This is a genomic window from Mangrovivirga halotolerans, from assembly GCF_026241165.1.
GTDB classification, from domain to species: Bacteria; Bacteroidota; Bacteroidia; order Cytophagales; family Cyclobacteriaceae; genus Mangrovivirga; species Mangrovivirga halotolerans.
Genome location: NZ_JAPFQN010000012.1, coordinates 57,672 through 161,354, shown reverse-complemented (window position 1 = coordinate 161,354; position 103,683 = coordinate 57,672). Strand labels below are relative to the sequence as shown.

Genomic DNA, 103,683 nt, shown 5'->3' with positions numbered 1-103,683 from the left:
GGTGTAAGCTATTAAGTAGAGTATTTGCCGTTATTAATAGACAAACACCCTACATAAATACCTTTAAATTCGCGGCATAAATAATTAAGAAATTACTTTACTTTTATCATAGAATGCGCCAGGGGGGGAATTCGAAGGTGGAGGCGATCAAAATGTTAATGTTACTGGGAAAATAATACTGGAAGGAACACAGAATAATGAAAATCAATAAAAAGATTCTAATTTTTTTTTATAGCCTAATAGTTTTAACAGTATCTTGTAGATTTCACAGACTAAATTATTTAGGCTCAAATACCTTGGTAGAAGCAAAAGAAAAATATAGAAAAGAGTATTTAGGAACAGTTGTAGATTGGCCAAAGTGGAAAGGTGATATTTCTAGTTGTAAAGAAGGCCACATTCCTTCTATAATAAAGAAAAAAGCCTTGTTAAGAATTAATTATTTTAGAACATTAAGTGGCTTATACCCCATTAATTTAAATGAAGAATATAATCATTTAGCACAAGAAGCAGCATTTTTAATTAAAAAGAATAATCGCATAAACCATTTTCCTCCCAAGACATGGGAATGTTACAGTAATGAAGCTGCAAAAGCCTGTCAAAATTCAAGTCTAGGATTAGTACATTTTGGCTATAACAATCCTATTACATTTATAACAGGATTTATTCAGGATGATGGGGATAATAATATAGATGTTGGTCATAGAAGAAGTATTTTAAATTCCACTTCAGGGGATATGGGATATGGAGCAACTTCTGGTTCAGAAGTAATTTATCATTCAAATATAAAAAGTATTCAAGAAAAAATATTGCCAGAATTTATAGCCTATCCAATTTCAGGTTACAATGAAATAGATTTAGTTTTTGATCGTTGGTCATTTGGAATACCAAAACATCATACAGTTGACTTTTCTGATGTAGAGGTCATTCTCAATGATGATAAGGGTATTAAAATTGATATTAAACTTTTGCCATATAAGCCAGGGAATGACCCAACAATTGTTTGGGAACTTAAGAGTATGGATAAGAAAAAATTATTGAATTCGGAAATCACCGTAAGAATAAAAAACGTTGTAATAGATGGTCGAATAAAAAATTTTAACTATAAAGTTGATTTTTTTGATTTTTAATCCCAACTGGTCCAAGAACATACGTGTGCAAACCTAGTAGGTCTACCACTGGTTCAAGTTTGAACTTGGACCAATCTAGTTTGACTCCGTCTGGCGCGCGTTACTTTTTCAGTAAAACGCGTGCCGATAAATTGGAACCAGGATTTACAGGATTAAAAAAAATTAACAAGATTTTATAAAAATATAACTAAAGCCTTCAGCTAATAACTGGAGGCTTTTCTTATTTAGTCGCATAAGCCTTACGGGTTTTAGCATCACGAAGGATAGCATCCAGACTAAACCTGAAATATGCAATAGAGAATCTATTCCGACTATAAAACTCTTTGAAAGAGCCACTTAACACGAGTTTATTGAATCACCATAGCGGTGCTATGCCTCATCAATATAAGTGTCTCTTTCTTTGTGTTTTAAAATCTCATCACGATTTCTAATGCATAATCCAGGTTAAAGAGCACACATTTTCTTTCTTCCTCGTCCAGGTGGTTGATGTCTTTTAGCCTGCCGATAATTTGTCTGAATTGAAAATGCTGATACTAGTCTTCAGTGCTAGGATTGATAAGATGATTGGATATTAAGTATAAGTTCGATACTGCATATCACAGACAGATCTCTCCTATCGTCGAGATGACGCTGAGAGTCTTGGTTGCTGCTTTAAATAGATAGTAAGTATTTTAATATTCGGAAATATCACAAGAAAGATCATTCCATAGCGGATTCTTCCTGTTAATTAACTTTTCTTTTTTCTTTCTGCTCCATTTTTTAATTTCTTTTTCTCTGTTTATAGCCTCTTCAATTGAAGAAAAATTTTCAAAATATATCAGTAGTTCTAAATTGTAGCGTTTGGTAAAGCTAGTATTATAAACACCAGACCGATGTTCAGATATTCTATTGAAAAGATTACTAGTAACTCCAATATATAAGACTGTATGGTTTTTGTTGGTCAAGATGTAGACAGAACCGCCTCTTGTCATTTGTATGTATAGTTAATAAGCGCTCTAAATCTATAAGTTATAATTAGTTTTTCAAGCTCTGGTTGAATGATTTTTGCATTTAAAGTTTAGGAAAAGGGATAAGCTGGTCATATTTTTCAGATTTAAAATGCTCGCCTCTCAAAAAACACCCAAATCCCAAAATACTCGTCTTTTCGAACGTATTTACTGATGAGCGAGAGCGCAGTCAGTAAGTGAGAAATCTGTATCAATCGGAGGAAGATATTTAATATAGGTTCGAAACTACATATTACAGACAGATATCTCACGATATATCCTTATGAAGCAATATGATAATTGCAATACACTATTTATATGTTAGATTTTTTGAAATGTTCACTGTTCGATATGACGATTAGAGGGCTGGCCCCTGCCTTATTTAGATAGATAATTCCCAAAGTCAAAATCTCTATAATTTAGCCTCATAAAAACACCCAAAACTCCAATATTTTCGTCTTTTCGAATGTATTTACTGATGAGCGAGAGCGCAGTCAGTAAGTGAGAAATCTGTATCAATCGGAGGAAGATATTTAATATAGGTTCGAAACTACATATTACAGACAGATATCTCACGATATATCCTTATGAAGCAATATGATAATTGCAATTCACTATTTATATGCTAAAGTTTTTTCAAATGTTCACTGTTCGATATGACGATTAGAGGGCTAGTCCCTGCCTTATTTTTATAGATAATTGCCAAAGTCAAAACCCCTATAATTTAGCCTCATGAAAACACCCAAACCCCAAATTACTCGTCTTTTCGAACGTATATACTGATAATCGGGAGCACAGCCAGTATGTGAGAAATCTGTGGCAATCGGAGGAAGATATTAAGTATAGGTACGATACTACACAATACAGACAGATATCTCACGATATTTCCTCATGAAGCAATATGATAAGTGCAATTCACTATTTAAATGCAAGAGTTTTTTGAAATATTCACTGTTCGATATGACGATTAGAGGGCTGGTCCCTGCCTTATTTTTATAGATAATTGCCAAAGTCAAAATCCCTATAATTTAGCCTCATAAAAACACTCAAAACTCCAATATTTTCGTCTTTTCGAATGTATTTACTGATGAGCGAGAGCGAAATCAGAATGTGAGAAATCTGTGGCAATCGGAGAAGGTTTATAAGATTAAGTAAAGTCCTGAGTATTATTCTATTCACTCAGGCTGACGTATTAACTCACTCAAAAAGCCTTGTCGGCTCACTAAATTTCCTTATTTTTGGCTGTCGAATAATTATCAGGACATATCAACTATTTTTAAACACTTATTTTTTTAACGATGAAAAGAATATTTCAACTATTTTTCATTTTCATAAGTCTATCGTATTCATCACATGCTCAACAAGAAAAAACTCCTTTTGAGGTTCGTATTGGAGCTACAGATAAAATGCGAAAAGGCATGCGCCAAAAAGAAGTTTTGGGCTATGATGGACAAAACATTATTGTGCTAAAAACGGTAGCCGATTTTAATTTTTCCGGGGAAATAAAGTTTCCCTACGATAAATTCGAATTAACCAAATTTGATTCCCAGCTTAAATCATTAAAGTCTGAAACCACAAGACTAAAAGTTCAGGGCTCAAGACTTACCATAGAAAAGGTGACTCAGGTCAACAACAATATCTATGTAATTTATAGTTATCAGGATTCCGGGTCAAAGAATTGGAAGTTGGCTGCTAAGAAAATAAACAAAAAGAGCCTCGTCCCTGAGTCAGGTGAAAGCACAATAATTGAATTGGATTATGATGGAGACCTTTCCTATTATGATCCTTTCATTATTAAAAAATCCACAGATAATAAACAATTATTAGTTTATACAGAGTTGCCTTATAAAAAAGATGAGAAGGAGAATTTCTCTTTGCAAGTCATCGATAGTGAAATGCAACAGCTCTGGAGAAAAGATGTTACCATCCCTGTTGAGTCGGCGTTATTTAGTACTGAAGATTTATTATTAGACAATTATGGTAATGTTCAATTGTTAGGTAAAATTTATGATTCTAAAAACTGGACTGGCCGGGCAAAAGAAAAAAAGGATGGTGAAGCCAACTATAACTTCCAATTGTATAGTTTTTACCAGCAAGGCAAAACCCAGATTGATTACCCTATTGAAGTAGAAGGTAAGTTTTTCAATAATATGAATATCACTGTCGGTGATAATGAGAATGTAATATGCACCGGGTTTTATTCTGAAGACGCATCATTAAGTGCAAAAGGGTTGTTCTATTTAAAGGTCAATGCTAAAACCAAGCAAATCGAAACGAAGTCTTTTGAAGATGTAGCAGTAATTGCTGCTAAGGAAGGGAAATCAAATGATGCCCAACAGAGGATAGATAATAAAGTCGAAAAAGATAAATCTGTCGAGCTTGATTACTTATACATCGGTGATGTTATTCCAAAATCGGATGGCGGGTTTACCATTATCGCAGAAAGTTATTATAACAACACCATGATGGACAATTCCCAGGGTTTAACTACTACAGCCACAAGTCACCATTTTGGCGACATTTATGTTTTTAATTTTAATGCTGAGGGTAGCCTTGATTGGGTTCGAAAAATTCAAAAAGATCAAAAAGAACTTGAGCATGGAAGTTACGACCTGGCAATCGTAGGGAGTAAGCTCTTTTTAGGTTTGAAGATGGATATGAAAGACTTACAAACTGAAAGGGATGATTCGAATAAAGCAATAATGGGACGAAAGCGGTTTTGCACTTCGATTATTGAAATTGATATGAACGGTAAAAGAACTGACCATATTTTATATAAATGGCAAGATTTAAAACTATTTTTTGTGCCTAATGGATCGTCACAAGCAAGCTCTACTGAATGGTTTCTGTACAATTTTTATCCAAATGATGAAGCGCTAATAAAAGTCAAATTTAAAGCCCCAACTCAATCTACGGGACCTGTTTTTTTAAAACCTTGATAATCTTTCTTGACAGTTAAGAATATATATGAAAGTCTCCAGATTATTTCAGGAGGCTTTTTCGTTTTTAGGATTGATAGATTATATAATTAACCGGCTATGCTGCTTTACACTTTCAGATTCCTCACCACAAGGGATTCGGAATGACGATCAGAGTTTTGAAAAGTGCCTGGAACAAATAGAAAATTTCAAAGTCAAAACCCCTATAATTTAGCCTCATAAAAACACTCAAACCCCAAATTACTCGTCTTTTCAAACGCATTTACTGATAAGCGAGAGCGCAGTCAGTAAGTGAGAAATCTGTGGTAATCGGAGGAAGATATTAAGTATAGGTACGATACTACACAATACAGGCAGATATCTCACGATATTTCCTCATGAAGCAATATGATAAGTGCAATTCACTATTTATATGCTAGAGTTTATTGAAATGTTCACTGTTCGATATGACGACTAGAGTGTTGGTAACTGCCTTAAATAGACTAATGAGGTCTTTTGCTAACACCTCTGAATGCCAGTTTATTCCTCCATCAACATAAACTTAAGTTAACATTGACTTTCACCATTTAATAAATACTTAAACAGCGAAACTAAATGACTTAACATTATATATCGAAGTTTGCTCCAGATTTTAGAAAAAACACAAAATCGGAAAAAACGAAATGAAAAAATTACTCAATTCAATCCTTGCATTTGCACTTATAGCAGGCTTTTTAACACTACAATCTTGTAGTGAGGATGAAACACCAAAACAAACTAGCAATGAGATCACTTCTTTGTCAGTTAGTGGAGGAACATCTGTAAGTTCTGGAAATAGATATATTGTTGAAGTTCCGGCAGGTACTGATCTAACTAATATCATGGTAAACCTTGAAGTTTCAGAAGGAGCAACAGTTACTCCAGAGTCTGGACAGGCTGTTGATTTTTCTACTGGCTGGGTGACCTATGAAGTGACTTCTGAAAGTGGCTCTACTCAGGCTTTTGAAGTATATGTTACAAATGATGGCACGGTTACCTATAATAGCGGTACTTATACTGATGCTGATTTCTTCGGTGCGTTTGATTATTATTTAGTAGCGACAGAAGACTATTTATTCGATGGTCTTGTATATATAGAAGAAGGGTCTTCTATCAATATTCCTGCTGGTACAATGGTTAAATTTGTTGGATCTCCAACTACAGGAGATAATACTTCTTCATTAATTATTGCAGCAGGAGCTCAAATCTTTGCGGAAGGGACAGCCACTGATCCAATCATTTTTACAGCGCAAAATGATGATGATTCAGGCACAACTTACCTGGCTACTGACAATGCTCAGTGGGGTGGTTTAATCATATTAGGTAATGCTCCTGCATCAAAAGGAGGAGTGACCCAGGGTATAGCAATTGAAGGGATATCTTCTGAAGAAACAAGAGGACAATATGGTGGTAATAACCCGGATGATAATTCTGGTATTTTGAAGTATGTTTCAATACGATATACCGGTATTGGTCTTGCCGTTGGTGATGAAATTCAAGGATTGACTCTTGGAGGTGTTGGAGCAGGAACAACAATTGATTACATCGATATATTCTCTACTGCTGATGATGGAATCGAAATCTTCGGTGGCACAGTTAATATCAAACACATTTCTGTAGCATTTTCAACTGATGATGATTTTGACTTTGACCTTGGTTGGAGAGGTAATGCCCAGTTTTTATTCTCTCTTTTTAGATCTGATGCTGATGGATTTGATCACGCAGGTGAGTGGGACGGGGCTAGTCCGGATGGCGCTGATCTTTTTGCCGCTCCTAATGTTTACAACTACACTGCAGTTGGGCCTGGTCAGGATGCACCACAAGGAGGAAAAGCGATATTAATGAGAGATGCTTTTGGAGGTAAGTTGGTTAATTCTGTTTTTGTTGACTTCCCTTCTTACGCTATTGAAATTGAAGACAGAACAGATACTGATGTGGATTCTTATGGCAGGCTAACTACTGAAGTACAAGGCTACAGAACTGAAGTATTAAATAATACATGGAGTCAGTTTGGAAACTATGACGGAACGGTTGAGTCAGTTGTTTTGGCTTCGGAGGATGATGGAGCATTAATAACAGATGTTGTTGCTGAATTAGCAGATAATAACAATACAATTACTAATGATCTGGCTATTACAAGTCTTAACAGAGGGACTGTATCTGCTGATGATGTGGTACTCGATCCAAGGCCTGCAACAAATGATACTAATGTAATTACTAATGTTCCAAATGGTATCGAAGCAGTAAATTACCGTGGAGCTTTTTCCGCTGGAGAACCAACCTGGTTAAGCGGATGGTCAACATTATCAAAATTCGGATATGTAACTGAGTAATATAAACTCACACTTTTCAACAAAGGTCATCTCATCCAGAGGTGACCTTTTTTTATTTCCCAAACCCCTTGCCAACAGGTATAATTATGTTAAACAAATGTTACGTGTTTGTCAGAATAAGATTTTGCCAAAATTTATATTGAGAAAGCCTATTGCAATCAAAAAAAAGCCTTGTTTTTACATTGAAGGATAAAATTTACCTTGCTGTTCTCATTATTGATTTTCAACCTGTTAATGAGTTTCCCCTCTTATGTTAACGCATTGTTAATCCCTTCTTACAATGTTTCTTATTGCGTTAACAAATTGATAAAAACGAGGTAAACAGTCCGTTATATTGACAGCATATCTTTGCAGTATCAAAATTAAAAATGAAATGAATTACTCAAAGGTATTATTTTTCTTATTATTCGTAACAGGGGCATTTGCAGCCCATGCACAGAATGGTAGTATGAGTGGAATGATTACAGATGGCGAGACTGGCGAAGAGCTGATCGGTGCCACAGTTTACATTCCATCAATTTCAAAAGGAATGGTTACTGATATTTATGGTAATTATTCTATTAAAAACATTCCTGCAGGAACGTATAATGTTGAGATTTCATACGTTTCTTATCAAAAGAAAACAATTGAGGGTGTTGAAATCAAAGACGGTCAAAACACGGAGATATCTGTAGCTCTGGCATCAGATGTTCAGCAAATGGAAGAAGTTGTTGTTGTTGCAAAGCAAATTAAAAACAACGAGGCAGCATTACTTTCTATGCAAAGAAAAGCTGTTGGTGTACAGGATGGTATTTCTTCTCAGGAAATCAAAAATCTTGGAGCATCCAATGCTGCTGAATCGATGAAACAAGTTACCGGAGCCTCTATCGAAGATGGTAAATATGTAGTAATGAGAGGTCTGGGGGACAGATACTCGATTTCCTTATTAAACGGTATACCAATGCCATCTGCAGATCCTTACAGAAACTCAACTAGTATGGATATGATTCCTTCGGATATGGTAATGAATATCGTTACTCAAAAGACTTTTACTCCTGATCTTCCAGGTAATTTCACAGGAGGAGCTGTAAATATTTCAACTAAAAGTATGCCTGAAGAATTTTACTTAAATGTAGGATTAAGCATGGGATATAATACTCAGAGTAGCTTTAATGATAGCTTTATTTCTGATGGAAACAAGGGTAGCACAGATTGGTTAGGTTTTGATGACGGAACGCGTGACAGACCTGATGTAGTTGTAGATAATAACTATGAACTGAGAGATGCTATCAATTTATCTATTCAAGGTAGAAACCCTGAAAATGAATCACAGCGAAATCTGATAGATCAGTCTGCAAAATCCCTTGGTGGTAATTTTTTACCAACCACAGGAAGCTCTTCTCTGAATCATGGCCTTAATGTATCTTTCGGAGATCAGCTAGGTCTGGGAGAGAAAAAGCTTGGGTATAACATCGGCTTATTTTACGATAGATCATTTGATTATGTAGGTAGTGGCCAGGCAGGTTATTATAATACTGTTGACGCGGAGGTAGGACCAATCGAAGAGCAAAACTATGTGACACGAACAGGAACTGATAAAGCATCAGTTGGTGCTTTGGCGGGATTATCTTATCAGTTCAATCCTACAAATGAAATAAACCTTGACGTGATTTATAATCATGTAGGAGAATCTTCTGCCACTATTAATGATGGCACGTGGTCTAGTGTTACTAAACCTTACTTTACTTCAACCTTGACCTCCTTCAAGGAAAGAACATTAAGCAATGTACAATTAAGAGGTAAACATTATTTTAATGAGTTTAAAGAACTTAAGATTGACTGGTCTGTTGGCCGAATCAATGTAAAACAAGATCTTCCTGATATGAAAATCTTTGCTTATGCAAAAGATATTGTGGACGGTGAAGATGTATATTTCATGGGAGCATCAGAAATTGGTTATTTACCATCTCATATTTTTAGATATTTAGATGATGTTCAAAATACTGCTAAGCTTGATATTGAATTAAAACCTTTTGCAGGGTTTAATCATAAATTTAAAGTAGGCGGTTGGTACTCTAAGAAAGACCGTGTATTTGAAGATTATTTCTACGAGCAGGTTAACCCGACTCCAAATCAGCTGAACCCATCTTATTTAACTTTTAATGGTGCTAGTGGAGATTTAGAAGCATTCTTTGACAATAGTAACTATGGTGTCGTTGATTCGCCTTCGTCTAATGGAACAAGCTCTTACGGTTTTGGTAATTATTTCAGAAACAGATCATTCATACCTAACTTTTATACTGGTGAAGAAACTATTATTTCAGGGTATGCAATGGCAGACATCGAAGTATCAAAGAACTTTCAGTTTGTTGGTGGTATAAGAGTTGAAAGCACAGATATAAATACAGTAAGTAGAGATGAGAGTGCTGGAAGGGGAGTAGTAAACCAAATAAATTTCTTACCATCTGTAAACACTAAGTATAAATTATCTGAAAATGCTAATTTGAGATTTGCTTATGGTAAAACACTGGCAAGACCTAATTTAAGAGAAATTTCTCCGGTTTATTCTATCGGGATCATTGGTAGACCGAACTATCAGGGAAATATTAACCTTCAGGCAACTAAAATTCATAACTTCGATCTTCGATATGAATTATTTCCTAAGGCGGGTGAAATGTTCGCTGTTTCAGCCTATTACAAGAACTTTAATAACCCGATTGTTTTACAACTTTCTCCGAACTCAGGATCACCTGAAATTAAGCCGATTAACTTAGATAACGCAACAGTTTATGGTGCTGAGATCGAATTTAGAAAGAGACTTGATTTCCTGGGTGAGAAATTCGAGAACTTTAAGTTCGGAGCTAACTTCAGCTACATTTATTCAAGAATAAACAAAAGTCAGGAAGAAATTGATGCTTACCAGGAGCAAGAGTTAGATTTCGAAGACTGGAGGCCTTTACAAGGACAGTCACCTTATATAATAAACCTTTCATTAAATCACTATAGCCCTAAGCTAGATTGGGACAATACATTAAGCTTCAATATTTGGGGTGAAAGGTTAGCATATATCACTGGTCCGCTTGATCCGGATGTTTATGAGCAGTCTCGACCTTCTCTGAACTTTGTTTCAAGAAAGAGTATTAATGAGCATTGGTCAGTTTCATTTAAAGCAATGAATATCCTGAATATGAATTACGAGAAAAAATTCAAGGATACAGACTTTATCTATGAAAGTTACCAGGTTGGAACAGATATCAACCTTGGAGTATCATACAGCTTTTAAAAAACCTTTTGAGGGTTCATTTTGGGGCAGCATCCACGAGTGGAGCTGCCCTTTTTTATTGCTTTTCTAAAAAGTCTTCTTTGATCAGGTCCACGGCTTTTTTCATCACTTCTGTTTCCTCATAAAGGCTGTCTGCTTCGATCTCTTTTACTTTGATTAATGAATCGTATTCCTGGTTTTCCTGCTCTAGCTTTAAGATGATTTTTTGAAGCCGTTTGATCTCCACTTTGTTATGTTCGATATCACCTTTCAGATTATCGATCTTTCTTAGTGTTTTATCGTATTCCTTGCTTACATATTCAGAGGCTTCCTCGGCATTACTGAGCATTTTTTGAAAAATAAGGGTTTGATATTGGTTATAAATCGAATATATTATTTTCTCTGTTTCTTTTCGCTTAGTATCATCTTGCAGGCCAACAAAAATAGTATATAGCCGATCACCGACTTTTTCAACGGATGTTGCAATAGTTTTACCTGAAAAACTAAATCCACTGGTTTCAAAATAGGTTAACTCATATCCGTCGACGCGGTCTTTTTTTCCATTGTCATGAACCACCATTTCTACAGATTCTTCAATGATTTTTTTATCACCTTTTAATACAAATGTTGCCCCCAAATACTTCATTCCATCAATATTAGCCTCTTTTTCTGTATAAGAAAGCTCATTTTGTCCGGAGCTAACCAAACAAAGCATACCAAAAAGAGTCATAAATGTGTATCTTAAAAACATATAAAGAATTTTTATGGATAATCATGTAGTTATAACCGGAGGAACCGGACTTGTCGGCTCAAATCTGACCAAAAAACTTCTGCAAAAAGGATACCAGGTGTCAATTTATAGCCGTACGGAAAACAAAGATAGCAACCCTCCGCAATATTTTTGGTCTCCGTCGACGAAAGAAATCGACACAACACCCCTGGCTACTGCTGATGCTGTAATTCATTTAGCCGGGGCAGGAGTCTTTGACGAGGCCTGGACGGATAGTCGGAAAGAAGTAATTCTTAAGAGCAGAACGGAAAGTTCGAGACTTCTCTCTGAGCATGTTCCACTTTTTGACAACATCAAAACTGTTATCGGTGCCTCGGCAATTGGTTATTATGGCAAGGACACCGGGGATAAATTAATAGAGGAGGATCACGATCCGGGAGATGATTTTCTGGCAGATGTCACTGTTAAGTGGGAGGAGGCAGAAAAGGAGATCGATTCTGACACGAGGCTGGCCCAGGTGCGGATAGGGATTGTGTTAGCATCTGAAGGAGGAGCATTGCCTCAATTGGTGCAGCCGATCAAATTATATGCCGGGGCACCTTTAGGTTCGGGCGATCAGTATATGAGCTGGATCCATATTGACGATCTGACTGATATCTTTATTCATTTATTAGAAAATCATGAACTTAAGGGAGTGTACAATGGTGTAGCTCCAAATCCGGTTACTAATAAGGAGATAACCAAAAAGGCAGCAAAGGTATTGGGTAAGCCATTATTTTTGCCAAATGTACCCGGTTTCGTATTGAAAACTATGCTTGGGGAAAGGGCAGAGGTATTACTTGGAGGTCAAAAAGTTTCCAGTCAAAAAATTCAAAAAACAGGGTTTAAGTTTAAATTCAGTAACGTAGAGGAAGCTTTAAAAGACTTATTATAGAGATATTTTACTACATCGGTTGATCTTTTTTGAAATAAAATGCTAAATTCAAGGTTGCTTTAATATTTAAAGGAAAGAAACTAATGGAAGAACAAAAAATAAATAAAGAGGAAGAACATAGGATTGTCAAAGCATTTAAAGAAAAGAATTGGAATGAGATCAAGAGTACGGACTCATGGGTAATATTCAAAGTAATGTCAGAGTTCGTCGAAGGTTTCGAAAAGCTTGCCAAGATTGGACCTTGTGTTTCAGTTTTCGGATCAGCAAGAACCCGTGATGATCACAAATATTATAAGATGGCCCATGATATTGCCGCTAAACTGGTAAGGCATGGTTATGGAGTGATCACTGGTGGTGGCCCGGGTATTATGGAGGCCGGTAACCGCGGTGCTAATTCTGAAGGTGGACGTTCTGTAGGTCTTAATATTCACCTCCCGTTTGAGCAGTTCAACAACGTTTATATTGACAGAGATAAGCTTATCAACTTTGACTATTTCTTTGTTAGAAAGGTAATGTTTGTAAGATACTCCCAGGGTTTTATTGTAATGCCGGGTGGATTTGGAACGCTTGATGAATTTTTTGAAGCGTTAACTCTGATCCAGACTAAGAAAATTGGGGCTTTCCCGATTGTTTTAGTAGGAAAATCATTCTGGGGTGGCCTTGCTACCTGGATCCAGGATACCTTGTTACAAGCTGAAAATAATATCAGTGAAGAAGACCTTGATCTTTTTCATATTGTTGATACTGTAGACGACGCAGTTAAAGTAATAGACGAATTTTATTCTAAATACTTATTGTCTCCAAACTTTTAATGAATACAAAGAATCTTCTACTTGCACTGAATACTTTCACGGTATTCACCTTGTTTTTTTATATCATTTATGCAGAATTTGGTAAGCCTCCGGAAATAAAGCAGGATTACCAGCATGACCCGGCACCATCACCTTTTAATGCACAACCGGGTGAGCCTGTGGTCTATTCGACAAAAACGGTGATGATCGACTTGCCGGATTCGTTGAAATTTGCCGGCGAGGAGGTGCCTCTTGGTATCCCTGATGTAAGGGAACGTCTTGATAGAGAGATTCATATAAATACTTATTGGCACAACAACTCGATTTTTTTATTTAAACGAGCAAACAGGTGGTTGCCACAAATCGAAAAGATACTAAAGGAGAAAGGAGTACCGGATGACTTTAAGTACCTTTGCGCAATAGAGTCAGGGTTTCAAAATGTAGTTTCTCCTGCCGGGGCTGTAGGTTTCTGGCAATTTCTGAAAGCTACAGGAATTGAGTATGACCTTGAGATCAACAGGCAGGTAGATGAACGCTACGATCCGATAAAAGCAACATATGCAGCATGCGATTATTTACTAAATGCATATGAGGATCTGGGTGACTGGACACTTGTTGCGGCAAGCTACAATCGTGGGCTTGCAGGTATTAAAAGGGCATTGGAAAATCAGAAAGTCGATAGTTATTACGACTTGATGCTGAATGATGAAACATCCCGTTATGTTTTCAGGATTCTTGCTTGTAAAGAACTTCTTCAGAGTCCTTCCGATTATGGTTTTGAGATCGATGAAGAAAACCTTTACAGCATGATCGAAATGCGCAAAGTGACTGTTACAGAAACAATCCCTGACCTGGTAGAGTTTTCCCTGAAACAAGGGATAAACTATAAGCTTCTTAAAGCGTATAACCAATGGTTGAGAGACGATAAGTTAACAGTAAAAGACGGAGAGCAATACGATATATGGATACCGGTGCGGAAATAAAGCAAAAGAAATCTAAAAATACTGACGAACCGATCGATCTGACGGGGCATGAATATATTGAGGTTTTTGGTGCCAGAGAACACAACCTCACCAACTTTGACGTTAAGATCCCAAGAAATAAACTGGTTGTTTTAACCGGGATCAGTGGTAGTGGAAAATCTTCTTTAGCATTTGATACAATTTATGCGGAAGGTCAGCGTCGATACATGGAGAGCTTTTCCGCCTATGCCCGATCATTTATCGGGGGCATGGAAAGACCCGATGTAGATAAGATTAGTGGACTTTCTCCGGTTATTTCAATAGAGCAAAAGACTACTTCCAAAAATCCACGATCAACTGTTGGTACAACAACAGAAATTTATGACTTCCTAAGGTTGCTCTTCGCCAGGACAGGTGAGGCCTTTTCATATTTAAGTGGAGAGAAAATGGTTCAGCAGACCGAGGACCAGATCGTAAAACAGATCGTTTCAAAATTCAAAGGACAAAAAATATATTTACTGGCTCCCGTAGTAAAAGGACGTAAAGGTCATTATCGGGAGTTGTTCCAGCAGATCAGAAAATCCGGATATACTTCGGTAAGGATTGATGGGGAGCTCATGGATGTTGCTCCAAAAATGCAGGTTGACCGGTACAAGGTTCACGATATTGAGATTGTCGTAGACCGGTTAAAACCTTCGGGTGAAGCAGACAGAAGAACACTGGATTCAGTTAAAGTTTCGCTTCAACAAGGGAAAGATGTTTTGATGATCCTGGATGAAAATGGAGATGTACATCATTTCTCAAAGGCATTAATGGATCCGAAAACAGGTCTTTCTTATGATGAACCAGCTCCAAATAACTTTTCTTTTAATAGTCCTTACGGTGCTTGTCCAACTTGTAATGGATTAGGCCAAATAGAAAAGATCACTTTAGAAAGTATCATACCCGATCCTTCATTGAGCATTCGGCAGGGAGCCATTGCCCCTCTTGGAGATTATCGGGATATCTGGGTATTTAAAAAGCTCAATGCAATTCTTAAAAGACATAAGCAAAGCATCACTACACCATTTAAGGACCTCAGTGATGAGGTGAAAGAGATTATTCTCAATGGTGATGATTCACTGGTGGCTGTTGATTCAAAGAAATATCCAGGCACAAAGTGGAACACTACGTTTGAAGGAATTATTCCTTTCCTTGAAGGACAATTAGAGACTGGAAGCAGTAAAATCCAGGACTGGATCAAAGACTATATGGTCGTTTCAGTTTGTCCGGAATGTGAAGGGCAGCGGCTCAGAAAAGAATCACTGCACTTTAAGATTGATAATAAAAACATTGCCGAATTGGCGATGCTTTCAATTGGCCGGTTAGGGGAATGGATGGATGGCCTGGAAGAGCGAATGACGGACAGGCAGAAACTAATCGGTAAGGAGATATTAAAGGAAGTCAGGAAAAGAATTGGCTTTCTTCTGGATGTGGGATTGAGCTACCTTCATTTGAACAGACCTTTGAAAACCTTGTCCGGAGGAGAGGCTCAACGAATCAGACTTGCCACACAGATTGGCACCCAACTTACAGGTGTTCTTTATATTCTTGATGAACCAAGTATTGGTCTACATCAAAGAGATAATGTAAAGTTGATCAAAGCATTAAAAGATCTTCGAGATCTTGGTAATACTGTAATGGTGGTTGAGCACGATAAAGATATGATGCTCGAGTCGGACTATATTATTGATATTGGACCGGGAGCCGGAAGACATGGTGGTAAAATTGTAGCTGCAGGAACTCCAGAGGAATTTATCAAATCTAATACTAAAACGGCTGATTATTTAAATGGAGAAAAGGCCATTGAAGTACCTGAGAAAAGGAGAGAAGGAACCGGTAAGGACCTAGCATTACTTGGAGCTTCGGGCAATAACCTGAAAGGTGTTGATCTAAAACTTCCACTTGGAAAAATGATCTGTATCACTGGAGTTTCAGGAAGTGGTAAATCAACTCTGATCCATGAGACTTTGTATCCTTTATTAAATAATTATGTCTACCGTTCTTCAAGGAAAGCGATGCCTCATAAATCGCTTGAAGGACTCGAAAATATTGATAAAGTAATTGAGGTGGATCAATCACCTATTGGTCGTACTCCTCGGTCAAACCCGGCCACTTATACTGGAGTTTTTAGTGATATCAGAGCTCTTTTTTCTGAATTACCGGAATCTAAGATTCGCGGCTATAAACCCGGGAGGTTTTCTTTTAATGTAAAAGGAGGCAGATGCGAAACCTGCGAAGGAGGAGGAATGCGGGTGATCGAAATGGATTTTCTTCCTGATGTCTATGTAGAGTGTGAAACCTGTAAAGGTAAAAGATACAATCGGGAAACACTGGAAGTCAGATATAAAGGAAAATCGATTGCTGATGTACTTGACATGACAGTTGAACAGGCTGTTGAATTTTTTGAACACCTGCCAAAAATTGCCAGGAAAGTTAAAACACTTGAAGAAGTTGGTTTGGGTTACATTAGCTTAGGACAGCATGCGACAACTTTATCCGGAGGAGAAGCGCAAAGGGTAAAATTGTCTACTGAACTTACAAAAAAAGACACCGGGAAAACGATCTATATTTTAGATGAACCGACTACCGGATTACATTTTCAGGATATCAGCCATTTGCTCGATGTATTAAATCGCCTGGTCGACAAAGGAAACACTGTTTTGATCATTGAACACAACCTCGATGTAATAAAAGTTTGTGATCATATTATTGACCTGGGACCTGAAGGTGGTGAAGCAGGTGGAGAAATTATGTTTGAAGGGACACCGGAAGATCTCATTAAAAATACGAATAATTACACAGGTAAGTATTTAAAGGCAGAATTAGAATAATAGCTTGGTAATATTTGGAGTTAAGGTTATTTTACAAATTATCCTAAACTATATAAACCCTCTATTATGAAACTTTTTAAACTACCTATTCTCTATTCCTTTATTGTTCTTTTGTGTTTTTCAGGAATTGCTCAGACTACTTCATTTTCCGATGCAAAGCAAAAAGGATCAGCAACCCTTGAGTATTTTTACGTGGAAACCCCTGGTTTTATTGAAAATTCAGGAGGAGGTCAGAAGGGAATCTGTGCAGATATTCTTACCGGTTTTGAAAGCTGGGTAAAATCCCAATATGGTATTACACTAAATACTAAGTATGTTCCGACGCCTAAGGAGAGTTTTCCTACGTTTATGAACAAAGTAAAATCCGGAGGCCCGGGAGTAATTGGTGTTGGGGGAGTGACGATCACAGAAGCAAGAAAGAAGTCGTATAGTTTTAGTTATCCCTATATCAACAACATTTCAATTCTTGCTACAAACTCTTCAGTGCCAACCATAAGTAATCCGTCAGAGATATCAAGTGCATTTGCAAATATGACAGCCCTTTCTGTAAAAGGCACTACCAATGAAAAAGCATTGTTAGAGCTTAAGAAGAAGTACTTCCCGAACATGAAGATAGAGTATTTATCAAGTAATATGTATGTCAGTAAAAAGATTGCAGAAGATCCGAAATACTTTTCTATTGTAGACCTAGGATATTTCCTGGCATCATTGAAGGAATACAGATCGATAAAAAGACAGCCTGCCATGGATGAGGCGAATGAAACTTTTGGTTTTGTCATGCCAAAAGGATCTGACTGGGAACCGATTTTATCTAAATATTTAAAAGAAGTTTATTTAAATAGTCCTCAACATAGAAAATCAATTGCTACTCACCTTGGACCATCAGCTTTGAAGCTTTTAGATTCATACGCCAATTGATTTAAGAAGAATCATTATATAACTAAGCCATTTCAAATTTTCTTTGGATCAATTGAAATGGCTTTTTTTATTTGGTAAACTAAGAATAAGCAAAAATCATATTCAAGTTTTCATAAAAAATTGAAAATTATTATTTTCCTTTTTTAACCAAAATCAGGAAAGTATGAAATTTAGTTTTTTTAGTTATCTATCACTTTTTGTTATATTATTTTTAACAGGTTCATTCAAGGGGTTTTCTCAAACAACTTCTTTCAATAAAGCCAATCAAACCAAATCAGCTACAATCAATTACATCTATCTGGATACTCCCGGATTTATAGAAAAGGGCCCCGGGGGTATGAATGGACTGTGTTTTGATATAATTAATGACTTCGAAAAATGGGTGAAATCAAAATATGGAATTACTATAAATGGTAATTGGACATTAGCGAGAGATAATAGTTTCCCTGTTTTCATGCAAACTGTAAAATCTGCTTCCAATGGCACTGTTGGAGTTGCTAATATTACAATAACACAAGAAAGAAAAAGCTTGTATACATTTAGTTCACCCTTTATTAATAACATATCCATTCTGGTTACACATAACTCAGTATCGAGTTTAGATTCTCCTTCAGACATTGGAAGTGCATTTAAAAATATGACAGCCGTTACTGTAAAGGGATCTACTAATGAAAAATATTTACGTCAGATTAAATCAAAGTATTTTCCGGCTATGCAGATAGAGTATTTAAACAATAATGTCGACGTAAGTAAAAAAGTTTCAACTGATCCAAGATACTTTAGTGTTCTGGATTTCACCTATTATCTGTCATCACTTAAAGATTACAGAACGATTAAAAGACAGCCGGTAATGGATGAAGCAAATGAGTTTTTTGGATTTATTATGCCTAAAGGATCAGATTGGGGACCGGTTTTTTCTCAGTTTTTATCTGATCAATATTTAAAAAGTGACCAATACCGAAGTATCCTGGCGAAGCACCTTGGACCTAATGCTCTCAAACTTCTTGATGCTGTTCAAAATCCTTAAAGAGATAAAAAAGAAACGGCTGCCCGGGGAGAGCAGCCATCTTTCAACCAAAACATTAGGAATTTATCAACTATGAATAAAGAGACTCAAAGTTAATGATTCTTAGAAAAATTACAAATTCAGTAAAATTAAATATTTCCCGCTTAACATTTTTTCACACCGCAAAACACTTATTTAGTACTTTTTAATGTGGATTTATGCTATTTTAAATAAAAAATGGCCATGACGCGATATTATATTCTTCTTACAGGAATCATACTAATAGCAGGCAACATAGGATTTGTTGACCCGATAGTGTCAACTGCTGTTTTGTTACTTGTATTGGCTATTTTAATTCTTGAGCGGTTTAGTTCAATCAGGAAATACAAAAAAACACAGAAACTTATCCCTATATTTATAATTATATTGGCTGTACTTTTCAATACAGTGCTTGCCAATGGTTTGGAATATTCAGCCGAAAATACTATTTGTGAAAATCAACAAGCATTAGATTCAATTTTAAACTTTGATGAAAATGTTGTTTTTGGACAGAATTTATTTTTTAAGGTACTGTCATTTATTGTTGATACTGTATAATATAAATAATTAATGAGTAAAACTTTAATTTATTGGATATGCCAACTTGTTGGTTGGTTTGCATTAGCCTTTATCCAGATAGTTGGATATTATTTTACTCTTAATGAAATATCTGTTCCTGCTGCTTTTAGCTATATTTCATTCGCTATTTATAGCATTCTTGTAACTCATCTTTTCAGAGGAATTATTATAAGAAGGGGTTGGCTTTACCTCCCAATATCCAAAATTTTACCACGCGTATTTTTCTCTACTCTTGTAATGAGTATTCTTGGGTATTTCTGGGGACTTGCAACTGTGCATTTTACTGATTTATACGACCCAAGGACAGATATTACATTTTCTACTTTTATTGTTACGATAATTGTCAATGAGTTTTTATTTCTTATCTGGACAGTTCTTTACTTTTCATATCATTATATCAGTAATTATCGGGCAAATTTGAAATACCAGGCTTATATCAATGAAATCCGATTAAATCAATTGCGTTCTCAACTCAACCCTCATTTTATATTTAACGGACTCAATTCTATTAGGGCTCTGATTGATATTGAACCAGATAAAAGCAAGCTTGCAATAACTAAACTGAGTAATATTTTAAGAAAATCGCTGATCTTTGACAGTAAGAAATTCGTTGATTTGAAAGAAGAGATAAAGACAGTTACCGACTACTTGTATCTTGAAAAAATAAGGTATGAGGAAAGGTTAAATTTTAATATTGATATCGATAGAAATATTGAAAATGTTGGCGTTCCACCTATGATGATACAGACCCTTGTGGAAAATGGGATAAAACATGGGATAAGTAATCTAGTGGAGGGTGGATGTATATCTATAAAAGCATTTGAAAGCAATAATTATTTAATAATTAAAATTATCAATAGCGGGCAACTGGAAAAGCATTCACTTTCTTTATCCAAGGGGTATGGTTTGGCGAATACGAAAGAGAGGCTGGATCTTTTATATAAGGGCAAGGCAGGATTTAAAATAGAAAATGAAGAAGAAAATAAAGTTAAAACCAGCATCCGCATACCATTAAAATAATATCCATTTTTTTAATTTACAGATATGAAAGCAATAATAGTAGATGATGAAAGGTTGGCCAGAGTAGAATTAGCTTCCCTTTTAAAAAACTTTGATCAGATCGAAATAATTGATGAAGCTGTTAATGCTGATGATGCATATGAAAAGATCAAAAAGCATCAGCCGGATTTATTATTTTTAGATATTCAAATGCCAGGGAAAACGGGTTTTGAATTATTGGAAATGCTGGAAGTTGTGCCAAAAGTGATTTTCACAACTGCTTATGATGAATATGCCCTTAAAGCTTTTGAAGTCAATGCACTTGACTACTTATTAAAGCCTATCCAGCCTGATCGTCTTAAAGAAACAATTCATAAAATACAGGAAGGAGATGTGAATCAAAATGATAGTGGCCCTTCTTTAGGAACATCAAAAGAAAAGTTGTCTCAAGAAGATCAGGTTTTTGTAAAAGATGGAGAGAGGTGTTGGTTTGTTAAACTATCTGAAATCAGATTATTTGAGTCGGACGGAAACTATATCAAGGTTTATTTTGATAATAATAAGCCCATGATTCATAAAAGCTTAAATGCTCTGGATGAGAAATTGGATGATAAGGCTTTTTTCAGAGCGAGTCGAAAACATATAATTAACCTAAACTGGATTGAAAATATCGAACCATGGTTTAATGGAGGATTGCTTGTTAAACTAAAGGGAGGAGAAAAGATTGAAGTTTCGAGAAGACAGGCTGCAAAATTTAAAGACATGATGAGTTTGTGATCAGACTCATCATGTCTTTATTATTTAAATAAATAGTTTAATTCAGTTTATTTTCTGATCATTTCGATCAGCTCCCTTTCAACATCCCAGTCTTTGGCTAACTTCAACATTGCTGTTGCTTCCATTTCTGTGATATAACCTTTTTGGTTATTAGCCTCCCAGACCAACTTTATATAATTCAGCTTCTTTTCTTTATCTAGCTGACCAATTACTTCATTAAGAAGACTTCGGGCTCTCTGGAAAGCAGTATAATAATCTTCCGCAATGAAACTATTTGCCCACTCAAGTTCTTCATGCGCATCAAGTTCATCAGCAGTATCACTGAGCATTTTTTCTTCATCTTCATCAAGCCCGTGATAATGAAAAATAACTGATTTTAATAAAATAAAGGCTTTCTTTTCCTCTTGAGTCATTACGAAAAATTACTTTCTACAAATATATATTAATCTTTTAAAAGTCGATAATAAGAAAAATTATTTTGATCAACTCACCATTAGTAAAACAAATTAGAGGCAATCTGGTCGGCAAATAATTTACCTTTAGTCGTTAATTTAAAAAAATTATTCAATAATACTCCTAGCTCCTGCGATGAAATTTCATGTAAATATGATTTATTTTTTTCAATAAAGTCATAATCAAACCTTTTTATAAATTCTTTATTATCTATACCCTCCTTCAATCTCAGCTTAGTCATAATGTATTCATTGATCTGATTTTCTTTTGATAAAGTCTCTGATTCATAAGGAATTAAGCCATTGTTTAAGGAGTTGATATAGGCCTGATTATTCGCAATATTCCACCACCTTTTGTTTTCTAAAAACGAATGAGCTGAAGGGCCAATGCCAAGATAGGGTACCGAATTCCAATATGATGTGTTATGCACTGCTCTACATCCCTGTTTCGCAAAATTCGACACTTCGTAATGTTCATAGCCATGATCTTCCAAAATTTTAACCAATAATAAATATTGTTGAATAACTTCATCATCATCCATTGGTTCAAGCTTACCCTTCCGAAGCCAATTTCCAAACACTGTTTTTTCTTCAATAGTCAAAGAATATGCAGAAATGTGTTCAGGATCATATGATAAAGCTTTTTCAATGTCTTTTCGCCATTCATTGAGATCTCTTCCCGGGATGCCATAGATCAGATCCAGACTAAATCGATTAAAACCTGTGCTTTTGCAATCTTCAAGTGCTTTTTTAGCCATCATGTCATCATGGGCCCTGTTGAGAAATTTTAAAATATTCTTATTAAAACTTTGTACCCCAATGCTCAATCTGTCCACCCCAATGCTTTTCCAGGTTTTTAATTTCTCACTGTTAATATCGTCTGGATTGGCTTCAAATGTAAATTCTTCGGGGATATTAGCTAAATCGAAAGTTTCATAAAGCGTATCTGTTATTTTGTTGAGGCTATTGTTATCCAGGAGGGAAGGAGTTCCGCCACCAAAATAGATTGTATTCACTTTATGCCCATTAAAAAAATCTTTTTGTAATTTTAATTCTTTGCACATTGCCTCCGTTAGAAGTTCAATATTTTTTAAACTAGTGCTAAAGTGAAAGTCACAATAATGACAAGCCTGCTTACAAAATGGAATATGAATATAAATACCGCTCAAATCTGGGTGTTTTTGTTTTTATTATTCTTTTTTTCAGGAAATGCACAAAGTTATTCGGTACAAGTTCAAAATACTGAATTACACAATGAAATTATCGGGTCTGATATAAATGATCTCAATTTTATAATTAATGAATACAAAAAAGCGGGCTTCCCCTCCATTGATATAGATACCTTAAGGAGTTCTGACGAGATTATTTATATAATAGTTGCTCCATCATTAAAATTTCCTTTGAAGCTTAAGATCTTAAATAAAGAATCAAATAAAATAATTTATTCTGAAGAGGTGGGAAGCATATCAGAAATGGATCATATAAAAAACGAAATTATACAATCTGGACTTTCATCTGGTTTTCCATTTATAAAAGTAGCATTTAAAGAATATAATAAAGAGGCGGGCACGTTGGAGTTTTATCAGGAAGAAGGCAGAAAAATCTATTTTGACACAGTAAAACTGACCAATGATAATAATCTGAATAAGAATTTTTTATCCAGATATTTGAAGGTAAACCCGAAAGAATGGTTTAATCAGGAAACAATAAATCATATACCAAATCGATTTCTACACTTACCTGGCTGGGATTTTGAAGCGATCGATACTATTTTATTTAGATTAGAAAGAGCGGAGCCATATTTGTCTGTAAAAAGAAAGCAAAAAGATTATGCTGATTTTTTTGTTGGTTTAACTAATAATAATTCTGGAACAATAATTAGTGGAAAGGCATCTTTAGGTCTTTTCAATCTATTCAGGTCAGCAAAAGTATTGACGTTTGAATGGCAGAGAATCGGAAAAGGATCTCAATACCTTTCTATAAATTATTATCACCCGGGATTATTCAAAGCAAACATCTTTGGATCCGCTAAATTAGAAATAATCAGGGCGGATAGTTCATATAATCGTGTTTTATCAGAATTTAAGGTGTTTGGAGGAACTAATAGTGGGATAAGATATGGGTTGGGTTATTACTTTGAAGATAACTCTGGTCTTTCGGAAGGAAAAACCGACAACCGGTTTAGTCCTACAGATAAAGTTAATATTAATGGGATTGTTTTTTCTGTTGAGAAATATGAATTCTCAACTATACAGAAGAATGGAGTATCATTTTTTTCTGATGTTGTTATAGGAAAAAGGAAGGTAACGGATTCGGTTGATAACATATCGGGGGGTTGGATAAAAGCATTTGCTAATGTTTCATACCAGAGGAAACTATCATCAAGATTCGGTTTGAACTTTAGCTTGTCAGGTGTTTATGCACCTTTAAATGACCAACGAATAAATGAGGCATTTCAATTTGGGGGTATAAATGAATTTAGAGGAGTGCCACAAAAATCACTTAGTTTAGAACAAGGGGTCTCATTGCAAAGCGAATTAAGGCTATTTCTTCAGGGTCCTACCTTTTTGTTTTTGCATTTGGATGCAGCTGCATTTAATGAGTTTGGATTTGAACAAAGCTTTCCTGTTAGCGTAGGCCCTGGAATGTCAATTAGTTTTAAGACAGGCAAACTTGACCTTGCTTTTTCTTTTTTGTTGAAAGAACCTTACGCGTTTTCATCAAATGTGCCGTTATTTCAGGTAGGTTATCGTGCAAATTTATAACTTTGAAATATTAATATCAGCGTGATAGAACTGACGATGAGTGAACTAAACCTATTGCTTTCTTTTATATGGGCGTCTCTGGTAGCAGTGTATGCTATACCATCAATCGTAAGAGTTGCTACCCAAAAGCAACTTTTTGATCAACCTAATCATCGTACGATACATGATAGAAATATTCCTCGTTTAGGAGGATTGGCAATATTTGCCGGATTTGTATCAGCAGTTTTTATATTTGGTGAAATTGAAGAGTCAGTTCAATATCTCATCGCCGGTGTATTATTGATATTTTTTATTGGGATAAAGGATGATATCATTTCAGTAACTGCTTTAAAGAAGCTACTCGTACAAATTCTTGCTGCGGGAATAATTGTTTTTTTGGCAGATATACGTCTGACAGATCTGGATGGATTATTTGGCATATATTCTATTCCTGACAGTGTGTCCTATTTTTTATCATTCATTATAATAATTGGTCTGACAAACGCTATTAATTTGATAGATGGTCTGGATGGCCTGGCTGGGACTATAATATTTATCATCAGTATTACTTTTGGAATATTATTTTTAATAGAAGAAAATGCATATGCTTTTATAGGATTTAGTTTAGCAGGGGCCGTTTTCGGTTTTTTGAAACATAATTATAAAAATGCAAAAATCTTTATGGGAGATACCGGATCACTGGTATGTGGTTTTACTGTTGGTGTTATGGCATTAAAATATGTTACAGCAAACAATGATCCTGGTACTGCAGGATTGGCAACAGCAATATTAATAATTCCGGTTTTAGATACAACCAGGGTATTTATTATAAGGATAATAAAAGGCATGAACCCATTTGATCCTGATAGAAACCATATTCATCATAGATTGCTAAGCTTAAGCCTGAATCAAACCAAAGTGGTTATAACACTAGCTACAATTAATATATTATTCGTACTATTTGCGTTTTTATTAAAAGATTATGGAAGTGATGTGGTTTTTCTGGCAATAGGAGGTGTTGCCATCATATTTTCATTAATACTTGAAGTTAAAACCAAACCATATTTACCTAAAGGATGAGGTACTTTTTTTTCTTTTTATTTGTATTAATAGCTGGGGAAGTTACCTCACAAACCCTGATCAAAAATTACAATCATGATCTGTTGTATTTTGATCAGACTCAGAAATTATATCTACCCTACACTTTTGGCAGCTATGATGCACATGATGCAATACATGTGTTAATAACTAGACAGCATTGGTCTGGGGATGAGTTGGTGGTAAAAGCACCAATTGAGTCTGCTTTTTTAATTAACCATGAGATAGTCTATACTTTTCAACAAGATTCGTTAATTATACCGGTTAATAATACATTTGAGGAATATGAAAATGACTCGTTGTTTTTGACTATTTTTTATCCCGGATTAGTTCCTGAGCGTGATATAGAAGTAAAGAGTTACGTGAAGAACAAAAATATTACATCTCAAAATAAGGTCATTGCATATTTTAACAGGCTTCCTAAATCCACGGATCATAAGGTTCTGGCTATTCTTTTCCTGGCTTTATTTATTGTTATTTTCAAATCTGCAAATTCAAAAAAATTTAATGAAATAAATCGTAGTGACCGGCTATTTTCTATACGAAGGAAAGAAGAAGATTCGGGGTTGGCAACTTCTGAATTAGCGACTTTTGTCACTATTTTTATTATATCATTCACGTATAGTTATGTTTTTTTAACCTTACTAAACAATTCTAAAATAGTTAACCCGGAAGGTTTAACAGGCTGGTTACCAGAGAACAACTATTTAATGTACCTTGCTTTAACAGGAGCATTTTTTCTGATTTTTATAATAAGGTTACTTATTATTAATTTTTTTGCCAGCATGTATCAGATTGATTCATTCAGTTCGGAGCACTTTCTTTTTCAGTTAAGGCATTTTACAGTTATAGCCTGGATATCACTAATGCTGGTTATAATTGTCGACTTTTCACCTTTAAGTAATTCCAGTTCGTACTACGATATAGTATTATTCGTAGTATTAATTTTACTGTTTTTATCCGAAATATTGCTTTATCTAAAGGCAATAGCTTACACAGGTTATAGGAAAATGCATATTATTTCCTACCTTTGCGGAACGGAATTTGTACCCTTATTAATAGCAGTAAAAGTTCTGTTAATTATTTAACTATTTTTCGGTGAATTTATGAGTGATATTAAACCCATGTCTAAGGAAGTAGAGTCTAGACTTAAAGAGGTTAAGACGATTTTGGTATCCCAACCTGAACCTGCAAGTACCAATAATCCCTATCGAGCACTTGCGGAAAAATACAATTTAACAATTGATTTCCGCCCGTTCATTCAAGTGGACCCCGTACCGTTTAAAGAGTTCAGAAAACAAAAGATTGAAATTCTTGATCATAGTGCAATAATTCTGACCAGCAGAAATGCAGTAGATAACTTCTTCAGAATTTGCGAGGAATTAAAGCTTGAAGTGCCGTCTGATATGAAATATTTTTGTATTTCAGAGCAGACTGCCAATTATTTACAGAAGTACATAGTTATCAGGAAGAGAAAGATCTTTACAGGTTTAAGAACCGCACAGGATCTTATTGAAATCCTTAAAAAGCACAAAAAGGAGAAATTCTTATTTCCATGTTCGAACATCAGAAAAGACGACATTCCAAATTTTCTGGATGATAATGGTTATGACTGGACAGAGGCGACAATGTATAAAACCGTTGCCAGTGACCTTTCCGATCTTGATGATGTAACATATGATATAATTGCATTTTTCAGTCCGTCAGGTATTAATAGCTTATTTGTTAATTTCCCTGATTTTAAACAAAATGATACTCGAATTGCAGCTTTTGGTCCGACAACTGCAAAAGCAGTAAGAGACCATGACATGATACTTGATATTGAGGCGCCATTGCCTAATGCTCCAAGTATGACAGGTGCAATTGAATACTATATTAAGAAGGCAAATAACCTCGAATAATTAGTATTTAGATAAATTTTTGCACATCCTGCTGGTCAGTGTTGAAAAAGTTAGTGGACTCGGGTTGCAATTATAAAAAAATTGCTATATTTAAATTTCTAGTTTAAAGAAAAGCATGAGATTGCGATACTTTTTTACCTGTATATCAAGTTTTTTGTTGCTAGCTAATGTCAGCATGGCTCAGCAGGATGTTCCTTTGAGCCAATTCATGTTCAATAAGGTATATTATAACCCGGCTTATTCTGGTGTAGAAGGTATTACCAAGTTTACAGCTTTACACCGGACACAGTGGGCAGGATATAATACAACTTTTGACGGAGTGGGTGGAAACCCGGTGACTCAAATGCTATCAATGAACACCGCACTGTTAAAAATGAGTAGTGGTGTAGGTTTTTATATAGTGAACGATCAGCTTGGGCCACAAAATAATCTTGAGATCCAGGGATCATTTGCATATCATTTAAAAGTAGGCGATTCAAAATTAAGTTTCGGCGTACGAGCCGGAGCATTTTCACAAACAATTGACTTTGATCAATATCGTGCTGTCAACCCAGACGATCCATTATTAGGTGAAGGAAAGGAGACGCAAATCCGTCCGGATCTTTCAATCGGAGCCTGGTATCAGCACGAAGATTTTTATATTGGTGTAAGTTCTGCCCATATAACTGAAGCAGAATTCGACTTCAACGTCGAAAGTTTACGAAACCCGATTAAAACGCATTTGTATTTTATGGGGGGGTATGATTATGATTTAAATTATGATTTTACCGTAACTCCATCTTTACTTGTTCGAACAGATTTGGTGCAGTATTCTTTTGATGTGGCAGTACTGGGTACATACAAAGAAAAGATGTATGCGGGACTGTCGTATAGGCAGGAAGAAGCCATCATAGCCATGTTAGGCTATAGTTTTTTAAAAGAAAACGCTATGAAAGTAGGGTATGCGTTTGACTATATAGTATCAGAGCAAAGTGCAAAACAGGCAACCTCACATGAAATTATGCTGAGCTACACCTTACCGGTACTACCTCCAGCTGCTAAGAAAGTAATTCGCACACCAAGATTCAGACATTAGGAGTATTTTTATATACTTGTAAGAAATTGAGTGTTTTCGACCTTCAATTTTTGGATTAGATTTTTTTACTTTACCGAAAATTGAGAATTGAATACAATAATTAATATTCTTTATTAGTTATTTATTTGGTATCATAGATTTTTTGCGAAAAAAGCTTAAAACAGTATATTATGAACAAAGGTTTCTTTAGAAAATCCCTATTGCTTGCCGTATCAGCAATGGCTGTATTTTTTCAAAGCTGTGGATTATTCGGCGGCGGTGGCGGTAATGCAAGTGGAGACTACAAAGGAGAGCTTCTAGGAGCTCAGGGACGTCCGCCGGGATGGGTGATGAATGTTCCTTATGGAATGGTGGCCATACCTGCAGGTACTTTTCACATGGGTCAGGCGGATCAAAACGTTGCTGCCTCAATGATCAACCTGAACAAGCAGATCACAATCGGTCCTTTTTATATGGATGACACTGAAATTACTAACAATGAGTATCGTCAGTTCATCGAGACCGTACAACAGGATTCTGCTATGGCTGAAGGGGAAAGCGGCGAATTAAGTGTTTACTATCCAGATACAACAGTATGGGTGAAGGATTTTGCTCACCACATGGGAGATCCTATGATGGAGTATTATTTCTGGCACCCGGCATTTGACGACTATCCTGTAGTTGGTGTATCGTGGGAAGCTGCTAAATACTTCTGTAAATGGAGAACAGACTTCTTAAATAGTTATAGAGCGTCACAAGGACTTTGGGCGATGCCTACTTTCAGACTTCCATCTGAAGCTGAGTGGGAATACGCTTCAAGAGGTGGACGTGATATGGCGAAATATCCTTGGGGTAACCCATATATACGTAACTCAAAAGGGTGTATGTTAGCAAACTTCAAACCTGGAAGAGGAAACTATTATGATGATGGATTCCAGTACACAGCTCCTGTAGCACAATACTTCCCGAACGACTGGGGATTATGGGACATGTCTGGAAATGTGGCTGAGTGGTGCGAGGATGCTTTTCATCCGGCTTCTTATCCTGTAGTTTGGGACCTTAACCCAACCTACTATGACGAGGCAGAGCCTAGAAAAGTAATTCGCGGTGGTTCTTGGAAGGATATCGCTTATTACCTGGAAACAGGTACGAGAACTTATGAACATAAGGATTCTACAAGAGCTTATATAGGCTTCCGTTGTGCATTGACCAACTTAGGTAGATCAAGCGGAGCTGAGTTTAACTAAAAAGAATTAATCTGTAATTTAATATCAATTTTTTCACAACCTAAAAATCTAGTAAGATGAGCAAAAAAGGTGGATCTAATCTATTATTTGGTACGATTATGCCGAAAATATACGGTATTGGTGGTGCAATTGTAATTATCGGTGCTTTATTCAAGATTCTTCATTGGCCTGGAGCAAATGAAATGCTAATCCTTGGTTTAGGAACAGAAGCATTAATTTTCTTCCTAAGTGCCTTTGAACCAAATCATGATATTGACTGGGCAAGAGTTTATCCGGAATTAGCGGATGATTATGACGGACCTCTTGGAATCAGCAACAAATCAGCTGGTGGAAGCGGTGATTCTGTTTCTAAACAACTTGATAAAGTACTTGAGTCTAATAAAGTTGGTGGCGATTTAGTAAAGAGCTTAGGTGATGGTCTTAAGAATCTTTCTGACTCAGCATCAAAAATGGCAGACCTTAGTAATGCAGCTGTTGCAACTAACGAGTATGCAGCAAACGTAAAGCAGGCTTCTAAGTCATTAACTGACATGAACAAGTCTTACGGTACTACAATGACTGCTATGTCTGAAATGGCTAATGCTGCTAAAGACGCAAAAGAGTATCATTCACAAGTACAATCGGTAACTAAGAACCTATCTGCACTGAATGCAGTGTATGAAATGGAGCTTCAGGATGCTAACAGCCACTTGAAAGCAATGAAGAAATTCTATGGTAACGTTGCTACTGCTATGGATAGCATGGCCGGCGCTGCTAAAGAAACTGAGTCTTTCAAGAATGAGCTTGGTAAATTAACTACTAATCTTACTTCACTTAACAACGTTTATGGCAGCATGTTGACTGCAATGCGTGGTGGTAAGTAATTAGTATAGTAATCATTAATTTTTAAAATTAAATTAAAAGTTTATGGCTGGAGCTAAAGAAACCCCAAGACAGAAGATGATCGGTCTTATGTACCTGGTGTTGATGGCAATGCTTGCCCTCAACGTATCATCTGCCGTGTTGGATAAATTTATATTCCTGAATGACAGCCTTGAAAACTCTGTAAAGCAAACAAGAGATATTAACAGTAATACTGTTGCGCGTATTCAGAGTGCTGTCGAAGAAGCAGGAAGTAGAGAGAAAGATGTTGCCGTTCTTGAAAAAGCTAAAAAAGTTAGAGAACTGGCATCTGAAACAATAAAGTACACAGAAGGTGTAAAAGAAGAGATTATCGAAGTGTCAGGAGGTAGAGATGCCGACGGAGAACTTGCGGGTAAGAAAGACACTGAGAAAATGGCTAATCTGATGATTAATCAGAAAAAAGGTGAGGATCTTAAGCAAAAATTAAATCAATATGTTGCTGATCTTAATGAATTAACAGGAATGGATTTCTCTAAAATTGCTTTTGATGGCAAAGAGCATCCATTGTTTAAAGATGATCCTGATCAGAAAGGAAAAGATTTTTCTACCTTAAACTTTAGTCAATCACCAACTGTAGCAGGTCTTGCAACTATTACTCAGTTTCAAACTGAGGTAATGTCAAGAGCCAACAGAGCGTTAGAAGCTCTTGCTCAGCAAGTAGGTGCAGGTGACCTTAAATTCGACCTTGTAAATGTTCGAGTTGTTCCTAAATCATCAATCGTTGCTGCAGGTGCAATGTATGAAGCGGATTTATTCCTAGCTGCATCATCATCTGCCGGAAACGCTGAGATGTATGTTAACGGAGAAGAAATTCCTGTAGAAGGATCTAACGGTAAAGTTAAATTCCGTGCTACTCCAGGGAAATATGACTCTAAGACAGGTCTTGCAAGAAAGACATTCATTGGTAAGATTGAAATGAACGACTCAGCTTTCGTTGATACAATCGAATATTTCGTAGCTCAACCTGTAATCCAGGTGACTGCACAAGCGGTACAAGCTCTTTACTTACAGTGCGGAAATGAACTTGATGTTCAGGTTCCAGCTTTAGGTGCAGAGTACAACCCTCAGTTCTCTTGCCGTGGTGGTACAGCTATCGCAGGCAATAAGCCGGGTCTTGTAACCGTTATACCTACGTCAGCGAATGTTACTCTTAATGTAAGTAGCGGTGGAAACGCAATTGGATCAAGACAATTCAAAGTTAAGCGTGTTCCTAAGCCTGAGATCGTAGCAAAATCAAGAGGAAGAGCAGTAAACCTTAAGCAGGGTGTTCCTGCACCAGGTCCTACTTCTATCGAACTTGATGCGATCGCTGATGAAGACTTTAAAGCAATGCTTCCTAAAGATGCAAGATACAGAGTAGCTGAATGGAGAATTACTCTTGCACGTGGTAGCAGACCAGTTGACCAGCAAATCGTTAGAGGTTCTGAAGCCAGCCTTTCTGGTATTGCCAGAAAAGCAAGAGCTGGAGACAGACTTGTAATCGAGGTATCTAAAGTACAAAGAATGAACTTTAGAGGTGCTGTTCTTGATGTACCAATGGGATCTGGTTCTTCAATTATTACAATACCTATTAACTAACAGAATTTTTTTCTGATATGAAAAAACTATCATTTTTACTGATTATCATTTCAGGCTTTGCGTTGTCGTTCTCTGGTAACGCGCAGATAAACTCGATGGAAACGCCTGATGATGCTGTATTCACATCGGCAGAAGGAAATACTATCTACAAGGATGATATCTTCTTTAGAAAGCGAGTATGGCGCAGAATGGACTTAACAGAGAAAATGAACCGACCGTTTTTCGCTTTTAACAATGAGATCACAAAATTAATCATTGATAAAGCATTAGCTGGTGAGATTGATATCTATGAAAATGATAGTCTTACTACTAAGATGACGGTTGAGCAGTTCACTGAAAACATGAAGCGTGAGGTGTTCACAGCAGCTCTTACTGAAGAAGAAAAAGCCATGGGATTTGGTGAAGAAGAAGAAGCCGCAGATGACTGGGGTGACTGGGGTACTCCTGAAGATTCAGGTGCTGAAGGCACTGACACAGGAGCTGCCGAAGAAACTTCTTCAGTTTCTGGTGGAGACGACCTTTTCTTCCCTTCTCAGGTAACTATTCTTGAGATCATGGAAGATATGATCTTCGACAGAAAAAGATCTCGACTTTACTGGACTATCCAGTCTATCTCTTTAATTATTCCTGCAAAGGAATTTGAGACTGGTGTTTACAGAAGAGTTGGAGCATTTAAGTATGAAGATCTTGTTGAGCTTTGGAGAGAGAATCCAGATCAATCTATATGGTTCAACCGTCAAAATTCTGCAGAACACAGAAACCTTGCAGATGCTTTTAAGCTTAGACTTTTCGATGCACGAATTATCAAAGTTGATAATCCAGAAGACCTTCAGTTGGAGGATATCTACTCTGATCGTAAGCGTGCCTTGATCGAGTCAGTTAACATGGAGCAAAAACTGATGGAAATGGAACATGACCTGTGGTCATTCTAAACATCGGTTTAGTGAATAAATTAAAAAGGGCTTCGAAAGAGGCCCTTTTTTTATTTCTATAGTACGTAATAATTTTAATCGATTTTTTTGAAGTGTTGCGTGATCTTTTCAGCTCTGCTTTTTCCTACAACTTGCTCTAAGTCGGTGTAATTAGCTTCTTTGATATTTTTAACACTACCAAAATGTTGAAGCAATTTGTTTATCGTCTTTTCTCCCAATCCAGGAATATCTGACAAGGAGGTTTTAAAGGCATTTTTACTCCTGACTTTTCTATGAAATGTAATGGCGAATCTATGCGCTTCATCTCTTAAATGCTGGAGCAATTTCAATGCTGGTGATTTTTTACTAATGAGGATAGGATAACTATCTTCCGGCACGTAAATCTCTTCTAACCTTTTTGCAATACCTGCAATAGCCACTTTGCCATAGATGCTCATGTCCTTCAGGGCTGATACGGCGCTGCTAAGCTGGCCTTTACCTCCGTCAATGAGTATTAGGTCAGGAAGAGGCTTCCGTTCTCTTAGCAGTCTTGAATAGCGTCTTGTGACCACTTCATACATTGAGGCAAAATCGTCAGGACCCTGTACAGTTTTAATATGAAAATGTCTGTAGTCTTTTTTGCTGGGCTTAGCATTTTTAAAGCTTACCATAGAGGCTACAGGATTAGTTCCTCCCAGGTTCGAATTATCAAAACATTCAATATTGAAGGGAACGCTATTTAATTGTAGAGCCTCTTTTAATTCAGTAAGTACTGCTAAATGTGGTGGTGCTTTTGACTCTACATTTTTCAGTTTTTCTTTTTTATATAGAATCGCATTTTTTAACGAAAGCTCTACAACTTTTCGCTTATCACCGATCTTTGGAACGACGATCGAAAACTCAGGTATATCAAACTCAATTTCAAGATTTGTGAACACCTCTTTTGCGGTACTCCCATATGATTCCCTGATATCAATAATTGCTGTTGCAAGTATATCACTGTCACTTTCATCAATTTTCTTTTTGATTTCAGTTGTCTTCGTAGCAGTGATTTGTCCCTGATTTATTTTAAGATAGTTGATGTAAGCTCGCTTTTCATCCGATGTGATTGTGATGACATCGACATCATCTAATTTCGTATTAACAATTGTTGTTTTAGCCTGGAAATCTTCAAGCAACATTAGCTTTTCTTTATAAGACTGCGCTTTTTCAAAAGCCAGGTTAGCAGCAGCATCCTGCATTTCCGCTTTAAAATATTGCTTTGGGATGGTTAATTCTCCTTTAAGAATATTTATGGCCTGGTTTATATTATGATCATATTCTTTTTCATCCTGTAATCCTTCACAGGGGCCTTTACAGTTACCTATATGATATTCCAGGCAAACCTTAAATTTTTGCTTTTCTATGTTTTCTTCAGACAAGTTGTACTTACACGTCCTGATCTGAAATAGTTTGTGTAACAGGTCTATGATATTTTTCATCGCCCGCACGCTTGCATATGGCCCATAGTACGTGCCATAACCTTTCTCTATTTTTCGGGTAGAATGTATCCTTGGAAAGCGCTCATTGGTAATGACAATATGAGGATAAGTCTTGTCATCGCGCATAAGGATATTATACCTTGGCTGATGACTTTTGATCAGGTTATTTTCGAGGAGAAGGGCATCAAACTCAGTATTAACAATAGTTACTTCGATCGATTTGATCTCAGAAACCATTTTTCTGGTCTTCCTGCTGATCCCTGATAATTTGTTAAAATATGAGGCAACTCTTTTTTTTAGGTTTTTGGCTTTACCAATATATATGAGCTGATCATCCTTATTATAATACTTATAGACTCCCGGTTTGTCCGGGAGTCTTTTTATATCTTCTGGACTATATCGAAATTCATCCATTTAATTAATTAACCAAAATCAGCTGCGTCTGGCTGAACTACATCATCATCAACAGCAGTACTGTCTGATTCTTCTTCGTTATCAGTGTCGCAATTCAGATTTATTGTGATTGGTTTAGTCGGTCTTGGGAAAGGTCGTTTTTCGACATCCAGTTCTTCGTCAGCATATACCTTTTGCATGAACTTGTCATAGATCGGCAATGCAGTTTTACCTCCCTGTCCGTAATACCAGCTTCGGAAATGGATAACAGGTTCATCACCACCTACCCATGCACCACCTACAAGATCTGCAGTTACACCAACAAACCATCCATCAGAGGCGTTGTTGGTAGTACCGGTTTTACCACCTATTTCGTTGTCAACACGAACATTCCTGCTTAATCCTAATGCAGTACCACCTTCTTCTTCAACACCACCTTTTAGCATGTGTAGCATTACATAAGCAGTTTCTTCGCTTAAAGCCTGTACAGATTTAGGAGTGAATTCGTGAATGATATTTCCGTTTTTATCTTCAATACGAGTAATATAATGAGGCTTATTCCAGAAGCCCAGGTTGGCAAATGTTCCATAAGCACCAATTAGTTCAAGCAGGGTAACTTCAGATACTCCCAGGCAAAGTGCCGGAACAGGATCAATCTTACTCTGGATACCCATTTGATGAGCGATGTTAACTACTCGCTGAGGAGTTACCCGATCCATCATATTTGCTGTGATACTATTCACAGACCTTGCCATAGCTTGTCTGAGAGTCATATCTTCATTTGTATACTTACCCTCTGCATTAGCAGGAGTCCATGTTGGAGGATCACCACCAGGAATATGGAAAGTATAAGGAGAGTCCATTACCTCAAAACAAGGTGAATATCCTTGTTCGATGGCTGCTGTATACACAAATGGTTTAAAGGTTGATCCAGGCTGACGTTTACTTTGACCAACATGATCATACTGGAAATACTTATAATTATTTCCACCTACCCAGGCTTTAACTTCTCCATTTTGAGGATTAATAGCTACGAAACCAGCTTGAAGCATGTGTTTATAGTAACTCAATGAATCCATTGGGCTCATTAATGTATCTTTCTCTCCTTCCCATGTAAATACAGTAGTAGGCACCTTGGTGTTCATCATGATCTCAACAGAATCATCTCCTTCACCATATCGGTTTACAAAAGCTCTGTATTGAGCAGTGTTTTTAGCTCGGGATTCCAGGAAATTTGGTATCACCCTGAAATCACCATCCACCCAGGGCTCACGTCCTCTTAAGGTTTCTATGAATTTTTTCTGTAGCTCAGCCATATGCTCTTTTAAAGCTTCCTCGGCATAGCGTTGCATTTTCGCATTAATTGTTGAATAGATCTTGAGACCGTCGCGATAGAGATCATATCCGTTTTCTTTAGCCCATTTTTTCAGATATTGTCTTGCATCTTCTCTGAAATATGGAGCTAAACCATCATTATGAGTTTGCTCAACAATTTTTAAGTTGAGGTCAGTAAGTCTTAAAGTATCGTATTCGTCCTCAGAAATAAAGCCATACTTGGCCATTTGACTCATTACTACATTCCTTCTGTGCAAAGCGTCATCAGGATGCCTCTTAGGATTATAACGGCTTGGAGCATTTAATATTCCCGCAAAAAGTGCTGCTTGAGGTACGGTTAAACTATCAGTTTCCTGATCAAAGTAATATCTAGCAGCAGTCCGGATACCATAAGTGTTATTGGCATATTCAATCGTATTTAAATATAAAGCAAGTATCTCTTCTTTCGTGAAAGTTCGTTCAAGCTTTACAGCAATTATCCATTCTTTGATTTTTGCAATACCACGTCTTAAAAGCCTATTGTTTTTAGTAAGCGAACCTTCGTAGTCATTTGTTTTGAAGAGGTTCTTGGCAAGCTGCTGAGTGATGGTACTTGCTCCCCGGTTTTTACCTAATAAATTGTATACCGGAATAGCTAATGTTCCTTTTAAATCGATGCCGGCATGATCTTCAAAACGAATATCTTCAATCGCTTTTAAAGCGTTGACCAGGTTAGGTGATAGCTTATCATAAGTTACCGGAGACCTGTTTTGAAGATAATATTTACCTAGTAGTTCCCCGTCTTCAGAATAAAGTTCCGAGGCCAGGCTATTTTCTTCATAGGCATTTTCCAGGCTGGCTAGCTCTGGCATTCCGCCAAACCACCCACCCCAATCCTGGAAAACAGCTACAAATAGCATAACCAGGGATAAAGTTCCGACGATAAAAAGTATCCAAAAAGCCTTAATAAGCTTTTTGAAGAGGCCGCCGAACCTTTCATTTATAGCTTTAATTTTACTGTTCATTCGAATTCAAGTATTGTTTTTTAAAATAACTGTTATAGCCGGTCAAGTCTTTGCGCTTGTAAAAAGTGTCAAAGTTACTCTTTGAAATTACGAAATTAAAAAATTCTGAGTTGCCATATGCAAGGTCTTCCTCAACTATTGGCAAAAAATTGTTAAAAATTGTCATTGCACCCTCATAATCAGGGATGTTCTGGATCATAACGAGTGCAAAATCATCATTTAAGCTAAGTAAGTTATAGTCTAAGTTTGCGTTATTTAGCTTTTCTAATTCGTCTTTTACGGCCTTGCTGGTCTCATTAATATAATCACCACCTGTAGGGACAGCCATGACCCAGTAATGTTCTTCAGACCGATTCATTTCATATCTGACCTCAGACAGATTTTCATATTTTTTTTGTTCTTTCCTGGCTTGTTCAAGAAGCTTTTCAGCAAAAGGAATCAGGTCGCTATCCGGATAATTCTTAATAAAACTTTGAAGGCTGAATTGATAGGAAGCTAAAGGCTCAGTTTTCCCTTTTATTAATACCTGTAAAAAGATAGCATTATCTGTAAATTCATTAGACTGAATACTTCTGATGCTGGCCATTATTAAAGAATCTGCTTTTTTATATTCTCCATTTTCATACAGAGAATACGCATTTTTATAAATGGCTCTTAACTCTCTGGCAGCTTGTTCGCTTTCTTTGAGATAATCAGGATTTTCCAGGATTTTAGCATACAGGCTATTAGGATGCTGGTTTAAGAGCATTTGTTCATATTTTGAAGGGTCTTCGCCTAAAGCTTCTGCGATTACTTTTAGTAAGAAAAGGGCTTCAGGAATAGTTTCAGCATCAGAAAAACGAGAAATAAATTCATTAAGGGTTTCAAAAGAATACTCATCTTCTTTCAGATCGAAATGATAGATTTTCCCAACCTGGAATAAAGAGTTTTCAACTTCTTTAACCAAAACCTGTTTTTCTTCTTCGGTAGAAGGAATATTAGCCCAATATGTTTCAGGTTGCAATAGCGGATCATTTTCAAATGGTGATTCCTCCAGAACATCTGCTTCCCTGACATTCGCAACATCATCAACATCATCTACAGTAGGTACAGGCGAATCACCAGCGAGCCTGATCTTATTAGAGCGCCGCCAGTTATCTTCCAGCTCTCTGTCTCCCCATATTGCTTCAAATTCGTTAATACCTCTGGCTATGGCTGAAGGCTCGTCAAAATACCATCCCGGGGAAGCCCTTTCCTGATCGTTATCAAAACTGTTGAAAGTATTTTTGCCTGCATTGGCTAATGCTTGTTCCCTTCTCTTTTCTTCTTCCTTCTTTCTTTCTTCCTCTTCTTCGATCTCCTGCCTTCTTATCTCTATCTGTTCTTCAATAATTTTATTTACAGATAAACTATCCATAGATGCAAGGTTCAGCAAAGAATCATTTGCTTCCACAGTTTCTAAATGTCCGACAAAAGTCTCTAGAATTTGCTGTCTCTTTTTTAATTCTTCATAATCCGGTTCATCCTGTGGGTAGAACTGAACGGTACTGTCATAGTAATTTTTGGCCAGCCGATAGTTCCTTCTGTCGTTATAATATATTTCTGCTAATCTTCGAAATGAAGCAGCTTTAATAACGGGTCTTGCCCCTTCCTGCCTCACAGACTTTTTAAAATATTCTATTGCCTGGCCTTCTTCGTCTAGCTTATAGGCGAAGGCACCCATTTCATGATAGATTTTATCTTTATATTCTTTGTTCTTTCTGTCCTTAAGCAGTTTCTCAAAATACTTTTTGATTTTTTTTGTGTCAGACTCTTTAGCCAGGTCATACACTTGGGCCATATTTAACCTCGAGTAAAAGAACAATTCATAATTTGGGTTGTTCTTTACACATTGATTATAATTTTCATAGGCAAGGGCATCAAAGCCAAGATCCTGGTAAACCTGTCCAAGGATAAAATAATATCGTGCTCTTTTTTTGTGATTGCTTTCAAGTTCTACAGCAGCTTCAAGATTTTGTATAACTTTTTCCCAGTCATTTTCTAACTGATAAAAATATGCTTTTGCGAGGAAGAATTCTTTTTGATTGTTTTTATTCAGATCTTCTTTACCGAGATAATCGATTACCGAAATGATATTATTTCTTTCTCCTCTGAAAATAAATGTATAGATAAGCCCGATTAAAGCTTCGTGTCTAGTGTTATCATCTTCTCCTTTAACATTAACATATTTATAGGTATTTACTGCCTCTTCCAGTTCACCTCGATAATAACGGGCATCACCAACAGCTACATAGGCATTGTCATTCCAATTGGAGCCTTCATGTCTTTGAATAGACATTGACGCTTTTTTGATTACATCCTCAAGTTGATCATCGTATGCATTAGTTTGTGCAGTATCGAGTGGAGGATATATATAGAGAATTTTTTCGAAGTTGTCTTCGTATTGTGCACGACGATCTTCTTCAATAGCTTTCAGGTTTTCGCGTGCTAACCAATAGGCATTATATTTGGCATTCGTATCGTGCCATACCATGCTAACAGGGTTACTTTTGTTGACAGCACACGAAACAGAAGTAAGCAATAAAAATAAAAATAGTAAGTTTTTAATAAATTGCATTTGCTGCAGATAAATCGATTTATGTAGTAAACGTAAGAAAAGAAGGCGTAATTATACATTAATCAAGCCTTTTTTCGCAAATAAATATATAATTTTGCAGGGCATTAAAAATTTAACGCATTGAAAAGCAGAAAGACACTATCTAACTGGCTGACAAACAGGTATCTTTTAATTATACGAAACGAAGAAAACTTCGCTGAGAAGACGACAGTAAGTTTCAATTATGCTAAGTTAATTGTTATAGCGTCAGGGCTTTTAATAGTTCTCGTTGCATTAGCTTTTTTTCTTGTTACGACTGTTTTGTCGCAATGGTTTGATCCTCGACATGCCCAGCAGCAAACGAGAAGACAAATGGTCGAGTTTAATTTAAAGCTCGATAGCATTGAAACTGAGATGAAAAAGAAAGATCTTTTAATTTCTCGTTTTCAAAAACTTTTGGCGGGGGATACAATAGATTTTTCAGATGATCTTTCCGAACAAAAAATAGCCGAAGGAGAACAGTCTCCTGCTAAAGAGCTTGATGAAAAAGAGATGGCATCAATAGATAGTGCATTCCGCAAACAATTTTCTACAGTAAATAATGCGATCATGACATCCATGGTGGAAGGAGCTGAAGCTAATGAACTTCAGGAGATCGTTTTTTTTCCTCCATTGAAAGGCCTGGTGTCATCAAAATATAATCCGCTTCAAAACCATTATGGCATAGATGTCGTAGCTGTAAGTAACGATCCAGTTAAATGCGTTGCTGACGGAACAGTAATATTTTCAGACTGGTCACAGGACGGAGGATATACGATAGCTGTGCAGCATGTAGGTAATTTGATATCTGTTTATAAACATAATTCAGCTTTATTAAAGGAAACAGGAAATTTTATCAGGGGTGGTGACGTTATTGCTCTGGTAGGGAATTCCGGTGAGCTGACCGATGGTCCGCATCTTCATTTTGAGTTATGGTATAACGGCAATAGCGTCAATCCGGAAGAATTTGTATCATTTTAAGCATAGTGTATAATGTTAAGAAAAGACGAAAAGAGTTCTGATAAAGCAACAACAGCGCATAACATCATTGGTAAGGGAACAACTTTAAGAGGAGATCTTGAAACCTATGGTAATCTTGGTATAGAAGGAAAAGTTATAGGAAATATCAAGACAAAATCTAAGATCGCTGTTGGTCAATCATCTTTGGTTGATGGTAATATTACTGCGCAAAATGCAGAAGTTGCTGGTGAAGTAAAAGGAACGATCGAAGTAAACGAAGTTTTGATCCTCAAGCCGTCGGCAGTTATTCATGGTGATATCATAACCAACAAATTGGTTGTAGAATCAGGCGCCAAATTCAACGGTGGTTGTAAAATGGGCGTATCAATGGGAGAAATAAAGATTGGAGAAACCTCATCAACAAACAAACAAAACGGAGCAGTCTCAGGAAAACAAAAAGCCCCAACAGCAGGATAATTCATATTTAAAGTATAGCCAGTTAGCCATTCAAATGGCTGTGACAATTGGTTTGCTTACAGCTGCTGGTTATTGGGCCGATAAAAAACTTGAGCTTGAGACTCCATGGCTGACCCTGGCCGGAGCTATGCTGGGGACTATTGGAGTATTGTATCAACTATATTCTCAGATCAAAAACAATTAAATTGTAACATGCAGAAATATCTATTCGGTCTTGGCGGATTGTCACTGCTATGTGTAGTTGGGTTGTTCCTAATCGATAATATTTATCCACAATCAGGACTAGATCTGCGCCAAAGCTATTTGGTGTTTTTCTTTGCACTCATCACCTTTTTTATTCATTCATTTGTGGTAAAAGTTGGCGATGATAAGCAGGTTGGGATTATTTTTATTGGCGGAGCTGTTGTAAAATTAATTTTTACCATTTTGCTCATGTTGGTGATAAAATTTCTGGATCCGACCCATTTCACAAACAAAATGATATACCTGGCAGTATTATACCTATTATATACTATGTATGAGGTTGGTAGCCTTATTAAGGTTTTAAATAAATAAATGACAAAAAAAGTCAACAAAAAACTAATCAATTATTTTTTATTGATTCGATAATATCTACCTTTGCAGTCAAATTTAGAGTCCTTGAACTAAAACGATAGATGCAACGTAAAAAAAGCCTCCTTTTGATCCTGAAATCGATAGCATTATCGATCGTTATTTCAATGATGTTTATCTCACCGCTTAAAGTGACTGCTTCTGAGCAGGCATCAGGAGAGGGAGAGAGTTTTAATCCGGGAACCTTGATCATGCACCATATCCAGGATGATTATATCTGGCATTTTTGGGATGGTCATTATGGTACACTTTATTTACCTGTGATCCTTTATTCAGATGACAGGGGATTAGAGGTTTTCTCATCATCAAACTTTTACAATGAAGATCACGAACTTGTACCTTATAATGGTTATGAAATTGACCATGGTAAGATTCACCGAGTTGACAGTGAAGTAAAAGTCTGGGATTTTTCAATTACAAAAAACGTAGCCTTCTTGTTTTTAACTATGGCGGTAATGCTGATTGTATTTATATCAGTAGCCAGAGGGTATAAAAAGAGGCCGGGAAAATCTCCTAAAGGTATACAGTCATTATTCGAGCCGATCATTATTTTCATCAGAGATGAGATCGTGAAAAAAGGTATCGGCGAGAAAAAATACGAGAAGTATCTTCCGTATATGCTTACCTTGTTTTTCTTTATCTGGTTTGGTAACCTGTTAGGATTGTTGCCTGGTGCTGCAAACCTTACTGGTAACATTGCTGTTACAATGACATTAGCAGTGGGAACTTTCCTTTTAACAAACTTCAGCGGTAATAAGCATTACTGGAATCACATATTTAATACTCCGGGAGTTCCTTACCCGATACGATATACAGTTATCATCGTGGTTGAATTCTTAGGAATTTTCACCAAGCCGATATCGTTGATGATACGTCTTTTTGTGGCGATCACCGCTGGTCACATTGTGATCTTAAGTATTATCGGTTTGACATTTATATTTCAAAGTGCAGCAGTTGGTATCGGTGCAACTATTCTTACGATCTTCATTAATCTGATCGAGCTATTAGTTGCAACTATCCAGGCATATGTATTTACATTGTTTTCTTCAATGTACATTGGTATGGCGGTTGAAGAGCACGATGATCATTAATTTGTATTTTAATTAGTTTTAACAATAAACGCTTAACATCATGTTGTTACAAATTTTAGCGGAGAACCTTGGTTTATTAGGTGCAGCTTTAGGTGCTGGACTAGTTGCGGTTGGCGCTGGTGTCGGTATCGGTAAAATTGGTAGTTCTGCTATGGAAGCTATGGCTCGTCAGCCAGAAGCTGCTGGTAGAGTTCAGACTGCTATGCTTATCATTGCAGCACTAATCGAGGTAGTATCTCTTTTCGGTGTAGTTGTATGTTTTATCATCGCTACTGCTTAAAAGAATTAAAGGTTGCGGGTTTGCCGCAACCTCCTTTTATTGTTATAAGTAACCCTTAAGCGGAAAAAGAAATGGATTTATTATTACCGGGCGTCGGACTGATATTCTGGCAAGCATTAGGCTTCATTATCCTATTAATCTTATTAGGCAAATTTGCATGGAGCCCGATTTTAAATGCGCTAAAAATAAGAGAAAACTCAATCGATGAGGCATTAGAAGCTGCAGAGAAAGCCAAAGAAGATATGGCTAAACTCAAAGCTGAAAATGATAAATTATTAGATGAGGCTCGTCTTGAAAGAGATAAGATCCTTAAAGATGCGAAAGAAGCTTCTAATAAGATGATTGAAGAAGCTAAAGAAGATGCGTCAAAGACTGCAGAGAAAATGATAGCTGATGCAAAGGCTTCGATCGAATCAGAGAAGAAAGCTGCATTGAAAGAAGTAAAAAATCAAGTAGCTGAACTTTCTTTAGAAATCGCAGAAAAGGTTATCAAAAACCAGCTTTCTGATGATAGCAAGCAGAAAGCACTAGTTGACCAGTACGTAAAGGATATCAATCTTAATTAATACAAATTATGTCAGAAATTCGGGTTGCATCAATATATGCAAAATCACTACTTGAGTTGGCAAAAGACAAAGGCCAGCTTGAAGAGGTGAAGAAAGACATGGATATGCTCGGTGATTTGTGTAAAAAGAATCATGAGTTTTCTTTGTTCCTGAAGAATCCGATTATTACAGAAAATAAAAAAGAGAAGGTGATGGATAAGATCTTCAAAGGAAAGGTTTCTGACCTGACTTTGAGGTTTTTCGAATTATTGTCTCGAAAGGACAGAGAAGAATACCTTATCATAATACCTGAGCAATTCAACAACCTGTATAACCAACTAAAAGGAATTGTTGAGGTTTCTGTAGTTTCTGCTGTCGATATTGATGAATCAATGATGAAAGAGTTTGAAGCATTATCGAAAAAGTATACGGATAAAGCCCCAAACATTTCTACAAGCATTGATCCTTCATTAATTGGTGGTTTTATCCTTACCATCGGTGACAAAAGACTGGATCAATCAGTTAAGGGTAAATTAAATAGAATAAAACAAGCAATAACGAAATAAAGGCAATAGCCTTAATTATAAACTTTAATTAAAAGAAAATGGCGGACGTAAGACCTGATGAAGTTTCAGCAATACTGAGGGAAGAGCTCTCAGGAGTAAGATCTGAAGCCGAACTACAAGAAGTAGGTACTGTATTAACAATTGGTGACGGTGTTGCCCGTATATACGGTTTGACTAAAGCACAATCCGGAGAATTATTGGAATTCGACAATGGAACCAGAGCATTGGTATTGAACCTTGAAGAGGACAATGTCGGAGCTGTAATCCTAGGAGATTCTGAAGGTATTAAAGAGGGCGATTCTGTAAAACGTACTGGTAAAATTTCATCTATTAAAGTAGGTGAAGGTATGTTGGGACGAGTTGTAAACATGCTTGGTGAACCAATTGACGGTAAAGGTGCTATCGAAGGGGAAACTTTCGAAATGCCATTGGAGAGAAAAGCTCCTGGTGTTATCTATCGTCAGCCAGTGAACGAACCACTTCAGACAGGTATTAAGTCTATCGATGCAATGATTCCGATCGGTCGTGGTCAGCGTGAGTTAATCATTGGAGACCGTCAGACTGGTAAAACAGCTGTTGCGATCGATACAATTATAAATCAAAAAGAATTTTACGAAAGAGGTGAGCCTGTTTACTGTATCTATTGTGCGGTTGGACAGAAAGCTTCTACAGTAGCACAGGTTGTTGCTGCATTAGAAAAAGCAGGGGCAATGGATTATACAGTAGTTGTTTCTGCTGCTGCTTCAAATTCAGCTCCAGAGCAATTCTATGCTCCATTTACTGCTGCTGCAATTGGTGAGTATTTCAGAGATACTGGACGTCCTGCATTGGTTGTATTTGATGACCTTTCTAAGCAGGCAGTTGCTTATCGTGAGGTGTCTCTTCTTCTTAGAAGACCTCCGGGACGTGAGGCATATCCTGGAGACGTATTCTACCTTCACTCTCGTTTATTAGAGAGAGCTGCGAAAGTGATTGACAATGATGAGATCGCTTCTAACATGAACGACCTTCCTCCTTCACTAGAAGGAAAAGTAAAAGGTGGTGGTTCATTAACAGCACTTCCAATCATTGAAACTCAAGCTGGTGACGTTTCTGCTTATATTCCGACTAACGTAATTTCAATTACTGACGGTCAGATATTCCTGGAAACTAACTTGTTCTTGTCTGGTATCCGTCCTGCAATTAACGTAGGTATCTCGGTATCTCGAGTTGGAGGTTCTGCTCAGATCAAATCTATGAAGAAAGTAGCTGGTACACTTAAATTAGACCAGGCTCAGTTCCGTGAACTTGAAGCGTTTGCTAAATTCGGTTCTGATCTTGATGCCGCTACTAAACTTACAATTGAAAGAGGTAGAAGAAACCAGGAAATTCTTAAACAGCCTCAGTATTCTCCTCAACCAGTAGAAGAGCAAGTGGCTATCATTTACGCTTCAACTAAAGGTAAATTAGATAAAGTACCTTTGGATAAAGTGAAAGAGTTTGAGTATGAGTTCCTTGATCTGTTAAGAGCTCAGCACAGCGAGGTTCTTGAAGGTCTTAAGAAAGGGAAGCTTGATGATGACATCACTTCTACTTTGAGCACTGTTGCTGAAAATCTAGCAAAAAAATATACTAATTCATAAATAGAAACAGGCAGCATTAAGCTGCCTGTTAACCTGCTTAACAAGCTTTAACGAATGGCGAATTTAAAGGAAATAAAAAGCAGAATTAATTCGGTAGTTTCTACACAGCAAATCACCAAAGCGATGAAAATGGTGTCTGCAGCGAAACTTCGAAGAGCTCAGGATAGCATTATCCAGATGAGACCTTATGCTGATAAACTTTCTGCAATTCTTGGGAAAGTGTCATCGGGATTGTCTGAAGATAGTGAGGTTACTAGTCCTTATGCTGAAGAGAGAGAAGTTAAGAATGTATTATTGATTGTTATTAGTTCTGATAAAGGACTATGTGGTTCTTTTAATACTAACGTTATCCGTACAGCGACTAATCACCTTGAAGAAAATTACAGCGATCATTTAAAAAATGATAAAGTAACAATTCTTCCTATCGGTAAAAGAGCAAATGATCATTTTAAAAAGCGTGGTTATAACGTAGTATCTGACTTCGCTGAGATCTTAATGGATTTGAGTTTTGCCGCTGTTCGTGACGCAGCAGAATTCGCCATGAAAGGATTTGTTGATGGAAAATTCGATAAAGTAGAAATTGCATACAACGAATTCAAAAACGTAGCTACTCAAATATTAAGAGTAGAACAATTCCTTCCTTTGGTTCCATCTGAACCTGAAGAGGATGAGGAAATGAGCAATGTGGAATATATTTTCGAGCCGGATGAATCTTATATCATTACGGAATTGATTCCTAAGAGCTTAAAAATTCAGTTATACAAGGCTGTATTAGAATCTAATGCTGCCGAGCATGGAGCTAGGATGACAGCAATGGATAAGGCGACTGATAATGCTGGTGAATTGCTTAAAGATTTGAGACTTACTTATAACAGATCTCGTCAGGCAGCTATTACAACTGAGATTCTCGAGATCGTTTCCGGAGCAGAAGCACTCGGAAAATAAAATATAAAAACACTATCTTTTGAAGCCTGTTCATATCGAACAGGCTTTTTTTATTATTTTACTAACCGTGGATCTAAAAGAAACATATCGATTGTTTCAGGCCTTAAGCCTTGATATAACTTTCGGGGCATGGTGTTGTTTAATGGCTGTAAGTACAGTATTTGATATTGAGGTCATGTGGCATGAACAGTTTTTACTTGCTGCTGCTGTATGGCTTATTTATACCCTTGACCATTTGTTAGATGCCAACCGGATAGATCAACAAGCTTTAGCTTTACGACATGCTGTACATCAGAAATTTAGAATACCAATTTTAATGTTTGCGGCATTTATTATTGCCAGCAGTGTTTATTGTTTATTCCTTCTGGATTCTGAAATATTATACGGAGGTCTATTCATCTGTGGATTTGTTCTAATCTATTTTACGATAGTTCACTTTATAAAAGGACGCACCTTTATCTTAAAAGAGTTTGCAGCCGCAATGGTATATTCTACTGGTATTATGCTTATACCTTGGATCCGCATTGAAGAACATCAGGAGTTATTGGCTTTATTTCACTTACAGTTATTCCTGATTGCCTATTGTAACATTCTTATTCTCGCATGGTTTGATGCCAGAAAGGATAATTATCAGAAGCAAAATTCCGTAATTTTAACCAAGGGATTAAAGCTAACAGTTAAAGTACTCAATGTCCTTCTTGCTATATTCTTCATTGTAACGGTAATAGCCCTTTTTGGAATTAAACCCGGTTTACCAGGATTTAGTTTGTTCCAGATAATATTGTTTTTAATGGGATTAACATTGGGATGGGTTTTCACGTATCCTAATGATTTCCGCCGGAATGAAGTTTATCGAACAATAGCAGATTTGATTTTTTTATATCCTTTTCTTGTGATATGGATAAAGTAATTAATTCATATGATCATATAGCTTCAATTTATGACCGTCTTGGAAAATTGGTTTTTGGTGGATCATTAATAAAACCACAGATTGAAATTTTAAATAGTTATAAGGGGAAAGACATACTAATTGTAGGTGCAGGAACGGGTAATGTTTTAAAGACGTTCGAAGCCAATCAATTCAACTCTATCGATCTCTTTGATATTAGTAAGCCAATGCTGAATGAGTTTAATGATTTGGTAATAAGTAAATCGTCAAATATCAATTATTTCTTAAAAGATGGGCGAACAGGTGATTTAAATAAACACTATGATCTCATTATGTTCCCTTTTTTTCTTGATCATTTTGATGAGCAAGAGATCAGAGAAATATTAGTAAGCTATCGGTCAGAGATACCGACATTTGATGATCTCGCAATTATAGACTTTACGAATCCTTTAAAATTTAAGCATAGGATACTGGCAAAGACAATGTTGCTGTTTTTTAGAATAACCACTGGCCATACTTTAAATAGAATACCAGATATTTTCAGAGTTTCAGATGAGATTTTAAAAGGGCTTAAGAAAAAAGATAAGTACTATTATGATTCGTTTATTAAATCATCTGTTTACAGCCGTTTATAAATATTAAAATTTTGCTGCATCAGTTAAATATTCGTATATTTTATTGTATAATTTTATTAAGCAGATGAAGTTCTTAAAATACTTTCTCGTATTGATTTTACCTGCATTGGTCATCTTAAGTTATTATCAGTTGGGGGTTACAACTTTCTTCCCGGTTATTTTTGCTTTTGTGGTGATACCAATACTTGAGTTACTATTTAAGCCTGACCCTGAAAATATTACCGAAACAGAAGAAGAAATTCGGAAAAAGGATGTCAGGTATGATATTATGGTCTACAGTATGGTGCCTGTTCAATACGCTGTTTTGATCCTGTTTTTAATAAATTTTACTATGCTTGATCTGAAGGTCTATGAACAAATAGGGATGATATTGGGTATGGGAATGATGTGTGGTGTAATTGGAATAAATGTAGCCCACGAACTGGGGCATAGAAAAAAGACTCATGAAAAAACTATGTCAAAAATGCTGCTTCTAACATCGCTGTATATGCATTTTTATATTGAACACAACAGAGGTCACCATAAAAATGTATCTACACCTGAAGATCCTGCCAGTGCCCAATACGGAGAGAGTATTTATGAATTTTACTTCAGGTCTTTAATTTACTCTTACAAATCGGCCTGGGAGATCGCAAATAAGCAACTGGGAAAAAAAGGGTTTTCTTTTTTTTCATTGAAAAATGAGATGCTACAATATCAATTAATCCAAGTTGTATTTCTTATCGTAATCTTTTTTGTATTTGGAATTAAAGGGCTGCTCGGATTTATTGCTGCAGCCATTGTAGGCATTTTACTTTTAGAAACAGTAAACTATATAGAGCATTACGGACTACGTAGAAAAGAAATCTCGAATGGCCGCTATGAAAGAGTGTTACCCATGCATAGCTGGAATTCAGATCATGTAGTAGGTAGATTAATGCTGTTTGAGTTAAGTAGGCATTCTGATCATCATTATATTGCCTCCAGACCATACCAGATATTAAAGCATCATGATAATTCACCTCAAATGCCTACCGGATATCCTGGAATGATGTTATTAGCAATGGTTCCTCCGCTATGGTTTAGTATTATGAATAAAAAAGTGAGGAAGATTCAAAATATTGTTAGTTCAGCTTAACTAATTTAATATTGTCAGATAAATATTGATTAACTGCTATATGTTAAAACAACTACCTTTATTGCTTTTAACAGCAATTCTGATTTCATGTGATTCAAAAGATCTTAAATATTCTGACAATGGCTTTTCCTGGTCCGACCCGGAGATAAAAGAGCTATATTTAGCTTCCCAAAATAGAAATGATGAGATAGTAGAAAAGAGATTATCCAGTGATAATGCATTTCTGGTTCTTGAGGCATTAAAGATCGCTGGCAGTTTCCCTTCTGATAGATTTATTGATGAAATAAAGGATTTACTAAAGGTTGAGGATCAGCAAATTAGAATGAAAGCTGCTTTTGCTGCAGGCCAGAATGGATCACCTGAATTGTTGGAACCTTTAAAAGACCAGTTTTCAGAAGAAAAGATTTCATCAGTTAAAAAGGAACTTCTAATAGCTATAGGCAAAATAGATGGCGAACAATCTATTACTTTCCTTTCAGGGTTTAAACCAAAAACTAGTCCAGAGATAGAAGGACAAACGATAGGACTCTTTCATTGCTTATTAAATAACAATATAACCAATAGTGCAGTACGGCTGATGACTGAAAATGTTGGTGCAAAAAACCTTAGTAATGAGGCACGCAGATATTCAGCAGGATATTTAGGAAGATTACCTGTAGGTTTTGATTTGAATAGATATGCCGGGAAATTAAGAGAAGCTTTTAACTCTTCAAAAGACCAGGAAGAAAAGCAACATCTATTAATAGCTTTTAGTCGATGTAACAGGGATGTTAAAACTCTTGAAATACTTAAAGAAATCGCACAGAAAGAAAATGAAGATTTCAGATACCGGGTTCTGGCCTTGCAGTCTTTACAGTTTTTTCCTTATATCGAAGCCAGGGAGTCAGTTTATAAAGCAGCACTTTCAGAAAATTCTAAAGTAGCTAAAGAGGCAGCAAATTATTTTATAAACCTGGGTAATTCTAATGATGCGGTTCAATATTTAAGCCTTGGAGCTAAACAAACATACCTGCCTGCTGCTGCCATGTTACTTCAGGCAGCCTGTAAATTCGGTTCTAAACAAGTTATTGAAAAAGTCCTTCCCTATGTTCAGAACCAGTTTGAAAAGACAAATAACCCTTATGATAAGGCGGCATTAATTCCACTGTATATTTATTCTGATGAAGGAATAAAAAAGTTATCTATTTATGCCAGGGAAGGTAACCATCCGGTAATACGGACGACAGCATTAAATATACTTACAAAAAGTTTGCTGGATGATTATAAAGAGAACCCGGATCAAGTCGAAAATTATGCAGAAGAGTTAGCTGGTCTTTTATTTTCCAGTGATACTGTTGTAGTCAGGCAAACCGCCGGATTATTTATGAGTAATGACTTAAACTTACAGAAGTATCTTGACGAAAAGATGATTTCTCGAATAGATACGGTCGAAGAATTAAATCTATTAAGTAAATTTTTAAAAACCGGTGCTAAACCAGGTGGTAACCAGAGACTTAAATATAACCCCTCACACTATGACGTGAGTCAATTACAGGATTATTCTGATACTCTAAATGCTGAGATAATTACTAATGAGGGAGTTATAGAAATAGAACTTTATCCTGAAATCGCTCCTATTACGGTTATTAATTTTCTTAATTTGTCCAAAGTCGGATATTTCTCAAATAATAATTTTCACCGGGTAGAAAATAATTTCGTAATCCAGGATGGATGTCCAAGAGGTGATGGTTATGGTCATCCTCCTTACCGGATCATTTCAGAATTCAGTCCGAATTCATTTGAAAAAGGAGTATTAGCAATGGCAAGTTCAGGTAGAGATACTGAAAGTAGTCAATGGTTTATTACCCACAGGTTTTCTCCACATTTAGATGGGGCTTATACTATCTTTGGAGCTGTTAAAGGGACTATGGATGAAGTATATGAAGTCTTGACGGGAACAGAAATATTAGATATAGTAATAAAAAAATAACCCAGGGTCAATGAGAAAAATTATAAAACTCTTCTTGTGGATGATTTCAGCAGCAGCCATAATGTATGTAATTGCTTTATGCTTTATGTATTTTAAACAGGAAGAGTTTTTGTTCAGACCAGAAGTATTAGCAGAAGATTATATTTATCAATTCGAAGGAGAATTTGAAGAAGTAGAAATCCCCGTAGATAGTAATATAAGTTTAAATGGTCTTTTGTTTAAGACTGAAGATCCAGAAGGATTGATAATATTTTATCATGGTAATGCTGGAGCTTTGGATAAGTGGGGTGGATATGCATCTTTTTATCTCCAGAATAATTATAATTTTTTTGTATATGATTATCGCGGGTATGGTAAAAGTGATGGGGAGATCGAGCGGACCAGTCATTTACTCAATGACGCGCTAATTATTTATGATTCGATAACAAATAAAATGAATGTTAATAAACCAGTCATTGCAGGTTATTCTCTAGGATCTGGTATAGCTGCATTCGTGGCATCCAAAAAGAAAACTAATTCTCTATTGCTATTTGCCCCTTATTATTCATTGCGAAAGACAGCTATCGATGCAATGCCCTATTTTCCAGGTAATATCCTGAGATATAATATTGAAACAGCAAATTATCTCAGGAATGTGGAATGTCCTGTATATGTCTTTCATGGTCTTGAAGATGAGTTGATCTTTCCTGAGCAATCTGAACAGCTAACTGAAATTCCGGGCACGAATATTCAGAGATTAACCTATGAAAATATTTCTCACAATGTTTTTGGGCATCCAAGGGTCAATAGTGACTTGGAAAATATACTTGATGAGATAGATTAAATGTACATTAATTTTTTAACCTCTTTTCCTTCTTTATCAATGATATTTTTAAGGATCATTGAGGCATGAACCCTGCTATTTTCAATAAACCATTTATTTGTTTTTAAACCTCCGCAAATCACACCTGCCAGGTAAACATTCTTTACATTGGTTTCCATGGTTTCGAGATCATACTCCGGTGTTCTTTGTTCGTCATCACCGATATTTACACCAGTTTCTTTTAAAAATGTAAAGTCAGGCTGATAACCTGTCATTGCCAGAACAAAGTCATTTTCTAAAGTTAAGCTTCTCCCTTCTCCTGTTTCGATTTTAACTTCATGTTCTGAAATTGAGGTTATCTCACTGTTGAAATAAGCTTTAATGGAACCTTCCTTAATTCGGTTTTCAATATCGGGCTTTACCCAGTATTTAACTGAAGGACTTATTTCTTCTTCCCTGATCACCATTGTTACATTAGCTCCTTTTCGATAAGTCTCCAGGGCTACGTCTACCGCGCTATTGGCTGCGCCGACTACAATGATCTCCTGCTTATAGTATGGGTGTGGCTCATCATAATAGTGTTTTACCTTTGGCAGATCTTCACCCGGGACATTGAGCTTATAAGGAAGGTCATAAAAACCGGTAGCAATAATTATATATTTTGCCTTGTATTTAGATTTGGAAGTATTTATGATATAACCTGAATTTTCACTTTTGATGTTATTGACAGATTCATATAGCTTAGAATTCAAATCAAAATACTGAGCTACTCTTCGATAGTATTCTAATGCTTCTGCTCTGGTAGGTTTATTACCATGGCTTACAAAAGGGATGTTTCCGACCTCAAGTCTATCGCTGGTCGAAAAAAATGTCATGTTATAAGGATAATGATAGATACTGTTTACCAGGCATCCTTTATCAATTAAGACATGACTGAGTCCATTATTTTTAGCTTCTATCGCACATGCCATACCAATTGGTCCGGCTCCGATAATTGCTATATCGTAGGCTTCTGAATTCATATATTATTATTCTGAAATCTATAAGATAACCACCAGGAAGTTTTAACGATATAAAGCTAAATGTGTTATGACAAATATTCAAAAGTGCCGTGTTCTGATGAAACGGTTACTTTAGGTTTGTCTGAAGCTTCAACACGGCCTATGATTTGAGCCGGGATATCAAAAGATTCACTGATTTTGATAATCTCCTTAGCTGTTTCTTCATCAGTATAAATTTCCATACGGTGACCCATGTTGAAGACTTTATACATTTCCTTCCACTCCGTTTGACTCTGCTCTTGTATTAACCTAAATAAAGGAGGAGTGTCAAACATGTTATCTTTGACAACATGGACATTTTCAACAAAATGCAAAACTTTAGTTTGGGCACCACCCGAGCAATGCACCATCCCATCGATTTTATCTCTGTGATTTTTCAATACCTCTATTATGACAGGAGCATAAGTGCGGGTTGGGGCTAATACCAGTTTCCCGGCGTCAACATCAACTCCTGAAACTTTATCATCTAATCTTTTTTTGCCACTGTATATTAGGTCTCCAGGAACTGAAGGGTCAAAACTTTCAGGGTATTTTTCAGCGAGGTAATGAGCAAAAACATCGTGACGGGCAGATGTCAGGCCATTGCTTCCCATACCTCCATTATATTCAGTTTCATAGGTTGCCTTTCCAAAACTAGCCAAACCGACTACTACATTGCCTGGTTTAATATTCTTATTATCAATAACGTCAGATCGTTTCATTCTGGCCGTTACGGTGCTGTCCACGATTATAGTTCTGACAAGGTCACCTACATCTGCAGTTTCGCCACCTGTTGATCTGATCTCAAGGCCATTATCGCGAAGCATTTGTAATACTTCTTCTGTTCCATTAATTATTTCAGCAATAACTTCTCCAGGGATGAGATTTTTATTTCTACCAATAGTAGATGATAACAAAACAGGTCCTGTAGCACCGACACATAGAAGATCATCAGTATTCATTATTACTGCATCTTGTGCAATACCTTTCCATACTGAAAGATCTCCTGTTTCTTTCCAATATAAATATGCAAGGGAAGATTTAGTGCCCGCCCCATCTGCATGCATAACTGTACACCAATTTTCATCACCAGCCAGGTAATCTGGTATGATCTTGCAAAATGCTTTGGGAAACAACCCCTTATCTATATTCTCTATTGCTTTATGTACGTCTTCTTTAGATGCGGAAACACCGCGCTGCATATATCTGTCTTGCATGGCATTTATATTTTATGCAAAAATAAGAAAGCCTCTAATAAAAGAGGCTTTCTTATTAAAATAACTTGGAATTATTCGTAGAGGCTATCGCCATCATCATCTTTTTTATAGAGACTGTCGTTATCTTCGACTTTTTTCTTTTCTTGTTTTATTTGAGTCGAGTCCTGAGCTTCTTCTTGCTGAGATTGTTGTTGCTCTAGAAGTAGCTGTTGACGTCTTTCCTGTTCTTTTCGAATTCGTTCCTCTTCAGCTTTGCGTTCTTCCTCTTCTATCTTCTGACGAATCATTTGTTCACGGGCCTGAACAGCTTCAAGGTCATACCCGATCACACGGAATTCGGTACGACGGTTTTCCTGGTGTTTTTCTTCAGGACATTCAACGTCGTTCGCACACTCATTTTTAAGTTGTGTTTCACCATATCCTTTAGCCACAAGTCTGCTTTCATCAATTCCCTGGCTAATTATATAATCAACAGCACTTTGAGCCCTTCTTTGAGAAAGATCCATGTTGTAAGCATCCGGCGCACGACTGTCAGTATGAGAACTAAGCTCAATATTAATTTCCGGGTTGTCCTTAAGTATTGTTACCAGCTTGTCCAATTCTCTCGCTGCATCAGGACGAATATCTGCCTTATCGAGGTCATAGTAAATGTTTTCAAGCTCGAAAACTGTTTTTGTATCAACCTGCATTAATGTTAAAGTAGTATCCAGGTTTACAACCGTTCTGTATTTTTCTAATTCAGATTTATCGACAGCTTTATCATTTGTTGAATATCTTAATCGAGTTGTAAAATATTCTGGTTTTTCTCCTACGATCAGGTAATTCGATTCAGGAGTCACCTTCATTTTAAACTTGCCTTCTCCATCAGTAAAAAACCTTTCCAGTAATTTACCTTGTTCGTTGAATACCTGGACCCTGGTATTTTCCAAAGGCACTTTTTCATTTCCTTCATTGCCTAAAGTCTGAACAGTCAGGAAGTAGTCTACTACTTTATATTCAGGATCGTTATTTACGAATGCATAAATATCATCATCACCGACGCCGGTAGGTCTGTTTGAAGAAAATAATCCACCTAGTGGATAGGTATAGGTAATAGCAAAATCATCATAGGTAGAATTGATGCCTTCACCAAGATTTTCAACGGTTATCACCCCATCTACTCTTGTTGCTCTGAAAAGGTCTAGACCACCAAGGCCTGGATGTCCGTCAGAAGAAAAATATAAAGTACCATTTTCGTGAACAAAAGGAAACATTTCATTACCAGGACTATTTATATCAGAGCCCATATTTTTTACAGCTCTGAAGTTTCCATAGGCATCCATTTGTGCAGAATAGAGATCTACACCTCCATAACCCCCCGGCCTGTTTGATGCAAAATATAAGGTTCTTCCGTTAGAACTAAAGATTGGACTACTCGTCCAGTAGCCTCTTTGATTGATCTTCATCATACGGGGTTCAGACCATTGTTCAGTTCGTTTGTTATATCGGGTTATAAACAGATTAACTTCTTCTCTGCCCTTTTTCTTTCCTGTATTTCCTTTTGCAAAAATAATAGTTGTTCCATCGTCATTTATAGCAATTGTACCATCATTGACGTTTGGATCGTTGATGTTAGGAACCTCTTCAATCTGATCATAGGCAATTCCCCTGTCGGTGAATGGAGCTTTAAAAAGATTACTAAAACCCTGGCCTGTGGCTTTATATACTTTATTACTACTTCTCGTACTGGTAAAGTAAACATACCCATCATGATAAAATGGAGCATAGTCAGCTCCGGGAGTATTAAGTTCTCTTACAGGAACTACATCATAATGGCTTTTCTTTTCTTTTATTTTTCTTAAAGCTTCAAGATTGTTGATTTCTGTTTTAGCATAAGTGACGAAGTAATCCGGAGTTATAGAATCTGTCTGAGAAATAAATGATTTAAGCTGATTTTCAGCCTTATCATATTTCTGATTATCTATCAGGGCTAATCCGTAATAAAATTGAGCAGTATCATTTTCAAGCCCCATATTCAATGCTTTTTGATAATAGGGTTCAGATTGTTTTAATCTGTTACTCAAACGGTAGGATTCTGCAATTTTAAAATTAGCCTGGGCAGGAAAAACATCTTTCCTTATATACTTTTCATATAGCGGGATAGCCTCTTCATAAAAACCGCGTTTAAAAACCTTTGTGGCCTTTTTATGAGGATCCTTAGCCTTTTGCGCTACCATATTAAATGGCGCTGTAAAAATTAGTATCAGTGTTAGAATGAATAGCCTGTTTATCATAATTACTCCATATCTAATATTATTTTACACGGTTGAAGGAAGCCATTTATTCAACCATGAGTCTTTAATGTTTATAACGAATGAATCATCAAAATCCTTCTTATTTGTAACGGCTGTATTAAAAATTCTGGTTTCAGGACTTAGATTGCCTTCTATAACGTCTTTTTTTATTTCACCTAAAGTTTTTGAATTGATCGAATCATTATTATCTAAATATAATACTTTTGTTCGATCAAAGAAGTTTATATTTAGCTTATTACCCAAATCTTTAATGAAATGAACAGAAGCGTCAATTGAACAACCAGAAGCTCCATGTTGCTCTTCATTGACAGCTATCACTAAAAATCTATTAAAAGCAAAATCGCCAGCAGCAGAAAGAGCTTTACCATGGGCTGCCCATTGATCAATAAATGAAAATAATGCAGGCCTGATAGACTCCTGCTCTTCATTTGTTAAATCTCTGTCAGCTTGATAAACCCAAAGCCTGGAATTTGCTGGTAATTCATTAAATGGTACAATCATAATTTATTCGTTTTATAGAATAACGGAATTTTTATTTTAAATGTTAATGTTTTACTATTTCTAAAGCAAAAATTAATCCAAAGCTACTTCAAAATACTTTTTAAATGGAGTTAGGTTACTTAGCTTATTAACAATTATCTCAGAGATGTTATCTTTTTGCAAGGTTTTATCATCGATGTCCGTGCTACCAAGAAAGCTTTTATGTTTTAGTAGTTCGATATGTGGATTTGTTTTTTCATATCCTTTTGGGGGCCGTTTAAGTTTTTCTCCTTTTAACTCACCAAAAGTATTTTTGAAAGAATCACTGTTTATTATTGACTTTAGTTCGTCGCCATTGTAATCTATTTCCTGTCGTATCGCTTGTAAATGTTCACTTTCTGGCAACCATATCCCACCTCCAATTATAGAATTGCCAGGCTGGATGTGGATGTAGTATCCTGGTTTGTGAACTGCTTTTCCTTCCTCTGAAAATGATGCGGCAAAGTTTTGTTTATAAGGAGTTTTATCCTTTGAAAATCTTATATCACGATTAATTCGAAAAAGACATTTTTTTGGTTCAATAATCTGGCGAAGAGATTCGTCTTTTTCTGACAATCCTGATATAACTTCTGAAACAATTTGAATAAACTCTTCCCGAGCCTCCTGATACCTTGATCGGTTTTCATCAAACCACTCCTTATTATTGTTTTCTGAAAGGTCGGAAAGAAAGCTTAATATGTCTTTCATTTTATGTTGTTTTAGCTTTTCTGATATAATAAATATAATCAGAAGCTGGAGGTTTTATTCCATTTTCAGATAGTATTTGTGCAACCTGGGCTCGATGGTGGGTACCGTGAAAAGCCACATGAGTCAAGATATCTTCGATTGAGGTGGTATAGGGTTTTCCTGACAGACTGTTATAACTGATTGTTTCATCGTAGTTTCTTGATGAAATTATCTCTTTAAACTTCTCAAGATGAAGTTCATTATATTTCTTTAGGTCTTCAGGAGAATGTTCTTCCCATATTTCTAAAGAAGACATTTCATTTTTAATTCTGGATATCCAAATATCCTGAGCATTTATAATATGCGATAAAAGTCGCTTGATTTTATCATTGTAACTTAAATTTTGGACGGTGAAGTCGCAAAAAGTATTATTCAATTCAAAGTTAAATTCAAGGAGCTTTTCCATAAGAGTTAATTAGTCGGGGAAGCAATATTTACGTAGTGCAAGATATTCTTTTGAGGTTGCTTTTTGAAAGTCTTCGGGAGTATCAAACCTGTTTTTGGCCTCTTCAACAAAGCAACGACAATATTCAAGCCCCTTTCTGTCGCCAATTTCTCCCTCAACATTTTTTTGGCAATCAAGAATTAACAAACCTTCTATTTCAGGAGTCCACTGAGAAAAATCGGGTTGCAGGCATTTTGACTTAATGGATTCAAGGCCTTGTTGAGTAAGGCTTTTATTCATCTCGTTATAATCTTCAAAAAGCAATTGCAATTCATCTAAAACACAATTACAATATCTATCAGTACGCGAGGAATTATAAACTTCGGAATACGTATTTTTACATTGTTCCAGAAATGCAGCTTTGTTTTCGTTACTCCATTCCGCTGAAAACTGACAGGATTCAGCGATGTCATTAACTTCAACATCTGAAATAGAAGCAGCTATTTCCGGAGTAGGGTACAGGTTGCCTAGTTTTTCGAGTATACAACTGCAAAAATTTTCATCTCCGTCGTTGTTGGCTTTACAGTCATCCATAAATTCTTTCTGTTCTTTTTCAGGCCATGGATGACCATCCAGACAGCCCTTATACACCAAAGAAGCCTGAGAAGCATCAGCTCTTATGGAGGCTTTAAATGAGGTGAAAATAATTTTTGCTTTATCTAATGAACATGAACAGAAACTTTTGGTTTCATTACCAAGCGCGTCACCCCATTTGCTCTCACATGATTGTAGAAATAGTTTTTCCTGTTCATTTGTCCACGACTGGCCCCATGAAAAATGGCAACTAAATAATAATAGTATGAAAGCAGTTAAATACTTCATCAACTTGATTTAAGAATTTGTTCTAACTTTTCTAACCCAATACTTCTGGAGGCCTTAACCAGCACAAGCGAATTAGTTATCGGATTAGCTTTTAAATAATTTTCCAATGAGTCAGTATCTTCAAATGTCATGCCTGAATCATAAACTTCTGAAGCAATTTTTATTTTGTCTCCCACAAAAAAAGCTTTAGAGATATTATTGTCATTTAGCCATTCTCCTATTTTTTTGTGTTCTTCCTCAGAAGTTTCTCCTAATTCGTTCATGTCACCAAGGATTACAACTTTATTATCCGCCGGCATGCCCTTAAGGTTTTCCAGTGCTGCTTCCATGGATGAAGGATTTGCATTATAAGCGTCCATAATTATTGTATTTGAAGCAGAGTGAATAACCTGGCTACGGTTGTTTGCCGGCTGGTAATTATTTACCTTTTTACAAGCCTCTTTAAGGTTGACATCAAAATATTTAGCAATACAAAGAGCAGCCGAAATATTTATAAAGTTATAGCTACCCAGCATGTTACTTTCCTGAATATCCATTTCCTCCGGCTGATACCTAACATAAGGATTGGCATCTATAAAATCACAATGAAAATAGTCGGTTTTCCCAGGGTAAAATACCGGTGACTTAAATCGTTTCGACATGTTAGCCAGAATTTCATCCTGACTGTTTATAAAAACAGTACCGTCATTTTCCAATAAATGCTGATAAAGTTCAGATTTACCTCTGATCACTCCATAAAAACCTCCAAAACCTTCGGTATGTGCTTTACCAATGTTTGTGATCAAACCATAATCAGGTGAAGCAATCGAAGTTAACTCTGCAATATCTCCTATTTTATTAGCACCCATTTCGATTATAGCAAAATCTGTATCCTGAGGACAATTCAGGATAGTCAGAGGAACACCAATGTGATTATTTAGATTGCCTTGAGTAGCCCAAACTTTATATTTGGGTGAAAGAGCTTCTCTTATTAATTCTTTGGAGGTTGTTTTTCCATTGCTGCCTGTAATCCCAAAAACCGGGAAACCCCATGTTTTTCGGTGGTTATTAGCTAACTGCTGGAGGGTGGATAATGAATTTTCAACATAAAGAACCTTTTCATTATCGGCATAGTCCTTGTCATCAACTATAGCAAATAAAGCGCCATTTTCTATAGCTTGTGATGCAAGTCGGTTAGCATTAAAATTTGGTCCTCTTAATGCAAAAAACATTTGACCGTTGAGGTCTTTTCGTGTATCAGTACCTACACCATTATGACATTGTAAATATAATTCGTGTAGTTTTTCGACAGTAACCATCCTAATATTGATTGGGTTTACAGGTTATTGATTAATTTTTCGGAAATTTACTAAAACATTAACTCTCAAATGAAGCATTCAATCATTGTTTTGTCCTTTATAACATTTTTTATGAGTTTATCTACGATGGGACAGGATATAGCTGATTTTAATGAGGAGGATCTGCCTTATGGGGATTTAAATAATGCCAAAAATCTTTTTTCAGGGGGGATGAATTCACCGTTGGTAAATCGGATAGACCTGGATCGTGATGGCATCGATGATGTTTTGTTTTTTGAAAAAACCAGCGGAAAGCTAATGCCCTATATTAATATGGGGAATGATTATAAATATGCACCTGAATATAGATCTGCATTTCCTGAAGGCCTTAGAAACTGGGTGGTCTCCTATGATTTTAATGGCGATGGGAGAAAAGATCTTTTTACAAAATCACCTTTTGGCATTTCAGTATACCTTAATACATCTGCCGAAGAACTATCATTTGAACTATATACAGAGGTTTTATTTACCATTGGCACTACTGGAAACATTAATTTACAGGTTAATAGTACTGATATACCAGCCCTTGTGGATTATGATAATGATGGTGATATGGACTTATTTACTTTTCATTTTGCAGGAACCGGCACTATCGAATACCACAGGAATATGGCGGTGGAGAATTACAGTCGAACGGATACCCTTGCTATGATGAGAGAAACCAGGACTTGGGGAAACATTCAGGATTGTGGCTGTGGTGAGCTTATACCATTAGACCAGGAATGTAACACTAACGGAAGGGAATTACATGCCGGAGGTAAGTCTTTATTAATAGCGGATATTGATAATGATGGCGTTAAGGATATGCTCTATGGCGATGAATTTTGTCAGTCTATAGCATATTTAAAAAATTTCGGGTCTGAGGAACAACCTGTTTTTAGTAATTCAGAGTATCCCTGGCCAATGGAACCCGCCGAGGGTTTTCAGGCTGCATATCTTTGGAACAAAGGGCTATCAGATTCTTTGGTATTAGTCCCAAATGTATTTACCAATGAAGGTTTTAAGTATGACTTTTCAAAAAGTGTCAGGCTTTATAAAAATATAGAAGGAACCTATATTTTGGTCAATGATGAGTTCATTCAAGAACAAAGTCTTGATTATGGAGAAAAAACATATTGGACAATTTTATCTGAACTTAATGAACCTTTTGAGGCATTAGTTTCTTATATGGATTTAAATATGGATGGAGTTGTAAAAAGAGTTTATGAATCAGATGGAGTATTTATTGATGAAGAAATATATCGTTTTACGGCACCTCAACTTGATATTCGGTCATTTGTTACTCAAGTATCTGATATGGATAATGATGGCAAAACGGATGTGTTTTTCGGATACAGATTAATTGATAATTCTAATGTGATTAATTATGCGCGAGATGTTCGTGGAGCCCAGGAAACTAAACTAATAGAAGGCTTGTCCTTTTTCACTTCTGAATCCTTACATTTTTTTGACTGGGATACTGATGGGTTGCCAGAAGTATGGAAAACAAGTACTAGTGGTAAAGTTTCATTATATGAGGGGGTTGAAACTTCTGAAGGATATCAATATTCTATTTCTGAAGAAGAATTTAAAGGAATGGGACTGGATGCCTTAAAGGGACAAAGGGTGTTTTCTTTTGCGCAATGGGATAATAGCCTCGGGCTGGATCTTTTATTAGCAGATCGTAATGGTAATTTCAGTTTTTATAGTAATGTAACTAGTGATGCCTCTGAAAGCCGAGAATTAACTGGATTGGTCAAGGGAATTTATTCTATTTCATCAACAGGTATTGAAAAACCGATACTTGCCATTGGAACTAAAGAAGGGGGATTAGTTTTTAAAAATATTGATCTTTCCTTTTTGGAAAATGGTCCCGTAAATGGGCAAACTCTTAGTATTTATCCTGTACCAACAGATAAATCTTTAAACGTGAAATTTACTGAAAATCATACTATAGAAATCTTCGACTTGAGTGGAAAGCTTATTTATGAAGATAATTCCTTTAAGAAAGACCGGGTATTAAATTTTAGTCAATTCTCCTCAAGTGGTATCTTTTTTATCAGGGCAGTTACCGAAGCGGGCAGGGTAATGACTGGTAAAATGATAAAACTTAAATAAATGGGGAATAATCATCTAAGAATCAAATACTACATTTTGGACGATCCTTTGGATATGATACACAAGATTGGTCAACCTTCAAGTTGTGACTTGAGCTTGGATAATTATTCCGGCAATGAGCTCTCAGTTCATTTGGTTACCCTAATGAAAGAAGCTGAAATAGTAAGCGTAATTATTGAAAATCAAAAAGCTTCAGAATCTGTTGAAAAAGATCTATTTAAATTTATCAGGATACTTAAAAATCACAGAGCCAAGATTGACAGGATAGAGTATTCTAGGCTTTCAGAAAAATCTGAAGCATTGATAAAAAAGATCTGTTCGAATATAATTAAAAAGGAATTTTAATCATCTTCTATTTTTACATGCCCCCAGTTTTCACCACTTCTTATTCTGTTTAACTGAGTGTGAGTGATACCAAATTGTTTTGCAATCATTTTTAACCTGGTATTTCCTCTTTTAAGCATTTTCTTAATTCGCAAGACTTCAGTTTCAGAAAGCTTTGCATAAGGACGATGATTTTTAATAACCTTTCTGAAGGTAGGATTCTCTCTTTGGTGCATACCGGTTTCTTCACGAGTAGCCCACTTGAGGTTATTTATATAGTTATTTTCCTTATTATAATCCAGGTGAATAACATTTATGCGAGTCGGATCATTATTTGGAATAAAATGTTCAGCAACAAGCTTATGGATATATTTGGATATAAGCTTACCAGAATCTCTTTTTACCGTAATCGTACGATAACCTTTAATTCTGGAGCCTTTGATTATAGCACCTTCTTTTTTTGTTTTGTAAGACTTTACACGGCCATAATTGGAAATTTCATAATGTTCATCCGGATGGATGTCATCAAAGGTCAGTTTTTTCCATTCCTCATTCCAATAATCCTTTTCAGCAGTTCCCATTTTTCTTATTAATTACACACACACTTAAATATTATCACATAGTTATGCGAACAAAAATTGTTCCAACAATCAAGCAGCAATTCAACTCTTGTCTGAAACTTCACATTAAAAAAATGAAATCAACTATCTGTTTTCAGACTCTTTTTTTACTTCAACTTTTTCATTTATAACTTCGCATGGATAATCAAAAAGGCAGTTATCTTTGATAGCTCTCTCAACTTTACTTGGGACCATTTTTTCCCATCCGGGCTCTCCTTTTTTGATCATCTCTAATACGTGATCATTTTCTGAATACTCTTGTAAATCCTCTCTTATAGAATTTATGGCTTCTAATTTATTGTTTTCTACCAAATAATTAAATAGCCCAGTAAGGTTTTTGGGCACTTTAAAGTTTTCCAGAGTATAAATCTCTTCATTGTCCTTTTTTATCGCGGGATAAACATATAATTTGACATTGTTGCCAAATAACCTTCCAAAAGATTCCAGGATTCCGCCATCGAGATCTTCGTAGTAGCTTTCATCAAAAACACGTTCAAGGTTATAGATTCCAAGAGTGATTCCAATTTTCCTTTTCTTGTTAAGTTTGGACAATCTTGAAACCAGTCTGAAATATTTTTGATAGTTTGATATCAAAACTGTTGTGCCCAGACTACATAATATATCTACGCGGTCAAGAAAATCTTTATCATCTATAGTTCCATCTGAAGTCAGGTCATTCAGGGTCAGTTCTGCAACAGTTATCAATTTATCCTGATCGACATCAGGTTCTTTAACAAACTGGGTACGTCCTTTAATAAACATATCGATGTTTACATAAGTTACTGGTCTGAACCTGCCTCTTAAAACGTGAATATTCTTTTTGTATAGAGTTTCAGATGGCTGCATAGTTTTACCATCTGGTCCGAACATTGCCAATTCAGATAGTCCAATTTTAACGAGTTTTAAACTCATTAATCGGTTGTCGACATTTTTAAAATCCGGCCCTGTGATTTTAAACATATCTATTTCAACCCTCTCCCTTGACAGTCCTTCTACAAGAGATTCGAGGAATTTTTCAGGGTCACGTTCTACAGCAACATAGAGGCAAGAATGTATAAGGTTTACCCCAATTGTTCCAAGAGCTTGTTGTTGACGCTGAAGGTCATGGTCATTAAGTCTGACATGAATAATGCAATCATTAGGTTCACTTTCAGGGGAAAGCTGAAACCTGAATCCTATCCACCCATGTCCTTCATTTGTTTTTTTATAGTTAAGAGTTTCAACAGTATTTGCAAAAGCAAAAAATTTGGTATTTGGTACTCGTTGAGTTAGCCTTTTTGCGAGGAGGCCGTACTCTTTATTTAGCATTTGCATCAATCTGGCTTCACAAACATACCTTTTGCACTTGCCATAAATTGCATCACTAAATTGCATATCATAAGCGGACATAGTTTTAGCAACAGTCCCGCTCGACCCACCGGCTTTAAAAAACTGTGCAGCAACTTCCTGACCCGCACCTATTTCGGCAAATGAACCGTATACATAGGGATCCAGATTTATTTTTAAAGCTTTTTCTTTAGTAGTTAATTTTCTATACTCACTCATCGGTTAGCTCTATATGGGTCAATTAATGTTTATTTCAAAATTATCAGCGTCCAGATGGGTTGGAAACTTATCTCTGAATTTTAACAGATCGTTTCCTGATAGTGTAGCTTCATGAATCATTTCTTCACCATCATTATACCAGGTAGTTTCTCCTTTAGGATCTAATACCATGGAACTCCCTGAATAAGGGACGTTATTTCCATCGTCTCCTACTCGATTAACGCCAATACAATAGGACAAGTTTTCAATCGCACGGGCTTTTAATAGGGATTCCCATGCGTTTACTCTTACCTGAGGCCAATTAGCAACGTAGATCAAAAGGTCGTAGACTAGTTCGTTTTGATTCTTGACATTTCTACTCCAAACAGGAAATCTTAGATCATAGCAAATCATTGGGCAGATCTTCCAACCTTTGTATTCAACTATTAAGCGCTGATTTCCTGCTGAGAAACGGGTGTTTTCTTTAGCCATAGAAAAGAGGTGCCGCTTGTCATAGTACTCAGTTTTACCATCCGGGTATACCCATAATAAGCGATTGAAAATATCGGCGCCGTCTTTACAAATAATGCTTCCTGTAATACAGGCTTTTGTTTGAGAGGCAATTTGTTTCATCCATTTATGGGTCGGACCATTTAAGGTTTCAGCAAGGTGAATAGCTTCCATGCTAAATCCGGTAGTAAACATTTCGGGTAGAATGATTATGTCGGTGCCATTTTTGATTTGCCAGACTTTTTCCTCAAACATCGCCCTGTTTGCATCGGGCTGATGCCAATAAAGTTTGGATTGTATGACCGTTATTCGAAGGTCGTGCATGCCTTCAGTGAGTTTATTCCCTCTGGTTATTTATATTATGCAAACCTACAATATTCTTTATGAATTTAGGGTAAGGAGGTAATAAATTTGTATCTATTATAATTCATTTTCCTGAATTTCCTTTTTTCTTTCCTCGTCCTGAAGTATGTCTTTAATTTCATGAATAGCCTCATCCAGCTTATTAGCAGATTTTTTTAAACTATTGACTAATTCGCTTTCTTTTTGAGAAAGGTTTGTTCGAAGGATAAGGTCGATTAATCCTAAAATACTTGCCACAGGAGCACGTAATTTATGAGCATTATAAAAAGCATACTTCGCCAGAGTATGATTTTTCTCTCTTAATTCCTGTGTCCTTTCATTAATTTTTTGCTCCAGGTCATAATTTACCATGGTTTGCATTTCATTGAGAGATCGTAATTCTTCTGCCTGAACTTCTATCTCTTCATTTTGAATCTGAATCTCGTAATTTTTTTGGTTTAGTTGCTTGTTATACTTCCTGATTTTATTGTGATTTAAAAACAGTTTTATAAATGAAAGCAATAAAATCAATCCAATTCCTCCAATTACCCAAATTAAAGTTGTTTGAGTTTTGTTAGTTTCCTGAGCAAGTTGGTTTTGCTTTTTTAAGAGTGTGTTTTCTTGTTCTTTCTTTTCACTTTCATATTTGGCAGTTAACTCATTGATCTGATTTGTTTTTTGCAGATTAAAAAGTTTATTATTTGCCTCTGCTAATTTCTTTTGATAAAACAAAGCTGAGTCAAATTGTTCATGAATTTCATAAAATTGAGACAGTTTGTTATAAATATCCCTTTGAAGATCTAATGCATCTATTTTTACTGCCGGCTCCATTGATTCGTAATAAGAATCTATTGCCTTAGGATTATACAAAGAGAGGTATAGATCTCCTTGGAGTAAATAGGAGGAACTTAAACCTCGTGTATCATTAATTTCTATTCTTAATTGAATAGCTTCCTTTACATTCCTAAGACCTTCCTCAAAGTCTTCTTGATGAAAATTTACCCTGGCTAGATTATGATATCCATAAGCTAATTTTCTTAGAGATTCTTTATCTGGCGTATCAATCCCAATTAATTTTTCAAAATAGTATTTAGCGGAATCGTATTTCTTTAATTCAATGAGTGTTTCGCCAAGATTATTGAGAAGAATTAATGGAGGCTCTGCATTCTCAATTCTTTTATAAGTAAAATATGCTTTGTCAAGAAATTTGGCTGCAATATCGGGATTATCTTGTTTCCTGAAAATTTCACCTATATTATTATAATTGGTCGCTATTCCATTATGATCATTTATGGATTCATAAATATCGATAGCTTTGTAATAATTCTTTAGTGCGACATCATAAATACCAACTGACCAGTATGAACTACCAATGATACTATAACTTCTTGCAAGCCCTTTTCTATAACTTGAAGCTGTAGCAAGCGCATTGGCAGATAGAGCCATTTCTCTCCCTAAGTCAGGGTTTGAAATTACAGTAGAAAAGGCAACATTATTGATGCTATCAATCTGGGCAGTTATGTCTTCCCTATTTCCCGTTTGTGCATTTAATAGGAAATCTTCCTGGGAGAATACTGTTTGGTTGAAGACAGTTATAACAAATATTATTCTTAAAAAAATAGGCATAGGCCGTATTGTGTTCAAAAAATAGAATAAAAACTACAAATTATTTAAATGACGAGCAAATAATTGACACTTTTTGTCATTGAACCCTGGTGCATATATTATAAGTTTTAGTATTCGTATGGTTTTTATATGCAATCAGCCATTTAGTTCCTCCTGCTTTCTTTTTTATTTTTTTTAATATTTCCTCCGGGGTGACTGGAATATTTTTTGTTATGACATTAACCTTTTTATCCACGATGTGTTTTGATATTTCTTTCAAGCTGGAAATTTGTTTGTTATCTATTTTAAAAATCCGACCTGGAAAACCTTCTATTAATTCACTAGAAGTATAAAAATTAGTGTTCTGAGCGATTTTCTTTAAGCTATAAGATTTAGACAATTTATTTTCTACCCCTGCTTTTAAAAAAACGGGATGCGGATCATAAAGATAATTTGATGCCGGGCCAATAGTATCAACTTTCTCTTTGAGATCTGACAGATTATAGTGTTTTATAAATTCGCCGGAATTACTAAGAATTGAACAAACAATAGATGGGTCTTCAGTTGGCCTTTCGAAGTCTACTAATATGACCACTTCTTTTATTTCTCTATCCACAGAAATTACATGCACTTCTGTAGTATCCCGAAACGCATTTATGCAACTGGTAATATCGATCATAGGAGATCCTTTGATCAATATTTTTTTAGTGGTTTTTTTTAAAGTTGGATAAAGTTCAATAAGGTTTGGTAGAAGATCTTCCCATAGCACTACCTTTTTATTTTTTACTGATCTTCTGCTAGGGTCAACAAAAATTAAGTCAAAATTATCGTTGTTTTTATTCAGAAAATCCTCTGCTTTCATACAAAAGTATTTTCTGCTTTTATTGCTTAGAGATGAAATATTTGACTTTACTATTTCAAGCAGATCGCAATTAGGATCAATGTAAAATGATTCATCAAATTTTTCACTCAGATAATAAAAATCAACTCCAAATCCTCCTGACAGATCGGCCATTTTGTTTCCACTACCAATAAGACTTACCTTATATTTTGCAGTTAGTTGAGAACTACACTGCTCAAGAGAGATTTTTGGTGGGTATTTGATATTATAGTTACTGAAAAAATCCGGAAGCTTTGATTGAGCTACCTGAAGTCCTTTTAGTTGAGTACTTAATTCTGCGGAAGAAATACCCTGAAAAGGAGGAGATTTTAAAGCAAAAAGTGCAGGATCTTCATTAAGGTTATTCCTTAAATAATCCTGCACTTTTTTATCTGTGATTTTATACATACTATTTCACAAGGCCTGAAGAAACCAGGTATTCTGCTATCTGGACGGCATTTGTAGCAGCTCCTTTTCTAAGATTATCTGCAACAACCCATAAATTAAGTGATTTTTCTTGTGTTTCATCTCTCCTCAATCTACCTACTAAAACATCATCTTTTTTATGAGCATCAATAGGCATTGGGTAAACATTATTTGCCGGATCATCTTTAACTATCACGCCTGGTGTTTCAGAAAGAATATTTTTCACTTCTTCCAATTCGAATTCATTAGTGAATTCAATGTTTACAGATTCAGAATGTCCTCCCATTACAGGAAGTCTTACCGCCGTAGCTGTAACTTTAACTGAATCATCTCCCAGGATCTTTTTAGTTTCATTAACCATTTTCATTTCTTCTTTGGTATAACCATTATCCATGAAAACGTCGATATGAGGTAATGCATTCATATCAATTCTATGTGGGTAGACTTTTTCGACATCTTTGCCTTCTCTTTCTCCCATTAATTGATCTACAGCTGCCTTACCAGTGCCAGTAACACTTTGGTAAGTCGAAACGATAACCCGTTTGATATTATATTTTTTATGTAAAGGAGCAAGCACAAGCACCATTTGTATTGTAGAGCAATTTGGATTAGCAATTATCCTGGTTTCGCTATTTAATTCATTAGCATTGATTTCAGGGACAATTAGTTTTTTATCTGGGTCCATCCTCCATGCGGATGAATTGTCGATTACAAAAGTTCCTACCTCAGCAAATTTTGGCGCATATTCTAAAGAAGGGCCACTTCCGGCTGAAAAAATCGCAATGTCAGGCTTCTTTTCGATCGCATCTTCAATGGTCATCACCTTGATCGGTTTACCAGCGTATTTAATTTCTTTACCAGCAGACCTTGCAGATGCTGCTAGTATCATTTCATCAAATTTGAAGTTTCTTTCCTCGAGAACAGCTAACATTTCTGTTCCGACAAGACCGGTAGCGCCAACGATTGCTATTTTCATTGTATTAAATTTTATTTTTTGAACTGCAAAATTACACTTCGTAATTAACTTTTGTCTAATAATTAGCTATATTTCGGATAGGATATCAACTTTTGAAATTGTAATAATTAACGGTAGCTGATTTACGAATTCAGCAAATTTTTATCAACTAAAACACCTTTTACAAAATAATGAAACGGATAATGTGTATTATCTGCTTTCTGCCAAATATTATATTTTGTCAGATAGTGGATGAATTTAACTCCATTGAATTTAATAAAAATCAACATTGGCAAGGGGACACCAGTTTTTTTAAAACTGAAGAAGGACATCTTGTTTCCAGCTTTTCTACGGAAAAAAACAGCAGTCTTCTTTACCATCAAATAAATGACCTGAATACGCCTTTAATGTATGATCTTCATTTACAAATGGCTTTTTCACCTTCGGCATCAAATAGTTTACAAATACTTTTAGCTGGCGAACTGGAAAATGAAAATATTCTTAATGGAATAGTACTTCAGATCGGAGAAACTGGCTCCAATGATGGACTGAATGTAATTAAATATAAAGATGGAATAAAAATGAAAACTATCACCTTCTCTGAAGGTCAATATTCAACCTCACCATCCAAGAAGCTCTTAATTTACTTTAATGGGATTTCATCATGGCAGATAAAAGAAAAAACTGAAGAGGGTGAAATCGTGACAGGAAGCTTTGATTATTTACCCGATTTCGTTTCCGCTGTTTCCGGGATGTTTTTCAATTATACTTCTACACGAGTTGATAAATTCAAATTTGATTATTGGCGAGTTAAACAAGTCGCTAAAGAGGATAGTGGTCCTGTCATGATCGATCATATTGCAAATGAAGATGGAATATCAGTATTTTTTTCGAAAGAAATAAAATGCAATGATGTTTTGATTGAGTTTATGATAAATGGAAAATCAGTGCATTCTGATTATACATGCTCTGATAGTATTCTTGAGATATCGTCTTTGTCATGGGGCCAGCAATTCAAGAACTATGATTTGAAAATTGACAATATTTCTGATTTTAATGGCAACTATACCGGTGTAATTAGTATTTCAGGGGTACATGTTAATAACAGTTTTAAATCTTTGCTATTGACAGAGGTCTTACCTGATCCTGACAGGAATACTATTTACTCAGAAGAGTTTATTGAAATTTATAATTCCGGGAAGCAAAAAATTTCACTGAAGGGATTTTCTATCTGTGATTTCACCAAATGTGTCAACTTACCTGAATTAGATATTGATACTAGTGAGGTGATGGTTTTTTCAGGATCGGCAGAGGGTTATTCAAATTCTGTAATTGTTTCCGGTTTACCGAGCTTAAATAATTCGGGAGATAAGGTATTTCTCAAGTTTGAAGAGGTGATAGTTGATTCATTAAGTTATTCAGATAAAACTTTTCATTCGTTAGATCTGCCCAGTTCTGGTACAGCACTCAAACGAAGGTTTAAAAACTTTTTATGCGCAGAAGAATTTAATATGACCGGTGGAGAACCCGATCCGGGAATAGTAAATTTCGAATCCGTACCAGAAAAATTGGCTGAACCGAAAATCACTTTTTCCGATTACAACTCAGTCCTAAAGATTAAAGCTGATATATTATCTGATAATTCTAATCTTAATTTATTTATTGAAGATCAATCTATTCAATTTGATGTTTCGGAAGAAATAGTTCTGGAAGGTTATAAAATCTATCATTTGAATTTAAATAGACTTTTAAATCCTAATCACGAGTATACCATCAAAATATCTGATCAAAAAAACTGCCTAACTGGAGAAGTTGATTCTGTTTTGTTTGAAGACATTAAAACCCTTGATGATTCGGAACAAAAATGTCTTAAAGTTTCAGAATTTATGTTTGATCCTGAAACAGGGAAAAGTGATTTCATTGAAGTTTACAATGAATGTGATGGTGCAATTGAAATTTCAAATTATAAATTCATCTTCATGGATCATAATCAAATTGTTGATGATACAATAGCTATAGAAGAAGAATTTGATGAATATCATTTAGGGGCTAAAAGTGTGGCCTTGTTATATTCTGAAGATAATGAGCTTGAAGATGATTACGAAATCAAAGGAAAGCCTTTAAAAATTAAAATCAAAGATTTTATAAACCTGAGAAACACAGGAGGATATTTCGAAATATTCAGGAGAATCCCTGGAGGTGAAGTTAAAAAAGAAATTGAGAGATCAGCGTATTTTGAAAATTGGCATTCTGAATGGCTGGAGGATACTGAGGGAGTTTCTTTAGAAAGATTTAATTTTGAAGGGAATTCAGCAGATAAGTCGGTATGGAAGAGTGCTTCGGAATTAAGTAATTATTCAACTCCTGGAATTATATCAGGATTTAGTCAGAATGTATTCGAAGGAGAAATTACCATTCAACCCAAAGTAATAATTCCCGGAGATCCTTATTACGGGGAGCAAACGATAAATGTAAAAACCGATAATACAGCAAAAATGGTATCTGTGGAATTATTTAGCTTATCGGGAAAACTGGTTAAGACTCTTTGCCTTGATTGTTATGTATCTGGTTCTATTACTTTAAGATGGGAGGGCATTAAAGACTCGGGGCAAGTAATAAATCCTGGTCATTATATATTGAGAGTAACTTATATTAGTAATAATGGTATTGATGATATAATTATCAAGCCATTAGCTGTAGGGCTATAGTAACACTTTATATTTAAACTTCGTTAAAATAAGTAGGAGGACGCTTGTAATGGAAGATATTTTAACAAAGTCAATTGCCCATCTTAGACAAAAAGGCAAGCAAGTAGAAGAAATACGAAAGTATTTGAGAGAAAGATATAAGATTAATATTGATCTTGAGAGTCTAAGATTACGAATTAAACAGTTGTCACAGCTTAATGCATAATATACGAAAAAGGAGGGTTGCGACCCTCCTTTTTAATTATTCGGTTTCTTCATTTTTATAAATATAAACGTGTGGTTCATCCTTTTTATTGATGTATCCCCTAAACATGGATTTAGAATTAAATGGCATTGCAATATTTCCTTTTCGATCAAGAGCTATTATACCTCCGGATCCATTCATCTCAACGAGGTTTTCCATAACTACCTCTTCCGCAGCATCAGCCAGCGGTTGTCCTAAGTATTTCATTCTGGCCGCTATGTCATATGCTACAACATTTCTGATAAAGTACTCGCCATGTCCTGTTGCACTAACACCACAGGTAGAATTATCAGCGTAGGTTCCTGCTCCAATGATTGGACTATCACCGATACGACCATATTTTTTATTGGTCATTCCTCCAGTTGACGTTCCGGCTGAAATATTTCCGTATTTATCAAGAGCAACAGCTCCGACTGTTCCGAATTTACGATTTAAAAAATCAGAATAGGTTAGAGAAAGTTTGTCTTTCATGTCACCCATTTCTTTTTTTCTGGCGTTTTCCAGGCTTTTTTTTCTCCTTTCGGTGATGAAATATCCCGGGTCGACCATTTCAAGGCCCTGGTTTTGGATAAATGTTTCAGCTCCTGCTCCAGCCATCATTACATGTTCGCTCATTTCCATTACAGCGTAAGCAGCAGCAATTGGAGATTTAATTCTGGAAACTCCAGCTACTGCCCCTGCATTTAGGTCCCGTCCTCTCATTATTGAAGCATCGAGTTCAGGTTTCCCTTCCGCATTTAATACGGCACCTATTCCGGCATTAAATAATGGAGATTGTTCCAGAATCTGAATGGCTGCAATAACTGCTTCTTCACTTGTGCCATCATTCATAAGAACAGAATATCCTGTATTAAGTGCTTCCCGGAGTTTTTCGTTATAATTTTTTCTGATATCATCTTTAAGATAGTTTGGGTCAACAAAACCTGCTCCTCCATGTATAATTATTGTTATTGGCCCAGGCAAGGTATCCTTTTCAATCTCAAGGGGTTGTAGTGATATAGAAGTAGTGTCAGAAGTCACTTCTTTAGCGCTTTCAGTCGTATTATTACAGGAAATAATAAAAAGGACTGATAATAGAAAAGTAAAATATCGCTTCATTATTAAAACTTTAGTTTTTTAATTAACGTTTTGAAGTGTAAAAGATAGTGAAATACTAAACAGGCAAAAAATATTGTTATTAATAATAAATAAATCAAATTTTTATTTTAGCAAATACTAAGTATTTTTGCCACTTTTAAAACCATAACCGCCACGAAAATGAGTACTGAAGAAAGAACGCGTTACTCAACGGAGGAATTAAGTGAATTCGAAGAGTTGATCCAGGAAAAGCTGGACAAAGCAAAAAAAGAATTGGAAATGTTAAAGGGTTCCTTGAGTAGAAAGGACGATCAGGGCACGGATAATACTTCCGGAAATGTTAAGGTTCTTGAAGATGGAGCTGATACAATTGAAAAAGAGCAGTTAAGTCAGCTTGCAGCCAGACAGCAAAAATTCATCAACAACCTTGAAAATGCAATGATCAGGATTAAAAACGGTACCTATGGTGTTTGTTCCGTTACTGGTAAGCTTATCAGTAAAGACAGACTCAGAGCGGTTCCGCATACTACCCTTTCGATAGAAGCCAAATTGCAGCAAAACAAATAACATTTGGATGTTTTAGCGAAACATATTGAAGCATTGATATTTTGTTCTCCTCAGCCAATTAAGGTTGAGGAGATTTTAAAATGTCTTACAGAGATGTTCGATGCAGATGTTCCTGAAGAACATATCACTGAAGCCATTGATAAGCTTAGTAAAAAGTATCAAGATGATGAATATGCTTTCGAGATTATAAAATCCGGTGGGGGTTATCAGTTTTTAACCAAACCTGCCTATCAGGCAAGCATCGGGATTTTATTAAAACAAAAATCAAAAAGACGACTTTCAACTTCTGCTTTGGAAACACTAAGCATAATTGCTTATAAACAACCAATTACTAAATCAGAAGTTGAGCAAATTAGAGGTGTCAATTGTGATTATGCAGTTAATAAGCTTCTTGAAAAAGAGCTGGTTATTATCAAAGGGAAAGCCGATACAATAGGAAAACCACTGCTTTACGGCACGTCTGAAAATTTCATGGATTATTTTGGTATTAATAGTTTGAATGAACTGCCGACACCAAAAGATTTTGCAGAAGAGGATAACACCATCGGTAAAGAAAATGATCCTGACTTTAATCCATCCGCATTTAAGGATCAGTCTTCCGAAGATGACAACTACGAGGAAGAAGACAATTAGTTCGATATAAACTTTAGATAAATATGAAAGGCAAGAAACGAGGTTTCCGCATAAATAAGCGCAAGCCGGAGGCGCCAAAATATGATTTTGACCACGTAAGGAAGGTTGAAAAAGATAAGGGGAAGGCGCCCGGGCCAATGAGATTAAACAAATATCTGGCACATGCCGGAATTTGTTCCAGAAGAGAAGCTGATACCCTGATCGAACAGGGTTTAGTAAAGGTTAATGGCAAAAAGCTCACTGAAATGGGCTATAAAGTCCAAATAGGTGATACTGTTGAATTTAAAGGGAAAGTAGTAAAGCCTGAAAAGCTTATCTATATACTATTAAATAAACCAAAATCTTTTATCACAACGACCAAAGATCCTGAAGATCGCAAAACTGTTATGGACCTGGTGTCTAATGCTTGTGAAGAAAGGATTTTTCCAGTAGGAAGACTTGACAGAAATACTACAGGCCTTTTGCTTCTTACAAATGATGGTGATCTTGCTGATAAACTAATGCATCCCTCAAATAACATCAAAAAAGTTTACCAGGTCACTTTAGATAAACCCATCTCAGAACAAGACTTTAACGCGGTAAAAGCTGGGGTAGAACTTGAGGATGGTTCAGCTCATGTCGATGGGCTTTCTGTATTGACTCCTGATGCTATGACTCTTGGTATTGAAATTCATATAGGTCGAAACAGGATTGTCAGACGGATTTTTGAACATCTTGGTTATGATGTAGTAAAATTAGACCGGACCCTCTATGCGGGTTTAACCAAAAAGGATCTTCCAAGAGGAAAGTGGAGGTTTTTAAGCCAAAAAGAAGTGGCTAGATTAAAGATTATGAAGCTTAAATAATGGGTGAGAGGAATAATCTGTTTCCAATATTTTTAAAAGCGGAGGAATTAAAAATTCTTCTTGTAGGGGGAGGGAATGTAGGATTGGAAAAGCTCGAGGCCATTCTTAAAAATTCCCCAAAAGCCAAAATTAAGATTGTAGCAGAGGAATTCCGTAGAAAGGAGATTGGCGACATTGCCAGGAAAAATGATAATATCAAGCTTTTCGAAAGAGCTTTTACTGATAAAGATCTAGATGATATTGATTTAGTCATGTTAGCCACTGACAGCAGAGACTTGCATGTTAAGATCAGGTCATTAGCGAAGAAAAATTCTTTACTGGTTAATGTGGCTGACACTCCTGATCTGTGTGATTTTTATTTAGGGTCTACAGTAACCAAGGGCAACCTTAAGATTGGAATTTCCACGAATGGAAAATCACCTACCCTCAGCAAGAGGATGAGACAATATCTTGAAGAATCTATTCCTGATGATATTGATGAGTTGATCGATCAGCTCGTTGAAATCAGAAAACAATTAAAAGGAGACTTCGATTACAAGGTTAATCAATTGAATGAAATTACTGCTTCCTGGTTAAAAAAAAATAAAAAAGATCAGTAAACAGGGAATTTTGGTATAAGGATTTTAAAAGTGCTGCCGTGTTTTGTGGTTGAATCCACTTTGATCTGACCTCTTAATTTTTTTACAGCAACATTAACAATAAAAAGGCCTAATCCAGTTCCAGTTGATTCATTTGTCCCTCTGAAGAACATATCAAAAATATTATCTCTAATCGCTTTATCTATTCCTGTTCCATTATCTTCAATTGATAATATCCAATGGTATTTATTCTCATCAAGAACAATGTTGATATACATTTCCTCTCGTGAAGGCTTGTGATAAGTTATTGCATTTGAAAGCAGGTTTTTTAAAATTATCTTGAGGAATAATGGATCCGTATTGATTTCCTGATTATTAGTATTAGCCTTTATTCTTAATGTTATTTCACGGTCGTTTTTTCGAAACTCTAATTCATTAAGAATTCCTTCTGAAAGAAATTTCGGGAAATTGATGCGTTTAGGCACTGGCTTGTATTTCTTGATCTGACTAAAAGCTGAAATATCGTCAATGATAAATTGTAGTCTGTCTGCACTCAGATCAATTTTATCAAAATATAACCTGACTTCATCCAGATTTTTTTCTTGTTTAGCCAGGTAGATCAAACCTTTTAGAGTTGTGATCGGAGAACGAATATCGTGGGAAGTACGATAGAGAAATTGATCGAGCTCTTGTCCTGTCCGCATGTATTTAACAGATTCTCTTTCCAGCAGCCAAAGAAAAAACCCCATTCCCATAAGAGCAATAGTGACAGAATCAAAATAGCCATATGTCGAATAGAATATATTGTAAGTTTTATATCCTGAAAAATCCATTAAAAGAAGGATGAAATAGAAAAATTGTAGTATCCCATGACCTGCCAGCCCAAATACAATTATGTAAGTGCTGATTTTTTTGTCTTTTTTTTGAACCGGTCTAATGTATTGAGCATAATAAACAAATATGATGGCTATCAGGATGGATTGGATCATGAAATGAAACAAATATGACCGCTCGGTATCATAGTTGAATAACAGTGTAAAATATATCACAGTCATTGAATACATAGCCCCGACTATCCCCCAAATGATCAGTTTTATATTACTAAGCTTTTTCCTGGTAAACAGGATATACATACCTGCGGAAAAAAGAAAAATAAAGGCAAATGTTGAGAATTGAAATATAAATGTAAGGATGTTAAATCCAATCACCGCCGTTCCGGATCTTACCATTAAACTTATTGCCAGACCAAAAACCAGATGTATAGCATAGATTAACCAGGCCGTCGAATGATATGTCAAAAAGGTCCGGTTGAATCTCAAGCTAAATCCAATCATTACAAAAGGAAATAGCAAAGCGAGAAATATCTGAGGTAAATGGGAAAAAAATAAGTCTATCAAAATCTGCTTTTTTGTTAATATAGAAATTAATTTCCTAATAGATAAATCTCAACAGGCAGAAATAGGACTTTATAAAGGAAAGTTATTTATACTGATTCCGAATTACTGAAATTTAGTATGCTTGCATACTAAATTCAATGATTTTTTTTAATTTAGCTTACTAATAGAAAAAACAATTTGATTAGATTGAGTGATATTTATGAAGATGGTGGCTCAAATAACTGGTATTCACAACGTAAACAAAAAAAGAAACCCCTCGCAAAGCGAGAGGTTTGTTAGACGTGGTGATGAGTGGGCTCGAACCACCGACTCACGGATTTTCAGTCCGATGCTCTACCAACTGAGCTACATCACCGTCTCAATTGTGGCACAAAAGTATGCAAAATTGTTAACCTCGCAAATAGTTTTGAAGAAAAAAAACAACTTATTTTTAACCTTAACTTAAAACACCCTGGAAATGAATTATTTGTCTCAAATCGCTTTTGTATTGGTTCTGGTAGTAGCCGGATACTTTTTGGCGAAAAGGATCAAGGAAATCCGCGGGAACATATTGCTGGGCAAGGATGTTGATCGGAGTGATAGAAAAAGCGAAAGGATGAAGAGTATGTTACTCGTAGCCTTTGGACAGAAAAAAATGTTCAAAAAATTGATTCCGGCTTTTTTACACTTACTGATCTATGTAGGCTTTCTGGTAATTAACATTGAAGTTCTCGAATTTATTATTGATGGACTTGTCGGTACTCACCGAATTTTTGCTGGTCCATTAGGAGATGCTTATACAGTAGCTTTAAATATTTTCGAATTTCTTGCTGTAGCTGTGATATTCTCTTGTGTAGTATTTCTTATTAGAAGAAATGTACTTAAGGTAGGTAGATTCAGTGGAATAGAAATGACCAGCTGGCCTAAGCTTGATGCAAACCTCATCCTGGTTATAGAAATTATTTTGATGTTTGCTATTCTTACTATGAATGCAACGGATCAGATCTTGCAAACAAGACCGGATGCTAATTATACCGAAACCGGCAGAATGGTGTTTTCTGCTACCCTGATACCTTTGTTTGAGGGAATGTCTACAACTGGTTTGATAATCACTGAAAGAGTTGCCTGGTGGTTTCATATAATCGGAATTTTTGCTTTTGCGATATACATAACGTACTCTAAGCATTTACATATTTTCATGGCCTTCCCTAATACCTATTATGCAAATCTTAATCCGAAAGGAGAGATGAATAATATGGATGAAGTAACAACAGAGGTCAAAGCTATGCTTGGGGTAGGAGGAGCCTCTTCTGAACCACCAGCTGAAATAAGCAGGTTTGGAGCAAAAGATGCTACCGATTTGAATTGGGTCAACCTGATGAATAGTTATGCCTGTACAGAGTGCGGTAGGTGTACACAACAGTGTCCGGCTAATATGACCGGTAAAAAACTATCTCCTCGTAAGATCATGATGGACACCAGAGATCGTATTGATGAGATTGGGAAGACAGGGGGTGATGATGGTAAGTCCTTACTTGGAGACTACATTACCAAAGAAGAGATCAATGCATGTACTAGTTGTAATGCATGTGTAGAAGCTTGTCCTGTGAATATTGATCCTCTCTCAATTATTCTACAACTAAGAAGATATGTAGTAATGGAAGAGTCAAGTGCTCCTCAATCATGGAATTCAATGTTCAGTAATATTGAAACAAATTTTGCTCCATGGAAATTTCCTCCAACAGATCGATTTAAGTGGGCAAACGACTTGAAGACAGAAGAAAAGGATTAAGAATTTTAACGATAGGAAAACATGAATACCGAAAATATACAAGTACCAACAATGGCTGAAATGGCCTCAAAAGGAGAGCAACCTGAAGTACTTTTCTGGGTAGGTTGTGCCGGTTCATTCGACGATAGATATAAAAAAGTAACAAAGGCATTTGTTAAAATACTTAATAAAGTAGGCGTTAAATTCGCTGTATTAGGAGAGGAAGAAACCTGTACCGGTGACCCGGCGAGAAGAGCAGGAAATGAGTTTTTATTTCAGATGCAGGCAATGTCTAATATCCAGGTGTTGGATGGATACGGTGTCAAACGCATCGTGACCGCGTGCCCTCACTGCTTTAATACTCTTAAAAATGAATATCCTGCACTTGGCGGAAATTACGAAGTGGTACACCATTCGCAATTTCTTCAGGAATTAATAGATGAAGGAAAGGTTCGTGTGAAAGAAGGCGGTGGATTTAAAGGAAGAAAGATCACTTTCCATGATTCATGCTTCCTTGGCCGGGCAAATAATGTCTACGAAGCTCCAAGAAAAGTCCTTGAATCTCTTGATGCCGAATTAGTAGAGATGAAGCGATGCAAAACCAAAGGATTATGTTGTGGTGCTGGTGGAGCTCAAATGTTTAAAGATGCTGAACCCGGAAACAAGGAGATCAATATTGAAAGAACCGAAGAAGCATTGGATACTGGCGCAAGTGTTATTGCTTCAGGATGTCCTTTTTGTATGACTATGCTTTCTGATGGTATTAAGAATAAGGAAAAAGAATCATCAGTAGAAGTAAAGGATATAGCTGAACTAATTGCTGAAGCAGAAGATTTAGTTTAATCTTACAATTCATAAATTCCCCGAGACAGAAAGTCGGGTGTCAGATAAATGACACCTGACTTTTTTTATACTTTCAAAACTGAATTTTCAGTCACTACATAAACTTTGTCTCCCTTTTTTATCTTCATTTTATAAATTCCTGTGAAATCCCCATACGAAGGCAAAATGGCACCGGCTTCACCGAAATAAAAACATTTTAATTTCGCTGTCTGCCTTCCGTTACCCCTCAAAACCACTCCCGGGTGTATATGACCAGCAAGATTATACAATTCAGAGGTTTCTTTGAGTGGATGATGTGTGAAAATGAATGGGTCTACGCATAAGGCTTCTTTGTAAACCTTTATTTTGAATTTTTGATAATGAAATTCGGGTAGTATATCATGATTACCTGCTACGAGATGAAAGGTGGTACTAGGAAACTCAGCAGAAAGTTCTTCGAAAATTATCCATTCATTATTATAATCACTATGAAATAGATCTCCTAAAAAATAAACATCTTCGGGAGAATACTCTTCAATCAAATTCCCTAATCTTTCCCAGTTATTCATCACTCCATTAGCAGGTAGGGCAACACCCTGATTTCTAAAATGGGTAATTTTTCCCAGGTGAAGATCTGCGATAATCAATGCAGATTTCTTCTTCCAATAAATTGCTTTTTGAGGTAATAAAGTCAGTTTTTCCCCTCTTATTAAAATTTCCTGCCTTTTCACTTTCATCCAATTTTCTGCAAAACTAATCTTTTTCCAGCTCTATTTTCATTTTATTTATTCGGTCTTCAAGTTTTTCAGAGCTAACCTTTTCCCTGGTCCGGTCAACCATAATTGGAAAAGAGAATGGTGTTACCTTATCAGTGTGTTTTACAACGATCTCTTGCTCTTCAATTCTTTCTAGTGCTTTACGTAACCTATATTCTTCAAGTTGAAATTCCAGCACTTCATCATATGCCTGCCTTAGTAATAAGTTATCAGGATCGTATTCTTTAAAAACATCAAAAACAAGCTGAGTGGATGACTGCATATGTTTACCTGTGATATTCTGCCCGGGATATCCTTTAAATACCAAGCCAGCAATACTGGCTATATCCCTGAATTTTCTTCTGGCCATTTCATTTGCATTTACACCTGCCTGGATATCTTCAATAAGTCTGTGGGTTGAAAGAAATTCATTGTCCAGAGCCTCCTGGATGGGGATGGGTTTGTCTGAAAGTAGTTCGAAACCATAATCATTCATGGCAATACTAAAGGAGATAGGCTCCAGCAAACTCATTCTGTAAGCAAGCAATCCTGAAATTCCTTCGTGAACCAGACGTCCTTCAAAGGGATATACAAACATGTGATACCCTTCCTTACTTTTGAAATATTCGATCAAAAGCTGATTTTCCTTAGGGACCAATGATCTTTTTTGCTGGATTTTAAGAAGCGGACTGATAGTTGTGGTTTCTGCAAACCCTTCAGCAAATTCAGGGTATTGACTGATCTTTTCTCTTAGCAGTTTAGAGACCTGCGATGAAAGGGGTAATCTTCCTCCTTGCCAACTCGGCACTTTACCACTTTTTTTATTCGATTTGCGAACATAGGCTGTCATATATTTAACCCTGATAAGTTCCAGCGATCTTCCGGCAAACCAAAACGTATCGCCGGGATTTAAACCTGCGATAAACCATTCTTCGATTGTGCCTATCCTTTTGCCACTATTATATTTTATATTCATGGCTGTATCACCGACGATCGTACCGATTGAAAGCCTGTGACGCATGGCTATTTTTCTACTGTTTACTACATACTTACCATCTTCCAGCTCAACTTTCTTAAATTCATCATAAGCTGTTAAAGAGCTTCCCCCCGTGGTGATAAATGCGAGTGCCCATAACCATTCTTCCTTTGAAAGATCTGTAAAACAGTATGTGGAGCGAATTTCCTCAAATACAACCTTCGGATCAAACCCGCCGCCGACAGCGAGCGTCACCAGATATTGAACCAGAACGTCGAAGGATCTGATATAGGGAAGGCGATCTTCTACGATACCTTTATTGATCGCAGTTCTGAGTGCTGCTGCTTCTAGCAGTTCGAGACTGTGGGTAGGCACAAAATATATTCTGGCTGTTTCTCCAGGGCGGTGACCGCTTCTTCCTGCCCGTTGAATAAATCTTGCTACTCCTTTTGGGCCACCTATTTGTATTACAGTTTCAACCGGTCGAAAATCTACTCCAAGATCAAGGCTCGATGTGCATACAACTGCTTTGAGTTTTTCACTGTGAATGGCTTCCTCTACCCATGTTCTCAGATCCCTATCGATCGATCCGTGATGCATTGCTACCAACCCAATTAGTTCGGGAGCTTCAGAAATTATTTTTTGGTACCAGATCTCTGCCTGGGATCGAGTATTAGTAAAAATGAGCGTGCTTCTGCTTTCTTTTAAAATTGGTAAAACCTTTTTAAGCATTTTAATGCCCAAATGTCCTGACCAGGGCAACTCTTTAACGTCTTCGGGAAGTATTGTTTCTACCTGGATGTTTTTTTCAATATCAGCTTTTATTAACTTTTTGTTTTCTGCGGGAAATTCCGGACCCAGCAAAACATCTAATGCCTGATCCATATTGCCTATCGTTGCTGATATACCCCAGATACGTAGTTTCTGATTACTGAGATTTTTAAATCTTGACAATGCAAGTTCGGTTAATACGGCTCTTTTTGATCCCAGAAGTTCATGCCATTCATCCGCAATGAACACTCGTAAATTTGAAAAAAACGTTTCATTATCTTTTTGAGATAAAAGAAGATGGAGGCTTTCAGGTGTAGTTATTAATAACTGGGGAGGCTTTCTCTTTATGGCTTGTCTTTGAGCCGTGGTTGTATCTCCCGATCTGATGGCAACATTAAAATCATCAATTCCCATACCTGAGGCCAGCCTTTCAACCGCTTGTTTTATTTCAACAGTCAAAGCTCTGATAGGTGTTATCCATATAGCAAAAACTCCTTTTGACTTTTTTTGCTGCTTTGAAAGTTCAGACCACAAAGAGATGATTGGAACGGCAGCTGAATATGTTTTCCCTGAGCCTGTGGGGGCATTTATTATCCCTGAGTCACCTGAATAAACTGATTGCCAGGCTTCTTTTTGAAAATCAAAAACCTGCCACCTATTTTTATTGAACCATTTTTCTGCTTTGTTAAATGGAGAGATCATTAAACAATTATAATGCTTTATTTTTACATAACAGATGTCGGAAAGATATGTTAATATGACTTTAAAATGAAAAAGTATTATTATTTGTAAGTCTTTTGTACAGTATTCGGGTAATATCTTGGAAACGAGCTACAACCAATTAATTTTGTTAGTATTGGTTAGTTACATGGTTATTAAAACAGTGAAAACATAAAAATATGCTGTTGGGAGAAGGTTTATTAAAATACTTGTTTAGTTTATTCATCATAATTTGCATGACGAATATCGAACTTCGTGCTCAAAATTCGATTGAGAATGCATTAAGTGATGCTGAACGATATATGGAAGGAGGGAGCTATGACCTGGCAACCGATCTCCTTAGTTATGTGGATTCAGTTGCCAAGCCAAATAAAAAGGTTAAGTTTTACCTTGGGAAAAGCTATTTTCTCGATGATAAGCGTCAAAAAGCTGAAAGGGTCTTTAATGAACTTGAGGAAATAGGAGTACCAGATGATTATAGAGCTGATGTAAATTTTTACCTTGGCAGAATAAATCATTTCAATTATAATTTCGACACTGCTATATATTATTACAATCAATATCTGTCTCTCGCTTCTTCGCCCGATGCCCCGGGATATAATGAAATGCTAGTAGAGGGAGGAATTGAAAAGTTCATTAGGGAGAGTTTAAGGGCTAAAGAGTTGATGGAGAATGTTTTAAGTCTGGAAATTAAAAATTCTGGACCTGTAGTCAATTCTCAATATGCAGAATATGTTCCAACACCAACAGCTGATGAATTAACTATGTATTTCACCTCTCGGAGGGAGAATACGACAGGAGGCAACAGAGACCTTGATGGAAGGTTTTTTGAAGACATCTATGTTGTTACTCGACCAACGGTAAATGATAAATGGAATTCTCCTAAACAATTACCGCCTCCTGTCAATACAAAAGGCCATGATGCGAATGTTGGATTAAGCTTTGACGGAAAAAAATTAATAATATATAAGCCTGAAAATGGCGGAGATCTGTTTTTCAGTGAGAAAACAGGTGAGAATGCATGGAGTATTGCAACGCCTTTTGAGGGTATTAATTCACCTCATTGGGAAGCTAGTGCTTGTTTTACTAAAAATGGGGAATACCTTTATTTTAGTTCTGACCGGCCAGGTGGTTTTGGTGGAAGTGATATTTACAGAGCTCGTAGATTAAGTAATGGAAAATGGGGAGAAATTGAAAATCTCGGACCTATGATTAACTCCAGTCTCGATGAGGATGCTCCATATATTTATGTGGATAATGAGACCTTATTTTTCAGCTCAAAAGGTCATCTGGGTATGGGTGGTTTCGACATTTACAGTACTACTTATAATCCTGAAACAGACACATGGTCTCCTCCAAGAAACATCGGATATCCGGTAAATACACCTGATGATGATATTTATTTTAACCTTGCAGCAGGTGGAGCCAGAGCCTACTTTTCAAGCTTTAGAAAGGATGGATATGGAGAAAAAGACATATATGTATTGAGTCGCCCTAACCAGGAAGAAGATAAGTTTATGATGAAGCTTAAGTTCAGTGATAAAGTTGCTGAAAATACTGTTCCCGGAAGCATTTTAATAACCGATCCGGGAGAAGAAGTCGTAGCAGCTTATAAATCACAGGATGTATTCGGCCAGACTTATGAAATTCCTTTAACATTTAATGATCGGTATGCTTTAACTGTTCAGGCAGAGGGATATTATACTTTATACGAGAAATTTGAAGTAGAACAAAGACCAGATCTTTTTCAGATCGTAATGGGAGTTCCAATGCTGGAGGATCTGAGCATTTTTTATGATGAATCAGATGATGAAGTTTTGAAAGATTCCCTGATCATTAATGATGGAAAAGTAGTCTCACTGGCAGCTTTAACAGCTACAGATAGCAGAGTTAAAAAGAAACGTGAAAATATTGGCTTTGTTTATTTTGAATTTAATAGTGTTCAACCAACAGACTCTTCTATGTCTGAAATTAAAAAGGCTAGTTATTTCATGGAAGAGAACCCAAATGCTTCTGTTAAAGTATTTGGATATACTGATAATGTAGGCTCTGAATCTTTCAATAATAAATTATCTGAACAAAGAGCCTCCCAAGTAGCAAAGATCCTCGAAGCTTATGGTATTTCAGAAGAAAGAATATCAGTCGAGGGTAGAGGTGAAGCTAATCCTATTGGAAATAATGATACTGAAGAAGGAAGAGCAAAGAATAGAAGAGCATCCTTTGTCTTTGATATCAATAATAAAGCTGAGAATGATTAATTGTCAGCTTTATTATTTGTCGTGTCTTCAGGGAAATCAAAGTATTCATCGGAGAGCTCTACAGTTTTATCCTGGTCTACTCCTTTGTGTTTAAATGCATCGATTAATTCTTTTTTCTCACTTTTAATATCAGTTACTATTTTTTTACTGACTGCCCTGGTGTCGTAAATAATATCATATTCATCGGTGGTACCTACAATTCTTAAATATAAATTCGGGCTTCCGGTACCATCATCTTCTACAGCTCCAAAAACTTCATCCTTATCCTGTTTTGCTCTTGATAATGGCACAATAACCTGGTAGTTAATTTCCTGGTTGAAGGTATGTGTACCAGAAACATCTAGCGTGGTAACATTAGTGCCAACTGTCATTTTTGGTAAGGTTATTTGCCTGTTTTTTATTACCAGTTCGTTCTGAAGATCATCAAACCTGAGGTTTGCCAATGATTCTTCTTTTACAAATTTAGAAAGATCCTGAAGCGGCTCGAAGTTGTTTAATTCTCCATTTTTAATTTGAATGTCTGCTCTGCATGTAAAATAATCCGACAAAAACTTTAATGAGGGGTCAAGTACAATATGGCTGCTGACATAAGCAGTGATCTGACCTTGCAGGTGTTTATCCTGTAGCCATGTCTGACCAAAGTTTTCAAAAACATAAAACACTTCGTCAATATTAATGTTATTGACGCGTCCCCTGTTATCAATGATAATTCCCGACTTATATCTGTCATCAATTTGAGCATTCAATTCTAAATATCCCCCGAAACTATTAAGTCGCAGATCTTTGATATTAGCTACTTTATTTTTAATAATTAGATTTCCTGTCAGATTGGTGGCACTAAACCTTCTGAAGTTTATTTTTTCAACTTTACAATCGAAATCCAGGTTAATCTTTTCCGGTAAGTGGAGGCTGTATTCCTGACCTTTAACTGTATTGAGATTACCAGATAGTAATTCATCCAGGTTTAAATTTTTAGAAAAAAGGTCTGATTCGATAGATATTTGCTGCTTATTATCAGATGAGAAAAGAGAAAAAATGTAATCTGCAAAACCATTGAGACGTATATCACTGCTACCAATTTCACCTTTCAGGTCTGAAATAGCCAACTGGTTATCTTTTAACCGAAAGTTGCCTTGAAAATTCTGGAAGTCGTACTGGAAGCCTTTAACATTGAAGCGAGTATTTTGAATTTGTATCTCACCATTGGCTTTTGAATTTTCAAACTTTTGAGATTTCATGTCTTCAAGTCTCCCATTTAATGAAAAATCAAAATGTACTTTACCATTTTTTGCCACTATATCTTCTCCGGGTAAAAAAGCAGTTAATAATTTTAAATCAGCAGATCCTTTTAGAGAACAGTCTATAATGGGACTAACAAAGTTTACCAAGTTTACGTATCCAGTCACTTTATCTGACCCGAATTGGCCTGAAAGAGCAGAGATTTTTAATGAATAAGTACTTTTTAAATCAATATTAGATGAGGTGAAACTGCCTTCCATTGAAGCATTCTTGAATTTAGAACCAGTTTCCGGATAGGTAATATTAAAATTATCACCTCTGAAATTTATTAACATAGAATAGAGATCGGCTTTTCCCTTAACTTCTGCCTGAAAGGATAGATTTCCTGAAGATTGATATTTCAACCATGGCTCAGCCTGTTCTCCTGGAATAAATTGAAGTATATGTTTTACATTAGTTTTTTTAGAGCTTACTAAAACCTCTGTTTTTGGTTCTCCTTCCCAGATATAAGACCCTGAAGTCAGATAATTAAAACCATCCATTTCCAAAAGTCCATTTTTCCAATTGACAGTTTTTTGGTCAGCCAAATAAGTTATTTCGGTTTCGATGTTTACAGGAATTGATTTATCAAGTTTATATGTTGGTTCAATTATTTTTTCCCAAATAAAATTGCCATCAACCATAAATTTCTGATCAGGTTTTAAAACAAGGTCAACTTCAGCAAATAGAGTATTTGCCTGATACATTGCTGAACGGGCATTATCGTAAAAAGAAATCAATACATGATCGACAAATATCTTGTCGATATTGAATGTAGTTTGGGTATTTTCTTTCGTGGTATCTTCTTTCCAAATCTGGAAGTTATATGAGTTATCAGCATTGCGCTCGATATTAACCTCACCCTCCTGAATAATAATGCTTTTAACAGAAACCTCACCACTAAATATTTCAAACAGTCCGATATTTACCAATATTCTGTCGGCACGGATCAGGTTTTGGGAATAATTGGGCTTCCCTTCACAAAAAACATTTGACAGGGAGATTGATATATTTGGGAAATCTCCAAAAAGGGTAACGTCAATTTCATCTGTATTTACAGGTACTTCTAGTCGTTGGTTGACTGTTGAAACAAATTCATTGATGATATCATCTTTGAAGACCTGAATAATAATTATAAGAATTAGGATCAATCCTGCTATTAGAGAAATGAACCAGAAAAAAATTTTCTTAAGAGTACCGCTGGTTAATATTATATTCAAGTTTCTGATTTTCTTATTGATAACGATTACTAAAAATATATACGTAAAATTGGGTAATAATATTTTTTAAAAAAAATTTAAATCAGGGTTTGCAAATATAAAAAAGTGGACTACATTTGCACTCCTGTTACACGAAACAGGGACACAAATAAGGGCTCTTAGCTCAGTTGGTTCAGAGCACCTGCCTTACAAGCAGGGGGTCACTGGTTCGAATCCAGTAGGGCCCACAAAAGACAGTCAGAGAAATTTGACTGTCTTTTTTTTATTCAACCGAAACCACCGTGAAATATTATTGCTACATTTTATACTCCGTAAAACTGGACAAGTATTATGTAGGCCATACCGGAGATGAATTAGTTGAAAGATTAAGACGCCATAACAGTAATCATAAAGGATATACAGTAAGCCTCAGTGGCTATTACATGATCTTTCCAGAGACGGTTATATAAAATACCCCTTACCTGAATAGTAAGGGGTTTAAAGTTATTGATAAAAAGAAGCGGGGAATTCGAATTATTTTCCTTCGCTCCAGGGAGGTGCTATTCCGTTGGATCTGGCATAAGCGATCAGCTGCCCCATGTGTTCTTCACAATGACCATACGAAATGATTAAAACTGATCTCATAGTCATTTGGCTTCCAAACACATCAACCATGTCATCGAGTTTATCATCAGGAACGCTCATTATTGCTTTGATCATATGATCATAAGATTTTGTCAAAGCTTCGATACTAGCATCTTTACCTAAAATATTCATATTTCGAGGATCTATACCATCAGGCATTTCGACTCCTACGAATGTTGGAAAAAAATAATTAGCACCAGTAATATGTAAAACAACATCATTTATTGAACGGATACCTTCCTCAGGAGTCCAGCCGTATTTTTCAGCTGGTATAGCTTTTGCCAAAGAGATTACCTTATCAGAATTTGCCCTGACCATGCCGGCAAGGTCTTTTTGGAATGACCCTTGCGAGAAAACAGAGATAGGGACAAGGATAATTAGTAGGGTAAGTAACTTTTTCATGATCGGTTTTTTATTTAAGTTAATTGAAAAATTGGTAAATAGCCATGTAACTTATTTCATTTGGTTTGAATTACTTTTCAGAACCAGTTAATAAAAATTGATGCATAGAGCAATTAGAAAATTAATATTTGCTTCCCTTTTGTTTCTTCTAAGTTTGATGGTAGGAACTATCGGGTATGTTTACATAGAAGATTATACTGTTGTGGATGGTGTTTATATGTCTATTTTAACATTTTCAACAGTGGGATTTAAAGAGGTGAAGCCTTTGAGTGATCAGGGTAAAATTTTTACTACGATCTATATTGCTTTTAATCTGGGTATATTTGCTTATAGTGTCTCAGTTCTTTCTACTTTTATTTTTGAGGGAGAGTTTAGAAAAGTATTTCAAAAATATAAATATGACCGTGCTTTAAAAATGTTAAGTAATCATGTAATTGTATGTGGATTTGGTAAAAATGGGGAAATGGCTGCCAGGGAACTCTCTGGTTCTCATCAGAAATTCGTGGTGATTGAAAAAGATCAACATGTTATTGATTCTGCCGAAGGACATTATGACTATAAATTTTTGAATGAGGATGCAACCATGGATGATACGTTGCTCGAAGCTGGTATTAAGAGGGCATTAGCTGTAATTTGTGCTCTTCCTGGTGATTCCGATAACGTTTTTATCACATTGACTGCAAGGGAGCTTAATCCATCGATCAATATTATTGCAAAAGCAACTGAGCCTAATACCGAGAAAAAGCTAATGAGAGCCGGTGCCTCCCATGTGGTTATGCCTGATATGGTAGGGGGATCTTATATGGCTGCCCTGGTTACCAAACCTTTTGTTATAGAATTTCTAACCATTTTAAATGGGTCTAATGAAAGTAAATATATACTTGAAGAAATTAATCATGCTCAATTAAAACCAGAATATCAAAACAAATCTCTCAGGGAGCTTGATGTGAGAAATAAGAGCGGCACTACTATTCTTGCATTCAAAGATGAAGAAGAAGGGTTTATTTTCAATCCCCATTCTGAAAAAATAGTTGGTGAAGGAGACGTCCTGATTCTATTAGGTGAAACTGACACCATTGCTAAATTTAAAGATACCTTCTTGCAGTAGAGAAAAATGAACCTATGGAAGATCCTAAACTCTCATTTGAAACTTTAGCCATAAAATCAATAGAACCACTTGAAGGTGATGTGAGTCCCGTGAGTACACCTCTATACTTTTCAACGACCTATCAGAGGAACCAGGATGGATCTTACGATTCTGGATTTGTGTATAGTAGAACATCAAACCCTAATAGATTGGTTCTGGAAAATGCCTGTGCAAAACTTGAGAGTGGTCACAAAGGCTTTGCCTTTTCTTCGGGTATGGCTGCTATAGAAGCAGTATTAAAGACTTTACAGGCTGGTGATCATATTATAATTCCTGATGATGCATATTTTGCTGTTTTTAAGCTGATCAAGGAAGTTTTTAACCGGTGGGGATTAAACTATACCCAAGTAGACATGACTGATTTGGGTAAGTTAGAAAAAGCGATTAGTGAAAAAACAAAAATGATATGGCTGGAATCACCTTCCAATCCGATGCTAAAAATTACAGACATTTCTGCTGTAACAAAACTCGCTCGTGAAAATAATGTGCTTGTTGCTGTCGATAACACATGGCCAACCCCGGTGTTACAAAACCCGCTTAAAATCGGAGCGGATGTAGTTGTGCATTCAACAACCAAATATTTTGGCGGCCATTCAGATGTTTTGGGTGGGGTGGTAGTAATTAACAATAACGATAAACTGGTAAAACAACTTGAGAATATACAAAATCTGGGAGGTGGTGTTTTGTCTCCTTTTGATTCCTGGTTAACTGCCAGAGGACTACAAACCTTATTTTTAAGAGTAAAAGCTCAAAGTGAAAGTGCATATAGGCTCGCGATGTATCTAGATGAAAACCCAAATATTGAAAAAGTATTTTATCCAGGTCTTCCATCTCACAAAGGACATGAAATAGCTAAAAAACAAATGCAAAATGGGTTCGGGGCCATGCTTTCGGTTACTATAAAAGGTGGAGAACAAGAAGCCATTGGCGTGTCTAATAAATTACAATTGTTTACTACTGCAACCAGTCTTGGAGGTGTTGAAAGCCTTATTGAACATCGAAAATCTGTGGAAGGACCAGAAAGCAATACTCCTGATAATCTATTGCGCATATCTGTCGGGTTAGAAAACATTGATGATCTTATTTCTGATTGGCAAAAGGCTTTAACATAAGAATTCGGATGTCAGTTATCCGGCAATATTGATTTTTTTAACTAACCTGTTCTTATCATTTTGCATTTGAAAATAAAATTCAGCAAAATGAAAAGATTTTTTATACTTGTTCCTCTTGTGATATTTTTTACTTCTTGTGGCGACAAATCAATAGAAACAGAAGACAATTTTAAAACTGTAACATTACCTGATAGCTCTACAGTTTATTTGAATCACAATACAAAGATTAGTTACGATGAAGATTTTGAAGAAAGAAAAGTTCACCTTGATGGTGAAGCTTTTTTTGATGTAGTTCCAGGAGAAAAAAAATTTACAGTAATAACTGAAAATGGAGAGGTAGAAGTTGAAGGAACATCCTTTAATGTTGTTTCAATTGATATGGACATTAATGTTGAGGTAGTTACAGGCATTGTTCACTTGCATAGCCATGGCCACAAGCATAAATTGGGTCGAGGTCAACGTGGGTTTTTCCATCCAGGAAATAAGGGCATTAGAGTAGCCAGGGCGAATCATGCTCATAATCATTGGTTGGACTTGCTTGTTGTGGATCTAAAACTTGGGGGTTTTCATCCTGGTCGTGGACACCGCAAATTTTTTAAAGGTAATAATGGCAGAGGCAACCGAAAATTTAAAATTAAACCCGGACACGGTAATGGTAATTTTAAGTCTGGTAAATTTAAATCCGGCAAAGGAAAGCCGGGCAAAGGAAACCGCGGTAAAGGCAATAAAGGTAAATTAAAAATTAAGTTTTAATATTTCGAAAGGTGGTTTGTTCATAAACCACCTTTTTTTGTGAAAATTAAGTCCGGATTCTGGAATTCACACTTTGTAGTTAATTGCTTTGTTTATTTTTAAAGTAGAGCATTTAATTATATTTATGAAAATCAACTTCTCATTATTAATTCTCCTTATTCTATTTATCATAAGTTGTAAATCGAATAACAGTTATGATCCTGTAAGGAGTTATTCAGATATCCAAAAAGATCTCACAGCCAAATTTATTTTAGCAGAGGATAGTTCGGTAATAGAACTACCAGAGGGCCACTTTTTATTTGATAAAAGCCTTAGCCTGGAAGGGAAATCTCACCTGACCATTAAAGGGAAAGGAATTGATAAAACAGTACTGAGTTTTAAAGGTCAGACGGATGGAGCTGAAGGGTTGAGGATTACTAACTGTAATTCTATTACTCTTGAAGATTTTACCGTTGAAGATGCTGCCGGTGATAACATCAAAGTAATGGATACCAAGGATATTACTTTTCGCAGAATGAAAGTAGCATGGACTGGAAAGATCAACGAAGATAATGGTGCTTATGGGTTTTATCCTGTTATGTGTAACGGGGTAATTATAGAAGAATGTGAATCTATGGGCTCGAGTGATGCTGGTGTTTATGTAGGCCAATCAGAAAATGTGATAATTAGAAATAACATTGTATACCAAAATGTCGCGGGGATAGAAAGTGAGAATTCTGATAATGTACAAATCTATGGGAATGAGGTCTATGATAATACAGGAGGGATTTTAGTATTTAATCTTCCCGGACTCAGCCGGTATGGTCGCAATATTAAAGTTTATGAAAACAATGTCTACAATAACAATCGCAAAAACTTTAGTGTACCTGGTGCTATTGTAGGTTATGTTCCGGCTGGAGCGGGTATGATAATTTTGGCTACGAGCAATGTTGAAGTTTATCAGAACTCAATTAAAGGCCATAAAACAGGAGGAATTGCAATAGTAAGTTACGAACTGATAAAAGCAATGGATGAAATGAATGATGAGAAGCCTGATGAGGCCGAACTACCAGATGGAATTGCAGCATTCAATGCAGACTATAAAAGTGACCCGAATTATGATCCTTATCCTGGAAAAATCTACATACACAATAATGTCTATGATAATAATAAGTGGATACCAGACCTCAATTCAGACATGGGTAAATTGTTGCTGGTTAAAAATGGATTAAAGACTCCTGATGTTATTATCGATGGGATATTGCCGGATAATTATCTGGGTGAAAACGGAAGGGTCAATGATGCATATAAAATTTGCATTGAGGAAGAAGGAGTCAAATTTCTTTATTTAGATGCAGAAAATGACTTTAAAGGAATGCATGAAAATGTAAATAATTATAAATGCGAACAAATCATTTTATAATAATCCTTACAACGATTTTAATCATCGGCTGTAATAAAAATACCGATGATAAAGTTGAGAAAACCACAGCCATCGATGAACCGGTAGAGGTAGAAACTTACGGACTGGGAAAAGCATGGTTATCTGAGTATGGTTTTTTTGAGAACGAACTAAGTCAACTTAAGCCTGTTGAAAATGTCCATCCTTACGAAATCAACTCACCTCTTTTTTCAGATTACGCTTCAAAAAAAAGATTTATCTACTTGCCGGAAGGGGAATCTATTAATTATGTAAATGAAGGGATTTTAAACTTTCCTTCAGGAACTATATTGATAAAAAACTTTTTATACAAAAAAATTCAGAATTCCGAAAGTCCTAAAATTATTGAGACACGCCTTTTAATCAAAAATGATAATGAATGGAAGCCTTTGACATATATATGGAAGGAAGATCAGTCTGATGCCTATTTGGAAATTGTTGGGGCAAGAAAACCAGTACAATTTATTTCTGAAGATGGTGAGTTAATGGATATCAAATATAGCATTCCTGATCTTAACCAATGCCAGAATTGTCACAATAAAAATGAAGTTTTAACTCCGATAGGTCCGACAGCCGGGCAATTAAACAAGTACGTTATAAATAATGGAAAAAAAGTAAATCAATTGGCTGTTTTGGCAGGCAATGGAAGTTTATCAGGATTACCTGAGTTAAAAAATGTGCCAATTGTGGCACAATGGGATAACCCTGGACATTTTTCCATTGATCAACGGGCAAGAGCTTATCTCGATATGAATTGTGGCCATTGCCATAATCCTCAAGGCTCTGCGAAAACTTCAGGATTAAATCTCACGCTTGATGAATTTGATGAACATAAACTTGGAATCAACAAGAAGCCTGTCGCTGCTGGTAAGGCATCAGGAAACCTTTTATATGATATTGTCAAGGGTAAGCCGGAAGAATCAATCATCGTTTTTAGGATGGATTCAGACAAACCCGAAATTATGATGCCTGAGCTAGGTAGAAGCCTGATTCATAAAGAAGGTGTAGAACTTATCAGACAATGGATTAAAAATATGGATGAATAAGAATTTATGATTTCATTTTAGCTTCAGAATATTATCTTTAAAATAAAAAGGATAGTATTCAGTGTATTTTAATTTATTCAACCTGTTAATCTTTTTTGGTGCTCTTCAGGGCATAATCATTGGGATAGTTCTATTGTTCTTTAAAAAAAAGGAAGATCAAAGTACACTGTTTCTCTCTTGCCTTATTTTTAGTCTTTCCCTAACTATTGGTAAACATTTTCTAATAGATTTTTCAAAGCTTAATCAGTGGGATATAGTATTCAAACCTCCGGTTTCCTGTTTTTTATTAATGGGGCCATTTTTGTTTTTTTATGTCCAAACTACTTTAGGAAAGAAAATTAAATCTGATAATAAATTTTTTCTCCACTTTATCCCCGGATTGATATTTTTAATTATTCAACTGGTAATTTTCGTCAGGTCAGGCTTCGGTGAACAAATTATGGATCAATCTATAATTTCGATTTTTCAGCTGGTTGAACAGGTTCTTGGACTTCTTTCTTTGATGATTTATGGATATTTAAGTTTAAAGCTGGTTATAAAATATCAAAAGAGGATAACAGAATATTATTCCAATATCGAATATATAACTCTACAATGGTTAATTAATCTGTTAATAGGGTTGTTTATTGGGTGGTTATTTCTTTTGTTTTTAACGATGGTGGATTTGTTTGTTTTTGATTTTACCCTTCCTCAATCAGCCTATTATTTATTATTCATTTATGTAGGAGTTATTATTCATTATTTTGGTTTAAGGAAGCTCACAATGATCCATTTTCCAGCATTAAGGCCATTAGAAGTTTTAGAAAAAAAGCCTGAAACTCCAACAAATCACCTAGAGCCAGATAAAACTGAGGATGCTAAAGAGATTCAAAAACTAGAGAAGATTATGGTTGAGAAAAAACCTTTCCTTGACCCAAACCTGACTCTTGATAGCTTATCTGATCTTTTAGGCGTCCATAGTAAAAAATTATCTATGATATTAAATCAAAAAATGGGCACTAGCTTTTACGATTTTATTAATAAAGCCCGCGTGGAGGAAGTCAAAATAAAGATTGCAGACCCCGAAAATGATCATCTAACAATACTTGGAATTGCACTTGATTCCGGATTTAACTCAAAGTCAAGTTTTAATGCTATATTTAAAAAATACACAGGAATGACACCAAGGCAATATAAAAGCACATTGTGAGGTGGTTAAAAGAAGACTGAATGCAAAAGCTTTTTACAATTTTATATTTGGCAATATTAACTTTTGGAAATCTTTATTCTCAGGGTTATCAGCCCCTTGATCTGGCAAAAGAAATTTTTTCCAGTGAACGGTTTTATGGAATAGATCGATATACCTATGGAGAATACCAGGGCAAACCAAATGGAACACACCTGGCAAAAGGAGTAAAAAAAGAGTTTGAATTACTGGATAAAAATGAGATGACTGCTGTAGTAGCAATGACATTGTGTGATTCTACAGGTAGGTTTTTGATCGATACTTACCTGCATTTCAGGAATGATGAGTATTGGAAAATGGAAGCATTCAGAACGCTGACTAATACCGATGTGTATGCAGAGTTTGTGGAGCGAATAGAAAGTATGAATAAGTTTCAGATAGATAGCCTGGTCAATGCTGTTAATTCTAAACCTGATACTAAGAACAGAATTTCTGAAGAGGATATACAATTTGACCTGGAAAACAGCAAGTTAATTTTATCTTCTGACAGAGAATTAAAAGATTACTATACAAACAATAAAGAAAAGTTCGAAGCAATAAAAAAATCAGTTATATCAATTTATGGAAAAGGAAAGTATTCCCTTGAAAATACCAGGGATATTACTGATGATTATAATAAAGAATTATTTGACTTGAAATTAACGGCCTTGACAATCGGAGGTTATCTATGTGAATCATGTATTTTTTTTATTATTGGCGGGGTCTCAGATAACACTGTAGGTTATTTATATGTTGATAGCCTAACTGATATACCCCTGATGAGTCCGGATGATTTTATAGTTTTAAGAGATCTCGGAGAAGGATGGTTTTTATTTAAAACAACATAAAATGAGCAAGCTTACCCCCTTTCATTTAGCGATTCCTGTTGATGACATTGAAAAGAATCGTAAATTTTATAAAGAAGTCATTGGCTGTTCTGAAGGTAGAAGTGATAAGAACTGGGTAGATTTTGATTTTTACGGACATCAATTAGTTATCCATTATAAGCCGGGAACAAACGATTCAAATTTACATACTAATCCGGTTGACGGGCATGATGTTCCGGTCCCTCATTTTGGGGTTGTATTGGAATGGAATGATTGGCATACTCTTTCTGAAAGATTAAAAAAGGAAGGTATTAATTTCGCGATCGAACCCCATATTCGCTTTCAGGATAAGCCAGGAGAGCAAGCCACGATGTTTTTTTACGATCCGGCAGGGAATGCTCTGGAATTTAAGTCTTTTAAAGATCCAAAAAATCTTTTTGCAAAATAAGGCTGAGAATTATATAGGCAGCTAAAATTTTATAATCCTTATCTTTTATCTATTTTATTAGAAATTAAGCATTTCTATGTTAAAATGGATTAAAAAGTCTGGTCCAGGAGCAATGGTAGCAGCAGCTTTTATTGGTCCAGGCACTGTAACTACAGCTTCCGTAGCCGGAGCCTCTTTTGGCTATACACTTATCTGGGCTCTAGTGTTTTCAATTTTTGCTACTTTGGTCGTTCAGGAAATGTCCTTGAGGTTGGGAGTTATTGGTAAGATTGGAGTAGGTGAAGCGGTTAGGAAAAGTGCAAAAAGTAAATTTTTAAGAGGTCTTTTCCTAATACTTATCTTTTCGGCAATAATAATAGGAAACACCGCATACGAGGGAGGAAATTTAAAGGGCGCTTCACTGGGATTTCCTGATCATAACTTTCAGTATTTGGGGTTAAATTTAAATTGGGTGTTTATCATCGCTTTTATTGCAGGATTTACCTTTCTTTATTTTGGCAAGGTTGAATTTATTGAGCGGATCATGGTGCTGTTTGTTGTATTAATGGGTTTAATATTTATGTCAACAGCTATTTTTATTAATCCTGACTGGTCAGATGTTTTTAAAAGTTTGTTTGTTCCCCGGTTAAAAGAAGGCGCGGCACCGCTGGTAGTTAGTCTGATAGGGACTACTGTAGTACCTTATAACATTTTTCTGCACGCATCTTCCAGTAAAAAGAAGTGGGAAAATGAAAACGATCTTTCTATTGCCAGAAAAGACTCTATCACTTCAATAGTATTTGGGGGATTGATCACTTTGGCTATAATTATTACTTCTGCTGCTGCATATCAAGACTCTGGAAATGTCGTTGCTGATCAATCTTCAATTAACTTAGGGTTGCAACTCGAGCCTGTAATGGGATCCTTTGCGTCATTATTTGTGGGTCTTGGATTATTCTTTGCCGGGATAACTTCAGCAGTAACAGCTCCCTTAGCAGCAGCTTATACAGGAAGTGAAATTTTCAACTTCCGGAATGATAGAAATTCTTTTAATTTTAGAATTGTATGGATGTTTGTGTTCTTCATAGGCGGATTACTGGCAATAATAAACGTTGATTCAGTCATGCTAATCTTATTTGCTCAGGCTACTAACGGAATTTTATTACCACTAATTGTTGCTTTCTTAATTTGGATTATGAATAATAAAAACATATTAGGGAAGCATAGAAATGGTTTCGTTGCCAATATTCTCGGGTTTATAGTATTGATAATTTCATTACTTCTCGGAGTAAATTCTATTTCGGGGGTAATTCAACAACTGAATTGATGCATAAAATAGATATTAATTGTGATATGGGTGAGAGTTACGGCCAGTTCCAGGTTGGTAATGATGATATATTATTTCCCTATATCTCCTCAAGCAACATAGCATGTGGGTATCATGGTGGTGACCCGTTATTTATTGAAAACACCATAAAAAAAGCACTCAATCTTAATTTAAATATTGGTGCACACCCCTCTTATCCTGATCTTGCTGGTTTCGGCAGACGAAAAATGGAAATGTCATTTGACGAATTAAGAACAATTATCAAGTATCAGGTGTCTGCAGTGAAAGGAATTTGTGAAAGCTTAGGCGGAAAGCTATCCCATGTAAAACCTCATGGAGCATTATATAATACAGCTGCAAATGATGAAAAGGTTTCCCTGGCCATAGTTTCAGCCATTCGAGAAATTGATAGCTCTTTGATTCTTTTAGGTAAGTCGTCAAGCCAAATGGAAAAGGTGGCTAAAGAAAAAAAAGTAAGGTTTGCGTCAGAAGCTTTTATTGACAGAAGATATGATAAAAGTGGAAACCTGGTGCATCGTAGTATCGCGGAGGCAGTAATATCAGATCCGGATATAGCAATAACACAGGCCCTCGATATTATATTGAAAAAAAAGGTTTTAACTATAGATAATGAGTATATTAATATAGAGTGTGATTCGTTATGTATTCATGGTGATAATCCAATCGCAGGAAAAATACTAGAAAAATTAAAAGACTCTTTTGAACAAAATAATATAGAAATATCCCCTCTATTAAATGTTGAAAGTTAAACATTTAGGTAGTACTGCATTATTGGTAGAATTTCGGCAGAATATTGATTTGAAAATCAATAAGAAAGTCTACTATCTGGATCATTTAATCCAATCCAAAAATCTTGAAGGTATTATTTACACAATCCCAGCCTTTTGTTCATTGACAGTCGGATATGACCCTGGTAAGATTTCTTATTTTGTTTTGTCGGAGTTTATTAAAGCTCTGGCTAAAGAAAACCTGGATGAGGATAAGAACTTCAATATTGATGGTAATACCCATATTATACCCGTTTGTTATGATGAAAGGTTTGCAACTGATATTGAAGTGGTAATGAAGCAAACAGGATTGGGCAGCAAAGAAATAATAGAATTACATATCTCAAAAGAATATACTGTATTAATGACCGGCTTTCTACCCGGGTTTGTTTACCTGGGAAAGGTACCTTCCAGGCTCCATTGTCGTAGAAAACTCTCACCTGAATTAAAAGTTGCCGCTGGATCCGTTGGGCTTGCCGGATCTCAAACAGGCATTTATCCATTTGAATCTCCGGGAGGATGGCAAATTATAGGAAGAACTCCGGTAAAGACATTGGAACTATCGGAGGGAAATAATTTTTTATTTAAGGGAGGTGATAAAGTAAAGTTTAAACCTATTTCTTTTGAGAGTTTTGAGCAAATGAAAATAGCAAACAGGTAATAATTAATATATGACATCCGGAACACTGAGGTTTATAAATGGTGGAATGTTTACTGTGATCCAGGATTCTGGTAGAGAAGGATATCGACAATTTGGTATACCTAGTGGAGGGTTTTTGGATAGGAAAACTGCTGGTTTTGCGAATCGTTTATTGGGTAAGCCAACTGGAAGTGCATTAATAGAAATTACACTATTAGGCCCTGAGTTTATTGTTTCAGGTTCATTGTATATTGCTTTATGTGGCCCACCTTGCGAAGTTTATCTAAATGGAGTTGAAGCTGAAATGAACAAGCCTCTGGCTTTGCATGATGGAGATATCATAAAGATTGGTAGAGTAAAATCCGGATGTAGAGTGTATTTAGCATTTTCAGGTGAGCCTGAAATTCCAGAGTGGTTAGGTAGTAGTTCTGCAGCTTCCATAATTTCTTCTTTAGCTACTCCATGGGCTATAATAAAAAAGGGATATGAGCTTAATCTTAGGAATACTGATTTAAAGAAATCAGATAATGAAACCTCAAATGCTTTAACAGAAATCACATTCCCCGCAATAATCAGAGCAATTCCGGGTCCAGAATTTGATTGTTTCTTAAAGAAAGATATTAGAAAATTTTTTAAGATGGAACATGAGGTTTTGAAAGATTCAAATAGAATGGGAGTGAGATTAAAATCAAGTATTGTTCCAAATAACAAAAAGAATATGATCTCTTCAGGAGTTGTTCCCGGGACAATTCAAATAACTGAGAATGGCTTACCTATTCTTCTGTTAGCTGATGCTCAAACAACTGGGGGATATCTCAGAATAGCCAACGTCATTGAAGAAGATTTGGATCGGTGTGCTCAATTAAGGCCTGGAGAACAGTTTCTCATAAAATTAAATGAGTTTGAAGATTAACAGGCATAATTTTTGATGATTCATAAATAAAAAAACTATTGACCAATGCACCGATTTCATATTTCTTTAATTTTAATTCTTTTAACCGGCATTTCATGTTCTGTAAGTAAAGATTTGGTTTTTACAGATTATGAGCCTGTTAGAAAAGAAAAATGTGTAATAAAACCTAATCTCATTTATGTTTTCAATCAATCAGATAGTTTACCTTTTTCAATAGATACAATTGGTTATGTCTATGTAGAGACAATTAACGAAAAAGCAGTAAATATCCTGAATAGAATTCAATATGAAGCATGGGATAATTGTGCAAATGCTATAGGCGCTGTTCCTGACTATCTTACTGACGAAAACATGGCATTTAATATGCAAACTGTGCAATTAACTATACCGGCATTGCGGATCATAAGCACAAAAGATTTTATTGAAGTTGAAGAAAATTATCAAAAATATGATACGGCATTTGTGCGTATTGCTAAACAACAAATCAAGGATCAGGAAAGTCGACTACAAGCAGTAAAAAACACAGAAAACACTATTGGGGAGGGGATTTCCCTGATACGAACGATTTCTTCATATATAGAATAATTGCAACAATTATTCTGTTATAACTGTTAATTAAGTATGAGGCGAATGTATAATGTAATTGGGGTTGTAACAGGAATGGTGATTATATACTTGGGAATGATAGCTTTTAATATTCCGTTCCCCTTTGTCTATACTTTATTTTTAGCAATTCATGTAGGCACTATATATATGGTTTACACAATCTTAAAGGCTCCATATAAGTCAAAGAAAACATTTGACCAGCAATGGTATGATCATTGATTACATAGATTTTTGTGCTCTTTTTGCTCTTTCCCAAACCACAGATTGAGATCCTTTAAAATGCCTGAACAACCCTTGTATGACTGAAATATTCATCATGCAGAAATAATAAGGAATAAAAAATGCTTTGATCCTGATTTCCTTGCTTTCAAATAGCCAGCCGATAAGAGCTAGGGTATAAAATAAAATCTGTGCATAGGCTAGGATTTCGTATACGAATGATTCGGTTGTCTGCCAAAGATAAATGGTAGTTATAACTAAGATAATCAGAGCAAATGGGGTAATCGTCCATCTCAATACTCTATGAGATATAAAGGCAAAGCTCAACCAGAAATTTTTAAAGAAATTAAAAGCACCGGGCAGTCTTGATATTGCCTGAATACCACCAGCAGCTATTCGAATTTTTCTTTTACGTTCTTCTTTGGTATTCGCAGAACTTCTCTCTGTTGCATAGGCCTCAGGTTCATAAGCAACTCTGTATCCTGAAAGACTAATACCTACAGTCATGACAAAATCTTCAATTATTGTATCAGAAGAAACTGGTTTGTATAAGGATGTCCTAATCGCAAAAAGCTCTCCTGCTGCTCCAACAACTGATACTAGTTCATCATCCCATTTTTTTAATTTTGATTCGTACTTCCAATAAAACCCTTCTCCAGCTCCGGCTGCATGATCTGATATGTTTTGCTCAATTCTTTTTTCTCCTGCTACAGCACCTACTTTGGAGTCGTCAAAATGTCTGACAATATTTTTTAATGCATATTTATTAAGAAAAGTATTAGCATCCGTATAAATAGTAATGGGAGTTTTTACTAGCGACATAACCCGGTCAACAGCAGCAATTTTCCCTTTTCTTTCCGAACTATGTTCAATAATTATATTTTCTCCTGCATTTTCACGCAGTAATTTTGTGGTGTTATCAGTCGAACCGTCTGTTACAAAAAGAATATTGAGTTTTTCTTTAGGGTAATCTAATTGAAGTGAATTGGTAAGTTTATCCAGAATATCATCCTCCTCATTATAAGCAGCTATTAAGAGAGTAATCTCGGGCCAATCTTCTTTTTTAGTGATATCAGTGATTTTTCTTTTCCCTTTGAATATTCGTTTGACCCTTGTGATAAGGAAAAGTACAAATCCGTACCCAACAAAGGTATAGACAACAATAAAAAGTGATATCCAAAAGATCAATTCTACTAAAAAAATCATCCTGAAATAATGTAAGGTTCTCTGGAAAGTCTAAAAGGTTAAGGGATTAAAACTAGCAACATAATAAGAATAAAGCAATATAAAATTATAATATAATTAGAATTAATGTTATCTTTGAAATTCTAACGGGCCTAATCAACTTATACTTTTGAAATAATATTCATGTAAGTATCATGAACTATGAAAAGATTTTTTTTAACGGGTAGCATATGTTTCCTGGCGATAGTGATTTTTGGGAGATC

Annotated in this window: 91 protein-coding genes and 2 tRNA genes (1 of these 93 cut by a window edge); 64 read left to right on the top strand and 29 right to left on the bottom strand. The window is 35.9% G+C overall.

The annotated features are described in order from the left end of the window. Positions 1–296: 296 nt before the first annotated feature. Entirely contained in the window at positions 297–1,127 is an 831-nt protein-coding gene (locus tag OO013_RS18945) for a CAP domain-containing protein (RefSeq protein WP_266058590.1), read from the top strand. Between the two features lie 671 nt (positions 1,128–1,798). Here the strand turns inward: OO013_RS18945 and OO013_RS18940 are convergent. Beyond that, on the bottom strand, positions 1,799–2,098 hold the full coding sequence (locus OO013_RS18940) for a GIY-YIG nuclease family protein (RefSeq protein ID WP_266058589.1): 300 nt from the start codon (positions 2,096–2,098) through the stop codon (positions 1,799–1,801). Positions 2,099–3,411: 1,313 nt separating this feature from the next. Here OO013_RS18940 and OO013_RS18935 point away from each other — a divergent pair. The 3 genes from OO013_RS18935 (at position 3,412) to OO013_RS18925 (ending at position 10,665) form a co-directional block, all read left to right on the top strand. After that, the gene (locus tag OO013_RS18935; protein ID WP_266058588.1) at positions 3,412–5,052 is read left to right on the top strand and encodes a hypothetical protein; all 1,641 of its coding nucleotides are present in this window, start codon (positions 3,412–3,414) and stop codon (positions 5,050–5,052) included. A gap of 662 nt (positions 5,053–5,714) precedes the next feature. Further along, the gene (locus tag OO013_RS18930; RefSeq protein ID WP_266058586.1) at positions 5,715–7,403 is read left to right on the top strand and encodes a beta-helix domain-containing protein; all 1,689 of its coding nucleotides are present in this window, start codon (positions 5,715–5,717) and stop codon (positions 7,401–7,403) included. Positions 7,404–7,776: 373 nt separating this feature from the next. After that, entirely contained in the window at positions 7,777–10,665 is a 2,889-nt protein-coding gene (locus OO013_RS18925; RefSeq protein ID WP_266058585.1) for a TonB-dependent receptor, read from the top strand. A 55-nt stretch (positions 10,666–10,720) separates the two neighbouring features. Here OO013_RS18925 and OO013_RS18920 read toward each other — a convergent pair whose 3' ends face one another. Further along, positions 10,721–11,395 (bottom strand): hypothetical protein, encoded by a 675-nt coding sequence (locus OO013_RS18920; protein ID WP_266058584.1) that lies wholly within the window; start codon positions 11,393–11,395, stop codon positions 10,721–10,723. 13 nt (positions 11,396–11,408) lie between these two features. On the opposite strand from OO013_RS18920, the gene OO013_RS18915 reads away from it, so the two are divergent. From OO013_RS18915 to OO013_RS18875, 9 genes are all read left to right on the top strand, one after another. Then, the gene (locus OO013_RS18915; protein WP_266058582.1) at positions 11,409–12,308 is read left to right on the top strand and encodes a TIGR01777 family oxidoreductase; all 900 of its coding nucleotides are present in this window, start codon (positions 11,409–11,411) and stop codon (positions 12,306–12,308) included. Between the two features lie 83 nt (positions 12,309–12,391). Then, positions 12,392–13,120, top strand: coding sequence for an LOG family protein (locus tag OO013_RS18910; protein WP_266058581.1), 729 nt, complete (start codon positions 12,392–12,394; stop codon positions 13,118–13,120). After that, positions 13,120–14,082 (top strand): lytic transglycosylase domain-containing protein, encoded by a 963-nt coding sequence (locus OO013_RS18905; RefSeq protein WP_266058580.1) that lies wholly within the window; start codon positions 13,120–13,122, stop codon positions 14,080–14,082. The genes OO013_RS18910 and OO013_RS18905 overlap by 1 nt, the downstream gene beginning before the upstream one ends. Then, the gene (gene uvrA / locus OO013_RS18900; RefSeq protein WP_266058578.1) at positions 14,061–16,934 is read left to right on the top strand and encodes an excinuclease ABC subunit UvrA; all 2,874 of its coding nucleotides are present in this window, start codon (positions 14,061–14,063) and stop codon (positions 16,932–16,934) included. Before OO013_RS18905 ends, uvrA begins: the two co-directional genes overlap by 22 nt. A 66-nt stretch (positions 16,935–17,000) precedes the next feature. Then, positions 17,001–17,852: a transporter substrate-binding domain-containing protein gene (locus OO013_RS18895; protein ID WP_266058577.1), complete on the top strand. Its 852-nt coding sequence runs from the start codon at positions 17,001–17,003 to the stop codon at positions 17,850–17,852. Between the two features lie 163 nt (positions 17,853–18,015). Continuing rightward, positions 18,016–18,879: a substrate-binding periplasmic protein gene (locus OO013_RS18890; protein ID WP_266058576.1), complete on the top strand. Its 864-nt coding sequence runs from the start codon at positions 18,016–18,018 to the stop codon at positions 18,877–18,879. 222 nt (positions 18,880–19,101) lie between these two features. Further along, the gene (locus OO013_RS18885; protein WP_266058575.1) at positions 19,102–19,455 is read left to right on the top strand and encodes a hypothetical protein; all 354 of its coding nucleotides are present in this window, start codon (positions 19,102–19,104) and stop codon (positions 19,453–19,455) included. A gap of 12 nt (positions 19,456–19,467) precedes the next feature. Further along, positions 19,468–20,496: a sensor histidine kinase gene (locus OO013_RS18880; protein ID WP_266058574.1), complete on the top strand. Its 1,029-nt coding sequence runs from the start codon at positions 19,468–19,470 to the stop codon at positions 20,494–20,496. Between the two features lie 24 nt (positions 20,497–20,520). Then, a complete protein-coding gene (locus OO013_RS18875) occupies positions 20,521–21,252 on the top strand; it encodes a LytR/AlgR family response regulator transcription factor (protein WP_266058573.1) in 732 nt (243 codons plus the stop codon). A 47-nt stretch (positions 21,253–21,299) separates the two neighbouring features. Here the strand turns inward: OO013_RS18875 and OO013_RS18870 are convergent, their stop codons facing one another. Both OO013_RS18870 and hemW read right to left on the bottom strand, forming a co-directional pair. Next, positions 21,300–21,665: a hypothetical protein gene (locus OO013_RS18870; RefSeq protein WP_266058572.1), complete on the bottom strand. Its 366-nt coding sequence runs from the start codon at positions 21,663–21,665 to the stop codon at positions 21,300–21,302. An 80-nt stretch (positions 21,666–21,745) separates the two neighbouring features. Continuing rightward, on the bottom strand, positions 21,746–22,873 hold the full coding sequence (gene hemW / locus OO013_RS18865) for a radical SAM family heme chaperone HemW (RefSeq protein WP_266058571.1): 1,128 nt from the start codon (positions 22,871–22,873) through the stop codon (positions 21,746–21,748). Between hemW and OO013_RS18860 the strand changes: the two genes are divergently transcribed. The 9 genes from OO013_RS18860 to porN all read left to right on the top strand — a co-directional run bounded on the left by OO013_RS18860 (position 22,811) and on the right by porN (position 33,161). Continuing rightward, positions 22,811–24,469: a BamA/TamA family outer membrane protein gene (locus OO013_RS18860; protein ID WP_266058591.1), complete on the top strand. Its 1,659-nt coding sequence runs from the start codon at positions 22,811–22,813 to the stop codon at positions 24,467–24,469. The genes hemW and OO013_RS18860 overlap by 63 nt on opposite strands. A gap of 36 nt (positions 24,470–24,505) precedes the next feature. Next, complete coding sequence (locus OO013_RS18855) at positions 24,506–25,528, top strand: MraY family glycosyltransferase (protein WP_266058570.1); 1,023 nt, start codon at positions 24,506–24,508, stop codon at positions 25,526–25,528. Beyond that, positions 25,525–26,634 (top strand): DUF4271 domain-containing protein, encoded by a 1,110-nt coding sequence (locus tag OO013_RS18850; RefSeq protein ID WP_266058569.1) that lies wholly within the window; start codon positions 25,525–25,527, stop codon positions 26,632–26,634. The genes OO013_RS18855 and OO013_RS18850 overlap by 4 nt, the downstream gene beginning before the upstream one ends. Before the next feature lie 18 nt (positions 26,635–26,652). Next, positions 26,653–27,447: a uroporphyrinogen-III synthase gene (locus OO013_RS18845; protein WP_439651862.1), complete on the top strand. Its 795-nt coding sequence runs from the start codon at positions 26,653–26,655 to the stop codon at positions 27,445–27,447. A 115-nt stretch (positions 27,448–27,562) separates the two neighbouring features. Beyond that, on the top strand, positions 27,563–28,522 hold the full coding sequence (locus OO013_RS18840; protein ID WP_266058567.1) for a PorP/SprF family type IX secretion system membrane protein: 960 nt from the start codon (positions 27,563–27,565) through the stop codon (positions 28,520–28,522). Positions 28,523–28,692: 170 nt separating this feature from the next. Further along, a complete protein-coding gene (gene porK / locus OO013_RS18835; RefSeq protein WP_266058566.1) occupies positions 28,693–29,748 on the top strand; it encodes a T9SS ring complex lipoprotein PorK/GldK in 1,056 nt (351 codons plus the stop codon). Positions 29,749–29,804: 56 nt separating this feature from the next. Continuing rightward, complete coding sequence (gene porL, locus OO013_RS18830; RefSeq protein WP_266058565.1) at positions 29,805–30,611, top strand: type IX secretion system motor protein PorL/GldL; 807 nt, start codon at positions 29,805–29,807, stop codon at positions 30,609–30,611. 43 nt (positions 30,612–30,654) lie between these two features. Continuing rightward, complete coding sequence (gene porM / locus OO013_RS18825) at positions 30,655–32,229, top strand: type IX secretion system motor protein PorM/GldM (RefSeq protein ID WP_266058564.1); 1,575 nt, start codon at positions 30,655–30,657, stop codon at positions 32,227–32,229. A gap of 17 nt (positions 32,230–32,246) precedes the next feature. After that, positions 32,247–33,161 (top strand): type IX secretion system ring subunit PorN/GldN, encoded by a 915-nt coding sequence (gene porN, locus OO013_RS18820; protein WP_266058563.1) that lies wholly within the window; start codon positions 32,247–32,249, stop codon positions 33,159–33,161. 74 nt (positions 33,162–33,235) lie between these two features. On the opposite strand, the gene uvrC is transcribed toward porN, so the two are convergent. From uvrC to porW, 3 genes are read right to left on the bottom strand one after another with little or no spacing between them, the layout of a single operon-like run. Continuing rightward, positions 33,236–35,035: an excinuclease ABC subunit UvrC gene (gene uvrC, locus OO013_RS18815; RefSeq protein WP_266058562.1), complete on the bottom strand. Its 1,800-nt coding sequence runs from the start codon at positions 35,033–35,035 to the stop codon at positions 33,236–33,238. An 8-nt stretch (positions 35,036–35,043) separates the two neighbouring features. Further along, positions 35,044–37,353, bottom strand: coding sequence for a penicillin-binding protein 1A (locus OO013_RS18810; RefSeq protein WP_266058561.1), 2,310 nt, complete (start codon positions 37,351–37,353; stop codon positions 35,044–35,046). Then, positions 37,343–39,949 carry a type IX secretion system periplasmic lipoprotein PorW/SprE gene (gene porW / locus OO013_RS18805; protein ID WP_266058560.1) on the bottom strand — a complete coding sequence of 869 codons (2,607 nt, stop codon included), beginning with the start codon at positions 39,947–39,949 and terminating at the stop codon, positions 37,343–37,345. The genes OO013_RS18810 and porW overlap by 11 nt, the downstream gene beginning before the upstream one ends. A 120-nt stretch (positions 39,950–40,069) precedes the next feature. Here porW and OO013_RS18800 point away from each other — a divergent pair, with 120 nt between their 5' ends. The 15 genes from OO013_RS18800 (at position 40,070) to OO013_RS18730 (ending at position 52,498) form a co-directional block, all read left to right on the top strand. Further along, positions 40,070–40,948 carry a M23 family metallopeptidase gene (locus OO013_RS18800; protein WP_266058559.1) on the top strand — a complete coding sequence of 293 codons (879 nt, stop codon included), beginning with the start codon at positions 40,070–40,072 and terminating at the stop codon, positions 40,946–40,948. Between the two features lie 12 nt (positions 40,949–40,960). Beyond that, positions 40,961–41,404 (top strand): bactofilin family protein, encoded by a 444-nt coding sequence (locus OO013_RS18795; protein WP_266058558.1) that lies wholly within the window; start codon positions 40,961–40,963, stop codon positions 41,402–41,404. Then, positions 41,331–41,588, top strand: coding sequence for an AtpZ/AtpI family protein (locus tag OO013_RS18790; protein ID WP_266058557.1), 258 nt, complete (start codon positions 41,331–41,333; stop codon positions 41,586–41,588). Before OO013_RS18795 ends, OO013_RS18790 begins: the two co-directional genes overlap by 74 nt. An 8-nt stretch (positions 41,589–41,596) precedes the next feature. Beyond that, positions 41,597–41,959, top strand: a complete 363-nt coding sequence (locus OO013_RS18785) for a hypothetical protein (protein ID WP_266058556.1) — start codon at positions 41,597–41,599, stop codon at positions 41,957–41,959. 101 nt (positions 41,960–42,060) lie between these two features. Continuing rightward, positions 42,061–43,107 (top strand): F0F1 ATP synthase subunit A, encoded by a 1,047-nt coding sequence (gene atpB, locus OO013_RS18780; RefSeq protein ID WP_266058555.1) that lies wholly within the window; start codon positions 42,061–42,063, stop codon positions 43,105–43,107. A 40-nt stretch (positions 43,108–43,147) separates the two neighbouring features. Continuing rightward, entirely contained in the window at positions 43,148–43,387 is a 240-nt protein-coding gene (gene atpE / locus OO013_RS18775) for an ATP synthase F0 subunit C (protein ID WP_266058554.1), read from the top strand. Between the two features lie 71 nt (positions 43,388–43,458). Continuing rightward, positions 43,459–43,953: a F0F1 ATP synthase subunit B gene (locus OO013_RS18770; RefSeq protein ID WP_266058553.1), complete on the top strand. Its 495-nt coding sequence runs from the start codon at positions 43,459–43,461 to the stop codon at positions 43,951–43,953. Positions 43,954–43,961: 8 nt separating this feature from the next. After that, positions 43,962–44,498 (top strand): ATP synthase F1 subunit delta, encoded by a 537-nt coding sequence (gene atpH, locus OO013_RS18765; RefSeq protein ID WP_266058551.1) that lies wholly within the window; start codon positions 43,962–43,964, stop codon positions 44,496–44,498. 38 nt (positions 44,499–44,536) lie between these two features. Next, positions 44,537–46,120 carry a F0F1 ATP synthase subunit alpha gene (gene atpA / locus OO013_RS18760; RefSeq protein ID WP_266058549.1) on the top strand — a complete coding sequence of 528 codons (1,584 nt, stop codon included), beginning with the start codon at positions 44,537–44,539 and terminating at the stop codon, positions 46,118–46,120. Positions 46,121–46,174: 54 nt separating this feature from the next. Further along, on the top strand, positions 46,175–47,065 hold the full coding sequence (atpG, locus tag OO013_RS18755) for an ATP synthase F1 subunit gamma (protein ID WP_266058546.1): 891 nt from the start codon (positions 46,175–46,177) through the stop codon (positions 47,063–47,065). A gap of 67 nt (positions 47,066–47,132) precedes the next feature. After that, on the top strand, positions 47,133–47,975 hold the full coding sequence (locus OO013_RS18750; RefSeq protein WP_266058545.1) for a hypothetical protein: 843 nt from the start codon (positions 47,133–47,135) through the stop codon (positions 47,973–47,975). Continuing rightward, positions 47,963–48,589 (top strand): class I SAM-dependent methyltransferase, encoded by a 627-nt coding sequence (locus OO013_RS18745; protein WP_266058544.1) that lies wholly within the window; start codon positions 47,963–47,965, stop codon positions 48,587–48,589. The genes OO013_RS18750 and OO013_RS18745 overlap by 13 nt, the downstream gene beginning before the upstream one ends. A gap of 64 nt (positions 48,590–48,653) precedes the next feature. Beyond that, positions 48,654–49,706 carry an alkane 1-monooxygenase gene (locus OO013_RS18740; protein WP_266058541.1) on the top strand — a complete coding sequence of 351 codons (1,053 nt, stop codon included), beginning with the start codon at positions 48,654–48,656 and terminating at the stop codon, positions 49,704–49,706. Between the two features lie 40 nt (positions 49,707–49,746). Beyond that, the gene (locus OO013_RS18735; protein ID WP_266058539.1) at positions 49,747–51,675 is read left to right on the top strand and encodes a peptidylprolyl isomerase; all 1,929 of its coding nucleotides are present in this window, start codon (positions 49,747–49,749) and stop codon (positions 51,673–51,675) included. A 10-nt stretch (positions 51,676–51,685) separates the two neighbouring features. After that, on the top strand, positions 51,686–52,498 hold the full coding sequence (locus OO013_RS18730) for an alpha/beta hydrolase (protein WP_266058537.1): 813 nt from the start codon (positions 51,686–51,688) through the stop codon (positions 52,496–52,498). Here the strand turns inward: OO013_RS18730 and OO013_RS18725 are convergent. The 8 genes from OO013_RS18725 to OO013_RS18690 all read right to left on the bottom strand — a co-directional run bounded on the left by OO013_RS18725 (position 52,495) and on the right by OO013_RS18690 (position 60,859). After that, the gene (locus tag OO013_RS18725; RefSeq protein WP_266058535.1) at positions 52,495–53,499 is read right to left on the bottom strand and encodes a YpdA family putative bacillithiol disulfide reductase; all 1,005 of its coding nucleotides are present in this window, start codon (positions 53,497–53,499) and stop codon (positions 52,495–52,497) included. The genes OO013_RS18730 and OO013_RS18725 overlap by 4 nt on opposite strands. A gap of 65 nt (positions 53,500–53,564) precedes the next feature. Next, positions 53,565–54,734 (bottom strand): AIR synthase related protein, encoded by a 1,170-nt coding sequence (locus OO013_RS18720; protein WP_266058534.1) that lies wholly within the window; start codon positions 54,732–54,734, stop codon positions 53,565–53,567. Between the two features lie 71 nt (positions 54,735–54,805). Beyond that, positions 54,806–56,950, bottom strand: coding sequence for a CHU_0125 family OmpA-like outer membrane integrity protein (locus OO013_RS18715; protein WP_266058532.1), 2,145 nt, complete (start codon positions 56,948–56,950; stop codon positions 54,806–54,808). 81 nt (positions 56,951–57,031) lie between these two features. Further along, positions 57,032–57,529 (bottom strand): hypothetical protein, encoded by a 498-nt coding sequence (locus tag OO013_RS18710; RefSeq protein ID WP_266058531.1) that lies wholly within the window; start codon positions 57,527–57,529, stop codon positions 57,032–57,034. Between the two features lie 72 nt (positions 57,530–57,601). Continuing rightward, positions 57,602–58,255 carry a DUF2461 domain-containing protein gene (locus OO013_RS18705; protein WP_266058529.1) on the bottom strand — a complete coding sequence of 218 codons (654 nt, stop codon included), beginning with the start codon at positions 58,253–58,255 and terminating at the stop codon, positions 57,602–57,604. 1 nt (position 58,256) lies between these two features. Further along, positions 58,257–58,700, bottom strand: a complete 444-nt coding sequence (locus tag OO013_RS18700; RefSeq protein WP_266058528.1) for a DinB family protein — start codon at positions 58,698–58,700, stop codon at positions 58,257–58,259. Between the two features lie 9 nt (positions 58,701–58,709). Beyond that, a complete protein-coding gene (locus OO013_RS18695) occupies positions 58,710–59,561 on the bottom strand; it encodes a hypothetical protein (protein ID WP_266058526.1) in 852 nt (283 codons plus the stop codon). Next, the gene (locus tag OO013_RS18690) at positions 59,561–60,859 is read right to left on the bottom strand and encodes a UDP-N-acetylmuramoyl-tripeptide--D-alanyl-D-alanine ligase (RefSeq protein WP_266058524.1); all 1,299 of its coding nucleotides are present in this window, start codon (positions 60,857–60,859) and stop codon (positions 59,561–59,563) included. Before OO013_RS18690 ends, OO013_RS18695 begins: the two co-directional genes overlap by 1 nt. A 111-nt stretch (positions 60,860–60,970) precedes the next feature. Here OO013_RS18690 and OO013_RS18685 point away from each other — a divergent pair, with 111 nt between their 5' ends. Next, the gene (locus OO013_RS18685; RefSeq protein WP_266058523.1) at positions 60,971–62,995 is read left to right on the top strand and encodes a T9SS type A sorting domain-containing protein; all 2,025 of its coding nucleotides are present in this window, start codon (positions 60,971–60,973) and stop codon (positions 62,993–62,995) included. Continuing rightward, positions 62,996–63,340, top strand: coding sequence for a hypothetical protein (locus OO013_RS18680; protein ID WP_266058522.1), 345 nt, complete (start codon positions 62,996–62,998; stop codon positions 63,338–63,340). It begins immediately after the preceding gene. Here the strand turns inward: OO013_RS18680 and OO013_RS18675 are convergent. The 6 genes from OO013_RS18675 to OO013_RS18650 form a co-directional block, all read right to left on the bottom strand. Next, entirely contained in the window at positions 63,337–63,900 is a 564-nt protein-coding gene (locus OO013_RS18675; RefSeq protein ID WP_266058521.1) for an NUMOD4 domain-containing protein, read from the bottom strand. The two genes, OO013_RS18680 and OO013_RS18675, sit on opposite strands and share 4 nt — an antisense overlap. A 123-nt stretch (positions 63,901–64,023) precedes the next feature. Beyond that, on the bottom strand, positions 64,024–65,484 hold the full coding sequence (locus tag OO013_RS18670; RefSeq protein WP_266058520.1) for a TonB-dependent receptor: 1,461 nt from the start codon (positions 65,482–65,484) through the stop codon (positions 64,024–64,026). Between the two features lie 18 nt (positions 65,485–65,502). After that, the gene (locus tag OO013_RS18665) at positions 65,503–66,297 is read right to left on the bottom strand and encodes an amidohydrolase (protein ID WP_266058519.1); all 795 of its coding nucleotides are present in this window, start codon (positions 66,295–66,297) and stop codon (positions 65,503–65,505) included. A 96-nt stretch (positions 66,298–66,393) separates the two neighbouring features. Further along, the gene (locus tag OO013_RS18660; protein ID WP_266058518.1) at positions 66,394–67,941 is read right to left on the bottom strand and encodes a tetratricopeptide repeat protein; all 1,548 of its coding nucleotides are present in this window, start codon (positions 67,939–67,941) and stop codon (positions 66,394–66,396) included. Between the two features lie 76 nt (positions 67,942–68,017). Next, positions 68,018–69,208, bottom strand: a complete 1,191-nt coding sequence (locus OO013_RS18655) for a THUMP-like domain-containing protein (protein WP_266058517.1) — start codon at positions 69,206–69,208, stop codon at positions 68,018–68,020. Position 69,209: 1 nt separating this feature from the next. Then, positions 69,210–70,202 carry an aspartate-semialdehyde dehydrogenase gene (locus OO013_RS18650; RefSeq protein WP_266058516.1) on the bottom strand — a complete coding sequence of 331 codons (993 nt, stop codon included), beginning with the start codon at positions 70,200–70,202 and terminating at the stop codon, positions 69,210–69,212. Positions 70,203–70,429: 227 nt separating this feature from the next. Here OO013_RS18650 and OO013_RS18645 point away from each other — a divergent pair, with 227 nt between their 5' ends. Continuing rightward, complete coding sequence (locus OO013_RS18645) at positions 70,430–72,889, top strand: lamin tail domain-containing protein (protein WP_266058515.1); 2,460 nt, start codon at positions 70,430–70,432, stop codon at positions 72,887–72,889. 241 nt (positions 72,890–73,130) lie between these two features. Here the strand turns inward: OO013_RS18645 and OO013_RS18640 are convergent, their stop codons facing one another. After that, entirely contained in the window at positions 73,131–74,231 is a 1,101-nt protein-coding gene (locus OO013_RS18640; RefSeq protein WP_266058514.1) for an isoaspartyl peptidase/L-asparaginase family protein, read from the bottom strand. A gap of 159 nt (positions 74,232–74,390) precedes the next feature. On the opposite strand from OO013_RS18640, the gene OO013_RS18635 reads away from it, so the two are divergent. Genes OO013_RS18635 through OO013_RS18620 form a run of 4 tightly spaced genes read left to right on the top strand, consistent with a single transcriptional unit; the run spans position 74,391 to position 76,854 of the window. Then, entirely contained in the window at positions 74,391–74,777 is a 387-nt protein-coding gene (locus OO013_RS18635) for a TraR/DksA family transcriptional regulator (RefSeq protein WP_266058513.1), read from the top strand. 3 nt (positions 74,778–74,780) lie between these two features. Then, entirely contained in the window at positions 74,781–75,410 is a 630-nt protein-coding gene (gene scpB / locus OO013_RS18630; protein WP_266058512.1) for an SMC-Scp complex subunit ScpB, read from the top strand. Positions 75,411–75,433: 23 nt separating this feature from the next. Further along, positions 75,434–76,255 carry a pseudouridine synthase gene (locus OO013_RS18625; RefSeq protein WP_266058511.1) on the top strand — a complete coding sequence of 274 codons (822 nt, stop codon included), beginning with the start codon at positions 75,434–75,436 and terminating at the stop codon, positions 76,253–76,255. After that, positions 76,255–76,854, top strand: coding sequence for a precorrin-2 dehydrogenase/sirohydrochlorin ferrochelatase family protein (locus OO013_RS18620; protein ID WP_266058510.1), 600 nt, complete (start codon positions 76,255–76,257; stop codon positions 76,852–76,854). Before OO013_RS18625 ends, OO013_RS18620 begins: the two co-directional genes overlap by 1 nt. On the opposite strand, the gene OO013_RS18615 is transcribed toward OO013_RS18620, so the two are convergent. Both OO013_RS18615 and OO013_RS18610 read right to left on the bottom strand, forming a co-directional pair. Next, positions 76,848–78,131: a sensor histidine kinase gene (locus OO013_RS18615; protein WP_266058509.1), complete on the bottom strand. Its 1,284-nt coding sequence runs from the start codon at positions 78,129–78,131 to the stop codon at positions 76,848–76,850. The genes OO013_RS18620 and OO013_RS18615 overlap by 7 nt on opposite strands. A gap of 381 nt (positions 78,132–78,512) precedes the next feature. Further along, positions 78,513–78,585: transfer RNA gene (locus OO013_RS18610), tRNA-Phe, on the bottom strand. Between the two features lie 102 nt (positions 78,586–78,687). Between OO013_RS18610 and OO013_RS18605 the strand changes: the two genes are divergently transcribed. Together OO013_RS18605 and OO013_RS18600 are read left to right on the top strand one after the other, a co-directional pair. After that, on the top strand, positions 78,688–80,001 hold the full coding sequence (locus OO013_RS18605) for a 4Fe-4S dicluster domain-containing protein (protein WP_266058508.1): 1,314 nt from the start codon (positions 78,688–78,690) through the stop codon (positions 79,999–80,001). A 21-nt stretch (positions 80,002–80,022) separates the two neighbouring features. Further along, positions 80,023–80,823, top strand: a complete 801-nt coding sequence (locus OO013_RS18600; protein WP_266058507.1) for a (Fe-S)-binding protein — start codon at positions 80,023–80,025, stop codon at positions 80,821–80,823. A gap of 65 nt (positions 80,824–80,888) precedes the next feature. Here the strand turns inward: OO013_RS18600 and pdeM are convergent, their stop codons facing one another. Together pdeM and OO013_RS18590 are read right to left on the bottom strand one after the other, a co-directional pair. Beyond that, a complete protein-coding gene (gene pdeM / locus OO013_RS18595; RefSeq protein ID WP_266058506.1) occupies positions 80,889–81,533 on the bottom strand; it encodes a ligase-associated DNA damage response endonuclease PdeM in 645 nt (214 codons plus the stop codon). 22 nt (positions 81,534–81,555) lie between these two features. Further along, positions 81,556–84,006: a ligase-associated DNA damage response DEXH box helicase gene (locus OO013_RS18590; protein WP_266058505.1), complete on the bottom strand. Its 2,451-nt coding sequence runs from the start codon at positions 84,004–84,006 to the stop codon at positions 81,556–81,558. A 254-nt stretch (positions 84,007–84,260) separates the two neighbouring features. On the opposite strand from OO013_RS18590, the gene OO013_RS18585 reads away from it, so the two are divergent. Beyond that, positions 84,261–86,282 (top strand): OmpA family protein, encoded by a 2,022-nt coding sequence (locus OO013_RS18585; protein WP_266058504.1) that lies wholly within the window; start codon positions 84,261–84,263, stop codon positions 86,280–86,282. On the opposite strand, the gene OO013_RS18580 is transcribed toward OO013_RS18585, so the two are convergent. Continuing rightward, positions 86,279–88,780: a YhdP family protein gene (locus OO013_RS18580; RefSeq protein ID WP_266058503.1), complete on the bottom strand. Its 2,502-nt coding sequence runs from the start codon at positions 88,778–88,780 to the stop codon at positions 86,279–86,281. The genes OO013_RS18585 and OO013_RS18580 overlap by 4 nt on opposite strands. A 152-nt stretch (positions 88,781–88,932) precedes the next feature. Here OO013_RS18580 and OO013_RS18575 point away from each other — a divergent pair. Then, positions 88,933–89,007 (top strand) — tRNA-Val (locus OO013_RS18575). A gap of 54 nt (positions 89,008–89,061) precedes the next feature. After that, a complete protein-coding gene (locus tag OO013_RS18570; RefSeq protein WP_266058502.1) occupies positions 89,062–89,229 on the top strand; it encodes a GIY-YIG nuclease family protein in 168 nt (55 codons plus the stop codon). A gap of 64 nt (positions 89,230–89,293) precedes the next feature. Here OO013_RS18570 and OO013_RS18565 read toward each other — a convergent pair whose 3' ends face one another. Continuing rightward, entirely contained in the window at positions 89,294–89,806 is a 513-nt protein-coding gene (locus OO013_RS18565) for a DinB family protein (RefSeq protein ID WP_266058500.1), read from the bottom strand. 100 nt (positions 89,807–89,906) lie between these two features. On the opposite strand from OO013_RS18565, the gene OO013_RS18560 reads away from it, so the two are divergent. The 14 genes from OO013_RS18560 (at position 89,907) to OO013_RS18495 (ending at position 102,235) form a co-directional block, all read left to right on the top strand. Beyond that, positions 89,907–90,914 (top strand): potassium channel family protein, encoded by a 1,008-nt coding sequence (locus tag OO013_RS18560; protein ID WP_266058499.1) that lies wholly within the window; start codon positions 89,907–89,909, stop codon positions 90,912–90,914. Positions 90,915–90,928: 14 nt separating this feature from the next. After that, on the top strand, positions 90,929–92,065 hold the full coding sequence (locus OO013_RS18555; protein WP_266058498.1) for a trans-sulfuration enzyme family protein: 1,137 nt from the start codon (positions 90,929–90,931) through the stop codon (positions 92,063–92,065). Between the two features lie 87 nt (positions 92,066–92,152). Then, a complete protein-coding gene (locus tag OO013_RS18550; RefSeq protein WP_266058496.1) occupies positions 92,153–92,818 on the top strand; it encodes a FecR family protein in 666 nt (221 codons plus the stop codon). 124 nt (positions 92,819–92,942) lie between these two features. Beyond that, on the top strand, positions 92,943–94,220 hold the full coding sequence (locus OO013_RS18545; RefSeq protein WP_266058494.1) for a parallel beta-helix domain-containing protein: 1,278 nt from the start codon (positions 92,943–92,945) through the stop codon (positions 94,218–94,220). Next, positions 94,199–95,284: an SO2930 family diheme c-type cytochrome gene (locus tag OO013_RS18540; RefSeq protein WP_266058493.1), complete on the top strand. Its 1,086-nt coding sequence runs from the start codon at positions 94,199–94,201 to the stop codon at positions 95,282–95,284. Before OO013_RS18545 ends, OO013_RS18540 begins: the two co-directional genes overlap by 22 nt. A gap of 439 nt (positions 95,285–95,723) precedes the next feature. Then, positions 95,724–96,473: an AraC family transcriptional regulator gene (locus tag OO013_RS18535; RefSeq protein ID WP_266058492.1), complete on the top strand. Its 750-nt coding sequence runs from the start codon at positions 95,724–95,726 to the stop codon at positions 96,471–96,473. A gap of 20 nt (positions 96,474–96,493) precedes the next feature. Next, the gene (locus OO013_RS18530) at positions 96,494–97,336 is read left to right on the top strand and encodes a hypothetical protein (protein ID WP_266058491.1); all 843 of its coding nucleotides are present in this window, start codon (positions 96,494–96,496) and stop codon (positions 97,334–97,336) included. 1 nt (position 97,337) lies between these two features. Beyond that, entirely contained in the window at positions 97,338–97,763 is a 426-nt protein-coding gene (locus tag OO013_RS18525) for a VOC family protein (RefSeq protein WP_266058490.1), read from the top strand. A 76-nt stretch (positions 97,764–97,839) separates the two neighbouring features. Then, entirely contained in the window at positions 97,840–99,069 is a 1,230-nt protein-coding gene (locus tag OO013_RS18520; RefSeq protein WP_266058489.1) for an Nramp family divalent metal transporter, read from the top strand. Continuing rightward, the gene (locus OO013_RS18515) at positions 99,069–99,839 is read left to right on the top strand and encodes a LamB/YcsF family protein (protein WP_266058487.1); all 771 of its coding nucleotides are present in this window, start codon (positions 99,069–99,071) and stop codon (positions 99,837–99,839) included. The genes OO013_RS18520 and OO013_RS18515 overlap by 1 nt, the downstream gene beginning before the upstream one ends. Next, on the top strand, positions 99,826–100,518 hold the full coding sequence (pxpB, locus tag OO013_RS18510; RefSeq protein WP_266058486.1) for a 5-oxoprolinase subunit PxpB: 693 nt from the start codon (positions 99,826–99,828) through the stop codon (positions 100,516–100,518). The genes OO013_RS18515 and pxpB overlap by 14 nt, the downstream gene beginning before the upstream one ends. Positions 100,519–100,528: 10 nt before the next feature. After that, a complete protein-coding gene (locus OO013_RS18505; RefSeq protein WP_266058484.1) occupies positions 100,529–101,410 on the top strand; it encodes a 5-oxoprolinase subunit C family protein in 882 nt (293 codons plus the stop codon). Positions 101,411–101,455: 45 nt separating this feature from the next. Then, positions 101,456–101,995, top strand: a complete 540-nt coding sequence (locus tag OO013_RS18500) for a hypothetical protein (protein WP_266058483.1) — start codon at positions 101,456–101,458, stop codon at positions 101,993–101,995. A gap of 45 nt (positions 101,996–102,040) precedes the next feature. Beyond that, positions 102,041–102,235, top strand: a complete 195-nt coding sequence (locus OO013_RS18495) for a hypothetical protein (RefSeq protein WP_266058482.1) — start codon at positions 102,041–102,043, stop codon at positions 102,233–102,235. Here OO013_RS18495 and OO013_RS18490 read toward each other — a convergent pair whose 3' ends face one another. Then, a complete protein-coding gene (locus tag OO013_RS18490; RefSeq protein ID WP_266058481.1) occupies positions 102,236–103,441 on the bottom strand; it encodes a glycosyltransferase family 2 protein in 1,206 nt (401 codons plus the stop codon). Between the two features lie 180 nt (positions 103,442–103,621). On the opposite strand from OO013_RS18490, the gene OO013_RS18485 reads away from it, so the two are divergent. Continuing rightward, a protein-coding gene (locus OO013_RS18485) for a putative Ig domain-containing protein (RefSeq protein ID WP_266058480.1) crosses the window boundary here: on the top strand, positions 103,622–103,683 show its 5' end (the start). It continues 3,331 nt past the right edge of the window; the window shows 62 of its 3,393 coding nt (coding positions 1–62); it begins with the start codon at positions 103,622–103,624; the stop codon falls past the right edge of the window.

Coding starts and splice junctions, on each gene's coding strand:
- OO013_RS18690 (WP_266058524.1), bottom strand. CDS start 60,859: ATGGTTACTGTCGAAAAACTACACGAATTATATTTACAATGTCATAAT.
- OO013_RS18695 (WP_266058526.1), bottom strand. CDS start 59,561: ATGAAGTATTTAACTGCTTTCATACTATTATTATTTAGTTGCCATTTT.
- OO013_RS18490 (WP_266058481.1), bottom strand. CDS start 103,441: ATGATTTTTTTAGTAGAATTGATCTTTTGGATATCACTTTTTATTGTT.
- atpG (WP_266058546.1), top strand. CDS start 46,175: ATGGCGAATTTAAAGGAAATAAAAAGCAGAATTAATTCGGTAGTTTCT.
- OO013_RS18685 (WP_266058523.1), top strand. CDS start 60,971: ATGAGTTTATCTACGATGGGACAGGATATAGCTGATTTTAATGAGGAG.
- OO013_RS18515 (WP_266058487.1), top strand. CDS start 99,069: ATGCATAAAATAGATATTAATTGTGATATGGGTGAGAGTTACGGCCAG.
- OO013_RS18680 (WP_266058522.1), top strand. CDS start 62,996: ATGGGGAATAATCATCTAAGAATCAAATACTACATTTTGGACGATCCT.
- OO013_RS18730 (WP_266058537.1), top strand. CDS start 51,686: ATGAGAAAAATTATAAAACTCTTCTTGTGGATGATTTCAGCAGCAGCC.
- atpB (WP_266058555.1), top strand. CDS start 42,061: ATGCAACGTAAAAAAAGCCTCCTTTTGATCCTGAAATCGATAGCATTA.
- OO013_RS18915 (WP_266058582.1), top strand. CDS start 11,409: ATGGATAATCATGTAGTTATAACCGGAGGAACCGGACTTGTCGGCTCA.
- porK (WP_266058566.1), top strand. CDS start 28,693: ATGAACAAAGGTTTCTTTAGAAAATCCCTATTGCTTGCCGTATCAGCA.
- OO013_RS18725 (WP_266058535.1), bottom strand. CDS start 53,499: ATGAATTCAGAAGCCTACGATATAGCAATTATCGGAGCCGGACCAATT.
- OO013_RS18625 (WP_266058511.1), top strand. CDS start 75,434: ATGAAAGGCAAGAAACGAGGTTTCCGCATAAATAAGCGCAAGCCGGAG.
- porM (WP_266058564.1), top strand. CDS start 30,655: ATGGCTGGAGCTAAAGAAACCCCAAGACAGAAGATGATCGGTCTTATG.
- OO013_RS18890 (WP_266058576.1), top strand. CDS start 18,016: ATGAAATTTAGTTTTTTTAGTTATCTATCACTTTTTGTTATATTATTT.
- OO013_RS18880 (WP_266058574.1), top strand. CDS start 19,468: ATGAGTAAAACTTTAATTTATTGGATATGCCAACTTGTTGGTTGGTTT.
- OO013_RS18810 (WP_266058561.1), bottom strand. CDS start 37,353: ATGAACAGTAAAATTAAAGCTATAAATGAAAGGTTCGGCGGCCTCTTC.
- OO013_RS18605 (WP_266058508.1), top strand. CDS start 78,688: ATGAATTATTTGTCTCAAATCGCTTTTGTATTGGTTCTGGTAGTAGCC.
- OO013_RS18675 (WP_266058521.1), bottom strand. CDS start 63,900: ATGGGAACTGCTGAAAAGGATTATTGGAATGAGGAATGGAAAAAACTG.
- OO013_RS18585 (WP_266058504.1), top strand. CDS start 84,261: ATGACGAATATCGAACTTCGTGCTCAAAATTCGATTGAGAATGCATTA.
- OO013_RS18940 (WP_266058589.1), bottom strand. CDS start 2,098: ATGACAAGAGGCGGTTCTGTCTACATCTTGACCAACAAAAACCATACA.
- uvrA (WP_266058578.1), top strand. CDS start 14,061: ATGGATACCGGTGCGGAAATAAAGCAAAAGAAATCTAAAAATACTGAC.
- OO013_RS18560 (WP_266058499.1), top strand. CDS start 89,907: ATGCATAGAGCAATTAGAAAATTAATATTTGCTTCCCTTTTGTTTCTT.
- atpA (WP_266058549.1), top strand. CDS start 44,537: ATGGCGGACGTAAGACCTGATGAAGTTTCAGCAATACTGAGGGAAGAG.
- OO013_RS18530 (WP_266058491.1), top strand. CDS start 96,494: ATGCAAAAGCTTTTTACAATTTTATATTTGGCAATATTAACTTTTGGA.
- OO013_RS18565 (WP_266058500.1), bottom strand. CDS start 89,806: ATGAAAAAGTTACTTACCCTACTAATTATCCTTGTCCCTATCTCTGTT.
- OO013_RS18710 (WP_266058531.1), bottom strand. CDS start 57,529: ATGATTGTACCATTTAATGAATTACCAGCAAATTCCAGGCTTTGGGTT.
- OO013_RS18745 (WP_266058544.1), top strand. CDS start 47,963: ATGGATAAAGTAATTAATTCATATGATCATATAGCTTCAATTTATGAC.
- porL (WP_266058565.1), top strand. CDS start 29,805: ATGAGCAAAAAAGGTGGATCTAATCTATTATTTGGTACGATTATGCCG.
- OO013_RS18600 (WP_266058507.1), top strand. CDS start 80,023: ATGAATACCGAAAATATACAAGTACCAACAATGGCTGAAATGGCCTCA.
- OO013_RS18545 (WP_266058494.1), top strand. CDS start 92,943: ATGAAAATCAACTTCTCATTATTAATTCTCCTTATTCTATTTATCATA.
- porN (WP_266058563.1), top strand. CDS start 32,247: ATGAAAAAACTATCATTTTTACTGATTATCATTTCAGGCTTTGCGTTG.
- OO013_RS18930 (WP_266058586.1), top strand. CDS start 5,715: ATGAAAAAATTACTCAATTCAATCCTTGCATTTGCACTTATAGCAGGC.
- OO013_RS18525 (WP_266058490.1), top strand. CDS start 97,338: ATGAGCAAGCTTACCCCCTTTCATTTAGCGATTCCTGTTGATGACATT.
- OO013_RS18505 (WP_266058484.1), top strand. CDS start 100,529: ATGACATCCGGAACACTGAGGTTTATAAATGGTGGAATGTTTACTGTG.
- OO013_RS18620 (WP_266058510.1), top strand. CDS start 76,255: ATGGGTGAGAGGAATAATCTGTTTCCAATATTTTTAAAAGCGGAGGAA.
- OO013_RS18650 (WP_266058516.1), bottom strand. CDS start 70,202: ATGAAAATAGCAATCGTTGGCGCTACCGGTCTTGTCGGAACAGAAATG.
- OO013_RS18640 (WP_266058514.1), bottom strand. CDS start 74,231: ATGAAGCGATATTTTACTTTTCTATTATCAGTCCTTTTTATTATTTCC.
- OO013_RS18795 (WP_266058558.1), top strand. CDS start 40,961: ATGTTAAGAAAAGACGAAAAGAGTTCTGATAAAGCAACAACAGCGCAT.
- OO013_RS18590 (WP_266058505.1), bottom strand. CDS start 84,006: ATGATCTCTCCATTTAACAAAGCAGAAAAATGGTTCAATAAAAATAGG.
- OO013_RS18540 (WP_266058493.1), top strand. CDS start 94,199: ATGCGAACAAATCATTTTATAATAATCCTTACAACGATTTTAATCATC.
- OO013_RS18495 (WP_266058482.1), top strand. CDS start 102,041: ATGTATAATGTAATTGGGGTTGTAACAGGAATGGTGATTATATACTTG.
- uvrC (WP_266058562.1), bottom strand. CDS start 35,035: ATGGATGAATTTCGATATAGTCCAGAAGATATAAAAAGACTCCCGGAC.
- atpH (WP_266058551.1), top strand. CDS start 43,962: ATGTCAGAAATTCGGGTTGCATCAATATATGCAAAATCACTACTTGAG.
- OO013_RS18500 (WP_266058483.1), top strand. CDS start 101,456: ATGCACCGATTTCATATTTCTTTAATTTTAATTCTTTTAACCGGCATT.
- OO013_RS18520 (WP_266058489.1), top strand. CDS start 97,840: ATGTTAAAATGGATTAAAAAGTCTGGTCCAGGAGCAATGGTAGCAGCA.
- OO013_RS18895 (WP_266058577.1), top strand. CDS start 17,001: ATGAAACTTTTTAAACTACCTATTCTCTATTCCTTTATTGTTCTTTTG.
- OO013_RS18875 (WP_266058573.1), top strand. CDS start 20,521: ATGAAAGCAATAATAGTAGATGATGAAAGGTTGGCCAGAGTAGAATTA.
- porW (WP_266058560.1), bottom strand. CDS start 39,949: ATGCAATTTATTAAAAACTTACTATTTTTATTTTTATTGCTTACTTCT.
- OO013_RS18920 (WP_266058584.1), bottom strand. CDS start 11,395: ATGTTTTTAAGATACACATTTATGACTCTTTTTGGTATGCTTTGTTTG.
- OO013_RS18740 (WP_266058541.1), top strand. CDS start 48,654: ATGAAGTTCTTAAAATACTTTCTCGTATTGATTTTACCTGCATTGGTC.
- OO013_RS18705 (WP_266058529.1), bottom strand. CDS start 58,255: ATGAAAGACATATTAAGCTTTCTTTCCGACCTTTCAGAAAACAATAAT.
- OO013_RS18535 (WP_266058492.1), top strand. CDS start 95,724: ATGGATCAATCTATAATTTCGATTTTTCAGCTGGTTGAACAGGTTCTT.
- OO013_RS18885 (WP_266058575.1), top strand. CDS start 19,102: ATGACGCGATATTATATTCTTCTTACAGGAATCATACTAATAGCAGGC.
- OO013_RS18550 (WP_266058496.1), top strand. CDS start 92,153: ATGAAAAGATTTTTTATACTTGTTCCTCTTGTGATATTTTTTACTTCT.
- OO013_RS18850 (WP_266058569.1), top strand. CDS start 25,525: ATGAGGTACTTTTTTTTCTTTTTATTTGTATTAATAGCTGGGGAAGTT.
- OO013_RS18715 (WP_266058532.1), bottom strand. CDS start 56,950: ATGGTAGCGCAAAAGGCTAAGGATCCTCATAAAAAGGCCACAAAGGTT.
- OO013_RS18735 (WP_266058539.1), top strand. CDS start 49,747: ATGTTAAAACAACTACCTTTATTGCTTTTAACAGCAATTCTGATTTCA.
- OO013_RS18770 (WP_266058553.1), top strand. CDS start 43,459: ATGGATTTATTATTACCGGGCGTCGGACTGATATTCTGGCAAGCATTA.
- OO013_RS18655 (WP_266058517.1), bottom strand. CDS start 69,208: ATGTATAAAATCACAGATAAAAAAGTGCAGGATTATTTAAGGAATAAC.
- OO013_RS18845 (WP_439651862.1), top strand. CDS start 26,653: ATGAGTGATATTAAACCCATGTCTAAGGAAGTAGAGTCTAGACTTAAA.
- OO013_RS18670 (WP_266058520.1), bottom strand. CDS start 65,484: ATGAGTGAGTATAGAAAATTAACTACTAAAGAAAAAGCTTTAAAAATA.
- pxpB (WP_266058486.1), top strand. CDS start 99,826: ATGTTGAAAGTTAAACATTTAGGTAGTACTGCATTATTGGTAGAATTT.
- OO013_RS18905 (WP_266058580.1), top strand. CDS start 13,120: ATGAATACAAAGAATCTTCTACTTGCACTGAATACTTTCACGGTATTC.
- OO013_RS18840 (WP_266058567.1), top strand. CDS start 27,563: ATGAGATTGCGATACTTTTTTACCTGTATATCAAGTTTTTTGTTGCTA.
- OO013_RS18910 (WP_266058581.1), top strand. CDS start 12,392: ATGGAAGAACAAAAAATAAATAAAGAGGAAGAACATAGGATTGTCAAA.
- OO013_RS18925 (WP_266058585.1), top strand. CDS start 7,777: ATGAATTACTCAAAGGTATTATTTTTCTTATTATTCGTAACAGGGGCA.
- OO013_RS18555 (WP_266058498.1), top strand. CDS start 90,929: ATGGAAGATCCTAAACTCTCATTTGAAACTTTAGCCATAAAATCAATA.
- OO013_RS18855 (WP_266058570.1), top strand. CDS start 24,506: ATGAGTGAACTAAACCTATTGCTTTCTTTTATATGGGCGTCTCTGGTA.
- OO013_RS18720 (WP_266058534.1), bottom strand. CDS start 54,734: ATGCAAGACAGATATATGCAGCGCGGTGTTTCCGCATCTAAAGAAGAC.
- OO013_RS18785 (WP_266058556.1), top strand. CDS start 41,597: ATGCAGAAATATCTATTCGGTCTTGGCGGATTGTCACTGCTATGTGTA.
- OO013_RS18660 (WP_266058518.1), bottom strand. CDS start 67,941: ATGCCTATTTTTTTAAGAATAATATTTGTTATAACTGTCTTCAACCAA.
- OO013_RS18665 (WP_266058519.1), bottom strand. CDS start 66,297: ATGCACGACCTTCGAATAACGGTCATACAATCCAAACTTTATTGGCAT.
- atpE (WP_266058554.1), top strand. CDS start 43,148: ATGTTGTTACAAATTTTAGCGGAGAACCTTGGTTTATTAGGTGCAGCT.
- OO013_RS18700 (WP_266058528.1), bottom strand. CDS start 58,700: ATGGAAAAGCTCCTTGAATTTAACTTTGAATTGAATAATACTTTTTGC.
- OO013_RS18635 (WP_266058513.1), top strand. CDS start 74,391: ATGAGTACTGAAGAAAGAACGCGTTACTCAACGGAGGAATTAAGTGAA.
- OO013_RS18870 (WP_266058572.1), bottom strand. CDS start 21,665: ATGACTCAAGAGGAAAAGAAAGCCTTTATTTTATTAAAATCAGTTATT.
- OO013_RS18935 (WP_266058588.1), top strand. CDS start 3,412: ATGAAAAGAATATTTCAACTATTTTTCATTTTCATAAGTCTATCGTAT.